Origin of the sequence: Limnothrix sp. FACHB-406 (genome assembly GCF_014698235.1) — a bacterium.
Lineage (GTDB): Bacteria > Cyanobacteriota > Cyanobacteriia > CACIAM-69d > CACIAM-69d > CACIAM-69d.
In genome coordinates, this window is sequence record NZ_JACJSP010000015.1 from 1 (window position 1) to 106083 (window position 106083).

The 106083-nt window shown below is 56.8% G+C and carries 85 protein-coding genes and 1 tRNA gene; 48 read left to right on the forward strand and 38 right to left on the reverse strand.

Going from position 1 to position 106083, the window contains the following annotated elements:
* Positions 1-110: 110 nt before the first annotated feature.
* A complete protein-coding gene (locus H6G53_RS13955) occupies positions 111-3611 on the forward strand; it encodes an ATP-binding protein (protein WP_190533915.1) in 3501 nt (1166 codons plus the stop codon).
* 104 nt (positions 3612-3715) lie between these two features.
* Positions 3716-4336, forward strand: coding sequence for an urease accessory protein UreG (ureG, locus tag H6G53_RS13960; RefSeq protein WP_190533918.1), 621 nt, complete (start codon positions 3716-3718; stop codon positions 4334-4336).
* 89 nt (positions 4337-4425) lie between these two features.
* Here ureG and H6G53_RS18770 read toward each other — a convergent pair whose 3' ends face one another.
* Both H6G53_RS18770 and H6G53_RS13970 read right to left on the reverse strand, forming a co-directional pair.
* Positions 4426-6420 carry an MASE1 domain-containing protein gene (locus tag H6G53_RS18770; protein WP_242037338.1) on the reverse strand — a complete coding sequence of 665 codons (1995 nt, stop codon included), beginning with the start codon at positions 6418-6420 and terminating at the stop codon, positions 4426-4428.
* A 670-nt stretch (positions 6421-7090) separates the two neighbouring features.
* A complete protein-coding gene (locus H6G53_RS13970; RefSeq protein ID WP_190533921.1) occupies positions 7091-7762 on the reverse strand; it encodes a Fe2+-dependent dioxygenase in 672 nt (223 codons plus the stop codon).
* A 310-nt stretch (positions 7763-8072) separates the two neighbouring features.
* Here H6G53_RS13970 and efeO point away from each other — a divergent pair, with 310 nt between their 5' ends.
* Positions 8073-9113 (forward strand): iron uptake system protein EfeO, encoded by a 1041-nt coding sequence (gene efeO / locus H6G53_RS13975; protein WP_190533924.1) that lies wholly within the window; start codon positions 8073-8075, stop codon positions 9111-9113.
* 78 nt (positions 9114-9191) lie between these two features.
* Positions 9192-10439 carry an iron uptake transporter deferrochelatase/peroxidase subunit gene (gene efeB, locus H6G53_RS13980; RefSeq protein WP_099532600.1) on the forward strand — a complete coding sequence of 416 codons (1248 nt, stop codon included), beginning with the start codon at positions 9192-9194 and terminating at the stop codon, positions 10437-10439.
* A gap of 117 nt (positions 10440-10556) precedes the next feature.
* Here the strand turns inward: efeB and H6G53_RS13985 are convergent, their stop codons facing one another.
* Both H6G53_RS13985 and H6G53_RS13990 read right to left on the reverse strand, forming a co-directional pair.
* Positions 10557-11573, reverse strand: a complete 1017-nt coding sequence (locus H6G53_RS13985; RefSeq protein WP_099532625.1) for a sulfate/molybdate ABC transporter ATP-binding protein — start codon at positions 11571-11573, stop codon at positions 10557-10559.
* A gap of 117 nt (positions 11574-11690) precedes the next feature.
* Complete coding sequence (locus tag H6G53_RS13990; protein WP_190533927.1) at positions 11691-12668, reverse strand: alpha/beta fold hydrolase; 978 nt, start codon at positions 12666-12668, stop codon at positions 11691-11693.
* A 468-nt stretch (positions 12669-13136) separates the two neighbouring features.
* Here H6G53_RS13990 and infC point away from each other — a divergent pair, with 468 nt between their 5' ends.
* The 3 genes from infC (at position 13137) to H6G53_RS14005 (ending at position 17580) form a co-directional block, all read left to right on the forward strand.
* Positions 13137-13679 (forward strand): translation initiation factor IF-3, encoded by a 543-nt coding sequence (infC, locus tag H6G53_RS13995; RefSeq protein WP_099532596.1) that lies wholly within the window; start codon positions 13137-13139, stop codon positions 13677-13679.
* 185 nt (positions 13680-13864) lie between these two features.
* Positions 13865-16882, forward strand: a complete 3018-nt coding sequence (locus H6G53_RS14000; protein WP_099532624.1) for an Npt1/Npt2 family nucleotide transporter — start codon at positions 13865-13867, stop codon at positions 16880-16882.
* Positions 16883-17091: 209 nt separating this feature from the next.
* On the forward strand, positions 17092-17580 hold the full coding sequence (locus tag H6G53_RS14005) for a Crp/Fnr family transcriptional regulator (protein WP_099532595.1): 489 nt from the start codon (positions 17092-17094) through the stop codon (positions 17578-17580).
* 48 nt (positions 17581-17628) lie between these two features.
* On the opposite strand, the gene H6G53_RS14010 is transcribed toward H6G53_RS14005, so the two are convergent.
* Positions 17629-20139: a DNA topoisomerase (ATP-hydrolyzing) subunit A gene (locus H6G53_RS14010; RefSeq protein WP_190533930.1), complete on the reverse strand. Its 2511-nt coding sequence runs from the start codon at positions 20137-20139 to the stop codon at positions 17629-17631.
* Between the two features lie 150 nt (positions 20140-20289).
* Here H6G53_RS14010 and H6G53_RS14015 point away from each other — a divergent pair, with 150 nt between their 5' ends.
* On the forward strand, positions 20290-20691 hold the full coding sequence (locus H6G53_RS14015) for a response regulator (protein ID WP_099532594.1): 402 nt from the start codon (positions 20290-20292) through the stop codon (positions 20689-20691).
* Positions 20692-20787: 96 nt separating this feature from the next.
* Here the strand turns inward: H6G53_RS14015 and H6G53_RS14020 are convergent, their stop codons facing one another.
* From H6G53_RS14020 to H6G53_RS14030, 3 genes are all read right to left on the reverse strand, one after another.
* Entirely contained in the window at positions 20788-23031 is a 2244-nt protein-coding gene (locus H6G53_RS14020; RefSeq protein ID WP_190355809.1) for an ABC transporter ATP-binding protein, read from the reverse strand.
* Between the two features lie 221 nt (positions 23032-23252).
* Positions 23253-24461 carry a glycosyltransferase family 4 protein gene (locus H6G53_RS14025; RefSeq protein WP_190533933.1) on the reverse strand — a complete coding sequence of 403 codons (1209 nt, stop codon included), beginning with the start codon at positions 24459-24461 and terminating at the stop codon, positions 23253-23255.
* A gap of 117 nt (positions 24462-24578) precedes the next feature.
* Complete coding sequence (locus H6G53_RS14030; protein WP_099532592.1) at positions 24579-24779, reverse strand: hypothetical protein; 201 nt, start codon at positions 24777-24779, stop codon at positions 24579-24581.
* Between the two features lie 106 nt (positions 24780-24885).
* On the opposite strand from H6G53_RS14030, the gene gloB reads away from it, so the two are divergent.
* Both gloB and H6G53_RS14040 read left to right on the forward strand, forming a co-directional pair.
* Positions 24886-25668 carry a hydroxyacylglutathione hydrolase gene (gene gloB, locus H6G53_RS14035; RefSeq protein WP_190533936.1) on the forward strand — a complete coding sequence of 261 codons (783 nt, stop codon included), beginning with the start codon at positions 24886-24888 and terminating at the stop codon, positions 25666-25668.
* 365 nt (positions 25669-26033) lie between these two features.
* Positions 26034-26837, forward strand: a complete 804-nt coding sequence (locus H6G53_RS14040) for a winged helix-turn-helix domain-containing protein (RefSeq protein ID WP_190533939.1) — start codon at positions 26034-26036, stop codon at positions 26835-26837.
* A gap of 55 nt (positions 26838-26892) precedes the next feature.
* On the opposite strand, the gene H6G53_RS14045 is transcribed toward H6G53_RS14040, so the two are convergent.
* The 3 genes from H6G53_RS14045 to H6G53_RS14055 form a co-directional block, all read right to left on the reverse strand.
* The gene (locus tag H6G53_RS14045) at positions 26893-27930 is read right to left on the reverse strand and encodes an ADP-ribosylglycohydrolase family protein (protein ID WP_190533942.1); all 1038 of its coding nucleotides are present in this window, start codon (positions 27928-27930) and stop codon (positions 26893-26895) included.
* A gap of 103 nt (positions 27931-28033) precedes the next feature.
* Positions 28034-30841, reverse strand: coding sequence for a bifunctional acetate--CoA ligase family protein/GNAT family N-acetyltransferase (locus tag H6G53_RS14050; RefSeq protein ID WP_190355813.1), 2808 nt, complete (start codon positions 30839-30841; stop codon positions 28034-28036).
* Between the two features lie 460 nt (positions 30842-31301).
* Positions 31302-32372, reverse strand: coding sequence for a glycosyltransferase (locus tag H6G53_RS14055; protein ID WP_190533945.1), 1071 nt, complete (start codon positions 32370-32372; stop codon positions 31302-31304).
* A 154-nt stretch (positions 32373-32526) separates the two neighbouring features.
* Between H6G53_RS14055 and H6G53_RS14060 the strand changes: the two genes are divergently transcribed.
* The gene (locus H6G53_RS14060; RefSeq protein WP_190533948.1) at positions 32527-33063 is read left to right on the forward strand and encodes a DUF4112 domain-containing protein; all 537 of its coding nucleotides are present in this window, start codon (positions 32527-32529) and stop codon (positions 33061-33063) included.
* Positions 33064-33087: 24 nt separating this feature from the next.
* Here H6G53_RS14060 and H6G53_RS14065 read toward each other — a convergent pair whose 3' ends face one another.
* Positions 33088-34470 (reverse strand): D-alanyl-D-alanine carboxypeptidase, encoded by a 1383-nt coding sequence (locus tag H6G53_RS14065; protein WP_190533951.1) that lies wholly within the window; start codon positions 34468-34470, stop codon positions 33088-33090.
* A 42-nt stretch (positions 34471-34512) separates the two neighbouring features.
* On the reverse strand, positions 34513-36210 hold the full coding sequence (gene murJ / locus H6G53_RS14070) for a murein biosynthesis integral membrane protein MurJ (protein WP_347343157.1): 1698 nt from the start codon (positions 36208-36210) through the stop codon (positions 34513-34515).
* Between the two features lie 197 nt (positions 36211-36407).
* Between murJ and H6G53_RS14075 the strand changes: the two genes are divergently transcribed.
* Positions 36408-38813 (forward strand): cation-translocating P-type ATPase, encoded by a 2406-nt coding sequence (locus H6G53_RS14075; protein ID WP_190533954.1) that lies wholly within the window; start codon positions 36408-36410, stop codon positions 38811-38813.
* A 71-nt stretch (positions 38814-38884) separates the two neighbouring features.
* Positions 38885-39319 carry an FHA domain-containing protein gene (locus H6G53_RS14080; protein ID WP_099533819.1) on the forward strand — a complete coding sequence of 145 codons (435 nt, stop codon included), beginning with the start codon at positions 38885-38887 and terminating at the stop codon, positions 39317-39319.
* A 437-nt stretch (positions 39320-39756) separates the two neighbouring features.
* Here the strand turns inward: H6G53_RS14080 and H6G53_RS14085 are convergent, their stop codons facing one another.
* From H6G53_RS14085 to H6G53_RS14095, 3 genes are all read right to left on the reverse strand, one after another.
* A complete protein-coding gene (locus H6G53_RS14085) occupies positions 39757-40806 on the reverse strand; it encodes a glucokinase (protein ID WP_190533957.1) in 1050 nt (349 codons plus the stop codon).
* A gap of 355 nt (positions 40807-41161) precedes the next feature.
* Entirely contained in the window at positions 41162-42238 is a 1077-nt protein-coding gene (gene bchI, locus H6G53_RS14090) for a magnesium chelatase ATPase subunit I (RefSeq protein WP_099533822.1), read from the reverse strand.
* A 46-nt stretch (positions 42239-42284) separates the two neighbouring features.
* Entirely contained in the window at positions 42285-42464 is a 180-nt protein-coding gene (locus H6G53_RS14095) for a hypothetical protein (RefSeq protein WP_190533960.1), read from the reverse strand.
* On the opposite strand from H6G53_RS14095, the gene H6G53_RS14100 reads away from it, so the two are divergent.
* The 4 genes from H6G53_RS14100 to H6G53_RS14115 all read left to right on the forward strand — a co-directional run bounded on the left by H6G53_RS14100 (position 42454) and on the right by H6G53_RS14115 (position 45730).
* The gene (locus tag H6G53_RS14100) at positions 42454-43491 is read left to right on the forward strand and encodes a hypothetical protein (RefSeq protein ID WP_190533963.1); all 1038 of its coding nucleotides are present in this window, start codon (positions 42454-42456) and stop codon (positions 43489-43491) included. The two genes, H6G53_RS14095 and H6G53_RS14100, sit on opposite strands and share 11 nt — an antisense overlap.
* 280 nt (positions 43492-43771) lie before the next feature.
* Positions 43772-44017, forward strand: a complete 246-nt coding sequence (locus H6G53_RS14105) for a DUF6761 family protein (RefSeq protein ID WP_099533826.1) — start codon at positions 43772-43774, stop codon at positions 44015-44017.
* A 635-nt stretch (positions 44018-44652) separates the two neighbouring features.
* Positions 44653-45126, forward strand: a complete 474-nt coding sequence (locus tag H6G53_RS14110; RefSeq protein WP_099533828.1) for an N-acetyltransferase — start codon at positions 44653-44655, stop codon at positions 45124-45126.
* Between the two features lie 91 nt (positions 45127-45217).
* On the forward strand, positions 45218-45730 hold the full coding sequence (locus H6G53_RS14115; protein ID WP_370567838.1) for an N-acetyltransferase family protein: 513 nt from the start codon (positions 45218-45220) through the stop codon (positions 45728-45730).
* A gap of 50 nt (positions 45731-45780) precedes the next feature.
* Here H6G53_RS14115 and H6G53_RS14120 read toward each other — a convergent pair whose 3' ends face one another.
* The 3 genes from H6G53_RS14120 to ebsA all read right to left on the reverse strand — a co-directional run bounded on the left by H6G53_RS14120 (position 45781) and on the right by ebsA (position 49028).
* Positions 45781-46521: a uracil-DNA glycosylase family protein gene (locus H6G53_RS14120; RefSeq protein WP_234406972.1), complete on the reverse strand. Its 741-nt coding sequence runs from the start codon at positions 46519-46521 to the stop codon at positions 45781-45783.
* An 85-nt stretch (positions 46522-46606) separates the two neighbouring features.
* Complete coding sequence (locus H6G53_RS14125) at positions 46607-47683, reverse strand: phosphotransacetylase family protein (protein ID WP_099533829.1); 1077 nt, start codon at positions 47681-47683, stop codon at positions 46607-46609.
* A 970-nt stretch (positions 47684-48653) separates the two neighbouring features.
* Entirely contained in the window at positions 48654-49028 is a 375-nt protein-coding gene (gene ebsA, locus H6G53_RS14130; RefSeq protein WP_099533831.1) for a type IV pilus biogenesis protein EbsA, read from the reverse strand.
* A gap of 334 nt (positions 49029-49362) precedes the next feature.
* Between ebsA and H6G53_RS14135 the strand changes: the two genes are divergently transcribed.
* The 3 genes from H6G53_RS14135 to modB are packed head-to-tail and all read left to right on the forward strand — an operon-like array spanning position 49363 to position 52436.
* Positions 49363-50859, forward strand: a complete 1497-nt coding sequence (locus H6G53_RS14135) for a glycosyltransferase family 2 protein (RefSeq protein ID WP_190533966.1) — start codon at positions 49363-49365, stop codon at positions 50857-50859.
* Between the two features lie 60 nt (positions 50860-50919).
* Complete coding sequence (gene modA / locus H6G53_RS14140) at positions 50920-51756, forward strand: molybdate ABC transporter substrate-binding protein (protein ID WP_190533969.1); 837 nt, start codon at positions 50920-50922, stop codon at positions 51754-51756.
* Complete coding sequence (gene modB, locus H6G53_RS14145; protein WP_190533972.1) at positions 51753-52436, forward strand: molybdate ABC transporter permease subunit; 684 nt, start codon at positions 51753-51755, stop codon at positions 52434-52436. The genes modA and modB overlap by 4 nt, the downstream gene beginning before the upstream one ends.
* On the opposite strand, the gene H6G53_RS14150 is transcribed toward modB, so the two are convergent.
* Positions 52408-53772 (reverse strand): MFS transporter, encoded by a 1365-nt coding sequence (locus tag H6G53_RS14150; RefSeq protein WP_190533975.1) that lies wholly within the window; start codon positions 53770-53772, stop codon positions 52408-52410. The genes modB and H6G53_RS14150 overlap by 29 nt on opposite strands.
* A gap of 3 nt (positions 53773-53775) precedes the next feature.
* Here H6G53_RS14150 and H6G53_RS14155 point away from each other — a divergent pair, with 3 nt between their 5' ends.
* Complete coding sequence (locus tag H6G53_RS14155) at positions 53776-53949, forward strand: hypothetical protein (RefSeq protein WP_190533978.1); 174 nt, start codon at positions 53776-53778, stop codon at positions 53947-53949.
* Between the two features lie 33 nt (positions 53950-53982).
* Here H6G53_RS14155 and H6G53_RS14160 read toward each other — a convergent pair whose 3' ends face one another.
* The 4 genes from H6G53_RS14160 to tmk all read right to left on the reverse strand — a co-directional run bounded on the left by H6G53_RS14160 (position 53983) and on the right by tmk (position 57254).
* On the reverse strand, positions 53983-54429 hold the full coding sequence (locus tag H6G53_RS14160) for a GFA family protein (RefSeq protein ID WP_099532875.1): 447 nt from the start codon (positions 54427-54429) through the stop codon (positions 53983-53985).
* Between the two features lie 57 nt (positions 54430-54486).
* Positions 54487-55173, reverse strand: coding sequence for a GerMN domain-containing protein (locus H6G53_RS14165; protein ID WP_190533981.1), 687 nt, complete (start codon positions 55171-55173; stop codon positions 54487-54489).
* A gap of 246 nt (positions 55174-55419) precedes the next feature.
* Positions 55420-56406, reverse strand: coding sequence for a DNA polymerase III subunit delta' (locus H6G53_RS14170; protein ID WP_190533983.1), 987 nt, complete (start codon positions 56404-56406; stop codon positions 55420-55422).
* 95 nt (positions 56407-56501) lie between these two features.
* Positions 56502-57254 carry a dTMP kinase gene (gene tmk, locus H6G53_RS14175; protein ID WP_242030967.1) on the reverse strand — a complete coding sequence of 251 codons (753 nt, stop codon included), beginning with the start codon at positions 57252-57254 and terminating at the stop codon, positions 56502-56504.
* Positions 57255-57406: 152 nt separating this feature from the next.
* Between tmk and H6G53_RS14180 the strand changes: the two genes are divergently transcribed.
* A complete protein-coding gene (locus H6G53_RS14180) occupies positions 57407-57754 on the forward strand; it encodes a hypothetical protein (RefSeq protein WP_190355827.1) in 348 nt (115 codons plus the stop codon).
* A 30-nt stretch (positions 57755-57784) separates the two neighbouring features.
* On the opposite strand, the gene H6G53_RS14185 is transcribed toward H6G53_RS14180, so the two are convergent.
* From H6G53_RS14185 to H6G53_RS14200, 4 genes are all read right to left on the reverse strand, one after another.
* Positions 57785-61060, reverse strand: a complete 3276-nt coding sequence (locus H6G53_RS14185) for an ATP-binding protein (RefSeq protein WP_190533986.1) — start codon at positions 61058-61060, stop codon at positions 57785-57787.
* Between the two features lie 142 nt (positions 61061-61202).
* Positions 61203-62216 carry a methionyl-tRNA formyltransferase gene (gene fmt / locus H6G53_RS14190; RefSeq protein WP_099535296.1) on the reverse strand — a complete coding sequence of 338 codons (1014 nt, stop codon included), beginning with the start codon at positions 62214-62216 and terminating at the stop codon, positions 61203-61205.
* Positions 62217-62310: 94 nt separating this feature from the next.
* Positions 62311-63273 carry an OmpA family protein gene (locus H6G53_RS14195; RefSeq protein ID WP_190533989.1) on the reverse strand — a complete coding sequence of 321 codons (963 nt, stop codon included), beginning with the start codon at positions 63271-63273 and terminating at the stop codon, positions 62311-62313.
* A gap of 91 nt (positions 63274-63364) precedes the next feature.
* On the reverse strand, positions 63365-64504 hold the full coding sequence (locus H6G53_RS14200) for a pentapeptide repeat-containing protein (protein ID WP_370567183.1): 1140 nt from the start codon (positions 64502-64504) through the stop codon (positions 63365-63367).
* Positions 64505-64632: 128 nt separating this feature from the next.
* On the opposite strand from H6G53_RS14200, the gene H6G53_RS14205 reads away from it, so the two are divergent.
* From H6G53_RS14205 to H6G53_RS14215, 3 genes are all read left to right on the forward strand, one after another.
* The gene (locus H6G53_RS14205) at positions 64633-64866 is read left to right on the forward strand and encodes a hypothetical protein (protein ID WP_190534075.1); all 234 of its coding nucleotides are present in this window, start codon (positions 64633-64635) and stop codon (positions 64864-64866) included.
* 96 nt (positions 64867-64962) lie between these two features.
* A complete protein-coding gene (locus H6G53_RS14210; protein WP_099535303.1) occupies positions 64963-66126 on the forward strand; it encodes a pyridoxal phosphate-dependent aminotransferase in 1164 nt (387 codons plus the stop codon).
* A gap of 208 nt (positions 66127-66334) precedes the next feature.
* Positions 66335-66604 carry a hypothetical protein gene (locus tag H6G53_RS14215; RefSeq protein WP_190533992.1) on the forward strand — a complete coding sequence of 90 codons (270 nt, stop codon included), beginning with the start codon at positions 66335-66337 and terminating at the stop codon, positions 66602-66604.
* Positions 66605-66663: 59 nt separating this feature from the next.
* On the opposite strand, the gene lptC is transcribed toward H6G53_RS14215, so the two are convergent.
* The 4 genes from lptC to H6G53_RS14235 form a co-directional block, all read right to left on the reverse strand.
* On the reverse strand, positions 66664-68379 hold the full coding sequence (lptC, locus tag H6G53_RS14220; protein ID WP_190533994.1) for an LPS export ABC transporter periplasmic protein LptC: 1716 nt from the start codon (positions 68377-68379) through the stop codon (positions 66664-66666).
* 279 nt (positions 68380-68658) lie between these two features.
* Positions 68659-69264, reverse strand: a complete 606-nt coding sequence (locus tag H6G53_RS14225; protein WP_190533997.1) for an NYN domain-containing protein — start codon at positions 69262-69264, stop codon at positions 68659-68661.
* A gap of 205 nt (positions 69265-69469) precedes the next feature.
* Positions 69470-71083, reverse strand: coding sequence for a methionine--tRNA ligase (metG, locus tag H6G53_RS14230; protein ID WP_099535311.1), 1614 nt, complete (start codon positions 71081-71083; stop codon positions 69470-69472).
* 303 nt (positions 71084-71386) lie between these two features.
* The gene (locus H6G53_RS14235) at positions 71387-71854 is read right to left on the reverse strand and encodes a hypothetical protein (protein WP_099535313.1); all 468 of its coding nucleotides are present in this window, start codon (positions 71852-71854) and stop codon (positions 71387-71389) included.
* A 121-nt stretch (positions 71855-71975) separates the two neighbouring features.
* Here H6G53_RS14235 and H6G53_RS14240 point away from each other — a divergent pair, with 121 nt between their 5' ends.
* Positions 71976-72155, forward strand: coding sequence for a hypothetical protein (locus H6G53_RS14240; protein ID WP_190355843.1), 180 nt, complete (start codon positions 71976-71978; stop codon positions 72153-72155).
* A 210-nt stretch (positions 72156-72365) separates the two neighbouring features.
* A complete protein-coding gene (locus H6G53_RS14245; protein ID WP_347343155.1) occupies positions 72366-74216 on the forward strand; it encodes a glycosyltransferase family 61 protein in 1851 nt (616 codons plus the stop codon).
* Between the two features lie 25 nt (positions 74217-74241).
* Here the strand turns inward: H6G53_RS14245 and H6G53_RS19005 are convergent, their stop codons facing one another.
* Positions 74242-74364 (reverse strand): hypothetical protein, encoded by a 123-nt coding sequence (locus tag H6G53_RS19005; protein WP_255512374.1) that lies wholly within the window; start codon positions 74362-74364, stop codon positions 74242-74244.
* Positions 74365-74453: 89 nt separating this feature from the next.
* Between H6G53_RS19005 and H6G53_RS14250 the strand changes: the two genes are divergently transcribed.
* From H6G53_RS14250 to H6G53_RS14300, 11 genes are all read left to right on the forward strand, one after another.
* Entirely contained in the window at positions 74454-75104 is a 651-nt protein-coding gene (locus H6G53_RS14250) for a helix-turn-helix transcriptional regulator (protein WP_190534003.1), read from the forward strand.
* 569 nt (positions 75105-75673) lie between these two features.
* A complete protein-coding gene (locus H6G53_RS14255; protein WP_190534005.1) occupies positions 75674-76348 on the forward strand; it encodes a MotA/TolQ/ExbB proton channel family protein in 675 nt (224 codons plus the stop codon).
* Positions 76329-76745, forward strand: coding sequence for a biopolymer transporter ExbD (locus H6G53_RS14260; protein ID WP_190534008.1), 417 nt, complete (start codon positions 76329-76331; stop codon positions 76743-76745). The genes H6G53_RS14255 and H6G53_RS14260 overlap by 20 nt, the downstream gene beginning before the upstream one ends.
* Positions 76746-76795: 50 nt before the next feature.
* Positions 76796-78196 (forward strand): energy transducer TonB, encoded by a 1401-nt coding sequence (locus H6G53_RS19095; protein WP_190534011.1) that lies wholly within the window; start codon positions 76796-76798, stop codon positions 78194-78196.
* A 153-nt stretch (positions 78197-78349) separates the two neighbouring features.
* The gene (locus H6G53_RS14270) at positions 78350-80872 is read left to right on the forward strand and encodes a TonB-dependent siderophore receptor (protein ID WP_190534014.1); all 2523 of its coding nucleotides are present in this window, start codon (positions 78350-78352) and stop codon (positions 80870-80872) included.
* A 114-nt stretch (positions 80873-80986) separates the two neighbouring features.
* Positions 80987-83512: a TonB-dependent siderophore receptor gene (locus H6G53_RS14275; RefSeq protein WP_190534018.1), complete on the forward strand. Its 2526-nt coding sequence runs from the start codon at positions 80987-80989 to the stop codon at positions 83510-83512.
* A gap of 121 nt (positions 83513-83633) precedes the next feature.
* A complete protein-coding gene (locus H6G53_RS14280) occupies positions 83634-84374 on the forward strand; it encodes a hypothetical protein (RefSeq protein WP_190534021.1) in 741 nt (246 codons plus the stop codon).
* Between the two features lie 45 nt (positions 84375-84419).
* Positions 84420-85550, forward strand: a complete 1131-nt coding sequence (locus tag H6G53_RS14285) for a PepSY domain-containing protein (protein ID WP_190534024.1) — start codon at positions 84420-84422, stop codon at positions 85548-85550.
* 122 nt (positions 85551-85672) lie between these two features.
* Positions 85673-86860, forward strand: coding sequence for an AI-2E family transporter (locus tag H6G53_RS14290; RefSeq protein ID WP_190534027.1), 1188 nt, complete (start codon positions 85673-85675; stop codon positions 86858-86860).
* Between the two features lie 179 nt (positions 86861-87039).
* Positions 87040-87642: a cysteine hydrolase family protein gene (locus H6G53_RS14295; protein WP_099534480.1), complete on the forward strand. Its 603-nt coding sequence runs from the start codon at positions 87040-87042 to the stop codon at positions 87640-87642.
* A gap of 133 nt (positions 87643-87775) precedes the next feature.
* Complete coding sequence (locus H6G53_RS14300; RefSeq protein WP_190534029.1) at positions 87776-89197, forward strand: ATP-binding protein; 1422 nt, start codon at positions 87776-87778, stop codon at positions 89195-89197.
* A gap of 10 nt (positions 89198-89207) precedes the next feature.
* On the opposite strand, the gene H6G53_RS14305 is transcribed toward H6G53_RS14300, so the two are convergent.
* Both H6G53_RS14305 and H6G53_RS14310 read right to left on the reverse strand, forming a co-directional pair.
* Positions 89208-90005, reverse strand: coding sequence for a carbonic anhydrase (locus H6G53_RS14305; protein WP_190534032.1), 798 nt, complete (start codon positions 90003-90005; stop codon positions 89208-89210).
* Between the two features lie 137 nt (positions 90006-90142).
* Entirely contained in the window at positions 90143-92554 is a 2412-nt protein-coding gene (locus H6G53_RS14310; protein WP_099531661.1) for a ribonuclease R family protein, read from the reverse strand.
* 491 nt (positions 92555-93045) lie between these two features.
* Here H6G53_RS14310 and H6G53_RS14315 point away from each other — a divergent pair, with 491 nt between their 5' ends.
* The 8 genes from H6G53_RS14315 (at position 93046) to H6G53_RS14350 (ending at position 102589) form a co-directional block, all read left to right on the forward strand.
* On the forward strand, positions 93046-93864 hold the full coding sequence (locus H6G53_RS14315; RefSeq protein WP_190534035.1) for a hypothetical protein: 819 nt from the start codon (positions 93046-93048) through the stop codon (positions 93862-93864).
* A 102-nt stretch (positions 93865-93966) separates the two neighbouring features.
* The gene (locus H6G53_RS14320; RefSeq protein WP_190534038.1) at positions 93967-95643 is read left to right on the forward strand and encodes a glycosyltransferase family 39 protein; all 1677 of its coding nucleotides are present in this window, start codon (positions 93967-93969) and stop codon (positions 95641-95643) included.
* Positions 95644-95975: 332 nt separating this feature from the next.
* On the forward strand, positions 95976-97481 hold the full coding sequence (locus tag H6G53_RS14325) for a glycosyltransferase family 39 protein (protein WP_190534041.1): 1506 nt from the start codon (positions 95976-95978) through the stop codon (positions 97479-97481).
* Positions 97482-97666: 185 nt separating this feature from the next.
* A complete protein-coding gene (locus H6G53_RS14330; RefSeq protein ID WP_190526871.1) occupies positions 97667-98131 on the forward strand; it encodes a cupin domain-containing protein in 465 nt (154 codons plus the stop codon).
* Between the two features lie 143 nt (positions 98132-98274).
* Positions 98275-99126 (forward strand): heme ABC exporter ATP-binding protein CcmA, encoded by an 852-nt coding sequence (gene ccmA, locus H6G53_RS14335; RefSeq protein WP_190534068.1) that lies wholly within the window; start codon positions 98275-98277, stop codon positions 99124-99126.
* Positions 99127-99142: 16 nt separating this feature from the next.
* On the forward strand, positions 99143-100006 hold the full coding sequence (locus H6G53_RS14340; protein WP_190534044.1) for a carbohydrate ABC transporter permease: 864 nt from the start codon (positions 99143-99145) through the stop codon (positions 100004-100006).
* Between the two features lie 223 nt (positions 100007-100229).
* Entirely contained in the window at positions 100230-101132 is a 903-nt protein-coding gene (locus tag H6G53_RS14345) for a Tab2/Atab2 family RNA-binding protein (protein WP_099531654.1), read from the forward strand.
* 686 nt (positions 101133-101818) lie between these two features.
* The gene (locus H6G53_RS14350) at positions 101819-102589 is read left to right on the forward strand and encodes a response regulator transcription factor (protein WP_242030969.1); all 771 of its coding nucleotides are present in this window, start codon (positions 101819-101821) and stop codon (positions 102587-102589) included.
* Between the two features lie 308 nt (positions 102590-102897).
* Here H6G53_RS14350 and H6G53_RS14355 read toward each other — a convergent pair whose 3' ends face one another.
* A complete protein-coding gene (locus H6G53_RS14355; RefSeq protein ID WP_099531653.1) occupies positions 102898-103350 on the reverse strand; it encodes a hypothetical protein in 453 nt (150 codons plus the stop codon).
* A 558-nt stretch (positions 103351-103908) separates the two neighbouring features.
* On the opposite strand from H6G53_RS14355, the gene cobS reads away from it, so the two are divergent.
* Positions 103909-104808: an adenosylcobinamide-GDP ribazoletransferase gene (cobS, locus tag H6G53_RS14360; RefSeq protein ID WP_190534047.1), complete on the forward strand. Its 900-nt coding sequence runs from the start codon at positions 103909-103911 to the stop codon at positions 104806-104808.
* Positions 104809-104899: 91 nt separating this feature from the next.
* Here cobS and H6G53_RS14365 read toward each other — a convergent pair whose 3' ends face one another.
* The gene (locus H6G53_RS14365; RefSeq protein WP_190534051.1) at positions 104900-105319 is read right to left on the reverse strand and encodes a DUF4359 domain-containing protein; all 420 of its coding nucleotides are present in this window, start codon (positions 105317-105319) and stop codon (positions 104900-104902) included.
* Positions 105320-105500: 181 nt separating this feature from the next.
* Here H6G53_RS14365 and H6G53_RS14370 point away from each other — a divergent pair.
* Positions 105501-105573 (forward strand) — tRNA-His (locus tag H6G53_RS14370).
* 129 nt (positions 105574-105702) lie between these two features.
* Here H6G53_RS14370 and H6G53_RS14375 read toward each other — a convergent pair.
* The coding region (locus tag H6G53_RS14375; RefSeq protein ID WP_190534053.1) for a zinc ribbon domain-containing protein at positions 105703-106083 on the reverse strand (381 nt) is incomplete at its 5' end.

The window sequence follows — 106083 nt, forward strand, 5'->3', positions numbered from 1 at the left end:
AATGAGCGTAACATTGGTGTACTACTTTTTGATTGTTTGGGGTAAGAATTACATCTTCTTACCCCTTTTTTATAACCTGAATCTGTCATTCAACACTTCTGAGTTTGGATATGTTGGCTATTGTTCATGAAAAATCTACAACGGAGACTTTCGCAGATTTGTGGCAAGCTCTTCAGGCAGAATTTGTTATTCCGCTGAATGCAGCTTATGAAATTCCGCAAGTGTTAGAAGATTGTAAAACAGTCACGATTACCTACAAATTTCTGCACGATCGTGTGCAGCAAGCGGCCTATTCTCTGATTCCTAATGAGGAAAAGCAACTCATCCATTTAACGGTGGGTCGCTTGTTGCTCAACAGTATTGAACCCGATCGGCTAGATGATTGTCTGTTTGATGTGGTGAATGCGATGAATGTGGGTTCTGCCCTCATTTCGGATCCCCAGGAACAGTTACTCTTGGCGCGGCTAAATGATCGAGCAGGTAGAAAGGCTAAGGCTGCGGCGGCCTACAGTTCGGCCCAAGAATACTTTGCAATGGGCCGTCGATTGCTGCCGGGAAATGCCTGGGAAATGGATTATGAATTAACATTTAACCTCTATACTACGAGTGTGGAAGTTGAATATTTATTGGCTCAATTTAAAGAGGCATATACTCTTTCAGAAATTGCCTTAGAGCGCTCATGCTCGCTGATTGACCGCGCAAAAATTTATGAGCTAAAAATTCAATTTCTGATCGCTGAAAACCAAATGCACAGTGCGATCGAAACAGCTTTGCCTGTTTTGGAACTACTGGGCTATCCCTTGGTGATTGATTCGCAACTGTTGCAACTAAATCAGCCGCTGCCGGAGTTGGATCAGTTGGCAAATTACCCAGAAATGAGCGATCGGGCTGCTTTGGCTGCCCTCGAAATTCTGATCATCATCACGGGCCCCTCTTACGAAGTGCGACCCGATTTATTGCCCTTCATCGTTTTTCTGATGGTGAATATGTGCCTAGAGCTGGGCCATTCAGCTCTCGCCGCCTACGCCTATGGCATGTATGGATTGTTGTTGTGTGGTCCCTTAAATCAAATTGAATTGGGCTATCGATCGGGACAAATTTCTTTGCAAATTTTGGAGCAATATCCCTCGGATGCTCTGAAATGCAAAATCCACATGCTTTTCAATTCCTTTGTGGTTCATTGGAAAGAACCCCATCAAAATACGATTCAATTCCTTGAGCGCACAGTGCAAATGGGAATGGAAACGGGTGATGTGGTTTATGCCACCTACTGCGCCATGTGGTCTTGTGGCTACATGATGTTGGTGGGAACGCCCTTGACAGAAGTGGCCCGAGAGCAACAACTGTATATCGAATTGCTCCAGAAAATTAAACAGGATCATGGCTTATATCCAGCCATGACTTGGCGACAACTCACGGAAGCCTTGGAGTCGCCAGAAACACCCACTTCTCAACTGGAAGGCCGCTATATTAATCGCCAATTGGTTTCAGAAATTCAAGCTTCTGAAAACCAAATGCTGCTCTTCTTTATCTATTTTGCAGAGACTATTCTGGCCTATGTCATGAATGACTGGGAAGCAGCAAAAACCAAGGCGAATTTGGCTGACCAGTACCAAGCAGCAGCCACCGCTTCGATGTTGTCTGGTGGCTTCACATTTTATGCCGCATTGGTTTATCTCAAAACCACTCAACCCAGTGACTTGGCCGCTCTAAATGAAGAAGAACCAGATCGGCCTTCCACCTTAGAACTTTTGACGGCAAAGTTGGAAAATTGGGCACATCACGCACCAGAAAACTATCAAAGTAAATATGAATTGGTGCTGGCAGAAACGGCCCGTTGGCAAGGGGAAATCCTGCGAGCCATGGACTATTACGATCGCGCCATCAACACAGCCCAAGCCCATAGTCGCTGGCCTGAAGTGGCGATCGCGGCCGAGCGTGCCGCTGAGCTATATCACGACTCTGGGCGCGACAAAATTGCTAAGCAATATTGGCTGGATGCGGCTCATGCTTACGATCGCTGGGGAGCCAAAGCCAAAGTTGCCGCGCTCCAGGCCAAGTCGCTGCCCTTACAAAATCTGTCGCCACGGCGGCCGCCCACCTTGCCGCCCACGGGCACTCAGCATTCCACCCATCCCCACACAACCGCCAGCACGGTGCTGGATATTAACACCGTGATTAAAGCGGCCCAAGCCCTTTCGGGGGAAATTGTCTTGTCGCAATTGTTAACCCAACTAACGCGACTAACCCTTGAAAATGCGGGGGCCCAAACGGGCTATTTGCTCCTTAAAGATCCCCAACAAAACAATCGGCTAACCGTGGTGGCTACCAGTCACGTGGAAGGGCAAACGGCCGTAGATGTTCCCCTAAACTGCCCCTTATCTCCAAGTTTATCTTTGCCGGTTTCCCTGATTCAATACGTGCAACGAACTCAAGAATCAGTGGTGTTGGGAAATGCTATGGCTGAAGGACTATTTACCAATGATCCTTACATTGCAAACCAGCAAATTCAATCGGTGATTTGTATGCCCATTACTCAACAAGGACAGTTAATGGGCGTTCTTTATTTGGAGAATAATTTGGCGATCGATGCATTCACACCCGATCGCCTGGAAGTGTTGCAAATTTTGATGGCGCAGGCGGCGATCTCCATTGAAAACGCGCGCCTCTACCGAAACTTGGAAGACTACAGCAACAATCTGGAAAAGAAAGTGGCCGCCCGCACTCAGGAGCTAACCGAAAGAAACCAGCAGTTGAAGATTACGCTCCAAGAACTGCAACAAACCCAAGCGCAACTAATTCAAGCGGAAAAAATGTCGAGCTTGGGGCAAATGGTGGCCGGTATTGCCCATGAGATTAATAATCCTATTAGTTTCATTATGGGTAATATTACTCATGCTCGGTCTTACTTTTTAGACCTCCTGGATTTGTTGACACTCCATGAGCAGCACTCCTCTGAAATTCATCCAATTGTTCAAGCAAGAATGCAAGAAATGGAGTTGGATTTCCTGAAAGAAGATCTGAATAATTTGTTTCACTCCATGCAAAATGGGGTCGATCGGGTGCGGCAAATTGTCCTAGGACTGCGAAATTTCTCGCGTTTGGATGAATCGGATCAAAAACAAGTAGACCTGCATGAAGGAATTGACAACACGCTGCTGATTTTGCAGCACCGATTACAGGTGCAAAGCCAACAGCCAGCAATCAGCGTGTTAAAAAACTATGGCGAAATTCCGTTGGTGAATTGCTACGCCAGTATGGTGAATCAGGTCTTTTTGAATATTTTGACCAACGCGATCGATGCCTTGCGATCGCCCGCCGGTTTTGCCTTGCAGCCCATGCCCGAAATTTCCATTGAAACTTGCAAAATTAGCGATCGAACTGTGCAAATTTCCATCACCGATAACGGCCCAGGCATGGAAGACAGTGTGCGCCAAAAAATCTTTGATCCCTTCTTCACCACAAAGCCAGTGGGCGAAGGCAAAGGATTGGGCCTATCGGTGAGCTACCAAATCATTACTCAACAACACCACGGACAACTATCTTGTCAGTCTGCCCCTCAACAGGGAGCAACATTAACGATTGAATTACCCATTGATGGCCCCGCTTAAGTGCTTGGAGATCTTGTCAAATCCAATGAGCCTTTGCCAAAATTTCTTCAATTGAATGAGTTGGCTATGCGTCCATCTCATGAGTTCATTGATTAACCATTACCATGACCAGTCAATTACGAATCGGGGTGGCCGGGCCAGTGGGTTCTGGAAAAACAGCCCTGGTGGATGCTTTGTGTAAAAAATTGCGCGATCAATATAGTCTGGCGGTGGTGACCAATGATATCTATACCCAGGAAGATGCTCAATTTTTAGTTCGGAGTGCTGCTCTTTCCCCCGATCGAATCGTGGGTGTGGAAACCGGCGGTTGCCCCCACACGGCCATCCGAGAAGATGCTTCCATCAACCTGGTGGCGATCGAGCAATTAGAGGCTAAATTTGCGCAGGGCGATCGCCCTATTCAAATCACCTTTGTTGAAAGTGGGGGAGATAACTTGGCCGCCACTTTCAGCCCGGAGTTAGTTGATTTAACGATTTACGTGATTGATGTGGCAGCCGGTGACAAAATTCCTCGCAAAGGGGGGCCAGGGATCACTAAATCTGATCTCTTGGTGATTAATAAAATCGATTTGGCTCCCCATGTGGGTGCTGATTTAGCGGTCATGGAACGGGATGCCCAGAAAATGCGAGGCGATCGCCCTTTTCTGTTCAGCAATCTAAAAACGGGCCATGGTTTGCCAGAGATTATTGGCTTTATTGAACAGCAATTGCCCCCAGTTTCCTAGGGAATGTTTGAACAACCAAAGCCCATCAAGAGCCTATCAATTGCCTGATTTTACTTCACGATGAATCAGCGGGTTAATCCGTGGGTTCCTTATGAATCAATGGGCAAACGAATCAAAAACTCAGTTCCCTGATTGAGTTGGGATTGCACATCGATCGACCCGCCATGTTTGGTCACCACAATTTCTTGGGCGATCGATAGGCCAATGCCCGTGCCTTGGTTCACTCCCTTGGTCGTAAAGAGGTGATCAAAAACCCGAGCGATCGTTGCCTCATCCATTCCCTTAGCATTGTCAACAATGCCAATCACAATCTGATTCGTTTCTAACTTTGTGGTTACGGTAATTTGATAGGAGCGGGCTGGTAAATTTTCAAGGCTCTGCTCCATGGCGAACTCGTCGATCGCATCAATGGCATTAGCCAAAATATTCATAAATACCTGATTTAGTTGCCCTGGAAAGCAGTAGATTTCAGGCAATTTCTCATAATTACGAATCACCCGGATTTCAGAGCGATGATTCGTAGCCTTCAGTCGATATTTTAAGATCAGAATCGTGCTGTCCAGATTCTCTGTCAGTTGGGCACTGACTTTTTGATCGGTGTCCGATCGCGTGAATGCTCGCAAACTTTTACTAATTCCAGTCACCCGATCGGTGGCATTGTGCATGGATTCAAACAATTTAGGAAAATCTTCCTCTAAAAACTCTAAATCAATATCCTCAGCATGTTCCACAATATCCCTTCTAGGTTCAGGATATTGCTTCTGGTAAAGCCGAATATGTTCCAACAAATAGTTGGCATATTCTTTCGCATTTTCAATGCTGCCATTTAAAAAGCTGATCGGGTTGTTAATTTCATGGGCAACCCCAGCAATTAAATTTCCCAACGCAGACATTTTTTCACTTTGAACCATTTGCGCCTGAGTGAACTTCAACTCCTCAAGAGTTCGCTCTAGGGTTCGATTTTGCTGAATTAACGTTCTGGCCTGATGCTCCAAAACATGATTGGCAACCTTTAAATCTGCGAATGCTCGATCTAGCTTCACCTTAGCAGTGTTTTGCTCAGCCAAAGTTGCCGTCAAAATTAATGATGTAAAAACCACCACCACGATAAACGACTGTAAACCCATCAACGACTGATTCAGGTGAGGGCTGGCAAAACTGCCCAACCCGCGCACTGTGCCCAAAATAGCCATCAAAGAAATCAAGAAAGCTGTGAAATTAGCCCCCAAATCTCCAAAACGGAAAACAGCCCAAATTAATAAGGGAATCAAAACATAGGCGATGGATTGTCCATTCCAAAAAGCAGAAAAACTGATCAAGAAAACACTTAAACATAAAAATAAGAATTCAATTTCTTTGCTTGGAATCACCTTGATTCCTAATCGTGATAAAACACCTTGAAAAGAATGTGGATTCACAATTTTGCGATTTAAGACATGAAAAATAAGCTGTGATAGGTTGCGACAACTCAGTTGATTCAGTTTTAGGTAGCGATATCCGCTCAAAATGAGTGGTGTCAAAATAAAAATACCGGCAACGTTAGAAATCCACCAGGTTAACCAAGTGCTAGGAGCATGTTCAAAAAAATCGATTTTCCCAGCAGCAGCTAACATGCCTACGCCCATTGTTGCGTTGACAACGGGGCCCAGCAATCCTGCGTAAACCAAAAATCGAATGGTGTCAGAAACTTGGCTAAATGGATATCGACTGCGGGTTGACTGTTTAAATAAATAGGTTCCTAATTGAGTGCCCGCAGTAGTTCCGGCGGCAATGCCCAGTACGGCTACGGTAGATAACAGCAGGGTGATCAGATTGCGATCGCCCCAAAAGGCTTGAATATTAGCCCCTAAGGATCCTAAAAAAACGCCGGGAAGCACGCCTCTGCCACAGAGCAGGACAATACCAACGGCAAATCCATCCGGTGGCCAAACTGGGGTGACTGAGTTTGGCGTGGAAGCGACGGCCCGGGACAGCTCTGCCAGGGCATCGTAAACCAAGGCGGTTGCCAAGATTGACCCGAAGTGAAACTTTTGCAGCCACGCTAGGGATTTGCGAGCTGTGATGACGTTGATGATCTGTTCCATAGATTTCCAGTGGACGATCGAGCTATTGAGTATTACGTCGATCAATGAAAAAGTCGTGAAAATATTCAGCAAATTTGTGGAAATCCAGACAAATTAGGGCTTGCTCCCATTAATTACCCTAAATACAAGCCTTTTGGTAGTCTAAACTTCAGACAAATCCCAATCAGTAAATTTTTAGAGGTGGTTGAATAATTGTTAGAGCTTTTAAAATATTTGTATGAGGTTCAAGTCTCTATTAATCAATTATCTTTTGTTGGTTAATAAGATTCTTGAATTTTAATTTCGCGTTGTTATTTATACAAATAAATCAATTTCAGCTCCTTTTGATTATTTTGGATTGTTGCTTCATGAATCCTTTGAATTGCAATTTGATGCTATGAAATAGATGGCAGGTGAGAAGAATTTGATCGATTTGGTGACTTAAATGGCATTCAACGAATAAGATATCGAGCGTGATTTTTTAAATTTAAAAAATTATTAATTGTACGATTCGTTTAAACTTCTACACAAAAATCAACGTAAACCTATGTGACCTCAACGGAATTTCAACATTTCAGCGCCCGATCGATCAAGTCAGCTTTTGGAATTGATCGAGCCAGTCCGCCCCCTGGGCGCGTTGCTCAGACTCCATTCACGGCGCTGGGTCTGGTTAGTGTTTGCCTCGCTGTGGCTAGAGTTCTCCCCATTTCCGAAGCAGGTTGGCATGGGTTTTGGCAATGAGGTCAAACTCGGGCGTTTTGCCGGTTTTGGCAAATAGCGATTGGCGGGCGGTGTCCAGGTCAAAGAGCAGCTCTCGCTCGGCGGGATCTTTAACAAGACTTTGGATCCAAGTGACGGCCACCAGTCGCACGCCTTGGGCGATCGCCTCCACGCGGTGCAGGGTGGAGGAGGGATAGAGCACCATGGCCCCGGCTGCGAGCTTGAAGGTTTCTTCGCCATTGGTGGTTTCAATCACCAATTCGCCACCGTCGTAGGTTTCGGGCGATCGCAAAAACAGGGTGAGAGACAAGTCCGATCGAATCTTGGGATCGCTGCCCATGAAAGCGTTGTCCACGTGGCTGCCGTAGGCCATGCCCGTTTCGTAGCGACTGAACAAAATCGGCCCGATCGCCTTGGGTAGCGCGGCCATTTGAAACAACGGATTGCGCCATAGGGCCTGTTGCACCAACGTTCGCAAGGGGCCAAAGGCGGGGTCTGTGCTGGCCAGTTGGGTGTTTTGCTTCACGAGCTTGGCGTGCCAGCCAGCGGTGGACTGGCCGTCAATAAATGTTGCGCCTGCCAGTTGCGCCTCAATGGTGGCCAGTTCCGCCGCGCTCAGCACATTAGCAATAGAAATAATCATTAGTCTTTTTAATTGCAGATCTTTTTCTTAGAAAAATTACTACAGTTTGGCAGTAAGCGGCTGAAGTCCCTGGAGCAGGGTGAACTCCAAAAATGCTCAGCTTCAAGAAATACAAGCATTTTCCCGATCGCGGCTGCTCTAGTCTGGTTCCAGAAAGCGGGACAAGCACCTGTTATACTCTTGCAAGTAATTCGCAATTTTTGATCTCCGCTCCAATTTCTGGAGGGGCCAATCGGCGCGCCCAAGCACCCTCTGCCCAGCAATCGTTGCCCCTGGCGATCGGATCTTTAGCCATCAGACTTCAGCAGCCATGAAAAATAAGACAAAACTTTGGGTTGGCATTGGTGCATATCTGTTAACGGCCCTGAGTCCCACGGGCTGTGCGGTTGCCCCTCAGCAAAATGCAGCGGTCTCAACCCAAGAAGCGGCCTCGCCTGGGGCTGAATCTCCCGTGGCTTCCGCAACGGCCTCGCCTGGGGCGGTGGCTTCGGAACTGGATCCCTGTCGGCGGGGCGCTGGCGGTGAAGGGGGCGAAGGCGGTGAAGGCGGTGAAGGTGGCGAAGGGGCCGAAGACAGCAGTGCTGCGGTCACACCGAACCCGGCCATTAAGCCAGAGGAACTTCAGAAAGCGGTGGCCGATTACAAGACCTATGTGGTGCAAGAGGTCGATCGCCTGGTGACCGATACAAAGGTGTTTACCGATCGGGTAATTGCCGGAGATGTGGCGGGGGCGAAAGCGGTGTATGGCTCATCGCGGTTGGGTTGGGAACGCATTGAGCCGATCGCCTCGTCCTTTGCGGCTCTAGATGGGGCGATCGATGCGCGGGTGGATGACTTTAAAGGGGAAGACGACCCGGCATTCACAGGTTTCCACCGCATTGAAATGGGGTTGTTTAAGTACAACACCACCAAAGGCTATGAACCCTTTGCCCGCAAGCTAATGACGGATCTTCAGGGGCTAAAAACCTGCGTGGCTTCCCTGGAAATTGAGCCGAGGGATATGGTTCGCGGGGCTTCGGAACTGATTGAAGAAGTCTCCCTGGGCAAAATTACCGGCGAGGAAGATCGCTACAGCCGTCTGGATTTTTGGTCATTCCGCGCCAACTTGGAAGGCTCCCAAAAGGTTGTGGATTTGGTGCGGCCCATGGTGCAGCGAATTCAGCCCACAGTGCTGCAACGGGTCGATCGGGATTTTGCGGCCGTGAATCAGGTTTTGGAGAAATATAAGCTGCCCAATGGCGACTTCATGACCTACGACAAGCTTTCGGCCGCCGACAAAAAGCGCTTACAGGCAGATTTGGCCAAGCTTGCGGAAAACATTTCCAAACTACGGGGCGTAATCGGTGTTTAGGGCTAAATAACCGTTATTTCTGCCTGCTATACCAACGGAGCAAACATCGTTTTTGAGGAAATTTCTGAGGGAAGATTCATGGTAAAACCACGCTTTTCCTGGAGTCGGCGGCAACTCCTGGGACGGGGATTGGCGATCGCCGTTGGTGCAGGCCTGGGCCTGTGGCAAGGTCAGCGTTGGTGGGGTGATCGCTCCGAAGCCGCTGCCCTGGCGGAGGCGATTCCCTTTTGGGGCCCTCACCAACCGGGCATCGCCACACCGGATGTGGCCGCTGCTTTGGTGGTGGCTTTGGACGTGACTGCACGCGATCGCCAGGAACTGACTCAACTGTTTCAAACCCTGACCGATCGCATTGCCTATTTGATGGCTGGTGGTGCCCTGAAGCCCTTGGATCAGCGCTATCCCCCCAGCGGCTCCGGTATTTTGGGCGACGAATTTCCCGCCGATCGGCTCACGGTCACCGTTTCCGTGGGGGCCTCTCTGTTTGACCAACGCTACGGCCTGGCCGCCGCCAAACCCCGTCATTTGACGGAAATGCCCAATTTCCCGAACGATCGCCTCGATCCCCAGCTTTGCCATGGCGACTTGCTCTTGCAGTTTTGCGCCAACCACGAAGAAACCAACATCCACGCCCTGCGCGACATCCTGAAGCAATTGTCGGGGTTGGTGGTTTTGCGTTGGCAAATGGCCGGTTTCCAACAGCCCGATCGCGACCCCCATCCCCGCCGCACCACCGTGCGCAACCTGTTGGGGTTCAAGGACGGCACGGTGAACCCGAACCCGAAAGACGAGAAGTTAATGAACCGATTGGTTTGGGTTTCTCGTAACAGCCCAGAACCGGCCTGGACGGTCGGCGGTTCCTATCACGTGGTGCGAATTATTCGGATGTTTGTGGAGTTTTGGGATCGAACTCCCTTGGATGAGCAAGAAGCGGTGATGGGGCGATCGCGCAGTAGCGGTGCGCCCTTGGGTTACCGCCACGAGGAAGAGATTCCAAACTATCAACGGGCTGGCAAAGCAATTCCCCTCGATTCCCATATTCGGTTGGCAAACCCGCGCAATCCCGGCATGGGAGAACATCAAATTTTGCGCAAAGGATTCCACTACTCCCGCGATATCGATCGCGCCGGTCAGTTGGACATGGGCTTGCTCTTTTTGGCCTTTCAACAGGATGTGAAAACTGGCTTTGAAGCCATTCAAAATCGGCTGAATGGTGAACCCTTGGAGGAATACATTAAGCCGATCGGGGGCGGCTATTTCTTTGCCCTGCCTGGCGTGCCCGATCGCGACAGCTACTTGGGTCAGTCTCTGTTGCAATCGGTGTAATGGCGATCGGTGTAATTTAGGCAGCGCAGCTTAAGGCGCATTGACCCAACCAATCGATCAAATCAATCGATCGAATGAATTAATTAAGCAGGGTGATTCAGGCCGAATTGGACAGAGTTAGATCGAATAATGCAGTGGAAACGCCTTTGCTCCCTTGGGTTTGACGTAAACCCGTTGCTGGGGCGAAAGATCTAATTCATCAAATCGTTCCCGTGTCAGATGGGCCGTCATCACCTGCCCATCATCCAACACCAATTCCGCCTGAATTTCCCAACCCAAATGCACCAGCCGACTAACGCGGGCCGGAGCCGTGGCCTTGTCCGGTGCTAGTTCAATCACCACATCATGGGGCCGCAGGAAAATTTCCGGCTCCGTGGAATCAATGCCGTGAGCCTGGAAGATTTGGGAATCGCTGGGCAGAATGTTCACCGGCCCAATGAACTTCATCACAAAAGGCGTGGCGGGGCGATCGTAAATTTCAGCGGGCGAGCCAATTTGTTCAATCCGCCCATGATTCACAATCACGATTTCATCGGCCACTTCCATCGCTTCCTCTTGGTCGTGGGTCACAAAAACCGTGGTCACATGCACTTCATCGTGCAAACGCCGCAACCAGGCCCGCAAATCCTTGCGCACCCTCGCATCCAATGCCCCAAAGGGTTCATCCAACAGCAACACCTTCGGTTCCACAGCCAACGCCCGCGCCAGGGCCACCCGCTGCCGTTGGCCGCCGGACAGTTGGGAGGGGTAGCGATCGCCCAACCCCGAAAGCTGCACCAACTCCAGTAGCTCATCGACGCGCTGGCGCACCTTGGCGCGATCGGTCTTTTGTAATTCCAACCCAAATCCAATGTTTTGGCGCACGTTCATGTGCTTAAACAGGGCGTAGTGCTGAAACACAAAGCCGATGTTGCGCTCTTGTACGGTTTGGTCGGTGGCATCTTTGCCGGTGAGCCAAATTCGCCCGCTGTCCGGCTTTTCGAGGCCGGCAATCAACCGCAACAGGGTTGATTTACCGGATCCCGACGCACCCAACAGGGCCACCAGCGAACCGGACTCTAAACTAAGGCTGACGTTATCGACGGCCAGGAAATCGCCAAAGCGTTTGGTGACGTTTTCTACGACGATGCCCACGATGCCGCTGCTCCCGATGCGAAAGGTTGACCCCATTATGCAATGGATAGGTCGCCGATCAATGCCCTAAACCCCGCTTTCTCGGTCGTGTTACCGGGGTTTTGTCCGGTTCGCAGCCTAGTTTTCTCCTGCCGCGTCGGCTGATCGCCCCAGTCGATCGAGCCATTGGCGCAAGAGGGCATTCACTCGATCGGGCGCTTCATCGTGGGGACAATGACCCGCTCCCTCGATCGGCACAAATTCCAAACGCGGTGAACAACCGACAAATTGTTGGGAGAGGGCGAAGGGAATGAGTCGATCGCGCGTGCCCCACAACAGGAGCACCGGAATTTGGATGTGGTTCAACACCCGCCGAATGGGGGGCGAAAACCGGCTGCTGGCCATGGCGCGGATAATTTGGGCAAAGGTGCGGGCCGCCCCCCGATCGCGGGCCGGCTCTGTCAAAATTTCCACCAACTCCGAATCGATCGCTCCGGGATCTCCCCAAGCCAAGCCAGCCCAGCGCCGCACCACGGCCGGCCGGCGCACCCCATAAAAAACAGCCTGCAACAGCCAGGGAGAAGCCACCAAAGCCTCCAGCCCCAGCACCAGCGGGCGCAGGGCCCTGGGAATAATTTCCTCGCGCATGGATGGATCGGGCAAGCTAATGGCCACAGCCCCACAAACCATTTCGGGGTAGCATTCCGCCACCGTGAGGGCAATGGCCGAGCCGATCGAGTTGCCCACCACCACCGCCGGAACCCCAATGAAGGTTTGCCAAAACTCCCGCACCTGCTCCGCCCAAAAGTAAGCATCGTAGGCCACCGATGGTTTGCAGGATGCGCCAAAGCCGACCAAATCAAGGGCATAAACCGGGTGGTGAGTGGCCAGGGCTTCCATGTTGGAGCGCCAATAGCCGATCGAGGCTCCAAACCCATGCAGCAACAAAATGGGCGGCCCGCCATTCACCGCCGGGCCGGGCAGGAAACTGTAGCGGGTTGACCAACCGCGCCAAACCCAATCACGCCGATCGCCCACGCGATCGACCCACGATCGCGCCGGGCGTTGAGGGACTGGGGGTTGCGGGTCGGTTGTGGCCAGTGGAGTTGCGTTCATGGGGTGCTGTGGCCGAATACTTTTGATCGAGCGGCCTTGATGGTCGAATGGCCTCGATCGAGGCACTGGATCACAAAGACCATCATGATTCAGTTGCCTGGATCAAATACTAAGAAATCTTGCGAGTTTATTGACATCCTTAGCTGCACCTTAGCCGATCAAACCCCCTATTTCCAAGGCGCGATCGCCCGAAAAGTCCCTCATCCCATCCACCCCTGGCACAGAGTAAAATAGGTGGCAGTCTCTGTTGTTTTGGGCCAAGTCTGTCCCGCAGCAGCTAGACGCTGAATGGTTCAATACCGTTCGACACCATTCAATTGATTGCTCGATCGTGCTAAGACGGAAGCAAATCGCCTCAATCGCCCCATGCGATCGGCTGTTTCCCGCCCTAGCAACGCTGGCCCAGCCTAAACAAACTTCAAAAGCTCCATTCACAGCGATCGCGCTACCCCAGAATCCATTTCACCAATGCCACCAGTCATCGACAAACGCAAACCCGCGAATCTTCCCCCCATCAACGAAAACATCCGCTTTCCCGAAGTGCGCCTGATTGATGCAGACGGCGCACAGGTTGGAATCATCCCCACCTACGACGCACGCCGCATGGCCGAGGAAAAGGAACTAGACCTCGTGCTGATTAGTGACAAGGCCGTGCCGCCCGTTTGCCGGATCATGGACTACGGCAAATATAAGTTTGAGCAAGAAAAGAAGGCGCGCGAGGCCAAGAAGAAGCAGCATACGGCTGACGTGAAAGAAGTCAAGATGCGCTACAAAATCGACCCGCACGATTACCAAGTGCGGATCCGCGCCGCTGAACGCTTCCTCAAGGCCGGCGATAAAGTGAAGGCTACGATCACCTTCCGGGGGCGGGAAATTCAGCACGCCCACCTGGCGGAAACCTTGCTCAATCAAATGATGCAGGATCTGCAAGAAGTGGCTGAGGTGCAGCAAGCGCCGAAGCGGGAAGGCCGCAATATGATGATGCTGCTGTCACCCAAGCGGGAAAAGTAACCTTCGGTAAGGATGGCCAGGGGTGAAAACTGGGTGATGGCACACGGGGGCCCCTGGGCCCAACCGTGATCATTAGATTGACGAGCCGTCCATGGTTTTGTCACCCTTGTGTGGTGGGGGGCGTGCGATCGCGCGCCCCTCTGCCCTTGCCCGTCCGCCCACTCCATTTGATTGACCGATCGCCCATGGATGCCAACTATCAGGGAACCCGAGGCGGCGCATGGCAACAGGTGCTGCGCTGGCTGAACCTTCGGCCCGAAGAAGGGGAACGCACTTGGTTGATGTTCGCCTTCTACACCACCACCACCGTGGGGTTGAGTTGGCTGGATAACAGCACGGCGGGTCTGTTTGTCGATCGCTACGGGGCCGTGGGCCTGCCGCTCATTTATTTGGGCAACGCGGCGATCGGGGCCTTGATGGGCTTTGCCTATTCCCTGATGCAGAAGGTCATTCCCCTGCGTCAGACGATCGTCTTGATTCCAATTTTGATTGCCCTGCCCCTGGTGGCCTTTCGGGCGGGACTGGGCATTGAGCACCTGGCGGCGATCACGGTTTTTGTGATGCGGCTGTGGCTGGATGTGACCTATGTGCTCAACGACATCAACACCTCCATCACCGCCAACCAGCTTTTTAACATTCGGGAAATTAAACGCACCTATCCCCTCATCAGCAGTGGTGTGCTGGTGGCGGATGTGATCAGCGGTTTTTCGCTGCCGGTGCTGTTGGATTGGGTGGGGCTGCCGAATGTGTTGCTGTTGGCGGCCGCCACGATCGCCTTTGGGGGCGGCATTTTGTTTTATCTGGGCCGGGCCTACAGTCAGGCCTTCCCCGATTCCCCCAGTCGCTACACCGAAGAGTCCCAGGCGGATTCCAATCGCCGGCTGCAGGGGCCCCTGCGCAGCTATGCGGGCTGGCTGGTGGCCTTTTTCATGCTGGCGCAGGTGTTGTTTCTGCTGGTGGAATTTCAGTTTTTTGATCGACTGGAGTTGCAGAGCAAAACGACGGCGGGCACGGGCACCGGGGGTGACGTGGCCAGCGAGATTGCCAGTTTTTTGGGCCTGTTTAACGGGGTGTTGGGGTTGGCGGAGTTGCTGACCCAATGGCTGGTGTCCAGTCGGGCGATCGAGCGGATTGGCCTGTTTCGATCGGCGGCCATTTTGCCCACGGCGGTGCTGATTTCCGGGGTTTTGGCCCTGTTGAGCATTCCGCTAGCGGCCCATGGATTTTCGGGCGCGTTCCTCGGGGCGATCGGCCTGAAGTTCATGGATGAGCTGCTGCGCTACACCCTCTTTGCCAGCACCAACCCAGTGCTGTTCCAGCCCATTCCCGACAGCGTGCGGGGCAGCATCCAAGCCCGGGTTCGCGGTGTGTTTGAGTCGCTCTCCACGGGGCTGGCGGGGCTGCTGATTTTGGGGACGGTGTTTGTTTGCAAGCACTTTTTACCACCGGACTACCTGGAAGCCCAAAGCTGGATTGTGCTGGGGGCGATCGTCATTTTGGCGGTGCTCTGGGTGGTGGCGGTGTTGGGGTTGCGATCGCGCTACATCAGCCTGTTGGTGATCAGCGCCGAGCGGGGCCGGCTGGGCACGATGGATGTGGACTCTTCCACCCTGCGCCAGGCGGTGATTGAGGCCCTGGTGCAACCAGGAACCACTCCCGAAGACAAGCGATCGTGCATCGAACTCCTGAGCCGCATTGACCCCGAGCGGGCCAGTGAAGTGCTGGCTCCCCTGCTGACCGGGTTTCCGCCCGTGCTGCAAAAGCAATGTTTGGAAGTGATGCTGGAGCGGCCCCAAACGGACTATCTCGCGCAAGTGCGGGCCCTGATTGTGCAGCAACCACCGCCGGAGGTGCTGGCGGCGGCCCTACGCTACGTCTGGATTACGGAATCCGATCAGGATGTGCGCCATTTGCAGCCCTACCTGCGGCCGGAGGTGGATCCCATGGTGCGGGGTACGGCGGCCTCGTTAATCATGCGCCGTGGATCTGCAAGCCAAAAGGCCGAAGCCACCAACAGTTTGCGCCGAATGCTCACCAGCGGCGATGTGCGAGAGCGGGTGATGGGTTGTCGGGCCTTGGGCGAGGCGGCCTATCTCCAGGCCCTGCGGTTGTATGTGCCGGATTTGCTTCAAGATTCATCGGTAGAGGTGCGTTGCGCCCTGCTGGAAGTGATTGCCTCGGCCCGGCTGGAAGACTATTACCCGGCCCTGTTGCGGGGGCTGAATTACAAGAGCACCCGGGAATCGGCCCTGCGCGGGTTGACCAAGCTGGAGCATGAGGTGCTGCCGATGCTGTTGGAAATGGCGGAGGACTGCCATAAGCCGGATCTGATGCGGATGCAGGCCTGGGGGGCGATCGGGCGCATTAGCACCTCAGAAGCCTTGGATATTTTGGTGTCGCGGTTGTTGGTGTCCTGGGGAGCCACCCGCCAAACGATTATGCGCACCCTGCTGAAGCTGCCCGATGACGCGGGGATTGAGGGCGTGTTGCGGCGGATTGGGCGAAGTGGGGTGGAAATGGCGATCGACCAGGAGTTGCGCTACGTGGGGCAACTGGCGGCGGCGCTGGTGGATTTGTCGGAAGCGTCCCTCACGGGGCGGGAGGCGGATCTGCTGCGCCAGTCCCTGCGCGATTCGATTCAGGATGCCCATGAACGGCTCTTTTCCCTGATGAAGTTCCTCTATCCGATCGGGTCGATTCAAGCGGCTTCCTTTAATTTGCGATCGGGGTCGCGGGAGTCCGTGGCTCGGGGCTTGGAGATTTTGGATAATACGCTGGATATTCCCAGTAAGCGGGCGGTGTTGGGAATTTTTGACTCCGCCAACGATCGCGATCGGCTGGCGGCGGTGAATGAGCTGATGCATTACCAACCCATGCCCCCGCGCGATCGGGTGCGGCGGCTTTTGGATTTGCGCTATTTCCTGTCCGATTGGCCCTTGGCCTGTTGCTTCCATGTGGCGCGGTCTTTGCGCTGGAGCTTGACGACGGATCAAACCCTGGCCTGTTTGCGTCACCCACGCGGCTTTGTGCGGGAAGCGGTGCTAGCCTATTTGGAGTTGGCTTCTCAGCGGATGTTGGCGGAAATTTTGCCCCGGATGGTGCATGATCCCGATCGCCTGGTTCTGGCCCAGGTGCAACATCTGGCCCAGGGGTTGGGCGTTGCCCTGCCCACCAAGTCCGCCGAGGCTTCGGGCCCTGCCTAGGGACTGGGGTGGCTCCGGGTTGATTGAACTCTGCCCGCGAAGAACCCCCAGCCCAGCACTCGCCACTCCCACAAAGCGGGATAAGATAGCGGGGTGTTGAGCCTTCATCATGTCGTTTCACCTCCAGCCTTGCCCTCGCGGTGCATCAACCAGCTTTGAGTCATTGACCGCCTGGGGCCTGCTGCTTGACCCACCGCGCCTAGCCGCTCATGCTCACTAGCGTCGATCGCCTGCTCTTTATCCGCGAAGTCCCGATTTTTAAAGAACTGCGCGACGAGTTCCTCGTGCGGTTGGCTTCCTGCATGGATGAGTTATCGTTTTCTGCCAAGCAAACGATCTTCACGCAGGGGCAAGAGGGGCGATCGCTCTACATTGTGGTGTCGGGACGGGTGCGGGTGCATCTGAACGATCGAGATTTGGCCCATCTAGGGAAAGGATCCTTTTTTGGGGAAATGTCGCTGTTTGATGCGGAACCCCGATCGGCCTCCGTCACGACGATCGAACCCTGCGAATGTTTGATGCTGACCCAACAGCAGCTCTACGACGCGATCGACGAAACTCCCGATATTGCGGTGAATGTGATTCGGCTGCTCTCTCGTCGGATTCGGGAGCTGAATCAAAAACTGAATGCCAGTCGCGAATTGGACGGCAAAGGATCCGGATCAACCCTCTTACCGTCCAATTCCCAAAACAGCTAGGGCTAACCGCGCCCGAGCCTAAACAAAGCGCCCAGTGAAGATCTTGAACTACAGGGCGATCGCCCCGCTAATGGCCTCAGTGCTGGCCAGTTTCACCAGCCGATCGCCCTGATCTTCGCGGCCCAGGACGGGGAAATCGGCCCAAGCTAAGCCGCCCGATCGACCCGTGTTGGTGCTGATCCACCACAGGCCGCGATCGGCCACCGGAGCCATGGCCGCCAGCCGATCGCCCCGGGCTAGGGTCAGGAAATTGCTGCCCGCTTCGCCCAATCCATTCAGACGCAGGCGATCCACCCGTAGTTGCTTACCATAGCCCCGCTCGGTGATCAGGGCCAGGGTTTGCCCCGGGCTTAAGGTGCAACAGCCCAACAACCGTTCCGATCGGCTCACCTTCGTGGCCAAGGCTCCTTGGGTGTTGCGGTTGCTGACCGGTAGGGTAACCGCGTCCAGGGGCACAATCATGCCTCGGCCCATGGAAGTGGCCACCACCAGCCGATCGCCCTCGGATCCCAAGGCGGCGGCCACCAACTGATCGCCCTCCTTCAGCTTCAGGGCCACCAGGCCCCGCCCGGTAATTCGCTCAAATTCCCCCAGGGCCAAGCGCTTCACCCGCCCTTGCTGAGTGAGCACAATCAAATCCTGGGGCGGATTGGGGCGATCGGCAAAGTCCAAGGACAACACGGCCACAATTTCCCGGGCCAGGGCCGCCACCGAATCATCCGCACTTTGCAGGGCGGTCGATCGGGCCGATTCCGGCAGGAGGGTGACCAGGGGCAATCCTCGGGGCGCTTTTTTGCTAATGGGGGGAATGTCGCCCACCCGCAGGCTATAGGCCTTGCCCGATCGGGTGAGCACTAACAATTCCCGATCGGTTTGCGTATTAAAGGTCTGTACGGCGGCCTCGTCCCGTTCCGTCAGCTCGCCCGGCGTGGATTCGCTGCGCCGTCGCTTGGGCGGAACCCGCCGCACATAACCCCGATCGCTCAGTTCCACGATCGCCGGTTCCGGAGCCGTGGGAGCCGCCACTGTTGGCGATTCCGTGGTCGCCTGCACCGTCGCTTCATCCAAAATTCGGGTGCGGCGCGGATCGGCAAATTTCTTTTTGAACGATCGCAGGTCTTTTTTCAGGAATTTCAGCCGTTCTTGTCGATCGTCCAACAAATTCGACAGCTCTGCTAGGCGCGATCGCAGGGTTTCCCGTTCCTCCAACAGCTTTTGGCGCTCCAGTCCCGTCAGTCGCCGCATGGGCATTCCCAACACCGCCTGGGCCTGGGAATCGCTCATGCCCAGCCGCACGGCCAACTGTGCCTGGGCGGTGGTTCCGTCCGGGGCAAACCGCAAAATCTCGATCGTTTCATCCAAATGATCCAGGGCCAGCACTAACCCTTCCACCAACTCCAATCGATCGGCCACCTGCTCGCGATCGGCCGTCAATTGCTTGGTCAGGGTTTCTTCCCGGAACGCCAAAAAGACTTGGAGGGCCTGCTTCAGGCTCAACTGCTGGGGCTGGCGATCGACAATGGCCAGCAGAATCATGCCAAAGGTGGACTGCAAATCCGTTTGGCGATAAAGCTGCTTCAAAACCGCCGCCGGTTCCGCCTCCCGCTTCAGTTCAATGACAACCCGAATTCCGTCGCGATCGCTCTCATCCCGCAAGTCGCTGATGCCCGTCAGCTTGCCCAGGTTCACCAACTCGGCCATTTTTTCTAGCCAACTGGCCTTGTTGGTTTGGTAGGGCAACTCCGTCACCACGATCGCCGTCCGTTTTTGGCGACCCCGCCCGCCGGGAATTTCCTCCACATGGGTCACCCCCCGCAGGACAATGCTGCCCTTGCCGGTGCGGTAGGCATCCTCAATGCCCTTGGTGCCGATAATTTCGCCCCCGGTGGGGAAGTCGGGGCCCGGAATCAGTTTCCACAGTTGCGCATCGGTTAAGTCTGGGCGATCGATCAGCGCCACCAACCCATCCACTAACTCGCCCAGGTGGTGCGGGGGAATATTGGTGGCCATGCCCACGGCAATGCCCGAACAGCCATTCAGCAACAGCAGGGGCAACTGCACCGGCAACACCACCGGTTCCTGTTGGGAACTGTCGAAATTGGGCGCAAAGTTAACGGTGGCCTCGCTCAGGTTTGCCAGGGCTGAAACCTGGGCAATTTCTGCCAATCGGGTTTCCGTATAGCGCATGGCGGCCGGTGGATCGTCGTCGATCGAGCCAAAATTGCCATGGCCCTGCAACAGGGGATAGCGCATGGAAAAGCTCTGCACCATCCGCACCAGCGCGTCATAAACCGCCTTGTCTCCGTGGGGGTGATATTTCCCCAGCACATCCCCCACCACCCGGGCACATTTGCGAAAGGGGCGATCGGGCGTTAACCCCAACTCATGCATCGCGTACAAAATCCGCCGATGCACCGGCTTGAGGCCATCCCGCGCATCCGGCAGGGCCCGGCCGACGATCGTACTCATGGCGTATTCCAAATACGATCGCTGCATTTCCCCATGCAGCGAAGTCGGAATGATTTGCCCAGAGCCAAGAAGGTTGAGTTGCGCGGTCATCAGGCGAGTCCAGTCCAAAAAACGGCCAAGGGGTGAGCGAAATTAAAAATCGCAAGAAAGACGAGGATTAATCAGCAGTCGCTTGCACGGAAAGAGCAATGAGGCATAGCATAACAACTAGACAGCCTCGCGTTTGGCGCAACTTGCTCGATGAAAACGGTTTTGATCGTTGAAGACGACCCAATTAATGCACGCGTCTTCTCCAAAATTTTGACCAAGCGGGGCGGCCTGGCCGTGCAGCACACAGAAGATGTGGAAGAGGTCGTGAAGATTGCCCGGGCGGGTGAAGCGGACATCATCTTGATGGACGTTTCCTTGGCCCACAGCACCTATGAGGGCAAATCGGTTGATGGCATTAAAATCACCCAAATGTTGAAGGGGGATCCGGCCACGGCCAAGCTGCCCATCATTTTGGTGACGGCCCACGCCATGGAAGGCGATCGGGAAAATTTCCTGTCCGAAAGTGGCGCGGATGACTACATCTCTAAGCCCGTGGTCGATCACCAAGCCTTTGTGGACAAAATCGTCAGCCTGCTGCCCACGGACGCTTAGGGCGGGCGATCGACGGCTGGAGAGATCGTTCACGGGTCGCCAATTGCTGTTTGGGCCATCTTCCGTTGGGAGGGTGGCCCATTGCCCGATCGGCCCCTAGGCTTGATTGCCCGTGGCTTCTAGGGATTCGAGGATGTTCAAAATTTCCAGAGCGGCAGCGTAGGTATCGTTCAAAATCCGTTCGTCCTCTTCGGGATCATCGGTCAAGTCATCCAAAATGAGCCGCAGGGCCCCAATAATTTCGCTGAGGCGCGATCGCACCTGATAGGAAATTTGGGCAAAGGTTTCATAGCGATCCATGCCCCCACCTCCCGAGTCGCTGTAGAACGATCGCTGAACTTGCAGCGCGTCTTCAAACAACTCCATGGTGCTCAACATCCGAATGGCCGATCGATAGGATTCGCGCAGGAGTTCTTGGCGTTCCTCGTTGCTGTCCACCAGGTCATCCACCAGCAATTGCAGGGAGCCGACGGTGATGTTGAGCCGGGTGCGAATTTCGTAGGAGGTGCGGTTGAAGGTTTCGCTGGCGGTGGCCATCGGTTGCTGCACCCGGGCATTGCCAAACTGCATGGTGTAGAGCTTGGCGTAGGCTCCGCCCTTGGCCAGCAGTTCCGCATGGTTACCCACTTCCACCACGCGCCCCTTGTCCAGGACAGCGATTTGGTGGGCCCGCTGCACGGTTGAGAGGCGGTGGGCAATGGCGATCACGGTGCGATCGCGGCTGAGGGTTTCGATCGCCTCCTGCACCAACCGCTCAGACACCGTATCCAAGGCGCTGGTGGCCTCATCCAAAATCAGAACTGGGGGATTTTGCAGCAAGGCCCGGGCGATCGCCAGCCGCTGCCGTTGCCCCCCCGACAACATCACACCCCGATCACCAATGGTGGTTTCCAGGCCGCGCGGCATTCGCTCAATAAATTCCATAGCGTTGGCCAATTTGGCGGCGGCAATCACCTCCTCATCGGTGGCCGTGGGCATGGGGTAGGCGATGTTATTGCGGATGGTGTCGTTAAACAGAAAGGTTTCCTGGCTGACAATGCCCAAGGATCGCCGGAGCGATCGCACGTCAAAGCTGCGTAAGTCTTGACCATCGATGAGGATCCGCCCCGCCGTGGGATCGGCAAACCGAGGCACTAGCTCCACGAGGGTTGATTTCCCGGCTCCGGAGCTGCCCACCAGGGCCAAGGTTGTGCCCCGGGGCAAGGTGAGGGTGATGTCTTGGAGTGTCAGCTCGCTGCTGCCTTCGTAGGCAAAGCTGAGATTTTCAAACCGAATATCCTGGTGCAGTCCCGTGAAGGGGGTGGAACCATTGGCCAAAAAGGTCTTGTTGCTCGATCGCAAAAAGTCTTCCACCACATCCACACTGGCGGCCGTGTTGGCCAACTGGCCCCGCAACCGGTTGAGCTGGGCCACCAGGGGCAGCAGCCGAAACAGCAGCGTCAGATAGGTTAGCAGCACCGTGGACAGGGCACTGAGCTGATCCGCAAACAACCAGCGACTGATGCCCACGATCGCCATTAGCATCACCACGCTCACCACTTCCGTGACTGGGGCGATCGCGATCGAGTTGGCCTGGGATTTAAACTCCGCGGCCTCCCGGGCCTTGGTTAGCCGCAGCATTCGATCGAACTCCCGCGCCTCCATGGCAGCCGATCGCACCAACCGCATCCCGCCCAAAATCTCCAGCAGGGCCACGGAATAGTCCTTGGAGGTTTGGGACACATCCTTCCCCAGTTGGCGGGACTGGTTGACATAAAGCTGATTAATCCACACCACCCCCGCAAACAACACCGTGGCCACCACCGTCAGTTGCCAAGACAGCAGCAACAACAGCCCCACCATCACCAGGATCGAGACCACGGTGGCCACCAATTGCAGCAAATTGGCCACCGTGGCCGAAACCCGCCCAATTTCATTCCCCAGGCGGTTGTTGATGTCGCCCACACGGGTGCGAGCAAAGTAGCTGAGATTCACATCCAGCAGCAACTGAATGGCGTTCATTCGCAGGTCAGCCGCCAGCGATCGCTGCAAAATTCCGACGGCCAAGGCGCTGAGGTAGGTGGCCAGGTTTTTGAGGGCGATCGTGCCCACCACCGCCACGGCCATGGCGATCGGTTGGTAGGCCGCGGGCAGTCCCTCAAAGGGCGAAAAAAGTTTGCGCAAAATGGGCGGCCCGCCGGACAGCACCATTTCCTGGCCCAAAAAGCGCAGCACCACTGGCACAATCAGCGCCGTGCTTACCCCGTTGAACAGGGCCCCCGAGAAGCCCATGATCATCGTCCAAGCGGCTTGTCGGGGATAGCGCCGAATCAGTTGCCAAAGGAATTTGCGTCGGGCCATTGGATCACAAGAAAAAAGGAACGGGGTCTACCCAAAACAGGCAGCGGTGGCCAAAAACCAGCCAAGAACCCATCAGGCAAAACCTGATGCAACATCCTGATGCGATCGCCCCGGGGATCTGGAGAAATGCGCATCTGAATTTTAGGCCGGGCATTGGCCCGATGGGGGGCGACCGCCACCGCTTCTTGGCCACCGGCCCGCAGCAGCCCCCCCTCGCCGCCCTAGCATCGATCGAGAATTTGGTGCAGACCCGTGGCCATCGCTTCCAGGCTGTAGTGTTCAATGCAGCGCTGTCGGGCCCGCCGCCCGATCGCCCCCGATTGTTCCGGATCATCCAACACCTGGCGAATGGCTTGGGCCAGTTGGGGAGGCTGGCTGGGTTCCACCAGCAGCCCCGTATCTCCCAGCAATTGCGGAATATCACCCACGCGGGTGGCAATGACCGGCTTGCCCATGGCCATGCCATCCGTCAGCTTCAGGGGAAATTGGGCGCGGGTTTCCGGGGTGTCCCGCTGGGGAACCACCACCGCATGGGCCGCCGCCACCACCCCTGGCATTTCCGAGGCGGGTTGTTTGGGTAAATAGATCAGCCATCGGCCCCAGCGGGCCTGTAGTTGCTGGTCATAGTCATCGTAGGGACTGCCCCCCACGATCACCAGCCGAATTTGTGGATCGTTGAGCTGATCTAAGGCCTCCAGCAAGTCTTCAACGCCCTTGTAGGGGCGGGTGGCTCCTGGAAACATCAAAATTTTGTAGTCTTGCCAGCCTTGGCGCGATCGAGCGGCGACGGGATCGAATCGATCGGGATCAAACAGGGCCGTGTCCTTGCCACTGGGAATCAAAACCCCACCAAACCGTTGCTGCAACGCCAAGGTATTCACCGTAATTGCCGTGGCGTGGCTGGCCCAAGACTCGATCGCCTGGAGATAGAGGGGATGATCGGGCCGGCGCAGTTCCCCATCTTTGCCCAACAAGTCGCGCAGAAATTTGCGCGGCCGCAGCCGATAGCGATAGTGATCGCCCCCGTGCCAGCTCAATTCCCAATCATCAATATCCACAATCACCGGCCGCCGATGGGCGATCGCCTTCAGCAGCCCTAAGCCGTAGCTGCTGGGTTTCAGCTTTTGGGCATAGATAATGTCGCCGGTAATTTGGGGCCAAAGCCGGGCGATCGAGCGAAAGTAGCCGGGATAGGGGCAACCCGGCACGGTCACCACCTGCCAGTGGGGCGGAGCGGGCAACGTTCCCAACTCCCCAAACACCGACCCCACGATCTGGATTCGATAACCCAGGCGATCGAGCGCTTGGGCCAACAAAAACGTGCGCACCGCACCGCCCCAACGGCCGACCCCCTTGGTGGACAGATCGCTCACCAGAATGGTGACTTGGCGCGGTTGGGCCGAGGGTTGAGACTTGGAAAAAACAGACATCGGCGGCACAGCAGCAAAAGGGCGAGGAACCACCGCAGATCAGCCAACTTGCCAATCTGCTCAAGGGTTCTGACGGTCTAGATCGCTCGGCCAGGCCAAACTTATGGCCAGACCAGCCTATGGATGCACAATTCGCACCCGCCCCAACTTCACCAGGTCAAAGAGCCTGGACACTTGCCGCCGCTGATCGTCAGTCATCTTAAAATCACTGAGAAGGCAGTTGGCCAGGCTCAGGTAATCTTGCCGGGGAATCGCCTCGACTCCATCTAAGCGATCGAGAATTGGCTGAAGGTCGAATTCTGTCGCTTTCGTCGCCATTGACGCTGATGTCGAAGAGGTCGCAAGGCCGATCCGCCGCGATTTTCGCCGCTTGCGCGCTCTTCGCGCGGTGGGGGGTCTGTTGTTAATTCTATTTCGCACCCCAATGTACGTCGAACGCATTCCGGCTCTGTTGGACAACTATATCTTTTTGTTAGTCGATCGCGCTCGTCAAGAGGCCGCCGTGGTGGATCCGGCGGAAGCACAACCGGTGCTCGATCGGCTGGCAGCCCTCAATTGCCGCCTCACCACAATTTTTAACACCCATCACCACCGTGATCATGTGGGTGGCACACCGGCCCTCTTGCAGGCCTTTCCCGAGCTGGTGGTCTATGGGGGCGCGCGCGATCGGGGGCGAATTCCCGCGCAACAGGTGTTTTTGGAAGGGGGCGAAACAATTCCCTTTGCCGATCGCACTGCTCAAGTGTTCTTTGTGCCCGGCCACACCCGCGCCCATGTGGCCTATTACTTCGCTCCCGCCAACGGCCCCGACAGCGATGGTTGGGGCGATTTATTTTCCGGGGATGTGATTTTTGGGGCCGGCTGCGGTCGCCTTTCTGAGGGCACACCGGCCGAAATGCTCCAGTCGATCGATCAACTGCGCCAACTGCCAGACAGCACCCGGATTTGGTGTGCCCATGAATACACCCTGGGCAACCTGGAATTTGCCCAAACCATCGAACCCCAAAACCATACGCTGCAACAACGCCTCCAGGAAACTCGCCTCGCGCGATCGCGCCAGCAACCCACCGTTCCCCTCAGCCTGGGCCAAGAAAAACAAACCAACCCTTTTCTGCGTTGGGATAGTCCTGCCGTCCAAGCGGCCATGGCCACAGATGATCCCGTTCGTACCTTTACCCGTCTGCGGGGCAAAAAAGATCTTTGGTAGCGAGATCAAGATGTCGGCAAGAGGTCGCCTCCTAAGGCCTTCTCCATCGAAAACCCAGTCCGCTCCTTTGATCATCCAAGGGGCATGAAAATTGGTAACCCCTGAGTCAATTTGACCTAGGCATCAACCCAAACGATCATTGCTATCAATGGCGAAAGTGGTTTGGGGATGGGCAATTGAGCCATCATTTCGATCACTAAGGGGGCTGAACGATTTCCTAACAACGCTCCTGGAAAAGGCAGATTGACGATGAAGTTTAAATCTGCGTAGTTTCGGCTACAAATAGTCCAAAAAATCCTTGCTAGGCTACAGGGTAATTCTCGAATCTGCTGCCGCATTGGGCAACAACGAGTTGAATCAAGCCTGTGGCTCCTATTAGCATTCAGATTATTGAGACGAATCCACACCTACGCTCGTTGTTGGGGTGGCACTTACAACAACTGGGCTACGTGGTTTGTCCGTCAGCAACGCTTCAGCAAGCACGGGACGTGGCCCAGGCCCAACGGCCAATGTTGGTTGTGCTGGATCCCGATTTGCCCGATGGGGATGGTTTGGAATTCTGTGCCTGGTTGCAACGGGTTCAGCAGCCGATGGTGCTGATGATTTCGGCGCGATCGGGCGAGGCGGATGCGGTGGCGGCCCTGCGGGCAGGGGCCGATGATTATCTGCGCAAGCCTTTTGGGATGCAGGAGTTTTTGGCGCGGGTGCAGGCGTTGGTGCGTCGGGGTCGATCTCGATCGGCTCCGGCCCTGCTGGACTGTGGCGTGTTGCGGATTGATCTAATTCAGCGGCGGGTTTGGCTGTTTGAACGGGCGATCGAGCTGACTCCCCAGGAATTTAGCCTGCTCTATGCCCTGGCCCAGGCGGGCGGCGTGCCCCTCAGTCGGGCGGAAATTTTGCAGCGGGCTTGGCCTGAGTCGATCGACAATCCACGCACGGTCGATACCCATGTGCTGTCCCTGCGCAAAAAGCTGGAGGCCGATCCCCGCCAACCCAGCACCATCCAAACAGTCCGCAATGTGGGCTATCGCCTCAATTTGGAGCGCTTGGAATTGCACCGGGAACCCACCAGTGGCCACGGCCCGCCGCCAAATCCGGTGGGGGGTGGGCCGGCTGGCTCCGGTGGCGGGGCCTTGTCCCGATCGATGTTGTCCGTGTCTTCGGGCTAGGGGTTCTCCTGCCGGATGGATGCAAGGTTTGCTGATGCCAACTTGGCTCTTAACCTCAAAGTTCCTTGGATGACCGATCCGTTGGTGGGTTCTTGCCAAACCGTTGCTGATGGCATTGGTGAGCGAGGTTTACCAAGTCCTGATAGCCCCAACTCCCTCGATCGTTGACCTGTGCCGCAAGGGCTTGGGGCAGTGCCATTAATCCCAAATAAGCTCCACTAATCGCCCCGGCCATGGCGGCGGTGGTGTCCACATCTCCGCCCACGGTGATGCTGGTGCAAACAGTTTCCCAATAATCTGCGGGCGATCGCAAGAAGGCGTAGAGGCTCCACAAAACACTGGGAATAACAAAGGGAGAAATGCCCGGCCAACTGCGCTCCTGATCGGGAGATCGGCCGGCGTTGGCGATCAAGACGGCGGCTTCGGTGGGGCTAAGCAAGACCCAATCGGTCAGCATTTGCACCCATTCACCAAAGGGGCGATCGACCTGAGCCACCCAAGTACTGAGCTGACCCAGAAAATCGGGAGGATTGATCGCCCCACCGCGCAGGGCCAAAGCCACCGCGCCAGCAATGGCAACGGCTCCCGCAGAGCAACGCGGATCTTGGTGCGTAATGTACCCTTGGTCGCAGGCGGCGGCAATCAGTTTGTCGGGATCATGGCTAAAGAACCACCCGATCGGGGCCGCTCGCATGGCGCTGCCGTTGCCAGCGGAAGGGGCTGGAACCCCCGCCTCATGCCAGGGAACCCCTTGAATTAACCGCTCGGCGGCCGATTCGGTGGCTAGTCCCCGGCCCACAATTCGCTCTTCCGCGAAGATGGCGGCAATTCTGGCCGCATAATCTGCGGGATCAAACCCTCCTTGGGCCACGTAGCTTTGTGCCAACTCGCGAGCCAGTTGGGAATCGTCCGTATATTGACCAAAAGGGAAGGGAAATCGATCCCGATCGCCAATTTGCTGAAGCCGGACTTCTTGGGCCACAAAGTTGGCACAAACTTCCGGTGGGTAGCCCTCCACCCGACAACCCACCGCATCAGCCAAACATTGCCCCACCAAACTGCCGGCAAACTGATCAGGACTGGGAATCAACATCAAGAGAGAACCTCAAGACGTAGAATTTGTCCTCAACATACCCAAGGCTGAGCCAGTTTTTGCCGATGGTTCAGGTTCCCCGTGCCTGCCAGCGTGGGCCCCTTCAAAGTTCCAGCACGGCCAAGGTGATATCGGCGGCCCGTTGGATTTGGAAACCCAGTTTTTCGCACAGATGACGCATAGGGGCGTTGTTGGGCAAAATTTCGCCCCGCAGTCGATCGATCTTTTCGTCGCGGGCAATGGCAACCAACCGCTGCAAAAGTTCCGTGCCTAGCCCTTGATTTTGGTAGCGATCGCGAATGAGCATCGCAAACTCCGCTTCATTGGAGCCATGCAGCTTGCTAATGCGGCTGACTCCCAAAATTTCCCGTTCTTCACTGGGATCGCGCCCCTCCGCCACCAGGGCCATTTCCCGATCGTAGTCAATGAAGCAAATCCGCGACAGACGCTCGTGGCTAATCCGCTGGCTCAGTTTCAGGGCGTGGAAATAGCGCAGATAAACCGTTTGTTCCGACAAACTCTCGTGGAAACGCACCAAAGGCGGTTCATCCTCCGGGCGAATGGGGCGAATATTGACCGTTGTGCCGTCGCGCAGGGTCCAGGGGGTCGCGTATTGAATGGGATAAGGGCGGATGGCCGGCCGGGGCAACGTTGCCGGATCCATGGGCGGGTGCAACACCACCCTCGCATCCAGGGCAATCAGCGAACTGGTGGTTCCGGTGGCCACGGCCTGGCCAGCCTCGCGGGCGAGGAGGGGATTGATGTCAATTTCCTTAATCCAGGGCTGTTCCACCACCAGTTGGCTGAAACGCACCAGGAGTTGCTCCAGGGCGGCCAAGTCCACGGGGGCCCGACCGCGTACCCCTTGCAGGGCTTTGTAAATCCGGGTTTGTTCCATCATCCGCCGGGCCAGGGTGGTGTTGAGCGGGGGCAGGCCCAGGGCGCGATCGCGGAACACCTCCACCAACTGACCGCCCAACCCAAACAGCAACACGGGGCCAAATTGTGGATCCACACTACTGCCCAGAATTAGCTCATAGCCATCTAACTTGAGCATGGGTTGCACGGTGACCCCCAAAAAGTCCGCTGTGAGGACGCGCCGTTGGGGATCTGCATCCCCTTCTTCGGTGTAGCTGCTGGTTTGTGGGGACTTGTGACGGTTGGCGATCGCCACGCCGGCCACGATCGCCAGGTAAGCCCAGCGCACCTCATTAGCATTTTGCAAATTCAGCCGCACACCACCCACATCGCTCTTGTGGGTGATGGTTTCGGAATAGAGCTTGAGGGCCACGGGATAGCCAATGTCGTTGGCAATTTCCACGGCCTCTTCGAGCTTGGTGGCGATGCGGGTTTCCACCACGGGAATTCCATAGGCGGCCAGGATTTGCTTGGCTTCAAATTCCGTGAGTAGATTGCGGCCCACCGCTTGGGCTTGCTGAATGATCCGAGTGACGGCGGCTCGATCGGGTTCGGCGGCAAAACTACCCGCGACCGCATTGGGGGTTTCATACAGTCCCCGCAGGTTGTAGCTGTAGCGCCACATGTAGTTGAACACCCGGGTGGCCGCGTCGGGGTAGGGGAGGGTGAAGATGCCCGCTTGGTTCAAAATGGCCTCGCCAGCGGCCACGGCCGAGCCGCCCATCCAACTGGCCAAGATCGGCTTCCCGCAATGGGCATAGGGCCGCAGCCGCTCAGCAATTTGGGTGGGATCGGTCATGGCCTGGGGGGTGAGGATGGTCAGCAGCCCGTCTCCGTTGGGATCGGCGGCGGCGATTTCCAAGGCCTGGGAATAGCGATCGGGGTCGGCATCTCCCAAAATGTCGATCGGGTTGCGGCGGCTCCAACTGGGCGGCAACACTTGATCTAACCGCTCGATCGTCTCCGGTGACAGCTCGGCCAAGTCGCCCCCGCCGGAAACCACCTCATCGGCCGCCAACACCCCAGGGCCGCCCGCATTGGTCAGCACAATCAACTTGCGCCCCCGGGGGCGAGGTTGCTTGGCCAGCACTTCGGTCATGTCGAACAGGTCTTCGATCGTCTCGACGCGCAACACCCCCGATCGCCGGAAGGCCGCATCCAACACCGCGTCACTACCCGACAGCGATCCCGTGTGGGAGGCGGCCGCCTGGGCTGCCGCTTCCGTGCGTCCCACCTTGATCACCATGATCGGTTTTTGCAGCGCCACTTCTCGCGCTGCCGACAGGAAGGCCCGCGCATCCCCCACCGATTCCATGTAAATAGCGATCGTGTGGGTGCGGGGATCATCGCCCAGGTATTCAATCAGGTCGCCCCAGCCCACATCCAGCATTGACCCGATCGACACAAAGGAACTGAAGCCCACCTGTTCCCGGAAGCTCCAATCCAAAATCGCCGTACACATGGCCCCGCTTTGGCTCAGGAATGCCACATTTCCCGGCCGGGCCATGGCGCTGGCAAAGGTGGCGTTCAAACCGGAAATCGGATTCATTACCCCCAAGCAGTTGGGGCCCACCACCCGCATGTTGTAGCGGCGGGCTTCGGTCAGGAGTCGTTTTTCTAGTTCAATGCCAGCGGGGCCAATTTCCTTGAAGCCCGCAGACAGGACGATCGCCCCGCGTACCCCTGCCTGGCCACAATCGCGAATCAAGTCCGGAACGGTGGCCGCTGGGGTGGCAATCACCGCCAAATCCACGGTTTCGGGCACTTCCGCGATCGAGGGATAGGCCCTGACTCCCAACACGTTCGATCGCTTGGGATTAATGGGAAACACCGTGCCCCCAAAGGGGTTTTGCAACAAATTGGTCAAAAGCGTGCGCCCCACACTCCCTTCACGATCGGTTGCGCCAATCAGCGCCACACTCCGAGGCACAAAAATTGCATCCAAAGGATGGCGATCGGGAGAGACTTCAAGGGCGATGGAAGCAACTGTCATAGCCAGCGACCTACGTGAATGCAATAGGTAAAGAAGACAAAGGGGCAATGCCGGGCCCATGGCCCAATTGTTCAGATCAACGCAACACCGCTCAGGCAGCCCCAAGGTCGCAATTCATCCCGGCCCTAGCGTTCGTTTGGGGTTGACACCATCGCCGCAATCTCAATTGACGGCATTTGCGGGGATGCAGGCCATGGGGCTGGCTGCCGCTCGGAGGTTAGGGAATCTGTCGATCGTGAAGTCTTGATCCGATCTTGACCCGACTTGATGGGGAATTCCCTAAATCGCATACAGTTTTTTCGATTCAGCGTTTTCAATTCCGCGTTATTGATGCAGCGCCCTGATATTGCCTCCTCAATAACATTGGGAACATCAGGAAAGGGGAATTCCAAGAAATCTGAACGAACTTTGAAAAATCTGACAAGTTTGGTGTCACTCAAGATGCCTACCAAGATGCCCATCAATTGGACCCCGAAGGACGGCGGATATAGCCCAGTAGGGATTGGGGATTCACCCAGCGGGCGCGGGATCCTAGCCGATCGAGCAGGTTAGCCCGCAGCCTTGGGGAACATAAACCAATCAACAGTAATCCCAACAAAGCTTTCACTGCTCCGGGCGATCGCCCAAAGGCCGGGTCATGGCCCAAGAGATGCCAACCCAATTGCCAACCGAGCAGCCCTTGGCGATCGGGTGGGTTCAGTCGCAGGGTCACGGCATCCAGGCGCGGGGCCAGATATTTATAGAGCAAATATTTATAGAAATTGCCAAAGGCGATCGGCCCATGAATGGCCAGGTGGGGATGCTGGGCGATGGCTTGCCGCAAACAGGCCAACCCCGATCGCGCAATGCGGGCCACATTCGCCGACTGGGATCCCGCTGCCATCCGATAGAGCACCTGCACCCGGGGCACGCAAACCAGGGGAAACCGGGCCGCCAACCGCAACCACAAATCCCAATCCTCTGAGGGAACCAGGGTGGGATCAAAGGGGGCAATCGGGCGGGGATCGGCGGGATTCGGCCAGCCCACGGCCGCCAGGGCGGATCGGCGGATCAGCGGGTTAGAGCCATTTTCTAAAAAATTGAGCTGTAACAAAGCGGGCAGCACGGCCCCTTCCAGGCTGACATAGCTGCCTCGGTGGGAAAACGCTGCCCGATCGTCCACGTAGTCCGTCCAGCTATAGGCCAAGGCGGCCTGGGGATTGGCGGCCAAGGCCGCCTTCTGGGCCGCCAATTTGTCCGGAGTCCACCAATCATCCGCATCGAGAAAGGCAATCCATTGGCCCCGTGCTTGGGCTAAGCCTCGGTTTCGGGCGATCGCCTGGCCGCCGTTGGCAAACCGGAATGGCCGCACCCGAGCATCCCGCGCGGCCCAAGCCTGCAAGCAATCCCAGGTCTGGTCGATCGACCCGTCATCCACCACCACAATTTCAAAATCTGGGTCGGTTTGGGCCAACACAGAGGCGATCGTCTGGGAAAGGGTCGCCGCTGCGTTGTAGGCCGGAATGATCACTGAGATCGCTGGGTTGGGCATTGCTGAATCCGATCTTGTGGCGTTGGGCATTGCTGCTTCGGACATTGGGTTATAACGACAGGCCGCCTCAAAAACAGCAATCGAAAACGGAACTTTCGCGATCGCCGCCTACAATTTTGGCAATGCTGCAAGGGGCCCCACTGCCCTGCCACCCATGAACCGCCGATCGTCCGCCGCTTCCACCCCGATCGCCACCTCCGGGGTCACACCGCAGTTTTCTAGCCAAGATTGGCAACGCTTGAAACGGGTTCGGGCGATCGCCACCCTGATGGACAACGCGATCGAACTGCCGATTGTGCGCTACCGGGTGGGCCTCGATCCCGTGATTGGCCTGCTCCCGATCGGGGGAGACCTGGTGAGTTTTTTGCTGTCGGTTTATCTGGTTTGGGAGTCGGCCCGCCTGGGCACACCGCCCGCCCTGCTCACCCGCATGACTGTGAATATTGCCTTGGAAACCCTGGCCGGCGCGGTTCCGGCCCTCGGGGATTTGGTGGATGTGGCCTGGAAGGCCAATGCCCAAAATTTGCAGTTGCTGGAAGCCCATTTGCACGCACCTGATCGGGGGCCGGGGCGCGTGTCCAAACGGTTTGTGTTGCTGTTGATTGGGGGCCTGCTGCTGCTGACGATCGCCACGGCCAGCCTCAGCCTGTGGTTGCTGCAACTGGCTTGGCAGACTCTCGTTGGTGCATAGGTTTCGGGAATTGGAGCATCGGCCCTAGGTCTGGATGGGTTCGTTGCGGCTAGGGTCGCCCAAAAACGGCTCGATCGGGGGCGGTATTACTACCGGTTGCGGTGGGCCACCCCATTGGGTTTGTAAGTCCGTGAGGAGTTTGTCTTGCTCCGCCCGCAGGCTGTTGACTTTGGTGCTGCGGTTTTGGATTGAAAACCAAACCAAGCCCCGATCGCGCGTGGGCAAAAACCCAGACAGGGCACTGACATTAAACAAACTGCCGGTTTTGACAGCGGAACCGGCGGGCATTTTGCGCCGGGCAATGGTTCCCCGATCGCGCCCGGCCATGGGCAACAGGGCCGCAACGCCCTCCGGAATGCCCAGCACTTGCAAGCGCCGTTCCAAAGCAATCCCGATCGCGGTGATCGCCCTGGGAGAAAAAGCATTGCCCTGGCCCAAACCGGAGCCATTGAGCGATCGCAATTCCGTTTCTGAGAGACCCGTGAGCGATCGCAACTGTTGCGCCACCTTCACGCCGCCGCCCATCTGGCGGGCCAGGGTTTCGGCCATGAAGTTATTGCTGTAGAGGTTCATTTGCTTCAGCAAACTCAGCAACGGCAGCGATCGATGGCGAATCAACAAGCGCCGGCCCGCTACGGGCGTGGTCGTGCCCGGTGTGGTGGTGGCGTTGGGCAGTTGGTTGGGCGAAGCCGAGGGCAGGGCATCCAACGCCGGCCGCACCGTTCCCGCAATCACCACCTGGGGCTTGGCTGTGCCGGGGGGCATGGCTCCATGGACACGGGTGAGCAAGGGCGACCAAGCCGCTTCATTGATCCCTTGGCGCAGTAAGGTTCCGCCCAGGGCTGGCCCCGGTGGGTTAGGGTCTTCTGGATCGGGCAAAAAGTTCATCTCAAAGCGCCCTTCAATCACCAGATCGCCGGTTACCCGGTTGATGCCCAATTGCTGGAGCGCATTCCCAAGGGCGATCGCCTCTTCCCAAACAAACATCGGATCGCCACCGCCGCGCACAATTAAGTTGCCCTGGAGGGTTCCTTGGGCGATCGGCCCGTCGGCCCAAATTTCCGTGATGAATTGATGGTTCGGATCCCAGGTTTCCAAAGCCGCCAAGGAAGTGGCCACCTTGGTCAAGGATGCGGCGGAGAGGGGGCGATCGCCCTGATGTTGGGCCAAAACGCGCCAGTTGGCTTGGAACCAAAGGCCCTGTTCAGCGGGGTCAATGCCGGCCGCCTTCAGGCGATCGAGATATTGCTGCACCGTTGCCTGTGCTTGGGGTTCTGCCTGGTTTGGCCCCCAAAACCAACTGCTGCCAACGCGATTCAGATAAGTCACGGCTCCCTGGTGGAGCAAGTCAACCCCGGGTGAGAGGGTGAGCAGCGTTGCGAGTCCCGTACCGATGAATCCTTGCACTGTTCTGAATGCCCTGATGAGTTCTCTGATTTGCTGCGTTGCCTATTCGCTGCGTCGCCACCGTCGCAGCAGGATCTGCAATTCCGGCAGGCGCAACTGCCAAGCCACGGCCCCAAAAACCCCTAAGCCCGCTGAACCCGCCAACACCAACAACAGCAATTGCTCAAGCAGCGAGGATCCCAAGGATCCCGCCAGCCCCCAGCGCACCCCCCAGGCCACGCCCCCAGCCAGGAAGCTTCCCAACAGCACACCGCCAAAGGGCTTGGCCCAATCGCCCCAGGGCAAGCCGCCAATGCGTCGATCGAGCAACCAGAGCAACGCCGCCATGGCCAGGGCATTCACCCCCACCGTGGCCAACACAATGCCGGCCGCGCCAAACCGAGGCACGAGCCACCAGTCCAGCAGCGCATTAAACCCGATATTGACCAAACTGATCCGAAAGGGCGCATTGGCATCACCCAGGGCATAGAAGGCTCGCACCATCACATCCCGCCCAAGATAAACAAACATGCCAATCCCGGCGGCCATCAAAACGCTGGCCACCAGTTGGGAATCGTTGCTGTTGAAGGCTCCCCGCTCGTAGATTACTTGAACGATCGGGTCAGCCAGGGCGATCGTCAGGCCGCTGAGGGGCAACATGGCAATCGCGGAAACCAACAATCCTTGCCGAAGCCGATCAATAAATACGGGGCGATCGTCCGCTGACCGGGCCAACACCGGCAACAGGGGCACAAGCACCACGTTGGAAACCAGGCCCAAGGGGGTTTGGATCAGCAAGTTGGCGTAGTTGAGGGCCGCCGCCGCCTGGGGCACAAAGGAGGCAAAAAATAAATCCGTGTAGAGATTAATCTGCAACATGCCGGAGGAGAGGGCCGCGGGCCCCATCACGCCCAGCACCGCTTGCACGCCCGGATGGCGCAGCGACCAGCGCAGTCGAAACCGTCCCATGCCCGCTTTGATTTGGGCGGGCAGTTGGACTAACCATTGCAAGAGGGCCCCGGCCGTGGTGCTGGCAGCCAACAGCACCCCACCCAGCGCCAGGGTTTCAGGGCCAGAGCCGCCCTGTTGCCAAGCGAACCAGCCGATCGCCCCGATGGTGACAATGCTGGACAGAACGGGACTGATCGAGGGCAGCCAATACAGATCGGCGGCGTTCAGCGTGCCGAAGCCAATCCCGATCGCCCCGGCCAAGAAGGCGATCGGGGCCATTACCTGTAATTGCAACACCGCCAGCTCACGGGTTTGGACGGCGGCGGCGGTGTTGTGGACGCTCAAGCCGGGAGCCAACAGCCCGATCGCCGGTTCCGCAAACACCACCAGGGCCGCACTCACCAGCAGCAAGGCCCCACAAACCACCGTGGTGACCGTTTCCACAATCACTGCCGCCTCCGATCGATCGCGCTTGGCCAACACACTGACCATGGCGCTGTGGAAGGGGCCATTGATGCCGCCCAACAGAATCAACAAAAAGCCCGGCAGCACATAGGCATAGGCGAAGGCATCCACCACGGGCCCGGCTCCAAAGGCCGCTGCGATCACCTGTTGGCGCACCAGGCCCGCCACCTTGCTCAGGAGGGTGGCCCCGGCCACGATGCTGGCAATGGACAGGATCGATCGCCCGGTCTGGGTTGGTTCCGGGGCCGCCGGGGGCGGGGGTTCAGGGTCGAGATTGGCGGCCGGCTCGGCGGGCGAGGGGGGCGGCAATTCGGAAGCGGAGGAAGGAGGCGGAGAGTCGGTCACGGTCGAGGGGCGATCGAGAACCCGATCGAAAAAGGCTGGTTTGCAGCATACCCGAGCCGGGGAGCGATCGACCTTTTCGCCAAACCGCTATAGTCGATCTGCGTCGATTGGCTTCCCCGATCGCCGTCAGCCAACTTTCAGATTTCGATTCCAGATTCCAACGTTTTCCCTGATCGCCGCGATCGCCCGTGAATCCTATGACCCTGACCAGCCCTTCCCCATCCCCCAAACCCACGGCCGTGCTCACGGTTTCGGGCATGAAATGTGGGGGCTGTGTGGCGGCTGTGGAAAATCGCCTGAAACGCCAACCCACGGTGGCCGATGCCAATGTGAACTTGGCGACGGGCTTGGCGGTGGTGGATTTGCTGCCGGGAACCGATGTGCAGGCCACCGTGCCCGCCCTGGCGGCGGCCTTGACGGGGGCAGGGTTTCCCAGCGAAGTGCAAACTTCGGCAGATTTGACCCCGATCGCCCCGGAAACCCCGGCCACGGCGGGCGATTGGTGGCGGCCCCTGGTGATTGCCGGGGTGCTGTTGCTGATTTCCACTTTGGGCCACCTCGATCGGCTGGGGGGCCCGCCCATCCCATTGATCAGTCGGGTGGAATTTCACTTTGCGGTGGCCACCTTGGCCCTGCTGTTTCCGGGGCGAGAAATTTTGCTAGAAGGGTTTCGCTCGCTGCTGCGCGGCATTCCCACCATGAACTCCCTGATTGGCTTGGGAACCGGTGCGGCCTATCTGGCCAGTGTGGTGGCCTTGGTTCACCCCAGTTGGGATTGGGCTTGTTTTTTTGATGAACCGGCCATGCTGTTGGGGTTTGTGCTGTTGGGCCGCACGATCGAGGCCCGGGTGCGGGTGCGATCTCGGGAATCCTTCACGGCCCTGCTGGCCCTGAAGCCAGCCCTGGCGCGTCGGTTGACCCAGGAACCCACGGAATTGGGAGAAGCGCTGCCAACGGAATCGATTCCCGTGGGAACGGTGCAGGTGGGCCAAGCCCTGTTGGTGTTGCCGGGCGATCGGTTGCCGGTGGATGGGGTGGTGGTGTTGGGTAAAACCACGGTGGATGAGGCGATGTTGACGGGGGAATCGCAGCCGGTGATCAAGCAGCCGGGCGATCGCCTGTTGGCGGGAACCCTCAACCAATCGGGGGCGATCGTGATTCGGGCCCAGCGGGTTGGCCGCGACACGGAATTGGCCCGCATTGTGCAATTGGTGGCCGAAGCCCAGGGGCGCAAGGCTCCGATCCAGCGCTTGGCCGATCGCGTGGCGGGCTATTTTTGCTGGGGGGTGATGGCGATCGCCGGGTTCACCTTTGGCTTTTGGGCCCTCTGGGGCGATCGATTCCCCGCTGTGTTGCAAGCGGCCGCCCAAACCGCCGACCACGCCAACCACACCGCCCACCTGGCCATGGCCGGGATGGCCCCCATGGTGTCGGAGCCGGTGACCCCTGGGCAACTGGCCCTGAAGCTCGCCATTTCCGTGCTGGTGGTGGCCTGTCCCTGTGCCTTGGGCTTGGCCACGCCGACGGCCATTTTGGTTGGCTCCAGTTGGGGCGCAGAACAGGGGATTTTGATCCGGGGTGGTGATGTGCTGGAACGGCTCCAGCAGGTGGCCACGGTGGTCTTTGACAAAACGGGAACCCTCACCACGGGGCGACCGGTGTTGGTCGATCGCCAACCCCTGGTGGCTGACATGACGGGCGATCGCCTGGTGCAGTTGGCGGCGGCCGTGGAGCGGGGCACTCGCCACCCCCTGGCCCAAGCGATCGCCCAAGCGGCCGCTGCGCTACCCGCCCTCCCGGCCCAAGACTTCGTGACGGAACCGGGCCTGGGAGCCAAGGCCCAAGTGGCCGATCGCCCCGTTTGGGTTGGCAATTGGGCCTGGCTGGCTCAAGGGGGAATTCCCTTGCCGGAGTCGGTGGAGCTGGCCTTGCAGCAGATGGCCCAGGCGGGGAAAACGCCAATTTTGGTGGCGGAGGGCGATCGACTGGTGGGGCTGTTGTCGGCCGCCGACGAGTTGCGACCCGATGCGATCGCCACCGTGCAGCGGCTCCAGCAACTGGGGTTGGATATTCGGGTGTTGACGGGCGATCGGGCTGAGGTGGCCAACGCCCTAGCCGATCGGGTTGGCTTGTCCCGATCGGCCGTGGTTGCCGAGTTGCGACCCGACCAAAAAGCCCAAATCATCAGCCAATTGCCCCATCCGGCCATGGTGGGTGACGGCATCAACGACGCACCCGCCTTGGCCACTGCTCCCGTTGGCATTGCCCTGGGATCGGCCACCGATGCTGCCCTCGAAACTGCCGGTGTCATTTTGACGCGCGATCGACTGCTCGACCTGCCGAGCGCGATCATGCTCGGCCGCGCAACGTTCCGTAAAATTCGCCAAAACCTGTTATGGGCCATCGCGTACAATGCGATTGGCATTCCCCTCGCGGCGGGCCTTTGGTTACCCTCCGTTGGATTGGGGCTTAGTCCTGCCACTGCTGCCGCTCTGATGGCTTTCAGTTCTGTCAGTGTGGTGAGTAATTCCCTGCTCTTGCGTGTCAGCGCCCGATCGGCAGTTAGTGCGCTGCCTGAACAAAACCAGACATGTCAGAATTAGCCGTAACCGAGCTACGTCAAGAGTCTCCACACTTCGTGGAGCACAGTTAATCCAGTCCGCATAATCAGCCCATGCCCGCAGAACCCAGGCAAAATCACCTCTTAATCGTTGAAGACGACAAGGGGAGACGGGAAGTCATTCTCGAAAATCCCGTCTACTCCATTGGACGCGATCCCAAGTGCGATGTCATCCTTGTTTCTCAATTTGTGTCGCGTCGGCACGCCACCCTCGTTCGTCTGTCCTATGACGACGGTACAGCCTATTACCGAATTGTCGATGGCAACCTCAAGGGCAAACCCAGTGCCAATGGGCTGCTAATTAACGGTCGTAAGCTGCAAGTCCACGATTTACAAAACGAGGACGAAATTGTCTTTGGGCCCCAGGTTCGGGCCATTTACTACACCCTCAAGCAAGATACGCTCTCGATCGGGCCGCCGGACGAGTTTGATATCACCTTGATTAGCCCCAACATGGTGGGTGACCCGGAAGACACGGATGATGATTAACCCTTGTGTTAATCAGAACCCATAGGAGACTCCAGAATCTGAGCGTTTGAAGATGTTGTTGTTTAATCAATCATCCCCCAAGGCTTCTGGAGTCATGTTTAAGCATTATCCTATGCGCTTTCCTATCGTTTTCGGCATTGATTGACTCGGCACTGATTGATTCAGCACTGATTAGTTCAGCACTGATTGATTCAGCATTTACAAAGCATCTACGAAGCATCTACTGAAAAAGTTTCTGAAAAGCCAAAACCGAGCCTGAGCCAGCCGCTGTCACTGACCAAGTTCATTGAGAATCTTAGGAAAGTTGCAGGTCTTGGCCCCGTTTCGGTTTTGGCTTTTCTTCGTTTTGGGCTTTTTAAGCTCTGGGTTCATGAATGAGCGGACAATGTGCGGGTGAATTGCCCTGTGAATGAATCGATGAATGAGTCGATCGCACCCTAGCCCAATTGAGCCGCACACACCGCTGCCCCCAGCAGGCCCACTTGAGGATTCAAGACCACCGAAACGGGCACATTCTCTAACAGCTCGCTCACCCGGCCCTTGCTGCCAAAGTGAAATAGAAACTGTCCCCGATCGAGCAAGGGCAAAATCTTGGCGGCAATGCCTCCGGCCACATATAGCCCGCCGTAGGGCAAGAGCTTCAGGGCCAAGTTGCCCGCCTCGGCTCCATAGGCCGCCACAAACAAGTTCATGGCCTGTTCGCAGAGTGCATCGGACTCTTCCAAGGCAGCACGGGCAATGATTGCACCGGGATCGATGCTCTTTTCGCTGCGGCCCATTTCCTGTTCCCAGGTGCGGATGGCTTGGGCGACGGTGCTGTTTTCGTGGCCCGTTTGTCGATCGCGCAGAAATTGATAGATGCCGACAATCCCTTGACCGGAAACAATCCGCTCCACGGAGACCCGATCGATCTGATATCGCTCCTGCAAATAGTTGTGTAGCTCCCATTCCAGGGCTGATCGGGGTGCAAAGTCTGTGTGACCGCCCTCGGTGCTGAATGCTCGGTAGCGGCCCGGCTCGCCCGTTGGAATCAAAAATCCTTCGCCCAAGCCAGTGCCCGCCCCCAAGATCCCGATCGGGGCCAGGGGATCAACCTTGGCCGGCTGCAACACTTTCAAATCCACTGCTTCCAGCACCGGGATGCCATAGCCGACGGCGGCAAAGTCGTTGATCAGTTCCACATGGGGAATCTCGAGGGCTTGGATTAGGCGATCGACCTCCAGGAACCAGCCCAGGTTGGTGAGTCGTGATGTGCCGTGGGCCACGGGCCCCGCAATCCCAAAACAGGCGCGATCGGGTCGGCGATTTAGCCCGGAAGCCCCCAAAAAGGTTTCTACCATTGGCACCAGGTCGGTGAAGTCCCGGCTGGCGTATTGGGCTTCATACAGGGGTTGCAATTCCACCGCCTGGGGGGTGCGGCTGTCGGTTTCCACCAACCGCAGAATCGTTTTGGTTCCGCCCACATCACCGGCCAACAGCAGCGCCACGGTTTCGCCTCCCGTTCTCAGATTGCTAGAGCTTCAGCAGGCCAAGGAACTCTGGCCCGCCCACAAGTCAATGATCTCAACGATCTCAACCCAATCACACCCTCATCCGTCCGACCGGGACACAGCACCCCATTCCGTAGGGGCGCAACGCTTGCCATGTGCTTCAACTTAACGGTTAGCTTGTTCAAAATCATCCCAATCAGGGTCGATTGAAACCCGTCAACCCTGTAGGGGCGTACGGCTGTACGCCCCTACCCGGATTTTCTCGGTCTTAAGTTGAAGCCAATGAACGCTTGCGCCCCCCGATGCTCATGCTTGCGATCTCGATCGCTTGCACCCCGACCGATCAAGTTGACTAATTTTGCTCGAAGGGTAAGCCAAAGACCGAGCAGAACGTTTTCTCAACCTTATAGCCCGAGTCGATCGTCTCCAGCGGATCCTTCCGCAGCCGGTGACGCAAGCAGAGCACAATTACCCGGCGGATGTCATCGACGGTTACTTGGGTGCGACCTTCGAGGGCGGCGATCGCCTTGGCGGCCCGGTTGGTCACGATGTCGCCCCGTAACCCGTCCACATCCAGCTCAGAACAAACCTGGGAAATTTGCACCCGCAAATCGTAGTCCAGCTCCACCGAGGGCAGCAGGTTCCGGGCGTTCACCAGCTTGGCTTGCAGGGCTTGCTGTTCCGTTTGGCAACGATCGAGGTAGCTTTGGGGGCTGCTGTCAAAGGCCGATCGCTCTTCCACAATTTGCACCCGCAGGTTCGGCTCCTTCACGGTGCGAATTTCCGCGTGCATCCCGAACCGATCGAGCAGTTGGGGCCGCAGTTCCCCTTCTTCCGGGTTGCCGGAACCCACCAACACAAACCGTGCTGGGTGGCGAATCGAAATCCCTTCGCGTTCCACCGTGTTCCAGCCCGAGGCCGCCGAATCCAGCAGCACATCAACCAAGTGGTCATCGAGCAGGTTCACTTCATCCACGTAAAGGATGCCGCGATTGGCCTTGGCCAACAGGCCCGGTTCAAAGGCTTTCACCCCTTCGGCCAGGGCTTTTTCAATGTCGATCGTGCCGCAAACGCGGTCTTCGGTGGCTCCCAAGGGCAGGTCAACCATTTGCACCTTGCGCTGCACCACGGGCAAGGACTGACCCGCCAACGCCCGATCGCGCACCTCGTCGCTCATCAATTCCGGGTCGCGGGGGTCGCTGTTGAAGGGGTCGCCGTCCACCACATCGATTTCTGGGAGCAAGTCGGCCAGGGCGCGAATCGTGGTGGATTTGCCCGTGCCCCGATCGCCAACGATCAACACACCCCCAATCTTGGGGTCAATGACGTTGAGCATCAACGCCAACTTCATTTCTTCTTGACCGACGATCGCCGTGAAGGGAAACACGGGCCGGCGGCGGGTTTCGGAACTGACAACGGTTGCGGTCACGGGCGTTTCAGGTAAGGTCGATTTTGAAGGGTTGGATCTTATGGGATCAAACTTGGGCGGGCCCTTGCGGCCGGCCGTCTTTCATTTTGCCATAGGGGTTGCGCTCCCAACGGGCGATCGGCCCGTTGGGGGAGGCTGATACCATGGACTGGTAACTTTTCAAAAATTTCGGCAAGGGCTGGGCTGTGGCTGCAACTTCATCTCCTTGGGTCTCGGTGGCACGCATGGTGGAAGAGCTGCTCTACTCAACTCGCCACCGGGCCACCCTGGGCCCGGCGGCACGGGGCCCAGCGGCCCGACGGGGGCGATCATCGCGCCCGGCCGGCTCGCCGCTGAATTCTCAACCCAGTCGCCCCCAGCCGGCTCGGCGCGATTCGCTGGATGATCCTTGGGCCGATGACCCCGATCGCTACGTGGATGAATATGCGAATCGATATGTTGATCGTGTCGATGATCATGTCGATCGCCCCGTAGACCAGTTGGGCGATCGATCCCTCAATCGCCGGCCACGCCCCAGCCACCATCCCCGTAAAACACGCCTCCGCCATCGCTACGCGGCCCGATCGATCATTACCCGGCGTTGGTTGCCTTGGGTTGCCGGTGGTAGCCTGCTCCTGCTGTCGGATTGGCAGCTAGGATCCGCCGCTGCGGCCGGTGGGGCCGTGGTTTGGCTGGTCTACCGTACCGAGCCGCGCCATTGGCAAGCCCTCGATCGACAGATTCAAGGTTGGTTGCGAGAACTGAACCGGGGCGAAAACGGCAAGCTGACCCTGGCCCTGGTGGGCGGTGGTGCAGCCATGCTGAGTACCTATGTGGCCGCGGCCGTCTTGGGAGAATCGACCGGCTGGTTGGGGGCGGCTACGGTGCTTCAAGGGTTTGGAACCCTGGGCGCATTGGCCCTGCTGGTGCGCCACTGGTTCGGCCAACCCACGATCGAGCATGATCGCCTCTTCCATCGGGCGATCGAGCGATTGAGCGATCGCGATCCCCTTTCCCAACTGGCCGCCGCCCGCCAACTGGGCCATCTGGCCGATCGGGGGCACTTGGATGCCACCCAAACCCGCACCGCCGCCGACTGTGTGCGGTTGCTGTTGCAACAGGGGTGCGATCGCCCCGTCCATGAAGCCGCTTGGGATACCTTGGCGGTGCTCGAACCGGTGGGCGCAGAACCCGGAACCGCCCGATCGGGACGATCAACCCAACCCGTTTTGGTGCGCTTGCCTCGGGTCACGGTTCGATCGCGCCAACCCTAATTCCCAGCGACCAAGCTGATGGGATCGGGGTGGAAGTTTCCCGGGTGTAACAGCGAATTCTTGAGAAAACTAGAAAATTTGAGAAAATTGCACCTGGTTCGTGTTTAAGGTTTCATGGGCTACCGTTTCCTGAAGATCGCGGCCAGCCCACATTGGCAGTCGATCGCAACCAGTTAAGATAGAAATACCAACTTCCATCGGGGTCACCTTCAATCGCGTTGCCAGGGTGCAACAAGCGCACGCGATTCCCGAGTTCTAAGCCTTGCACCAAAGGAGGCCTATGCTTCAAGACCCTAGAGCCGTCCGCCACTTTCAAAAAATCGCCGATACGATCGCTGAACTGTGGAATCGGGGCTACCGCTTTGACGATATGCGGATGTACCTTGACGGTTACTTGGCAGCCCTGCGTTATACCGAGTCCTTGGAAGCGTTTTCGATTAATCGTCTCGAAGAGGAAGCCACGCGCTATCTCTACGACCCATCCAACTACGATATGGTGCAACCTCAGCCGGATTTGGTTGAATAGCGCCGCTGACCGCGCTCCAATGTCACGATCCAATGTATTTGATGATTTGATGGGTGATTTGATCAGTGATTGGATTGTTGCAGTCACGTTCTCAGGAGATTGTTCCTAATCACGTTACTGGCATCATATTCCCCTCAAATCTTTTGCAACTTCCCTTTTGCAACTTCTCTCAATCGATTGTCAGTCAAATTAGGTGTTCAAATTCAGTTTTTCATCTCTTGTTGACTCGAGAACTCGATAACCCAAGTCATTGGGTTCATAGAAATAAGCGTGCTGCTTTCGTAGTCAAGTGATGTTTCAGCCCATGGGACTGAAATCAGGTTGGCTCAAGAATCTGGAGTAACAAGTTTCTCCTTGTCCTTGCTCTAGCATGGTGTTTTTAAAAATTGGTAGACTGATTGGGGCATCCTATGCAAAATGGGGATCCTGGTCAGTTTTTTTGTGGGCTGAATGAAAATTTGGTGAGTCCAGCTAGCTGCTTGTTTATGAAGTGGCTAACCGTTGGATTTTGATGACTTGACTTTGATGGCTTGATTTTGATGGCTTGATTGGGGTGGCTTGATTTTGATTGCTAAATTTTGATGGCTTGATCGGGGTGGTTTGATTTGGGTGGCTTAAGCAGGAAGACAAAGCGCATGGATGTGGTGACCTTAAAACCAGCCCGATCGCCCGATCGGGATTTGGTGCTGCCCTTAATTAGTCAGCTTTATGAGCATGAGTCCATTGAATTTGCGCTCGATCGGGTGGGGCCCGCGCTCGATCGGCTCCTGGCCCAACCGGATTGGGGCACGGTGCTTTTGATTCAGCCGGAAAGTGATCCCCAGCCCGATCGCCCCTCCATTGCCGGTTATGCCTTGTTGGCCTACCTTTACAGCCTCGAATTTGGCGGGATGGTGGCGCTGCTCGATGAGTTGTGGATTAGCGAAGCCTGGCGCGGCCAAGGGCTAGGGCGCAAAACCATGACGGCGATCGAGCAGTTCTGTGGCGATCGCGGGCTGGTGGCCCTGCGGTTGGAAGTGGGCAAAACGAACACAGTTGCCCGATCGCTCTATCAATCCTTGGGGTTCCAGGATCTCGATCGCGACTTTTGGACCAAGCGCCTCGGCTGAGGGCCGGGCTGAAGCGGTCTGTTTTCGGACTGCCGCACCATCCCTAGCTACTGTTGATTCGCCCTGTTGATTCGCCCTGTGATGTAGCCCTGTGATTTCCATCGACAATCCCCAACCGGCCACCGTCCAGATCCGATCGGCCCAGCCTGCGGATGTGGCGGCCCTCTTTCACCTGATTGAAGCCCTGGCCGCCTACGAAAAACTCAGCCACCAGGTCACCGGTTCCCCGGAAGCCCTGCGATCGCACCTGTTTGGCGATCGACCCTTTGCCGAATCCCTGGTGGCCGAAGCCCAGCCCACAGCGGGCGGCGCGGCCAGCATCGTCGGAATGGCGCTGTTTTTCTATAACTATTCAACTTTTCTGACCCGGCCGGGCTTGTATCTCGAAGATCTGTTTGTGTTGCCGGCCTATCGGGGCCAGGGTTTGGGGAAAGGACTCTTGCAGGCGGTGATCGATCGGGCCAAATCGCAACAGTGCGGGCGGGTGGAGTGGAGCGTGCTGGACTGGAATGCTCCGGCGATCGCGTTTTATGAGCACATGGGCGCAACGGTTTTGCCCGACTGGCGAATTTGTCGGGTGCTGTTGCCTGAAGCGATCGCCTGACAATCTGCTCACCAGCTTGCCCCGGCAAATTGTCTCGAGCGATCGGCCAATTAGTCCTGAATCTCAATGGGCGATCGACCCAAAAATTCATCCAGCTTGGCCCGCACCACCTGAATGTCTTGCCACATCAGCCATTTGGGGCTGCCCTTCTCTCTCGACTGATTTCGCAACAGGTAAGCGGGATGGAAAATGGGCATACAAAGCCGCCCTTCCCATTCCAGCCACTGGCCCCGAATTTTGGTGATCCCATCCTTGCGACCGGTCACGCCGCGCACCGCCGTGGCTCCGGTCAGCAAGATAATTTTCGGATCCACTAACCGAATCTGCTCCATCAGGTAGGGCCGGCAGGCCGCCGCTTCCTCGGGGGTGGGGGTGCGGTTGCCGGGCGGCCGACAGCGCACCACGTTGCAGATATAGACTTCCGTGGCCAGGTCAATGCGCACGGATTCCAGGATTTTTTCGAGCAACTGTCCCGATCGCCCCACAAAGGGCAACCCGGTTTCGTCCTCCGTTTGGCCCGGCCCTTCGCCAATGATCATGATCGGGGCCGTGGGCAATCCGCGACCGACCACCACATTGGTGCGACCGCCGGCCAGTTCGCAACGCTGGCATTGGCGGCAATGGGCAAACAGCGCTTCAAGGCTGTTGTAGGTTCCCGGTGGAATGGGTTGCCGACCGTCTAGGGGAATCCGTTCGAGGTCGATCGCGGGCGGAGGTGGGGGGGCCGGCGGTGCAATGCCCCCAAAATCGAACAGACTAATTTGCTCGCTCACGGGATCAGTGGCGGACACGATCAAACAACTTCCTTTTTCTTCCGGTGGCTAGAGTCCGGTGGCTAGAGTCCGGTGGCAACCCGTTTTTGTTGGTCGGGCTGACCTAGACGGCAGCGGGTTCCATTCCCAGGCGGGCCAGCAGTCGATCGAGATCGAAATGCTCACCCATCAAGTGGCGGATGCATTGAATTTTAATCGGTTCCTGCAAACGCACTTGCCCAAAGGCCCGATCGACAATTTCCACCGTGGTCAACGTGTCCAGATCCACCGTCAGCACCGGAACTTCCAACTCTTCGGCGCGGGCGATGATTGTCGGATCCGGCGGCACTTGCCCCGTCAGAATCAAGCAATGGGTTGAGGTTTCCAGGGCTGCGAATTGAATATCTGCCCGATCGCCCCCGGTCACCACGGCCATGTTGTTGCCCTTGCGGAAATACTTGAGGGCCGAATTCACGTTCATGGCCCCGATCTTCAGGTCTTCCACCATCAGTTCCAGGCGATCGCGGCAACAGAGCACTTCCGCATCCAGTTGGCGCACCAGTTCACCCACGCTGACACTCCGCAGCAGGGAGTTGCGCGGCAGCAGCCCCAAAACGGGAATGCCTTGGGACTCTAAAAATGGCCGCGCCACACCGTTCACCGCGTCCAGTTCCTTGGCAGGCAAACGGTTCAGCACCACGCCCGCCAGCCGATCGCCCAGCAGCTCCCGAGCGGCCATCAGCCGATCGACCGTCAGGGTGGGTTCATAGGAACAAACCAGCAACACAGACGCATCCAGCGTTCGCGCCGCTTGGGCCATGGATAGTTCAAACAAACTGCCCTCTTGCAAGGAGGCGGGCCCCTCCATCAGCACCAACTCAGCGCTGGTGTTGCCATAATCCTCCAGCAAGGCGCTGTAGTTGGTGGGGTCTTCCCCTTGCAACCGCTTGAGCACCGCATCGGAGGTTAGTTGTACCAGCGTCGGCAGCAGTCGATCGCTCGGGAGGTTCAATGTCTCGCGGATCAGCCGCACATCCGCATCTTCGCCATCCGTGGCCGTCATCAGGCCACCGAGCGGCTTCCCGTAACCGATCTTGATGTCCTTGGTGGCCAACAGATGAGCCAGCCCTAGCAATACCGCTGATTTGCCGCTGTACTCTTCCGTAGAACCGACGATCAAATGCCTGGGACGAAACGGCACGCTAAAACTCCTGTGTTGTGCAACAAACTGGGGCGAAATGAACCGTCTGCGGTTGGGGGAAATCGGTTGAAATCGGGGAACCGTAGCTCGATCGAAGGGCGATCGAAAAGGTTAGCGATCGTTGGCAGAACCGGCGGGGGTCTCTCGCTGCGTCACAGACCCGTTCAACAGATCCATCGGCCTTTGCGAGGGGGAAACTCCGCAACCCAGAACCGTGGGCGGTCTTCAGTATTCAGAACGTGATTCAGAACGTGAATTGACTTTCAGATGTCGTCAGATTTGAGGGGCGATTTTCAGGTGCGATCGACCCATCAAATCTGGAGGGATACCAGACATAGCAATCCTGTTAATGCAATTAAATCATTAATGTGTATTGCAGCGATTGCAACTGTCCATTACACCTGGTATGGAAGAGTAACGATTGTAACAAGTTGTTAGGGATTGTTTCCGCAGTTTTGCGCCCTGAGTCCCGGTGGGCTGAGGTGTTTGGGGATCGCTCTGCCGGGTCTGAGAATGGGTTTGGAAACCGACGGCCGGCCGCCGATGTGACCTGATCGCCCCTCTAGGGTTAATCATTCCCAAAATTTCCCGCCCATGGGCAGCTTCGAAGCAACCCAATTCAGGGTTTCCCGAACGATTTGGCGGACGATGGGGCTAAAGGGGGCATTATGCGATCGTTTCCTAACATTACCAAAAAAATAATGCCTGATTTAATGCCTGATTTCGGTTGAATGCCGAACTTACTGTTGAGCCTGATGCGGGATTTGGTTCTGGAATTTGGTTCTGGGATTTGATTTCGGTCTGATTTTGATTTGGCCAAAGCCTGATCGGGTTTCGCTGGTCAGAGGCTGAAGAGTGGATCTAACCAGCGATCGCCCCAATCTAAGGGCTAATTCAAGGCCCGATCTAGGGGCCAGACCGAAGGGCCCAGCAAGGGCCGATCGGGAGGAATATTTTAGCTCGCTTGATCCTATTCCAAATGGCTCAGAAGCTTGCGATAAAAGGCCTTTGAAAAATCCGTCACCCGCGTTTTTTTATAGTCAATTAACACATCAATTAGAAAGCTAATAAATTCAAAATTAGCCATGGACACTTCGTAGCTTAATTCTGCATTGCCATCAAACTGAATTCGACAGCGGGTTAGGTCGGCCGGCAGGGTGGAAACACGCCAGGTGGCCACAAAGGGAATATCGTCACCGCCTTCAATGCGACGTTTACCTTCGATCGATCCCTTTTGGTATAGCCCGATCGCAAAGGGCAACACGTTGCGTTTTGCGCCCTGATAGTAGGGCAGATAAACGCCAACGGCTCCCTTAGCAGCCGGTTCTAGTTTGTCCAACGACATGTGGCGTGGCCTCCTGTGGCCCGTGAGAGGATGACGAGACGATGGGGGGTGGTGACAGTATTGGGGCGATCGCGCCGTGGCCGTCAACCATCGGCAATTGCCGTATTTGCCATTATTGCCAAGCCAGACCCCTTCAACAAGGGGCGTTGGGGTCTCAAGAACTCCTCAAAAACTCCTCAAGAATGTCGTAAGAATACCGTTGATTCACCGGGCCCAAACTGCACCAATTGGTAGGATGGATCGCTTGCGTGATTTGGCCGCAAGCGGTCTAATGCTAGGGAAGATTGCCGTTGATTAACCCCAACTCATTACTTGCACCATCTTCCTGAATCATATGACGGAACCACTTCTTGACCGGGATGCTCTCGATCGAACCACGGCGGAATCGGGCGACCAGTGGGATTGGAGCGGTGGCCTCGAAGGGCGGCGGCGCAAGGCGGCCACCGCTCTCTTCGCCCTCTGGTCCACGGTGGTGATGTTGCACTATGCGGCTTGGGGGCCGGCCTTTGTGTGGGTGGTGACGGTGTTGGCGGGGGCCTATGTGCTGCGGGTGATGGCGGCTCCTCAGGCGGCGGTGACCGCGCGATCGACCGACCAACGCGCGGCGATCGCCCCAGATCTTTCCCGATCGCCGGTTGCTTGGGCGGCGGATGCTTGGCCTTCGGTGGCGGTGTTGGTGTCAGCCAAGGATGAGGAAGCGGTGATTGGGGCGCTGGTGAAACGCCTCTGCGCGATCGACTATCCAGCCGATCGCTACGAAGTTTGGATTATTGACGACGGCAGCAGCGATCGCACGCCCCAGGTGTTGCAACAACTGCAAACGGTTTATCCGCAATTGCGCGTTTTGCGGCGGCCGCCGGGGGCCGGGGGCGGCAAGTCCGGCGCGTTGAATGCGGCTGTGGCCCAGGCTCGGGGCGAAATTCTGGTGGTGTTTGACGCGGATGCTCAAATGCAGCCGGATCTATTGCGGCAGGTGGTTCCAGTTTTTGCCCGATCGAGCGTTGGCGCGGTGCAGTTGCGCAAGGCGATTGTGCAAGCGGAAGCCCTTGATGTTCATCCCGATCGCGACAACTTTTGGATTCGAGGTCAGCAGGCAGAAATGGCCCTCGACAGCCACCTCCAAGGACAACGGGCCCGCTTGGGTGGCGTGGGTGAGCTGCGGGGCAATGGTGAATTTATTCGGCGTGCTGCCCTCGAACAATGCGGCGGATTCAACGAAGCCACCATTACCGACGACTTGGATTTGGCCGTGCGGCTGCACCTGAACGGTTGGGATATTGAATGCTTAATGTTCCCGGCGGTTTTGGAAGAGGGTGTGACCCGCCTCAAGGCCCTGTGGCATCAGCGGAACCGCTGGGCCGAAGGGGGCTACCAACGCTATCTCGACTATTGGCGGGCGATCGCCGGGAATCGCGGTGGAGCTGCCAAAACCTTGGATTTAGCCGTGTTTTTGCTATTCCAATACCTCGTTCCCCAAATGATTGTGGCTGACTGGGTTGTGGCCGGCATTCGGGGCGATGGACCCGTGCTGACTCCGCTGGCTACGGCGGGGCTGTTGCTCTCGGCCTTGGGGATGGTTTTGGGGTTGCGATTGGTGGCGGCGGGCACCGAATCTCCCACCCATTGGGGCGATCGCCTGGTCAGTTGGTTGCGCACCCTCAGCAAAACCGCCTTGGGTTTGGTGTATATGCTGCACTGGTTCCCCGTCATTGCCAGCATGGGTTTGCGGATTGCGGTGCGGCCCAAGCAGTTGAAATGGGTGAAAACGGCCCACGCCGGTTCCGGGGAACTGGCGATCGAGCTAGATGATCTCGACTCCGACCATTCCTAGGCAGCGCACTAAGGGCGCACTTAAAGAGGGCATATGCTGGCAAATTGGCGCTTTTGGGTCATGGGTCTGATCGTGGGAATGGTGGCGGGATGTCGTGTGGACTGGAACGGCCCCAATGGCCAAGCAAAACCCCAACAAACCCTGACCGTTTCTGCGGCCGCCAGCTTGCAACCCGCCCTCACCACCCTGCAAGCGGAATATCGCCTGGTGGAACCCACGGTGCAGTTAAGCCTCAATTTCGGTTCTTCCGGTGCGCTCAAGCAGCAAATTTTGCAAGGGGCCCCCGTGGATCTGTTCATTTCAGCCGATGCCAAAACCATGGCGGAGTTGGCGGGGGCGGGCCTGGTGGATCCGGCAACCCAACGAGATCTGCTCTCCAATGAGTTGGTCTTGGTGGCCCGGCCCGGGGTTCCCCTGCGCAAGTGGCAAGATGTGGCTGGGCCGGAGGTGAAATTTTTGGCGATCGGGGATCCGGAACGAGTGCCAGTCGGTCGCTATGCCCGCGCCACGTTGGTGTCTTTGGATCTTTGGAGAGCCGTGCAACCGAAGTTGGTTTTGGGCCAGGATGCCAGACAGGTGTTGACAGCGGTGGTGACCGGCAATGCGGATGCGGGGGTGGTATATGCCTCCGATGTGCGTCGATCGACTGAACCGCCACTGGGTTTGGTGTTGGTGGGAGATGCGCCGCCGGGATCCCATCCGCCCATCACTTACCCGATCGCGGTGATGGCCAAAACGCGCCAACCGGCCGCCGCTCGCCAATTTGCTGACTGGTTGGGGAAACCCACCGCCCGATCGATCTTTGTCCGCTATGGGTTTGTGCCCCTGAGCTTGGGGAGTTCCTTACCCTTGCCGCGTCCGGTGGCTGCCCCTGAGCGATCGCCCGCCCACTCATGACCAGCCCCGCCAGTTGGGTGACCCAGTGGGATTGGTCGCCTTGGAGTTTGTCCGTGGGGGCGGCCCTGTGGGCCACGGGGTTGGCCGTGAGCTTGGGCTTGCTGATTGCCTGGGCGATGCTGTCCTGTCGGGAACCCTGGCGCAGTGCGATCGATACGGTGTTAGTGTTGCCGCTGGTGTTGCCGCCAACGGTGGTGGGGTTTGGGCTGTTGGTGTTGTTGGGTCGCCAGGGGCCGATCGGGTTGGCTTTGGAATCGATCGGGGTGTCGGTGGTGTTTTCGCCCCTGGGCACGGTGGTGGCGGCCACGGTGGTGGCCTTTCCCTTGGCCTATCGCACCTTGCTTTCCACCTTTGAGCAATTGGATCCTGACCTGTTGCGGGCGGCCCGCACCTTGGGCCTGAATGGTTGGCAAATTTTTTGGCGGGTGCGGTTGCCCCTGGCGCGATCGGGCTTGGTGGCGGCGGCCTTGCTCACCTTCGCGCGATCGCTCGGAGAATTTGGGGCCACGGTGATGTTGGCGGGCAACATTCCCGGTCGCACCCAAACAATTCCCAGTGCCATTTTTGCCGCCGTGGAAGCGGGTGACTGGCCCCGGGCCCAACTGTGGGTGTGGTTATCGATCGCGATGGCCCTGCTGGCAATTGTGGGGCTTAATCAAGCGGCCCGTCGCCCTTGGTAGGGGGATTGTTGGGTTCTGAGTTCGTTACAGAATTCGTTACAGAATGGGTTGCAGAATTCGGTGATTTGATCGGTTCGATGAACTCGATCGGCTCGATCGGCCCCGTCGCTGCGGGTGACCAGATTAACCAACCCGCCGCCACCGCAAAGGAACCCGCCGCCTGACCAGGATGCAGCGGCAACCCCGTAGCACTCAGCAGGGCATTGACAGCCGCAAAACCACCAAAAAAGCACCCAATTCCCAATCCCACGCGATCGGGCATCAGGTCGATCGCCAGCGGAATGCCCCCATTGAATAGCCCCGCCCAGGCCACCATCATCACCAACGCCAGCGGCCAAGTGATGATTCCCAATTGCGGCAGCGTCAGCATTGGCAGCCCCATGCCCAAGGCGATCGCCCCCGCCAACATCACCGATCGATTGCCCCACCGGCCCGCCAACAGCCCCATCACTAACGCCCCGATCGCCACCGTCAGACCCACCCCCAACCCAATCACACTGCCGGGCCATTGGGGCAACTGGCTTTGCAAAGCAGCGGGCACAATCCCAAAAAACAGCCGCAGCCCCCAACCCACGGCTGCCCCCAAACCCAACAGCCGCACCACTTCTCCCCACCGAATTGGCCCAGGGGAATTTTGGGCAACGGCGCTGGCTCCCAAGACCCGATCGGGCCCCGCCAATTGCAAGACTCCCGCCGCCGCCACCAGGGCCAACGATCCCAACCCAAAGGCATAGGCCGGGCCCAACTGCAAAACGCGATCGCGAGCCAAGGGAGCCACCGCCCCCACCAAGCCCGCCGACAAAACCAACAAGCTGTTGGCCTGGGGCAGTTGACTGCTCAAGGCGTATTGACCAATGAGGGCGATCGCGGGCGATCGAAACACCGCCATGGCCACCGCCCACAGCACCACCGTCACCATCAACAGGCCTTGAACGATTGCCCCGCGCCCCAACGCTGCCGCCACCATGGCCCCAAACATCAACACCGTTAGCCCCACCCCCGCCACCACCAGGGGATAGCGGCTGCCCACGCGCAACCGCGCCCGATCGCTCAAGCCTCCAATCACCGGCTCCAACACTGCGGCCAGGCCATCTTCCAAAATCAACACCGCCCGATCGACCCCCGGCAACCCCACGGCCGCCAACAACTGGGGTAAATAGAACCGATACAGTACCCAAGCCAGGGAAATGGCTCCTTGCAATCCCGCCAATCCCAACACGGGCCGCCACAGGAGGTTGCGTTCCGGTTGATGTGATTCAGGCTGATTGGATTCTAGTTGAGCGAACCCAGGCTCTTTTGGCTCGGGATTCGGGACAGGCTCGGGTGATTGGGTCATGGGATGGGGCCAGGGCAAAGACCGATCGCCTCGGGGGGCGATCGCGCGGATAGTTCCGGTCTAACCGATCGATTCGGCTCCTGGCGAACCTTTCCGGGCGATCGTCCACATCAGCCCCATATCAGCCCCACAGCAACAAAAATCCTGAATCAATGGATCCTGGATCAATGGACTTAACTGATTCCTCAACGTCGGGGCTGAATTCTGACGCTAATTCGCCGTGGCCGCTCTCAAAGTGTCAATATTGGCTTCCCAATTGCGCCCATCAAAGGGTTCAATCAACACCTGCGACGGATCGGCCAAATCAACTCCATCCAGGCAGCGGGCATTCACGCTATAGCCATCCGGGTGCGATCGGGGCACATAAAATGACTTGATGCCACAGGTGCGACAAAACAAATGCTTGGCCGTGCCCGTGTTGAAGGTGTAGGTGGTTAATGCCGTTTCGCCCTGCAACAGTTGAAAGCGCGATCGGGGAACGAGTAAATGCAAAAATCCCGTTTTGTCGCAAATGGAGCAATTGCAAGACTGCACCTGCAAGGGCGATGGCCCCTGCACCTGAAAGCGCACCGCTCCGCAATGGCAACCGCCCTCATAGGTGACGGCAGAGTCACGGTTGGATTCAGTCTCCGCTGTGGGGTTGGGTTCTTGGGTCATGGCGAATGGTCGATCGAGAAGAAACGGATTGCTAGGGGTTGAATTAGGGCTTGGAGTCTAGGGCTTGAATTGTCGATCGAACGTGGACCGGTCGATCGGTTGCGGCACTTCCAAACCCTCGCCTCCCAACACCGTCAAAGGTTGACCTTCCACCAAAATCCAAACCTTCGCAGCGGGATTCAAGGTGCTGGCCGTGTAAACAATTTGCCCTAACCGTCCCATCATCGATGCACTGCCGCCGCCGCTGGTGAATTCCGACGACAGGTTCACCCGCACCCCTTCCGGCGCAATCATCACGTCCAGCAGCTTGGTGTTGATGGGAATGGCGCTGCTTAAGTTGTTGTCGGTGGGTTGCCCGGCCAAAACTTGCTCGATCGCCCCGCGCAGCACCTCATCTGGCTCACTGCTGGCCACGGTTTTGGCCGGTTGACCCGCCATCGCAAAATGGGTTCCCGTGTCCTTCAGCCAATAGACCTGGGACTGTTCAGCGATCGGGGCGGTGGCCACAGGGGCAGGAGTTGCCTTTGGTGATTGGGGCACGGCGCTGGGGGGCGGCGTGGGGGCAACGCTGGCCGCCACCGAAGGGCTGGGGCTGGGGATGGTTGTTGCGGCGGAAGGGCTGGGGGTTGGGGCCGGGGCCATGGAAGCGTTCCACCAGGCAACGCCGGCCCCCACCGCCACGGCCGTTGAACCAACGGCGGCCACAAGACTGATGGGTAGATTGCGACGGGGACGATCGGACATGGTGACAAAACCTCCTGAGGCGGTGCAAACGCAAGGCCCATAGCCAGCCTGGAACCGCACTGGAAACCGTTAGCGCAATGGCTCTTGAATTCTTGTTCTGGGTGGGGGGATGGAAACCCGGATCATTCGATGGTGGTGATTTGGGGGCGACTTGGGGGTCGGCAATCGGGTTCAGCAGTGGGCGATCGGGCTGTTACGGCCATTCTAGGCCGCTCCTCAAAAGTCGGCGTGAATACTCCCCTGAAATTAGGCTCCTTGGGCCAGTTCCATCAGGGCCACTTCCCAGGCCAAGCGAGGTTGCACATAGCCCATCAGTTGCTTGCGGAGGGCTTCCAAACGGCGCAGGGTTCGATCGCGCTGGGGCCAAGGCCGATCGCCCTGTTGCCACCAGGTTTGTTGCAAATAGTTCACGAGCCACAGTTGCTGTTCTAGGTCGATCGCCTTATCAAGCTGCCGGGCCAAATCCAGGGCGGCAAAGGCGGACTGGGGCGGTTGGCGCAGGGCCATGAGCAAGTCCTGCGGCAGGGTTTGCAACCGTTGCCAATGGGCGATCGCCTGGCCGGGACAGCCCTGGGCCAAGGCCAACACTTCGGGAGTGTTGCGCAAGTCGCCATGGCCCGCCCGATCGAGCACTTGGAGCAACTCCGAGGGAGGCAACCGGCGAAAGGAAACCCGCGCGCAACGGGAAACCAAGGTGGGCAAAATCGCCTCGGGGCCAGGAGCCAACAGAATGATGGTGGCGCGGCCCGGTTCTTCGAGGGTTTTTAAAAGGGCATTGGCGGCCCCTTCGGCCATGGTTTGCGCCGCTTCAATCACCACAAACGATCGGGGTGCTTCCATGGGTGGCCGGCCGAGGCTGGTGGCCAATTGGCGAATTTGTTCTAGGCGAACTTGGGGCGGTGTTTTCTTTTCCAAACCGCTGGCTTGGGCTTGGCTGATGGAAATCAGTTGTCCCCGATCGAGGTAGGTTGGCTCCAGCCAAATCAGGTCGGGGTGCATTCGCTCGCGTACCCGTCGTCCCAAACTGGCGGCCAATTCCGGGCGATCGGGCGGACAAAGAATCCATTGGCCAAAGCATTCTGCCGCCAGCTTGCGCCCCACCCCATCGGGCCCGGCAAACAGATAGGCCGGCGCAATTCGATCGCGGGCGATCGCCATCGTCAAAAAATCAATGACCGAATCTTGGCCCACCAGGGGCCCAAACCCAGCCCGAATCGTCGCTGGCTCCAGCATCTAACCGGCCTCCATCCCCATGGCCCCTTGTTCCCGTCCTGTGATCTCGGCCGCAATGACCTGCATGAACAACCTGCATTCCCCTGGCTGTTCGATTAGAACGCGGGCTGCACTGGAACCGGCCACCAACGGGCCAAGCGTTTGGTCAACACCGCTTGGGTTTGGGCAAAGGTGGCGGCCAGGTCTCCATCGGCCACGATTCGCACCACTCGATCGGGATCCTGAGCAGCCAAGGCTGCAAACCCCGATCGCACCCGTTCATGGAAATCGATCGCACTGCGTTCTAGGCGATCGGCCGGGCCCCGCCGCGCCGCCCGCCGCGCCAAGCAACAGTCGATCGAGGCATCGAACCACAGGGTTAAGTCACTGGCTAAGCCCGCCGTGGCAATTCGATTCAGGGTTTCAATCAGGATTAAATCCTGCTGGCGGCCAAAGCCTTGATAGGCCACGGTGGAATCCACAAATCGATCGCTCACCACCAACGCCCCGGCGGCCAAGGCCGGTTGCAGCACCTGCGCCACATGCTGGGCCCGATCGGCCGCGTAAAGTAACAGCTCTGTGCGATCGGCTACCTCCCAATCGCCCGACAGGAGCAAGTGGCGAATTTGTTGACCCAAGGCCGTGCCTCCCGGCTCCCGCGTCACCACCAAGGGGCGATCGCCCAGAATGCCGCTGGCCTTGAGCCAATCCACCGCCTGCTCCAGTTGGGTGGTTTTGCCTGCGCCGTCAATTCCTTCAAAGGTGACCAACCGGCCCGGATTTGTCGGAACTGTCGGTGATAAATCCAGTGGTGACAGACCCGATCGCGGCATGGTGTCCAATCCCATAACAACTGTTTCCGTCCCCATCGCCAGCTTCCCTAAGCAAAACCCTTGGGATCTGGTTCTGTTTTGCTAACGATCCCTTGGTTCCGGGCCCCAAGTCCACAGTCGAGAGCAAAAGCGCTTGGGTATTATAGGGTTGGACGCGGTTCTACGCAGTTTCACGCAATCGAATCTTCATGGCTCGTTATACCTGTCTATTTTCCTTCTCACAGCCGTCAGATCAACTGCTTGGCCAGCTTGAACCCTCGCTGACCGATTGCGGTCTCAACGTCGTCCACAAAACCGTTGATTATCTCCTTGCGCGTGAACGACCGGGCAAAGTGTCCTATTACCGTTTGGTGACGGTGGAATTGGTGATCGATCGCGCCGATGAAGTTCGCAATCGCACTCGCTTAAACCTGATTGTCAAGAATGAAGAGCTGGCCCTTCAGCAAAATAATCATTGTCGGCAAATGTCCGAGCAAATTGGCCAAACCTTACAGGACAGCGGTTTGCTGGAACTGCTGAGTAGTGTCACGGGCTAGGCAATCTAGGCAATCCGGGCGATCGCGCCGTTAAGGAGCGAAGGTTGGCGGTTGCGCCAAATCGGCAATTTGTTCTAATTGGAAATTTTCTAGCAAGTCCTCGATCGCCTGGCAGAGGTCGTGATAGTCGGGCGGTAACTCCGTGAGCAGCGTGCGCACCTGATCTTCATCGGCGCTGCGGGCGGCTAAGTCCAACGCCAAGCGCCACTCGATCGGCAGTTCCGCAAACCGATCGCGCAGGTTCAGGCTGGGTTGGCCATCGGGCACTGAATGCGGAGCCACGGGCACGGCGATCGGGCAGATGGGGCCCTGGGGAGCCAGCAGGCCGCGAATCAGATCCAACAGCAGAGGACAGAGCGGGGGCGAATTGGGCAGCAAGGTGCAGTCCAGCTCTTGCAAACAATGGTGATCTTGGGGACTGGGGGCAATGGCCACAATCGCACAGGGACGATGCACCAGGTTCTTGCGCTCGATCGCCCGGATGCGGCGAACCGTGGCCAGCCCTTCCCCGTCCGGTAGCCGCAGATCCACCCACAGCAGTCGCGGTTGCCAGGAAGTCCATTGGCGCAAGGCATCCCACCCGTGATGAACACATTGGCTTTCCAAACCCACCTGCTTCAGATAGTTCACATAGGCCTGGCCCCGATCGCGCAGGGGATCCACAATTAACAAGCGCCCAATCCAGGGTTCGGGCGGCGCGGACTCCAGCAGGGCCAGGGGTTTACGAACCGGTGGCTCCGGATGCGCCAACAGGCCATCCAGGCGGGGCAAGGGCACTTGCAGCCGAAAAATGGTCAGGATGCCCGGACGACTTTCCGCCACCAAAGAACCGCCCATCAGCAGGGCCAGCCGCTGCCCGATCGCCAAGCCCAATCCCGTGCCTTGGCGCAGGCGACGGCCGGCCCTGGCCTGCACAAAGGGTTCAAAGATGTCAGGCATTTCTTCGGGGTGAATGCCTTCTCCGGTGTTGCTAATTTCAAAAACAAGCAGGTCACCTTCGCCTAAATCAACGGAGAGAGTGACTTGACCGGGCATCCCAACGAATTTGAAGGCGTTATCGAGCAAGTTGGTTAAAATTTGCCGCAACCGCCGGCCATCACCTTTCACCCAATGGGGAATCGTGCCCGCCACGACCATTTGGAAATGGAGACGGGCACTGCGCGATCGCATCTCAAAAATTTCATGCAAGTCGTTTAGCAGGGCCAACAGGTCAAAATCGATCGGCTCCAGTTCCAGATGATCCGTTTCCACACGGGCGATCGAGAGCAAATCATCAATCAGTTGCAGCAGGTAGGATCCATTGCGGGCGATCGCGTCCAGATGTTCCAGAGCCGGATCCATGGGGGCGGAAATCAGACCCAAAACGCGCGATCGCAACAGTTGCCCAAATCCCAAGATGGCGTGGAGCGGCGTGCGCAACTCATGGGTCACATTGGCCAAAAAGACCGTCTTGGCCCGGTTGGCCTGTTCCGCCGCATCCCGGGCCGCCGCCAAGTGGTGATTCGCCACCGCCAAGGCCGCCGTCCGCTCCGAAACCTGTCGTTCCAGGTTTTGGTTGTAGCTCACCAACAATTCCTCAGTCACCTTGCGATCGGTGATGTCCTGTAACACCACGATCGCCCCGGTCACGGCCTGCTCACTGTCAAATAGCGGCACGGCCAACACCTCCAAGGGCAGGCGGCGGCCGTGGGTTTGCTGCACATCCAGCCGCGTGGGTGCAACGGTTTTTCCCTCCAGGGCCAGGATTCCCGGTAACTGTTGTATGGGAAACGGGGCCTCACTACCGGCCAAGAACAGACGGTGATGCAAGGTTTCGCAGGTGCGCCCCAACGGTTGCAGCCCGATCGGCAGTTGCAAGAGGCCCCCCGCCACGGAATTAACGTACTGCAAGGAACCGTCTTGGCTCAAAACCAACACCCCCATCGGCAGCGACTCTAGCACTTGGGTTAAGTGACTTTTGCTGTCTTGGAGGGCGCTGAAGGACAAACGCAGGGTGGCCGACATGGCGTTGAAGGTTTGGGCCAAGGCATCAAACTCTTGCACCCCCGTGTTGCTGTCTACGGGTTGAAACTGGATGCGGGCAGCGGCGCGGGTGGCTTGGTTCAGTTGCTCCAGGGGGCGCAAAACCTGCTGTACCGTCCACCACCCAATTCCCATGGCCAACAGCAGCGCCGTGCCGGCCAACAGCAACATAATTTCGGCGGTTTCTTGCACATCGCTCAGAAAGGCCGATTCGGGAACCAACACCGCAATCCACCAATCGGGGGTCGTGGGGTGGTTGCAGCGCTTGAGGTGCAGTAGGTAGCGCTTGCCGTGAAATTGATAGAGCTGGCTGGAGCGATCGGGCAGATAGCGAAATCCTCCGAACCGATCGAGCAGGTAGTAGCCCGCGCTTTGGATGGCGCGATCGGGGAAGCTTTGCAAGGACAAGGGGTGCAGTTGGTTCAGTTCGCCCCGCTGTTCCACCCGATAGGGCAACTGATCGCTGGAGGTGGCTACCACCGTCCCCTCATCGGTGAACACAAAAACCTGGCCCTGAGGCGGTAGGGGAATCGATCGCAGCAATTGCCCCACGGCCATCAGGTTCAAGTTGGCGCTAAACACCCCCAACAACCGGCCGGAGCGATCGTCATACAGCGGCCAGGCATAGTGCATCACCCAATCGGCGCTCCATTGCCAGTTGCGGTTTTGCTGGCGCTGATCCAAGCTGCTCCAGGTGGGCTGGCCAACCCCCACCGCCGCATTAAACCAAGCCTGGGATTGGGGTTCGCTGGTCCAATAGAGCCGAGGGCGACCGGCTGGATGTCCCCGATCGCTCACGGACCATTGCCAGACACTTTGGTTATGGCTTTGGCCGTTGGCAAAGCGCCGCCACCCCCCTAACCGTGACACCCCGCGCAAATTCCCCTGGGGGTCGCTATAAACCAACTGGCCCAAGTCGGGAAACTCCCGCAACCGTCGCCAGAGGTATTGTTCGATCGCCCGCCAATCCTCTTGGGGCCATTGCCCCGTCAGAAAATCATTGGTTTGCAGTTGGGCAACGGTGTTGTAGGTACGAAAAAGGTTGGTGAGCTGTAAATGGGCCTGCTGGCTGCTCATTTGCAGCAGTTGCTTGGTGTTTTCGGTGGCAACGGTGCGATTGCTGCGGAGGGCTAAGTAGGCGATCGCCCCCACCACCAGCACCAATTGGATCACGAATGGCACAATGATCAGCCACCGCAGGGAGACCGCCCAACCGCCGCCCGCCGAAGGAGCGGTGGCCTGCGATCGAACCTGGGATGGCGACTCGGGGGCAGTTGGTCTCAATCGTGCTCTCCTCTAAGGCCGAGGCGCAAGCAAGGGGGTAATCAGCATTTGAGGCCGAGGCCACCTTGGGTAAGGTCAACTTGGGTAAGTCCAAATTGGGGCCGAAATTGCAGCCAAGGCGATTGATCGATCGCACCCAAACTCAAGCATCGGGGCCTAAACATTCGCCGGGTTGCAGGTGCAGGCCGTTGGCAAAGTCCCAGCCAGCTTGCGGCCGTTTGCCCGCAGGCACCAATTGGCGCAACAGCAAGTAATCTTGCCCAGTGCGCACCACGGGCCCCCATCCCTTGAGAATGCCAACGATCGTTCCGGGTGGCCCCGCGATCGCCTGCCACTGGGCCTGTAAATTCTCCCATTGGGCGGCGAGGGAACCAAAACTCTCGGGTAATTGAGACCAAAATGCTGCACCCAAAGGGGCCGTTTCCAATAGCTTCAGGCCGTTGCCGCGCAACTGGCTGTGGCCGTTGGGGATCATGGCCCGCACTTGGTTATGGATGGCCAAAGCCGAGTGCGACCAGTCGATCGCCCATTCCTCTTTTTTGATTGGTGGGGCGTGGGTGGCTCCGGCCGGTTGGGCTTGAGGTTGCAGCGACCCATCGGCCAAACCGTGCAGGGTGGGGGGCAACAGATCCGCCGCGATCGCTGCCAACCGTTCCGCCAAGCTTTGGGCGTTGTCGAGGAGGTCGATCGGGGTGTCGCCCCGCAGCAACATCGGGCCCGTGTCCATCCCTTCATCCATCAGCATGGTGACAATGCCCGTGAGGCGATCGCCCGCTTGCAAGCACCGCTGAATCGGGGCCGCGCCGCGATAGGCCGGCAGGATGGAGCCATGGCCATTGATGCAACCCAACCGGGGCATGGCCAACATTTCCGCCGACAGCAGTTGTCCATAGGCCACCACCACAAAGGCATCGGCTTGGGTGGCACGCAGGCGATCGAGGGTTTCGGGATCTTTTTTGACCCGATCGGGCTGCCAAACCGGGATGCCCGCCGCCAGGGCCAGTTGCTTCACCGGGGAAGGAATCAGGTCGCTGCCCCGTCCCCGCCGTCGATCGGGTTGGGTCACCACGGCCAAGACTTCAAAATCTGGCTCATTGATCAGGCGCTGCAAACTGGGAACCGCAAAGGTGGGAGTACCGAAAAAGACAAGCCGCATGGTGATAGGAAAAACAAAACGGTCGGAGGAGCGATCGATCCTGAACCCAACGCAAGCCAAACACCGTGACCAGCGGGCTGATCGGGGGTGTCGATCAGGGGTTCATCAACGGTTCAATCACAATTTCAATTCGTCGATTGCGTTGCTGGCTGGCGGGATCCGGGTCAGGCGTGAGGGGCCGGCTGGCCCCGAAGCCGGCCGTAACCCAACGGTAGGGGCCCGTGAGCCGATCGGCCAGGTATTGACCCACGGCCTTGGCCCGGCGCAGGGTTAATTCTCGGTTGGCCACCGGATCCCCGATCGCGTCGCTGTGGCCGGCAATGCGCACGGTTGCGCCTGGGTAGTTTTGCAAGTCGGCGGCAATGGTATCCAGAATGGCTCCGGCTGCCGGTTGCAGGTTGCTGTGATTGTCCTGAAACAACAAATCCGTCGGGAGAGCGATGGTGAGGCGGCCGGCGGTTTGGGTGGGGGTGGTTTGGGTCGGGACGCTCTGGGTAGGAGATGACGGGCTGCGGGGATTGGCTCCCGTGCTGTTCAGGGCTTGGGCGATCGCCTGCACCCGTTGCTCGATCGGCCCCGTGGGATTGCGATTGCCCAACTCCCCTTCAATGGCCGTGGCTTCCCCAATCAGGGCGTTCAGATCCGCTTCGAGGGCTTGCAGTTGGGTTTGCAGGGCCTTGCGTCGATCGGGGCTGAGGGGGGCAGTTGGAACCGGCGATGCACTCAGGGTTGGGCTGGGGCTGGGAATGGGGACTGTGGGTAAGGTGAGCGGGCCGGGCGATCGGGGCCAACGGGTTAACCATTGATCCAACTGGCGCAGGGCCAATTCCAACGGTGGGGTGCTGGTGATCGTTCCCGGAACCCAGCGAGCGGCAGCTACCCCGCCCAAAACCCCTGCAATCCCCAGTCCCAACAGCAGGGCCAGCCGCAACAGGGCGACAAGCCAACCCCAAGGGCCCGGCCGGCGCGATCGAGCCGGAGGACGACCGGGCCGGCGCGATCGGTTCCGATTGGGTTGGGGATCTGGGGTGGGCGGTAGTTCAAACGGCGATTGCAAAACTCAAAACGTCCTATGGCTTGACCTTGAGGTTGACCGGGAGATGGACCAGACGGGACTGTTTCCATTCTAGGCTGGTTCTTTGCTGGGCCTAGCGCCCGAGCTTGTTTTCAATCCCTTCGCAGCCGCCGGGAATTGTGCCGCGTGTGCGTTCCCCGCCCCACATGCAGCAATAGACCCGATCGGCCTCGGAAAGATCAACCACGCCGCTCAAGTCGGCATTTTCAATCACGGCTCCGGTGCCTTCGCCGGTTTGGTAGTTGGCTTCGTCGTCCTCGCGCGATCGGGGCGTGGTGGTTTCCAAGTTGCCATAAAACAGCCTGACTCCCTTCAAGTCGGCTCCCCGCAAATTGGCCTCAAATAGAATAGTGCGGCTGAGGTTGGCCCGGGTTAAGTTGCAACCGCTGAGGTCGGCTCGCACCAGGTTCGTTTCCCCCAGGTCAACCCACCGTAGATCCGTGCCCTGAAGGTCGGCCCCCGCCAACATCACGCCCAGGTCAATGACCCGCACGCCCCGGGCCCGATCTTCTTCATAGCCGCCGGAACCGTCCAAGATGGGCCGACCCAGCAGGCGATCGCGCTTGAGGGGCGTAACCAGCTTGGCTTGGGACAAAAAGCGCACAATTTTGGCCTTGCCCTCCGCATCCACACTGCCCAGGATGGCGGCGGTGCGGCCTTCCGCGATCGCCCGTTCTTGGGGCCAATCTTCCAAAAAACCCTGCTCATCCAAGGCCAAGTCGGATACGCCTTGGAAATAGGCATCGATGGTTTGCTGTTGGGTAATCCGGTTTTGCTGAATGGTTAAATCCCGCGAGAGCACGTATTGTTGCCAGGCCACATAGACCGCCAACACGGCGATCGCAATTTGGCCCAAGGCTCCCAGGGCTTCACTGATGGCTCCCACCGCATCCCAATTGATGCTGAGGCGGGTTCCCTGTTCCCCTTGCGATCGCTCCGTGCCCCACAACAGCAGCAACCCAAAGACCCCAATGATCGACCCCAAGGCCCCCGCGATCGGCACGCGCCAGGAGACGGGGATCAATTGAGTCCAGAGCTGGCTGCGAAACGGCGTGAGCAACCACAGACCCGTGCCCAAGGCTCCCAAGCCACCCATTAACCCCAGCCAGAGATTGCCGGAAATTAGCCCCATGGCTAACAGGGCGATCGTGGTGGGAACAACCACCGTGGTCAGGGTGCGGGATAGGGGTGAGGCAATGCGATCGACCAGCATCGATCGACCACCCGGCCCGATTCCCCCCTCCGATTTTTCAACAGATAAGCTCATGCCACGGCTCCTTGCTCGACATCCTACGCTATATCGATATATCGATTGAAATGTAAGGATTGAAATGTAAGGTCATGGCTGAAAAGCCTGAAAAGGCTGATCGGTATTGTTTCTACCCAACGCCTGAGCAAGAGTTACGGACGCAAGCTTGGGACGAGCGACAAGAGCGCATGGAATACGCTCAAACATTTTCCATGTTGGCTGAACTCTGCAATTTCCAAAATGCCAAGGGCCAATCATGGCCCCAAAACTTCTTTAAAACGGTAGCAATTGATTTTGACGCAGGCTACAGTTCCCTGAGAGACTAGACCATTAACGCCAGCCACGAGCTTGTAGCGCTGCCGACCGGCAACCTTGGCAACGCCTGATCTGGCAGTCATCCCTAATGTGAACTTCCGAGAAACATGAAACTAGCGGCGCGGGTCGGACAAGTCACCCCCTCCATCACGCTCGCCATCACTGCCAAGGCGAAGGCCATGAAGGCGAGCGGCCTGGATGTCTGTAGCTTCAGCGCCGGGGAGCCAGACTTCCCCACTCCGGCCCATGTGGTGGCGGCAGCCCAAAAGGCTTTGGATGAAGGCAAAACTCGCTATGGCCCGGCGGCTGGGGAACCGGCCCTGCGCCAGGCGATCGCCCAGAAGCTGAACCGTGATAACCGATTGCCCTATGAACCGGAGCAGGTGATTGTCACCAACGGGGGCAAACATGCCCTCTACGGTTTGATGATGGCGATGATTGAGGCGGGCGATGAGGTGATTATTCCCGCGCCCTACTGGCTCAGCTATCCGGAGATGGTGGTGCTGGCGGGGGGCAAGCCGGTGATTGTGCCCACCACCGAGGAGACGGGCTACAAGATTACGCCGGAACAGTTGCGATCGGTGATTACGCCGCGCACCAAGCTGCTGGTGATGAATTCGCCATCAAACCCCACGGGCAAGGTTTACAGCCCCGACGAAATTCGGGCGATCGCCCAGGTGGTGATTGAAGCGGACATTGCGGTGGTGTCCGATGAAATTTACGAAAAAATTCTCTACGACGGGGCCGAGCACCTGAGCATTGCGGCCGTGGAGGGCATGTTCGATCGCACCCTGGTTTGCAACGGGTTCGCCAAGGCCTATTCCATGACCGGCTGGCGGGTGGGCTACCTGGCGGGGCCCCATGCCCTCATTAATGCCGTGGCCACCATTCAGGGCCATGCCACTTCCAATGTTTGTACCTTCGCCCAGTTTGGGGCAGTGGCGGCCCTGGAAGAGTCCCAAGACTGTGTGGCGGAAATGTTGGCGGCCTTCACGAAACGGCGATCGGTGATGTTGGAACGGATTCGGGCCTTGCCGGGGATCACCTGCTCAGAGCCGGAAGGTGCGTTTTATCTGTTCCCAAATATTGCGCAGTTGGGCCTCGGGTCGATCGAGTTTTGCCAGCGCCTCCTGGAGGAGTTCCAAGTGGCCACGATTCCCGGCTTGCCCTTTGGGTCAGATGCCAACTTCCGCCTGTCCTATGCCACGGATCTGGATACGATTTTGCGGGGCATGGATCGACTGGATAAGTTTGTGGCTTCTTTGCAGTAGGCGGCCATCAGCGTTCAATCAGGGCGCTGAATCCTCGGTCGTGGCTTGATTGGGGGATTCAGCGCCAGGGTGAATCAACGGCTGAGTGTCTGGCTGTCTGGGCTGCTGGATGTTTGACGGTTGCTTGAGATGGGTTGATCGCGTGATTCACCGTTTCAGGATTAATCAACAGTTCAGTTTCCGAACACCATTCAGTTTCCGAACAGCTATGAACCGCACCACCAATCCTTTGCAAATTTGGCAGTTGGCGACCCCTAAAGACCGGCGGGAGTTTGCTATCGGACTGCTGCTGGCCCTATCGATGGGGATGGGTGTTGAGTTGAGTTCTCAGAACTTCTATATCGGTTTATTTGCCGGTTTCGTGATGTTGAGCTTGGCGCAACAGCAGTTGACGACGACGGTGCTGTTGCGGGAGCTGGGTAGGTTGCGGGAGCTGGTGGATCGATCGGGCGATCGGGCTGAGGATGGGCCCGCCTGAGATTTTGTAGATCCTGAACGGGCGATCGAACCCAGGATCGTGGATTCTGCGGATCGATCCTAAGGGCCAAACAGGTTCGAGAATGGATCTTCAAAAATGCCGGTTTCTGTCCCCAACAGGGCCGGCGGAATAGGCGGCAAGGTGCTGGGGATGGGGGGCGGGCCCACGGGCGTGGCAGCGGGCCCCGGCGCGGGCGCACCAACGACGGGACTGGGCGCGGGTGCAGGGGAAGCGGCGGCCTGGAGATTTTCCGGGAAGAAGGTCGATCGGGCGCGGCTGTTGCCCCCGGATTGCAGGAAGATTGCGCCGTCTTTCATGGAACCCACGCCATAGTTACCCCGGGAAATGAGGAAGGGGTTGGCCTGTTGATAAAACACATTGCCAAAGGCTTGGAGCTGCTGATCGCGCATGGACCAAATCAGCCGATCGCTGCTGAGGTTGGCGCTGCGGAGGCGGGACACACCGCGCACATTGCCCAACATTTCGGCATTTTGGTTTTTGAGATCCATGAATCCCCGATCGGCGTTTAACACCACCTGCTGTTGTCGTTCGTAGACCGTCACGGGGCGATCGGCCGTCAGGGACTGGGCTTGGAATTGCCAAATCAGGGAATCGCTGGCCACGTCTACCCCAGGATTGCCGGTGCTGACTTGGGCTTGGTTACGCAAAAAGGCAACGCGATCCTTCAAGCTCACATCTACCAAGTTGCCCACGGCCCGATCGGAAATGACACAGCGACCGCCCGCACAGTTAAACCGCTCGATGATGGTGCGGGTGTCGCTGCTGACCAGTTGCGGTTTCTGTTGCCACACCACCCGCTGGGATTGCACCCGCACGGCGGGATCCTGGCGCACCCCCACCACGTTGCCGATCGCCTGGGCCACTTGGTCTTTCATTTGCCAAATGATTCGATCGGCCCGCAGTTGCATCGGCGGGTTTTGGCCGGTGGCAACGGCCTTGCCCTCTGCCTGGGCCACTTGGTCTTTCATTTGCCACAACACCCGATCGGCCGTCAGCCGGTTGGCTCCCTTGTTCTGGACGGCGACCACATTCCCGATCGCCTCGCTGACTTGTTTTTTGCGTTGCCAAACCAGTCGATCGGTCGTCAGCTTCATCTCGGGCTTGCTGCCGGTGGCCACCACCTTCCCGATCGCCTGTAGCTCATCGGCCTTCATTTGCCAAATCAGCCGATCGCTGTCCAACTTCATCTGGCGATCTTTGGAGACCAGCTTCACCGCCTGCGCCATCTCCACCCGGCGATCGCGACTAAACGCCACCGCCTCCTGGGATTGGATCTTGGCTTGGGGATGATTCAGCGTTACTCCGCCCTTCATTTGCAGTTGGAACTTCGCGGGTTCCCAAGTGGCAGAACCGCCTTGGAATTCCATCTTTTCCCGCAAATCCTTGGCGCGCAAGTTGCCGGAAACCTTCAAAACTTGCCCGTTTTGTTCCACTTCCCCCTGTTTGGCCGTGATCTCATAGACCACCTTGCCATCCTGGAACAGCTTACCCTTCACGTCTGACAATTTGGCCAGCTTGCGATCGCGAGAATAGCGTGCCTGGTTGGCCCGCACTTCCCACAACACCTGCCCCTGCTTGTCCGCTCGGTTCAGGGTCAAGTTATCAAACACCAAGTCTCCTTGGAAATCCTCTGCGGCCTTCGTGTCGGCGGCAATTCGTTCCTCCCCTCGGTTGCGATTGCCACAGGCCGTGCTCAGGCCGGCAATCAGTGCAAGGGCGACCAGTCCCCGAATAGCGCGAGTTGGAAAGCTCATAGGTGCAGCAGCGGTTGATCCTGAGTCTGATCTTGGGTTGGCCCCTAGGTTGGATTCTGGGTTGGATCCGGCTGAATTCGTTGGGGTTGAATTCGGCTCGATCGTGGCCGAGGGGGCTAACCCATGGGCGATCGCTGGGGATCGAAAAACCGCGATCGTCAACCGCAATTCTAAAGGCGAACGGGCAGGGACGGGATTGCCAAGGTCAGTTTCTTGCGGGGCTGGGCCCCAGCGGGCTGCCATGCGTATCGCAACTGAGGGTTGCAATGGGGCGCAAGCTTAGCTCTCTCTCTCTAAACGCTCTTCATCCGCATGGGGTAAGGGATGGTAGGTGTAGCCTTGGCGGGGGCTTTTTTTGATGTCGTCCTTGATGGCATCCAAATCAATATAGCGATCGGCCACGTTGATTAAATTGTCGCTGGTCATCGATCGCAAGCTGACCACTTCCACCCGGGCCCCGCGATAGCTAACCGCATCCACCGCATAGGCTAAATCCCCATCGCCACTGACCAAAATGGCCGTGTCATAGGAACCCACCAGCGCCATCATGTCCACGGCGATTTCCACATCGAGGTTGGCCTTTTTGGATCCATCGGGGAGTTGCACCAAGTCCTTGGCCACCACTCGATAACCATTGCGCCGCATCCACAACAAAAAGCCCTGTTGCTTTTCATTGGTGCGATCGACCCCGGTGTAAAAGAACGATCGCAACAGCCGCGATCCGGCAGTCAGGCGGCAAAGCAGTTTGGTGTAGTCGATTTCAATGCCCAATTGCAGCGCCGCATAGAACAAATTCGAGCCATCAATAAAGATGGCCACCCGCCCTCGATTTTCCAGAACTTGCTCTGGCGTAAAGATCGGATCTCGCTCCATGTTGCTATTCATGATTGTTATGCCTCGTCGTTTAAAGAAGGAGATGGAACCCGCTCGATCGCCAGCCCATCGAAAAAGGTTTCAAAGGTTCTTAAAGAGCAAAAAGAAAGAAAAAGATCATCAAAAGCTCGGGACTTTTCAGGAGAGTTCTAGCAACTCCCTTCACGATAACCCGATCGCTCCGGTGGTCAATTCCAGTGCAATCGGTGCTCGCAAGTTACTGCGGCATTTCCAGCTTTTGGAACACGGGTTGCGGTTCCGCCAGCCCTTGCCCTGTCGGTAGGCCACCCCAATGGCCATGCCCCCCCAATTGCTCCCGCAGGGACGGATCCGCATCCACGCGATCGAAATCCACCGCAAACCCCAATTGGCCATAAATCCGGCTGCTCAGTTGAGGCACGATCGGGGACAGCCAATAGGCCGCCAACCGCACCGACTCCAACACCGCATACAGGATTGCTTCCACAGCCGCCCGATCGCCCTGTTTGAACTTGGTCCAGGGAGCCTGCTCGTCTAAGTACTTGTTGCCCGTTTGAGCCAACATCAGCACCGACTGACAGGCCTCGTGCAGCGCCATGGCCCGGTAGGCCCGCCCCGCGCGATCGCCCAACGTCGTGCCCAATTGGCGCAACGGATCCGTTTCCGCCACCGTCACCGACGGCACCCGACCCTCGCAATACTTGTGGGCCATCTTGAGGGTTCGGTTCAGCAAATTTCCCAAATCATTCGCCAAGTCCGCATTCACGATATTAATAAACCGCGTTTCATTGAAGTCCCCATCGCGGCCAAACTCAATTTCCTTGAGGAAGTAGTAACGAACCGCATCGCTACCATAACGATCGATCAACGCCACCGGATCGATCGTATTCCCCAGCGTTTTGCCCATCTTTTGGCCATCTTTCGTTAAGAAGCCATGACCAAACAACCGTTGGGGAATCGGTAACCCAGCCGACATTAACATTGCTGGCCAATAAATGGCATGAAACCTCAGGATATCCTTACCAATCACGTGGGTACTGATTGGCCACCAATGCCTCAGGGCATTCTCCAGCGTCGGGGCTTCACCGGGTTCTAACAATGCCGTCACGTAGCCCAACAGCGCATCAAACCAGACATAAAGCGTGTGCTTGGGATCATTGGGCAGCGCGAATCCCCAGTCAATATTGACCCGTGAAATGGAGAAATCTTGCAGCCCCCGTTCCACAAATGCCAACACCTCATTGCGGCGACTTTCCGGTTGAATAAACTCCGGATGGTCTCCATAAAATTGCTGCAGCGCTGTCTGATATTTGGAGAGCCGGAAAAAATAATTTTCCTCATCGCGCCACTCAGCCTGCTTGTTGGGATGCACCAGGCAATGATGATCCTCCGTTAGCTCCCGCTCTTCCTTAAACTCTTCGCAGGAAACGCAGTACCACCCCTGTTGCTTTCCAGAATAAATGTCCCCCGCAGCCCAAACGCGCTCAAAAAATTCCACCACAATGGCGCGATGCCGCTCGTCCGTTGTCCGAATGAAGCGATCGTAACGGATATTCAGCTTTTGCCAGAGATCGGCGAAACCCTGGACAATTTCATCACAGTGTTCCTGAGGGTTTTTGTTGCGTTCCTGGGCTGTCCGCTCGATTTTTTGGCCATGCTCATCAGTGCCGGTAATCATTAGCACCGGGTGCCCCTGTAACCGATAAAAACGGCCCACCGCATCCACCGCCATCGTGGTGTAGGCACTACCGATGTGGGGTAATGCGTTGACGTAATAGAGGGGGGTTGTGATCGTGAAGGGGGACGGTTGCGGGGGCGGCGGGGAACTGGTCAAATCTTCGGTGACAACCATGGATCGGCAGACGAGATTAGGGGGATTTGTTAAGCGGAAAAACTGAGTATTTTTTCACAGCTTCTTAGAATACGGCCGAACCGAGCTTGCCGTCTATGGAGTACGGGGTGGGAGTCTGGGAGGATTGCAGGAATTTGGGATCCAATTTTGGGCTTCAAGTTAACCAAACCGGGGGACTGGGGCCAGTTTTACCCTAGGCGATGAGGGGGAAAAGCGGAGAGAACGATCGGGGTTTCCATAGATTTGTGCAGATTTGCGCGGAAGATGCCCCAAAAATGCCCCAGAGATGCCCTAAAAATGCACTCACTCTGCCGTTAACCGGTAGGGGCTGCGCATCCCGGGTTTGAAGGTTCCAACCCAAACCTCGTAGGTGCCAGCCGGCCACTGGGGGGCGGTCACTTGGGCGGAAGCCGTGCCCACGGTGTCATCGCCACACAGGAGCAGCCCATTGGGGCCGCGCACGGCCAAGGTGGTGTCGTCTTGGCCGCTGTTGACGCTGAGGGTCAAGTTGGCGATCGGGGTTTGCAGGGTCAGGCGGTGATTGGGACTCAGGGAGCTGAAGCCAAGGCAATCGTGGCCCGCCTGGTCGGTCGATCGCCCCAGAACAGTGGAGGGCAAGTCATGGGAGCCGATCGCCGTGCCGGTGAGGGAACCTTTGGGGTTGCCGTTGGAAAGGGTCAAGTCCCCATCAATGGAAGTCTGGGCGATCGCGCGGGTGGCCCAGCAGCTCACCATGGCACAACCTAAGGTCAAAATCAGGGCAGGTTTCACGGTTCAAGGTCTCCAATCGCAAGCTGAATGGGTACTATTCAACCTATTCTCAGCGGTGCGACCTTGGCCCGCCGTTTCGACCTATTTTTGATCCGACTGTGGCAGTTCCACGGAGACAAAGATGCCGTTAATTTTGGGGGCGATCGGGGCGGTGGCCCTGCTGTTGTTTTTGGACTGGACTGTGGTGGGGGCTTTTGTGGCCGTTGTGCGCGGCTGGGTGGGTTGGGTGCTGCCGTTGCCCGGTTGGTTGGCGGCCGTTGGGGGATTGGCTTTTTTGGTTTGGTGTCTGAGCGAGGATTAGTGTTGAAGATTGGGTGTTGAGAATTGGGTGCTCAAGATTGGGCGCTCAAGATTTAGATGCTTTGAACACTGCAAAATTCTCACGGGGTTCGATCGCGGCGACGACCGCCGTGTTTTTCCTGCATAGTTTTTCCTGCATAATCTTGTAGCCAATAGACTTATAGCCAATAGATAAGCCCAAGCCGGTTTCCTGACTTACGCCTTGGATGATGTGTCCATCTCCTCGGTCTTGAAGCGGAAATATGCGCTGAAGCAACCCGTTAGGAATGCCCAAGGCATGAGTCGGCCCTGGGGCATGGTTTGGGTGAACGGGCATCCCCCACAGCCGATCGTGCGATCGAGGGTTTTGATTTTGAGCTTGTCGCCTTCCCAACTCCTAGTTTCCTGGTCTTCGGCTGACCTTGACCCGCAGCCAGCGGCCCTGGCCAGGGTGGCTGAGTTGCGATCGACCCTGCGCCAGCAACCGATCGGGCCAGAAGCAGCGGTGTGTTATGGCCAACTGGGAGCCGCACTGGCAATGTTGGGGCGACGAGTGCCGGCCCTGTGGGCGTTTTTGCATCAGGCCCTCTGTGCCGGTTGGGAAGACGCGGACTTGGCCTACCAGGAATATCACCTGCTGCCAACCTGCGCGATCGAGCAGCAAGCCCACGCCCATCACCAACTGGCCCTGTGGCTGCGCGATCAGGACTGTTGGCTGGGGGCCCGCCTGGCCTTGGAGGAGGCGATCGCCCTTGATCACAACTCCCTGACGGCTTGGACGGCCCTGGGCGATTGGTGGCGAGACTGTCCCGACCCAGCCTTGGAACCGGAGCGGGTCGATCGGGCCCTGGCCGCCTATCTTCAGGCCTTGTATCGCAATCCCACCTACCGCCGACCCTACGATCACCTGTTTCGGTTGCTCCAGCGGGCTGGCCGCTTCGAGGATGCCCTGTCCTGTGGGCGCAAGTGGGTTCCGCGCTCCCTGGTGCTGGCCGATCGCCAGCAAGTGCCCCAGGAATTGCCCGCCGCCACCTTGGACTATTGCCCGATCGACCCGGCCGATCGGGTGCAGCTCAGGGCTTCCCGATCGCCCCTCGGAGAGCCGCCCCATCCCGACCTTTGCGCCACTGAATACGAAGTTGATCCCACCTTTGTGGTCACCCTGCCCCAGGGCCGAGCCTGGACGGATCATTACACCAGCGCCATTTTTACCGAAACGGGCGCATTGGTTCAGGAACTCTCCCTCGGGAGCGTGGAGTTGGTGGCCCTGTCGGAGCAATTGCCGCCGCCGCGCCGGGTGGCGGGAACCGTGGCCCTGTTGTCGGTAGCGGGGGGGTCAATGTTTTGTCACTGGTTGCTGAATCTCCTGTCGCGGTTGCGGCTGCTGGCCGATGCGGGCTGGACGTTGGATCAGTTGGACTATGTGGCGGTGAATGAACAGGAATATCGCTACCAAACGGAAACCCTGGAACTGTTGGGCATTCCGCCCCAAAAGCTGATTATTAGCAATCCAGACGATCGCCATATTGTGGCCGATCGGTTGGTGGTGCCTTCTCGGGTCGATCGGGCCACGCCTTGGATTTGCGACACCCTGCGGCAACTGTTTTTGCGACCCGCCATTATCCAGTCCATGGCCCCGCACGATCGGCTCTACATCAGTCGTGATTGGGCCAAATATCGCCGTGTCGTGGACGATCGCCAACTCAGTGATTGGTTGGTGCGTCAGCATGGATTCAAAATCGTGCTGCTGGAAAGTCTGTCCTTTGCCCAACAGGTTTCCCTTTTGGCCCAAGCCAAGGTGGTGATTGCGCCCCACGGAGCTGGCCTCACCAATCTGGTTTTTTGCCAACCGGGCACGATCGTCCTGGAACTGTTTTCACCGCGCTATGTGCCCAGCTACTTTTGGGAAATTGCCGACCTGATTGGCCTAGCGCACTATCACCTGGTGGGTGAACCCCTAGATCACTATCCCGATCCGGAGGCGATTTTGAACTATCGCTTCTCGGATCCCGGGGCTGATGGGATTTGGATTCCGTTCGATCGCTTCCAAACGGCCGTCAACTACCTGTTGACCGAGGGTTAACCCAGAGCGCCAATCCAGCGCCAACCTAGAACTGCTCGATCGCCCCAATTTCCCGCCGTTCTGCCGCCTTTCCCATCCTTCCTCCGCAAGCCTGCCCCCCTCGATCGGGTGCATCCGGTTGTTGACTGCGATACTTTTTGAAAGTCATTTGCATTTAAAATAAATGCCAACTTTTGAAACTGCTAGCAATTCCTAATAATTCCATTCCTAAATTTCACCAAAAATCACTTATCTAATATGGCTCCTGGCATCTCTGACGATGACTGGCGGGACTTGTGGCAAGCCAGCCGCCAGATGGCCCACCCCTTCAATTCCCAAGATTCCCCCGATTTCCAAGATTCCCCCGATTTCCAAGATTCTCCCGATTCCACCGATCCATTGACCCTAATCACGCCTGCGATGCAAGTGGTGCTGCAACAGATGCTCCATTGCCCCCACCACGGCGCGATGAGGCAGATGTATTTGGAAAGTAAGTTCGTGGAACTGTTGACCCTGTGGTTAGCTCAAGCGGAAGACCAAGGGGGAGCCGATCGACCCATCGCCGATCACTCGCTGCCCCTGAAGGGATCTGACCTCGATCGGATTTACCAAGCGCGGGATATTTTGCTGCAACGGTTCCAGACTCCCCCGTCCTTGACGGATTTGGCGCGACAGGTGGGGCTAAATGACTGCACCCTGAAGCGGCAGTTTAAGCAGGTGTTTGGCAAAACCGTCTTTGGCTATTTACACGATTACCGCATGGAGCAAGCCCGCCGTTGGTTGCTCGATCGCCAGTGGTCTGTGACGGAAGTGGCCCGGCGAGTGGGCTACACCAACCTTTGCGCTTTCAGTACGGCATTTCGCAAAAAATTTGGCCTCAGTCCCCGATCGTTCCAGCGACAAGGCTGAAACTGATGGCCGGTCGAGGGTCAAGGGGCGATCAAGGGACTGCCGCGCGATCGCCCCTTGACCCCAATTTCACTAAAAATTCCGTTTCGCCAAAGAAAAATTCCGTTTCAGCAAACTTTTGTTCCCCATTTTCGGGAAATGACACCGTAAGATCATCTCGCTCATTAATTGAAAGTAGTTCTCAACTGAGAGGTTCGGCGGTGGCGCTCCACCGTCACGCTGGCTGGCGCGAGGGAATTGGCGCGGCTCGTGGACTGAAATTTGATGACTGGCAAACCCATGACCAAGGGCGCTTGAACAGTAGAAACGTCAGCTCAGAATAAAAAACGTCTGAAACATCAAGCTTGATCCATTTGCCTCCAGCCGCCGTAACCAACAAGAACCAGTAAAAAACTTGAACCCTTTGTTTTCATTGCTGTTTCGGTTTTACAAGCATCTCAGAATAAATTTTTGAAAAATCTCCTTGAAAATCAAAAATGAACCATTCATTGATGAGCATTAAGTGAGCATTTATTGGCATTTTTTGCAAAATTTGCAAGCAATTCGTTAATCAGGTGGGTGAAGGAACGATGCAAAAATTGGGTGAAATTTTGGTGGCGGCGGGAGCAGTTGCGGTTCCCCTCACATTGTTTTCAGTGTTGGCGATCGCTCTAATCATTGAGCGTGTGGTGTTTTGGTTTCGGGTGAATCGTCGGCAAACCAAAGTGATTCGGGAAGTGCTGGATCTCTATGAATTTGATCCACTGTTGGCTGTGGAAAAACTCAAGCGAAATCTGGATTTACCCCTGGGGCGCATTTTCCTGGCGGCGGCTTCCTTGGATGAGGCTGAACCCGATGAAATTGCCCTAGCGATCGATGGGGCAACCCAAGCAGAAATTCCGGTTTTAAAGCGCTTTAACAACATTTTTGACACGATCATTACCCTGTCGCCGTTGTTGGGATTGTTGGGGACAGTGTTGGGGCTAATTCAATCCTTCAGTTCTCTGAATTTGGGTGATGTGGGCGGTGCAAAAACCACCGCAGTCACCTCGGGAATTAGCGAAGCCTTGGTTTCTACGGCGTTTGGTTTGGTGGTGGCGTTGTTCACGCTGTTTTTTGCCAATACGTTCCGAAGCTTTTATCTGCGGCAAATTGCCCTAATTCAGGAATATTCAGCGGAACTGGAATTGCGGCATCGGCGCTATTTGAAAAAAATGCAAGCCAAACAAACAGGAGGAGCAACCTATGCGCAGGCGAACCATTGATGAACCAGATTTGCCGCCTCGGATTGAAATTGTGCCGATGATCGATGTGATCTTCGCAATTTTGACCTTTTTCATTATGTCTACGCTCTTTTTGGGGCGGTTTGAAGGGTTGGCGGTGAATTTGCCGAAAGCCCAATCAGCCAAGCCCCAAAAGGTGATTCGAGCCACGGTGACCCTCGATCCGCAGGGCGGTTTATTTCTGAACAAAACCCCCGTGACGATCGAGTCTTTAAGCGCAGCCATTCGAGGACTTCAACAGTCAGGACAGGATTTAACAATCGTCCTGAATGCGGATGGTTCTGTGACGCACGATCGGGTGGTGGCGGTGATGGATCGGGTGCGCCAAGTGGAGGGAGCCAAACTGGCGATCGCTACCCAAAAACCCACCCAGCCCTAAGGAATTGCTCACCTGTTTTTGCCCGATAGCTTGATGGTTTAAATCCGCCTATGGACAGCTCGCAACTGATTGGTCAGCAGCGCCAAAAGGAATCTCGGTGGCTGAAACGGTTTCTGTTTGGCAGCGTTTGCGGGTCGATCGCCCTGCATGGGTTGGCCTGGGGGTGGCAAGTCCGCAACTGGTGGAGCGATCGCCCGGCGACCACCGACAGCGAAATGGAAGTGACCATTTCCAACGTCACGCCCGATCGCCCGCCGGAACCCCTGGCCACGCCTCCTTCGACCGACCCCGTAACCAATCCACAGCGCGATCGGGTTCCGCTGGCTCCTCAGAGTCAGGCTCCCTTGAAAGCGGGCGAAGATGCGCCCACCCGCAACCCCAATCCCACGGGCGATCGTGACCCGATCGCCCCCGGCACCAGTCCCACGGGAGACGCGCCGGCCATGGCCACGGGCACCGGCCCGCTTAGCGATCCCAACGGTACAGGGAACGGGTTTGGCAACGCCAGCCAAGCCACCGGATTCACCTCGGGCGCACCGGACGGCGATCCCGAGGGCACGGGGTCGAGCGATGGGGAACCGGCTGGCACGCTGGAGGGGCCGCCCGTGACCAGCCCGCCGCCGAGTCCGCCGCCCGCCCCCGCGCGATCGCCCGGCCAGCCCCAATGCGTGAGTTGTCCCCTGCCGCGCTATCGGGGTACGGAAGCCAGTCCCCGCGTGGATTTGCGGATTCGGCCCGATGGCAGCGTGGAGGTGCGGTTGCGCCAATCCAGCGGCAACCCGGCGGTCGATCGCGAAACCCTAGAAGCGATGCGCCAATGGCGTTTTGACCCGCAAACCGTGCCGGAAGGAGGCCTGCGCCGCCCCATGCGCGTCACCTACGAGGAGGAGGGATCGCGGTTCCAGCGGGCTAACGAGGCCCGTCGTCGCGAGGAGTCCGAACGTCGCCAGGTCGCGGAACAGGAGGAACGGCAACGGGCCGCCGATCGCCCCACGGAACAGCCCGCACCGACGGCCGATCGCCCCATGGAGCGACCCACCGAACGAGCCCCAGAGCGCACGGCGGAACAACCGGCCAGTCCTGCCCCCGCGGCCACCACCCCGGCCGCCGCGCCCGCCGCCCCGGCTCCTGTCGATCGGGAACCGCGCCCCAATCGCTCCACTGCGCCCAGCAACACCAGCGATCCGAGTCCCAGCCGGCCGGCAGCTCCGGAACCGGCCCGCCCCGCAGTGGTGGCCCCCGCCCCTGCCCGATCGCCCGTGGCCCCAGCGGAACCACCGGCCCGCAGTCCCGCCGCCGAGGCCCCGGCCGCGCCGGCCCGCCGCAGTCCGCGCCCGACCCGATCGCCTCGGCCCCGGCGATCGCCCCCGCCCGTCCAGGCGGCCCCCGCCCCAGCGCCCGTGGCCCCCAGCGCTCCGGAACCCGCCCCCGCCAGCAGTCCCGCCGACTAGCGCGATCGAACACCACTGATGCCCTATCCCGGATCCACCGTTGCTGCGGTGTGATTCCCGATCGTGCTGGGCAGAATTCGGGTGCGATTGCTCTGGCTCAAGGGTTTGCCCGTTTTGAATTTGCTGTTTTGAGCTTGTTTTTAGGAAACTCCCATGAACCCTGCATCTCCCCTCTCCCTGTCGGTTTTGTTGGTAGCGATCGGGGCGCTGGCTGCTCCCGCTGGGGCTGAGTCAGTACCACCGGAGCCGCTCAATCAATTCCGCAGCAACGCCCCCGCCACTTCGGTGGAGTCCTGGCTGGCCCAAGCCGATCGCCCGGCCACCGTCACCCGTGTGGTGGTCACGCCCCTGGCTGATGAGCTGGAAATTGCCCTGGAAACCCCAGCCGGTCAGTCCTTGCTGATTGATGCCAACCAATTTCGGGCCGAGGGCAACCAACTGATCGCCGAGATCAGCAACGCCAGCTTGGTGCTCCCGGAGGGCGAGGAGTTTAACCAAGCCGATCCCACCGCTGAAGTGGCTGCGGTGCGGGTTTGGCAGATTGCGCCCGATCGCATCCAAGTGGTGGTGACGGGTCGCAACGGTTTGCCCACCCAGGACGTGACCTTGGCCACGGGTGACTTGGCTTACAGCCTGAACGTGGATGCCAATGCGCCCGAAGAAGAATTGGTGGTGACGGGGCAGCGATCGCCCAGTTACCGAGTTCCCAACGCCTCCAGCGCCACCGGTACAGACACCCCGATTCTGGAAACGCCTTTCTCGGTGCAGGTAATTCCCCAAGCCGTCCTCCGCGATCAGCAGGTGATCAATATTGAAGACGCGCTGAACAACGTGAGTGGCGTGGCTTTTGCCGGCAGTAATGGCAGCCGGGAAGCTAGTTTCAGCATTCGCGGATTCGGCAATCAGTTTTCCACTGGGGCCCCGTTGTTGCGAGATGGATATCGCATTTATGGGGGCTTTCAAGCGATTCCGGAAGTGGCCAACCTTGAACAAATTGAAGTGTTGAAGGGGCCGTCTTCGATTCTTTATGGACAAATTGAACCGGGCGGCATCATTAACCTGGTTTCCAAGCAACCGCTTGATCAACCTTTTTATGAAGCAGAATTCCAGGCTGGCAGCGATGCTTTAGTGCGCCCCCGCATTGATTTCAGCGGCCCCTTAACCAGTGATGGCAGTCTGCGCTATCGACTGAATGCTCTCTATCAGCATCAATCGCCTTTTCGGGACTTTGATACGGATATCAACCGCTTTGCGATCGCGCCGGTTTTAGCTTGGCGAATCAGCGATCAGACTGACTTATCTTTCAATCTGGAATATATCCACCAAAAGGGGCCGGCAGACTTTGGCATTAGCCGCTTTGGGGATGGTGTTGCTCCCGTTTCTCGGGAATCTGTGATCAATAATCCCGATGATTCAATTACCACTGAATACTTGAATACCGGGTATCAATTTGAGCACCGCTTTAGTGACAATTGGAAAATTCGCAATGGTTTCCGCTACATCAACTACACCTATGACTACAGTGTTATCGCCTTGCCGATCATCGTGAATGATGCGGAGATCACTCGCTTTTATGCTGATCAAGATGGGGATGACCGCTCCTATACCGCGCAAACTAGTGTCATTGGAAACTTCAAGACTGGTTCCCTAGAACACCAAGCAACAATCGGTCTCGATCTCAACTACAGCGAGTTCGCGATCGAGACTTTGTTTGATACGGCTAATCCGAGCACGATCAACATTTTCAATCCGGAATATGAGCAAGTGCCCAAGCCCGATCGCTCGGATTTGCCGCCCTTTCAAGATGATGTCACAACCACCACTCGCCTAGGAATTTACCTGCAAGATCAGATCAAGCTAACCGATAACTTGATGATTATTGCCGGGTTGCGCTACGACACGATCGATAGCAAAACCGATCAAAAATTGACCGATGAAAGCAGCAGTTTTAACGCGGATGCTTGGACACCACGCCTTGGAATTTTATATCAGCCCATTCCCGAATTAGCCCTCTTTGCTAGCTATTCCCAATCCTTTCGTCCCACGACGGCCACCAGTTCCAGTGGTGCAATTTTGCCCCCGGAAGAGGGCGAAGGATTTGAAGTAGGTGTGAAGGCCGAATTGTTCGATCGTCGCCTGCTTGCTACCCTCACTTACTTCGACATTGCCAAGCAAAATGTTGCGGTTTCAGATCCCGAAAATCCCCTTTTTTCTGTTGCTTCCGGTGAACAACGTAACCGAGGAATTGAGCTGGATCTGATTGGGGAACCATTACCCGGTTGGAAAATTTTGGGTTCCTATGCCTACATCGATGGCGAAGTTACTGAAGATACCGATGAGTCCTTAATTGGTAATCGACCGGCTGGGCTGGCAAAACACAAAGCTACTCTTTGGACAAGCTATGAAATTCAGTCCGGTTCTTTCAAAGGATTGGGATTCGGAGTGGGGTTTGAATATGCGAGCGATCGCTATGGAAACTTAGCCAATGACTATCGATTGGGTGACTATCTGATTGGCAATGCAGCGATTTTCTATCAGAGAGATAACTATCGATTTGCTTTGAATTTCCGCAACTTCACTGATGAAAACTACATCAAAGGAGCCACGGGAAATGAAGGCGGTATTGAAGTGGGTTCACCCTTCACAGTCACAGGATCAGCTTCAATTCGGTTCTAAATTTCGTAGGAAATGATTCCAATCATTGTGTTGATATCATCTCCGATTTTAATCAGTTCAATGTCCGAGCAATTTTTCCCGATTACAACTTAAAGTTCCTTAGAACATCACCCCATGAACGCTGCATCTCCTCTATCTTTGTCTGTTTTGTTGGTGGCGATCGGGGCGCTGGCTGCTCCCGCTGGGGCTGAGTCAGTGCCGCTGGAGCCGCTCGATCGATTCCGCAGCAACGCTCCCGCCACTTCGGTGGAATCCTGGCTGGCCCAAGCCGATCGCCCGGCCACCGTCACCCGTGTGGTGGTCACGCCCCTGCCCGATGAGCTGGAAATTGCCCTGGAAACCCCAGCCGGTCAGTCCTTGTTGATTGATGCGAACCAGTTCCGGGCCGAGGGCAACCAACTGATCGCCGAGATCAGCAACGCCAGCTTGGCGCTACCGGAGGGAGCGGAGTTCACCCGCACCGACCCCACCGCTGAAGTGGCCTCGGTGCGGGTTTGGCAGATTGCGCCCGATCGAATCCAAGTGGTGGTGACGGGTCGTAATGGTTTGCCCACCCAGGATGTGACCTTGGCTACGGGTGATTTGGCCTACAGCCTGAACGTGGATGCCAACGCACCCGAAGAAGAATTGGTGGTGACGGGGCAGCGATCGCCCAGCTACCGAGTTCCCAATGCCTCCAGCGCCACCGGCACAGACACCCCGATTTTGGAAACGCCTTTCTCAGTGCAGGTGATTCCCCAAGCCGTCCTGCGCGATCAGCAGGTGATCAGCATTGAAGACGCGCTCACCAATGTCAGTGGCGTGTCCTATGCCGGGAGCAACAGCGGTCGGGAAGCGACGGTGAGCATTCGCGGATTTGGTAACCAATATCCCGCCACCGTATCGGTTTTGCGCGACGGCTATCGGCTTTATGGTTCTTTTCAAGCCATTCCGGAAGTTGCCAACCTGGAACAAATCGAAGTGTTGAAGGGGCCCGCTTCGATTTTGTATGGGCAAATTGAACCGGGCGGCATTATCAACCTGGTTTCTAAGCAACCCCTGGCAGAACCCTTTTATGAGGTTGAATTGCAAGGTGGCAGCAATGAGTTAGTGCGTCCCCGAATTGATTTTGGTGGCCCTCTAACGGCAGATGGCAGCTTGCGCTATCGACTGAATAGCGTTTATCAGCATCAAGCGCCTTTCCGCGACTTTGAAACTGACACCAATCGCTTTTCGATCGCGCCTGCTCTGGCTTGGAAAATTAGTGACCAAACAGACTTATCGCTCAACCTAGAATACATTCACCAAAAAGGGCCGTCTGACTTTGGACTGAGCCGATTTGAAGATGGGGTTGCCCCAGTTGATCGCAAGTTGATTATTACGGATCCTGAGGACTCCATTACAACCGACTATTTCAGCACCGGTTATCAATTCGAGCATCGCTTTAGCGATAACTGGAAAATTCGCAACGGCTTCCGCTACATCAGCTATGACTATGACTACAGTGTGGTGGCGCTGCCGCTGACGGCCAACGGCCCTCGGGTCACTCGTTTCTATGCTGATCAAGATGGTGAGGATAAATCCTACACCTTGCAAACCAGTCTTGTGGGCAATTTCAAAACAGGATCGATCGCACACCAAGCCACCATTGGTCTTGATCTGAATCGTAGCGAATCACGAATTGCAACGGTTTTTGATCGCTCAAAACCGTCAATCATCAACATTTTTGACCGCGATTATGATGCGGTGGTTCGTCCCGATCGCTCCTCATTGCCACCGTTTAATGATGACCTGACCACGGCCAATCGTCTCGGATTTTATCTTCAAGACCAGATTAACCTCACCGAAAATCTGATCGTGGTGGCTGGTCTGCGCTATGACACGATCGGCATTGAAACAGAAGATCAACTAGGTCGCCGAGAGGGCAACAATACCGAACTCAACTCTTGGACACCTCGCCTCGGAATTCTGTATCGCCCCATTCCCGAACTATCACTATTTGCCAACTATTCGCAATCATTTCGCCCCACAACTTCGACCGGTGCGGATGGTTCAATCTTGAAGCCTGAAGAAGGTGAAGGATTTGAAGTGGGCGTGAAGACTGAATTGTTCGATCGCCGCCTCCTGGCTACCCTCACCTACTTCGACATCACCAAGCAAAATGTGCCGGTAACTGATCCTGATAATCTCCTCTTTTCGGTTTCTTCAGGAGAGCAACGCAATCGCGGCCTTGAATTTGACTTGATTGGTGAACTATTGCCCGGCTGGAAGATTTTGGGATCCTACGCCTATATCGACAGCGAAGTTACTGAAGATACGAATGAGTCTCTGATTGGCAATCGACTGTACGGCATTCCTGAGCACAAAGCCACCCTTTGGACAACCTATGAAATTCAGTCTGGTTCTCTCAAAGGATTGGGCTTTGGGGTGGGTTTTGAATATGCGAGCGATCGCTACGGCAACCTCGCCAACGACTACAAAATCGGGGACTACTTCATCGGGAATGCTGCCATTTTCTATCAACGAGATAACTACCGTTTTGCCTTGAACTTCCGAAATTTCACCGATGAAACCTACATCAAATCCACAGTAGGAAGCAACACTGGTCTAGAAGTGGGCACACCTTTCACAGTTACTGGATCGGCTTCCATCCGGTTCTAGTTTTGGGTCTCAACTTTGGGGTTGATTGCCATTGTGCAATCTCCCCTTGTTCTGTCCCAACCCATGCTTGAACCCACAGTTCAACCACAACGCAAACCATTCTTTAACCCCAACCAGGATCATGCATAAAACCTACGCGATCGCCCTGCTGAGTCTGAGTTTGATCACCGCTTGCCAATCGGGATCAACCAACCAATCCACGGCCAGCAATAACGCACCAGCAACCACCCCCAGCAGCCCGATCGCCCCGGCTGATCCGAGTGTCAAGCATTTTGATGAAGCCCTTTATGCTTTGGCCTATCCCGAAGTCAACGAACAAGTAAAGGCTGGGAAATTTGCTTCTCCACTCGCTCATTATCAAGCGGTCGGCCAGTCTGGGAAAGATGCCAACGGCGAGGCGATCGCGGGCTTTTTTATGGGCACAGGCGGCAACGACACCATTTCCGGATTTGGCCATCACCCTCATATCTCGGGCGTGGCATTCGAGATTGTGGCTGACAAGGGCGGTGAGTTGCCGATTCGCCCCAAAACCTTGGGTCAAGGGGAGGTCGATCGCCTGGTGGGTCAACCTGGCTCCGAGGATGAATTTATTGTGGGTAGTTTGATCACCCCGGCTAATCCCAAGTCTGCGCCTTTTTATGTGGGTAAGGGTGATGCCGACTATGCCCAAATTGATAATTTCAAACCCGGCGAGGACACAATTTTGCTTGCAGGCAAACCGGAAGATTACAGCCTAAAACCTCAGGATAAAACCCTGCGCATTTCAACTAAAAGTGGCGATTTGGTGGCGATCGTGCAAGGGGTCGATCGCCTCACGGTGGGCGATGTCGTGGCCGATTACGGCATTTTCATCCTCAAGTAGATTTTCAAAATTGGTTTTTCAACTGGGTTGGAATCCGAGAGGACTATGCAAGCTCGCCAGATTCGATCGATCCTGTTTCCGCTGCATCGCTACTTGGGCTTAGTTGTTGGGTTGATTCTGATCGTTGTGGGGGTGACGGGGAGCCTGTTGGTGTTTTCCCATGAGTTGCAAGATCGGCTGATTGTTGAAAAATTCGGCGCGATCGCCCCCCAATCAACCCTCGTCAGCATTGACCAAGTGTCCAACGCTGCCCAAGCCTTTGCCCAACAGTTACCGGGCTCCAGCATTAATGGCATTTTGTTTCCCCAACATCCCGGTCAACCTTACCAAGTTCGTCTCTGGCAAGGTGATCAACTGATCCAGCTTTTTATCCATCCTCATAGCGGAAAGGTGCTAGGAACCCTCTCAGCGCAAGATAGCTGGATGAACTGGATTTTGCGACTGCATTATCAGTTGTTGTCCGGCACAACGGGGCTGATTATTGTTGGTATTTCAGGGTTTTTCATGACCATTTTGGGGATTACTGGCATTGCACTTTGGCCCGGTTGGCGACGGTTGGCAGCGGGTTTCAAAATTAAGTGGGATGCGCACCCGAAGCGACTGAATTTTGATCTTCACAAGGTTGTGGGTATCATTGCTGCTGTTTTTTTAGTGCTGACCGGATTCACGGGGTTTTGTTGGAATTTCTATGCCCAATCAACGGCGGTGATCAAAGCGATTACCTTCACCCCTGCGGAGCCGGTTTGGCAGTCCAAGGTGTTGCCCAATCAAAAATCCTTGCCTTTGTCGGAACTGTTGGCACGATCGAACCAAGCATTACCCGGAGCTGCCACAACGTTTATCGCACTGCCCAGAACACCGGATGGGGTGGTGCGGATTGGCAAGCGCCAAACCCACGAACCCAGTTCCTACGGCCAGAGCAATGTGATTCTGGATGCCTACAGCGGTCAGGTGCTGCGGGTGAATGACAGTCGGCAGGCGGCCTTGGGCGATCGCATCTTGAACAGCTTCGGGCCGCTGCACTTTGGTACGTTTGGCGGTTTGTGGACGCGCTGGCTCTATGTGCTGGTGGGCCTGTCCCCGATCGCCCTGTTTTGGACGGGCGTGAAGATGTGGCAACATCGCAAGCGATCGCCCGCTATGGCAATCCTCCCAAGCGATCGCCCTAGCCCTTGACCCCCATCCATCACCCCGATCGCCCCCTTTGCAAAAGTTTTGTCCTAGAGAAGGGTTGCTTCCCGCCCAAGTTGGCGATAATGGGAAAACCATTGCTAACTCAGCGCAGGAGCCGCGCCCGCATGAGCAACACTGAGCCACTTCCCGCAAGCAAGCTGGTTCAATGGTGGGAATCGCTCTCGCCGCTATCACGGTTTCTATTCTTTGCCCTGGCTGCTCCCCTGACCGTGCTCAATGCCTGGGCCTTGGCCACGATTTTTGGCTACTTCCAATCATTGCTGGGGGTGTTGTTGGTCACGGCTTTGCTGGCCTTTTTGCTGAACTATCCCGTCAACTGGCTCGCGGCCAAAGGGGTGAAGCGAGGGCTGGCCGCCGTAGTGGTGTTTTTGGTGGCCCTGTCGATCGTCGTTGGTGTGGGCGTGACCCTGGTTCCGCTGGTGGTGGCCCAGGCGCAACAATTGGTGGCGCGGCTGCCGGAATGGATTGACTCGGGCCAGCGCCAACTCATGATGCTGAATGAGCGAGCCGACTTGTTTGGTTTGCCCATCAGCTTAGATGGGGTGATTTCCCAGCTCAACGATCGCCTCAAAACCGAACTCCAAAGCATTGCCGGCCGCACCCTCAACTTGGCCCTGAATGTCACGGTGGTGACGGTGGTTCGGTTGTTGGATGTGGTGTTAACCATCGTCCTCACCTTCTATTTGCTGCAACACAGCGAAGAAATTTGGGAGAGCTTGATTGCTTGGCTACCCGATCGGGTTCAGCAGCCCTTTTCCCGCACCCTGCGATCGAGCTTCCAAAACTACTTCATTGGGCAAATCCTCACGGCCACCTGCTTGGGCCTGGGGCTAACCACCATGTTTGTGTTGCTCAAAATTCCCTTTGGCCTGCTCTTTGGCCTAACCATCGGGTTGATGGCCCTGGTTCCCTTTGGCGGTTCCGTGGGCATTGGCACGGTCATCTCCCTGATTGCCCTCCAAGATATTGGCCTGGCCCTGCAAGCCTTGGCCGCAGCCCTGATTGTGCAGCAAGTGGTGGAAAACCTGGTGGCTCCTCGGGTGTTGGGCAGTGTGACGGGCCTGAACCCCTTTTGGGTGTTTGTGGCCATCCTAACAGGCGTGCGTGTGGGCGGCCTGTTGGGCGTGGTGGTGGCCGTGCCCATGGCTGTGTTGCTCAAGGAAGCCTTGGCGAATTTGCGGGCCCAAGATCCCACCCCCGGGGCTGTGAAATCTCTGCCTGAAGTGGAACCGGAATCCCCATCTGTAGGTATTGCGGCGGCGGCTCCTTCCCCGGTTACGGAATGCGATTGATGCTTTTGATGAATTCATCATTTCTCATATCAAAAACATCAATTTCAGTTGCTTTTAAATCAATGATTTTGAGTGCCATTCAATGGCATCGATCGTGAAGAAGTCGGGTAGGCTAATTTGCTTGCCCTCTCAAGATTGAGATCGTAAAACTGAACAGAAGACCAATAGCCAAGCTTGTTATGTCCTGTTCAGTTGCCCTGATCTTGATTGGGTTCCAAAACGACTATTTTGCTGCTGATGGGATCCTGCGGTCTGTGATTGACCAGGCTGTTCCAGTCGATCGCATCCTGGACAGTACGGTGCAAGTGGTGCGCGGGGCGATCGCCCATGGGGTTCCCACCATTGCAACCCCCATTTTTTTCACCCCCACCTATGAGGAATTGCTGGATCCCGTTGGTATCCTTAAAACCGTCCGCGACGTGGGAGCCTTCCAAGCAGGGCAAAAAGGTGCGGAAATGGTTGAGGCCCTCCTGCCCTTTCACGATCAAATTTGGGTTGTGCCCGGAAAGCGGGGTTTAAATGCCTTCACGGGAACCTCGTTGGATGAGCTGCTCCAAAAACATCAAATCACCCATATTGTGCTGGCCGGTGCGGTCACTTCCGTTTGCATTGACTCCACCGGTCGGGCTGCCCACGAAAAGGGCTATCGCGTGTCAGTTTTGGCCGATTGCACCTGTGCCAGAACCCAGTTTGAGCAGGAATTTTACTTAGAAAATGTGTTTCCCCTTTATGCCAATGTAATTTCCGCTGAGTCTTTTCTTGAGTCTTTGGCGGATGTCTGAAAAGTGTTTTGAGATACCGAGCTAGGGGCTAGCAGTTGGCAAAGGAGCTTGCGCATTCTGTGTTTGCCGATGGCTGGAGCTTGCAGAGTATCCATTTGGGCTTTTCAGACATCCTCTTAGGTAAAACAGGATAATGACTGATTTTAGTAAAAGTGATGAGCTAAACACCCAAATTCAATACCGACTCATTGAAAGACTCGCGGAATCAGAGCGCCGCTATCGAACCCTAGTGGAAAACCTGAGTGAAATTGTTTTTAAGGTTGATCATTTGGGTCAAATTACCTTTTTAAATCCAGCTTGGACGAAGATTCTCGGCTTTCCGATTGATTTGTGCTTAGGCAAATCCCTGGCCCAGTTTATGGATGAAACTGAGCAAGCGGGCTGGCAAACGATGATGGCTAACTTAGATCATTGCGCCACTTTGCGACAGGAGCTTCACTTTCGAGATCATACTCAGAAGACAGTTTGGTTAGAAATTACGATTCAGCCCCGTGGCGCTGATGGTGAATTTTCAGGATCTTTAACGGACGTGACCGATCGCCACCAGGCTGAGCAATTGCTGCAACGGATGAATACGGAACTCGAAAAACGGGTTGCCCAACGAACGCAAGCTCTGAATGCAGCTAATCAAAAGTTACAAGCCACGATCGAGCGGCTTCAGCAAACCCAATGCGATCTGGTGCAGTCTGAAAAAATGTCGGGTTTGGTGCAGCTTGTGGCTGGGGTTGCCCATGAAATTAATAATCCCGTGAACTTTATCCATGGAAATTTGGAATATTTAGAAGAATATTTGCAAACGCTGATTCAATCTTTGGAGTTTCATCAGGCCCAGGACTTGAAAACGGCTGCGGTAATTCCATCACTCACCGAAACCATTGATTTAGAATTTTTGAAAGAGGACTCTCAAAAAATCATCAATTCGATGCGAACGGGGACTCATCGCATTCGGCAAATTGTTTTAGATTTACGGAATTTCTCGCGAATTGATGAATCTGAGCTAAAAACCATCAGTGTACATGAAGATATTGATGGAATTCTCAAAATCTTAAATTACCAACTAAAAGCCAAGCTGCAATCAATTTCCATTTCCAAAAATTATGGTCAATTGCCTTTAATTGAATGTTATCCTCGATATCTAAATCAAGCGTTAATGAGTATTTTGGAAAATGCGATCGATGCGATCGGGGAAGCTGTTAAAAAAGCAGACTCGAAAATTATTATGCCCAGCAGTTCCACCTATTTTGGGACAATTGAAATTAGTACCTTTGTTCTGGATAGCCAATGGATTGCGATTGAAATTGCTGATAATGGAATCGGAATTCCGCTACTGATTCAGGGCAAAATTTTCAATCCTTTCTTTACAACTAAGGATGTAGGTAAAGGAACTGGAATGGGACTGGCCATTAGCTATCAAATCATTACGGAAAAACATCGAGGGAAACTCAGTTTCCGATCTCAATACGGCCAGGGCACAACTTTCACGATCCAAATTCCAATTCAGCAAATCAATTTGGCTGATTCACCCGCGCAGGAGTCGGCGAATTCCCAACGCTAGAACGTTCGGCCTAGGCTTTGGGGGTGGCAAGCTGGGCCTGGAGGGGGCGGGCGTTGGTTCCTAATCGGGTTTGCAACTCGGTGAGCAGGGCGGGGGCGATCGCCTGGGGTTCTGGAAACAGCAACCAAGTCACCCCTTCGGAACAGGGGGGCGTGGTGAGGGAGCCTTGGTAGTGGTAGAGCGATCGGGGGATGGGGGGCAACAGGTCGGCGGGGTTCCCTTGCCAAGCGCGATCGAGGCTGCTTCCAAGGGCGATCGGCGCGCGGGCTAATAAGTCTTGCAACAGTTGGGGAGCGGCTCGATCGAGCTGGGAAGCGGCGGTCTGGGTTGGCGCGGCCGTTAACCAAAGGCCCAACACCAATAGGGATCCGGCCCGATCGCGGTGGACAAAATGCACTTCTGCGGGAAAGGTGCGGCCGGCGCGGTGATGCTCGCTGGGGTGGTGAAAGTGGAATTGCAAGAGGTCATGGGGTCGATCGCCCAGATGCAAGGTGCAAGTGCCGGGCGGGCAGTCCACAAAGATCGATCGCCCCGTGTTGCGAGCCGTCAGGGGTACGGATTGGTAATCTAGCCGCAAATCCACGGGCCCAAGCTGTTTCTGGGCAGCCAGATCGATCGGGGATTGGCGCTGACCGAGGCCACAGGCCGCAAAGGCAGGATCCAGCTCGCTCCAGTGGTTGGGGCCGGTGGGGCCGTCATAGCTCCAACGGGTGGCGGCCCGAGCGGGGCGATCGCCAAATCCAGCCCAACCCCCAAGGGCCCCGCCCAGCGCGAGGGATCCTTGCCACAACCACTGACGACGTTTCATGGCTTGCTCTTGACTTCTGAATGGCCCGATTTCTAGTTCCCGATTCCCAATGTTCAGGAACCAACGTTCAGGAACCAGTTCCCAAGCAAAAGGAGCGATCACCAGGGCGATCGCTCCTTCTAGGATAGGCAGCGGATCTAGTCGTCGTCGAACTCGTCGAGGGGCGCTTCCAAATCGTCCGGCTCGCGGAGATCCACAAGATCCGACTCTTCCGGCTCCTCAGCCCCGTAGCCAAAGGTCAGATCCGAATCATCGGCTTCGTCCTCATCGTCCACCAGCGCATCAAAGTTGGACTCGGCCCCGCCACTGACGGCCACCAAGTCAATCTGTTGGCGGTAGTAGTCCACGCCGCGCACTTCCACTTCCACACGGCCCCCGAGGGCGTATTGGCGGCGGCTCTTGCGACCGATCAACATTTGCTGGCGCGATCGATACTCGTACCAGTCGTCCTTCAGGGAGGACACATGCACCAGCCCTTCAATGCCCAAGGCCTCTAGCTCCACAAAGAAGCCGTAGGACTGCACGCCCACGATCGGGCCGCTGAAGGTTTCGCCAATTCGGGCCCGCATGGCGGCGGTTTTGCGGAGGCCGTGGCTGTCGGCGGCGGCTTCTTGGATCAATCGTTCCCGATCGCTCAGCAGCCAGGCCGCGCTGGTGATCGAGGCTTCCAACTCCTGTTGATCTTCCGTGGGCAACAGGTTCCAGCCGATCGCCCCATGGCAAGAACTGTGGTGCAAATTCACGCCTTCTTTGCTGCGGGCCGTGCGTCGATCGCGCCCCTTGGCAAAGAGGGTGTTCAAGCTCCGTTGCACCAACAGGTCTCCGTAATGGCGGGTGGGCGCATTGAGGGTGGTGTAAACCGGCAGGGCCAAACCAAAGTGGGAGCGGGGTTCGTGGCTGTAGGCGGCTGGCTTCAGGGCTTCCACCAACAGACGATTCAGGATTTTGCGGGTGTCGCCGTCGGTGGCCTGTTGCAGCCACTGTTGCACATCGCGGGGGGTCACCTGATCCGGCTGCTCCAGGGTCAACTCCAAGCCCAGGTTGCCGGCCAACCGCAGGGTTTCCTGCACATCCCCGGGACTGGGGGCCGCTTGCACTCGGTAGAGCGTGGGCACTTGCAGGGCTTGCAGATGGCTGGCCACCACGGCATTGGCGGCGATCGTCACTTCCGCTAACAGGACGCGGGCTGTGGGAGCAATCCCGATCGGGGCGATCGGCGCACCGGGCACATCCTCGCGATCAAACGAGGTCAGCCCTCGGTAACCGCTCAGATCAAACCCGCCTCGGCTGAGCCGCTGTCCCCGCAGGGCCGCCGCCAGGGTTTTCAGTTGGGTCAACAAATCCCCGATCGCGGGGGCTTGGGGCAACTCCGGATCCGCCTGGTTGCCGTCCAAGAACGCATCGAGCTGGGCTTCCGTCAGGGTGGCATCGGCCCGCACCACGCTGGGATGAATTTCAAACTCCAGTAATTCACCCTGATCATTAAAGGTCAGCAGCACGGAAGTGGCCAGGCGATCGCACCCTAGACCCAAGGAACCATGGCGTGCGTAAAGATCCGCCGGGAACAGCGGCAACCATTGGGCCCCTAAGTCGGCCGCCACACCCCGCCGCCGGGCTTCGCGATCGAGCGGTGAATCCGGTTCCACATAGTGAGCCACATCGGGCACATGCAGCCCCAACCGCATATGGCCCGCCGGGTTGGTTTCCAAGGTAATGGCCCGATCGATCACCGGGGGCAGCTCTCCGGCCGTGGCGGTCACCGTTGCCACCGTCAGCAGCGATCGCAAATCCAACCGTCCTTGAATGGCACTCGCCTTCAAGCTATCCGCCGGAGCCGGTAACGCCGCCGCCGCCGCCAAAACCTCCTCCGGGAAGCTTTCATGTAGCCCATACTTACAGACCACAATGTCAGCCGGAGCCGCCGCGTCCGCATCGGCTCCCAACACCTTGATCACGCGGCCCAAGGGCGGCAACTGCCCGATCGGGTAACGGACAATTTCCACGCTCACCAGGTAGTTGACGATCGCGTCCAAGTCCACCCCGCTGGTGTCCAGTTCCACCCGGAACAGCAATCGATCGTCCAAAGGAGCTGCCCGAAAAATCCCGTCCTCGCCCTTTTCCACCCGGGCCAACAGGGACGAATTGGCCCGATCGAGCACCAGCTCCACATGGCCCTCGGGACTGCGCCGCCGACTGCGACCGCCGCCCTCTTTGATCACCTTCACCAACACCCGATCGCCATTCCAGGCATGATTCAGGTGACATTCCCGCACATAGACATCTTCCGCGTCGTCGTCATCCTGAATGGCAAAGCAAAACCCCTTACTGGAGCAACGCAGCTTGGCCTCAAACATGCCCTCCTGTTCCAACCGGCGATAGCGACCGCGCTCCTTATTCAAAATCCCCAACTTTTCCAGTGCGTCCAGGGCAATCTGAAGCTGGCGATTGCCGCGTCCTTCGCGAGTGCCCAACTTTTGTTCAAGAACCTTTGGCGTGAGCGACTTTTCTGAGGTAAAGCTCGCGAGTAGGGAAGCGATCGAAAATTCCATGAAGCGCGTCAACCTCCGGGCACAGAGAATGGGATGGGGCGAATGAGGCGCGAGCGACAGCCATCACAGTGCTGCGAACAGCATTGTTGAATGCCATGAACATTAACCGTACTGACGACGATCCCTATGCCTCTGGAGCGTTGCTGGTCGGGGCCCGTCGCATCGATCGGGCGGGAAATCCACAAGCGTCACTCGAGCTAGGGCCGGAAGGGTTCCGCATTGGGTGCTGCAAGATCTTGAACCGGCAAGATCGAAGTTGCAGCGTTGTGGCATTGGGAGGGGGTGGTCGATGGGAACCCTCGTCCAAAGACACTCCAAACACCAAATCAATGCAGGAACACACTGGAGGGAGCGGCTGCGCTCGGGCCCATCTACGCTAGAGCGTGGCGTGCACCTTGTCAATCATTGACACGCGGGTTACCCTAGCCGCACGATCGCCGCCATCCCCCCGTTTGCTCAGCCCGCCCACCTAACCGAGATCGGTTTGTGCCATGTTTGCCGAATTCCGTGCCCGTTATCCTAACGGCAGCCTCACATCCGAAATCATTGAAGTGAATCAGGGAAAGTTTATTGTGCGGGCGGCCGTCACCCTGGAAGGCACGGTGTTGGCCACGGGGTTTGGCGCTTCGGAGCAACTGGAGGAAGCCGAAGATCGGGCCCGGTTGCGGGCCTTGGAAGCGGTGGGTTTGTTTTTGGAACCGGCCGATCGGGGGCAGGCCCAACTGATCAGCAGCACCCCCACTTATCAGCTTCCGGCCGCCTTGTCGGTGGTGACCCCGATTGCAGCCCCCATCTCGACCCCGATTCCGGCTCCCCTGGCCGCGCCGATGGTTGATGTGGTTAGTGACCGATTTGATGATCGATCGCCCGATCGATTTGACGGTCGATCGGGCATGGATCCAGCCCTGGATCCAACCCTGGAATCCACATCGCCCGGCTATGAGGATCTCTACGAGGTTGAGCATGGGGCGAGCGACCCCTTGCCCACCATGGAACCAGAATGGCCCCCAGAGCCGGAACCAGAGCCGGCCCCGGCTCCTGCCCCCAAGCGATCGCGCCGTGCCGCCAGCCCGCCTGCGCCCACCCCTATCCCTGTGCCCACGCCGGCCCCTGCGCCCGCACCCACGGACTTATCCGACGCGATCGCCCAAACAGACGTGTTGATGAAGCGTTTGGGCTGGAACAAGCAACAGGGCGTGGAATATTTACAAATGGCCTTTGGTAAGCGCACCCGGGCCCAACTGACTGATCGGGAACTGTTGCAGTTCTTGCAGCACCTGCAAACCCTAGCCGATGACCCGGACTTTTAGGGCCCGACTGGCAAGGCTTGGGGCCCAAAGGCCATGAGCTATAACCAGGAAACTGGCGAGACATCGACAACGCCACGACCCAGAAACCACGACCCAGAAACCATGACCGATCGAGCAATGCGAGCACCACGTTGGTTGGTTTGGGGATCGATTGGGCTAATCACCATTGGCTGCCTGCTGCGATTTTCCGGTTTAGGCCAGTTCCTGCCTTGGTATGACGAACTGGCGACATTGCAGCACATCGCCGTCCAATCGGAATTGGATCTCACCCAACTGTGGCAGGGGCGCGAACAGGTTTTGGCCGATCTATGGCACAGCCTATCGACAAAACCCCAAAAGACCACCTGGGATATGGTCACATCCCTCGCCACCCATGATGCCCATCACCCGCCCCTGTATTACCTGTTTGTGCGCGTCTGGGCCGACTGGTTTGGCAACACGATCGTCAGCCTCCGCACCGCCACGGCGATCATGGGGGTGATCCTGCTGGCCAGTGTTTTTTGGCTCCTGCGGCAACTGAGTCAGCGTCCCAGCCTGCCTTGGGTGGGCACGGCGTTGGTTGCCCTGTCTCCCTTGCAAATTCTCTATGCCCAGGAGGCGAGGGAATATGTGATCTGGCTGATTTTTTTTGTGCTGTCCAGCGGATTTTTAGCCCGATCGCTGCGTCATTCCACCTGGCCCCACTGGTTGCTGTATGGAATTACCCTCACCCTGAATTGGTATAGCCATTTGCTGGGGGGGTTTGTGCTGCTGGGCCATGGCCTTTGGGTTGGGGTTTGGCTGTGGCGATCAGGCGATCGGAACTGGCGACGGGCAATCCCTTGGGCGATCGCCGCCGTTGGAACCCTGCTGGCCATTTCCCCTTGGATTTGGGTGCTCTATCGAGTCCAAACCCAATCAGCCGCCTCCCTGGCCTGGCTCAGTCAGGCGGGGCCCCCAGGAATTCACCGTTGGGCAGCCCTGCGGGCCTTTGCCGCCACCCTGTGGGATAACCAACCGAATCTTTGGGCTTCCTTCCCAACGGCGACCGATGTTCCCTGCCTGCTGGTGACCCTGTGGATGATTGTGGCCTTGGTGGGATGTTGGCGATCGGGAGAACCCTTGCTCAAGGGGTTTGTTCTCAGTGCAGTGGCCCCGTTCCTCTTGCTGGTCTGGCTGCCTGCGATTGTGATGGATCGAACGATGGCTTCCATCATTCGCTACCAGTTCCCCTTGCTTTTGGGAATGCAAGTGGTGTTGGCCAACTGGATTGTCACGACCTGCGAGCAAATTACCCCGAAGCCTGTCCAAGAATGGCCCCAGCCCCTATCGTTCTATTTATTCCGCTGGCGCTGGATGCCCCACTGTTTTGCGGCGCTGTTGGCGATTTTGTTGCTGGTTGCTAACCTGAACGCCGCCAGAGCACGCTCCTGGCAATTGTCCTGGTGGAGCAAGGGGGGAACCGTTTCTGTCGAAATTGCCAAAGCCCTGAAAGAAATTGATCGCCCCCTGTTGGTGATGACCGATATCCCTGGGTATTCCCTTTCTGCTTTGGCCTTGAGCCACGCCAGCGATCGCCTGAAATCTCGCGGTGTTACTGTTTGGCTGGCTCCCAGTTTCCAAGGCTTGAACTGGCCCGATCGCCCCAACACCTTTTTGTTTAGTCCATCCCCTGATCTCCGCCAGGCGATCGAGCAGCGGGGTCAGCGGTTGATTCCCTTCGGAACTAGTTGGTGGAATTTGTGGCGATTGCAATCCGCCCCGCCCGATCGCCCCGCGCCCGATCGCCCCTCAACTTAGCCACTAGCCACCGCTGATCGCTTTTCTAGAGCGAACAACGCATATTTCTTGTGTAGATCTTTCGCACTGAACTGATACGAATTGGTTCCATGCGTCATGGGCTATAACCAGAAAAATGGCGAAAAATTGACAAAAACATGGCTGATCCAAACGCACGAGCACCACGTTGGCTAGTTTGGGGGTCGATCGGACTAATCACCATTGGTTGCTTGCTGCGATTTTCTCATCTAGGACAGTTCCTCCCTTGGTACGACGAATTTTCGACCCTGCGGCATATTGCGAACCAGACGGATCCTGAACTCCTTCAACAATGGGGAGGTCGCGAGCAGGTCATGGCCGATCTCTGGCGCAGTCTTGCTGCAAAACCAGGCAAAACGGCTTGGGATACGGTTCAGTCTTTGGCTGCTGCCAATGCCCATCACCCACCCCTCTATTACCTGCTAGCCCGAGGTTGGGCCCACTGGTTTGGGAACAACATTGTCAGCCTCCGCACGGTGACGGCTCTGATGGGAGTTGCGTTGTTGCCCAGTGTGTTTTGGTTCTTACGCCAATTGAGCGATCGCCCCAGTTTGCCTTGGATTGGTACGGTGTTGGTGGCCCTGTCACCGCTACAAATTCTCTATGCCCAAGAGGCGCGAGAATATGCCATTTGGCTGGTTTTTGTGGTGCTTTCCAGTGGGTTTTTAGCCCGATCGCTGCGAAATTCTGCGCAAAAGTCTGCACAAAAGTCCACTGGAGTTCACTGGTTGCTGTATGGCATCACCCTCACCCTCAATTGGTACAGCCACTTGCTTGGGGGGTTGGTGTTGCTGGGCCATGGCCTTTGGGTTGGGGTTTGGTGGTGGCGATCGGGCGATCGGCATTGGCGACGGGTTATCCCTTGGGCGATCGCGGCGGGTGGAACCCTTTTGGTCATGTCCCCTTGGCTATGGACACTGTTTCAAGTGCGAGAAGGGGCTGTGATATCTCTGGACTGGTTGAATCAGACCTACCAACCCGGGATGCAGCGTTGGTCTGCCATGCGTGTGTTTGCGGCCACCCTGTGGGATAACCAGCCGAATATTTGGATCCCAGTTTCCAGGGTTGTGGATTCAATTCGACTAGGGGTCTTGGTGTTGTCTGTGGGGGCGCTGGTGCATTGTGGGCGATCGAGCGAACCAATGGTGAAGCGATTTGTCTTTAGCACCATTGCCCCGTTTTTCCTGTTGCTTTGGTTGCCAGCCATCGTGATGGATCGCGCCATGGCCACCATCATTCGCTATCAATTGCCGCTGATCATTGGTGTGCAAGTGGCCTTAGCCGATTGGATTACCACGCTTTGCGATCGGATTCCCCCCAAGCCTGATCAGGCATTGCCCCAACCTCTGTGGTTCTATCTCCGCCGTTGGCGTTGGATGCCTCAACTTGTTGCGAGTAGCTTGGCGATTTTGTTGGTCGTGGCTAACTTGAACGCGGCAAAAGCCCGCTCCTGGCAATTATCCTGGTGGAACAAGGGTGGGCCGGGTTGGGTGGAAGTTGCCAAGGCCTTGAAAGAGGTCGATCGCCCGTTAATCGTGATGACAGCGGTTCCTGGCTATTCTTCCTCGGCCCTGTCTTTGAGTTATGCCAGCGATCGCCTGAAGGCTCGTAACATCACCTTTTGGTTAGCTCCCAGCATTCAAAACTTGAACTGGCCCGATCGCCCCAATACCTTTGTGCTCGTTCCCGGCAAGAAACTGCCCAAAGCGATCGAGCAGCGGGGTCAGCGGTTGGTTCCCTTTGGGGCCAGTTGGTGGAATCTGTGGCGTTTGGAATCCTCCACCCCCGATCGCCCCGCGCCCGATCGTCCCTCAACTTAGCCACTAGCCACTGTCGATCGCGCTGAATTTTCTGGACTGGTCTCGCTCAATCTGTTCAAATTCAACCCGTTCAAATTCAACCCGCTCAAACTCAACCCGTTCAAACCGGCCGAGCCGGCTTCGGAACCATGGATCAATCAGGGATGCCCGTTACTGCCTCGATCGAGTCGTCACCATCGGCCCCTATGCCCGATCAACGCGATTCGGTGGCTCAGCCCACTCAACCGAAACCGGTCGATCAAGCCATTGACGGTGAAATTGTGACCGTTCGCCCCGACGCGGAAACCCTCACGCGCCAGCGATTGCCCTACTTTGTGGGCATTTCAGAAGCCACCGCAGGATCCCGAGGCATTTCCCTGAACCTGGTGATTATTCCGCCCGGGGGGGCAGCCGAACCCCACTTCCATCGGGACTATGAAACAGCGATTTATCTGCTCCAAGGACGGGTTGAAACGCGCTATGGCAAAGGGCTGAAACAATCGATCATCCACGAGGCGGGCGACTTTATTTTCATTCCCGCTGGCGTTCCCCACCAGCCCCACAACCTCAGCACCAGCGAACCGGCCCAGGCGTTGGTGGCCCGCAATGACCCCAACGAACAGGAAAACGTGGTGCTCTATGACCCGGCGGCGGATCAGGATACGGATTAATGGGCGTTAGTTGGCGCGTTAATTGGCGTTAATGGGAGCCGCCGCCTGTGGAATTCGGAAACCGTTGTTTAACCCAAACAGGTACAGTAGAAGCCAGTGTTACAAAGCTGTTACAGGCTGGGCAATTCACAGGCAAGAAAACAATGGGCGCGGCGGTTTCCCTGCAAAACGTACAAAAAATCTATGGCGATCGCCCCGTGGTGAACGATCTCAGCTTTGAGATTCAAGCGGGAGAAATGTTTGGGCTGCTGGGCCCCAACGGCGCGGGCAAGTCCACCACCATTCGGATGATCACCACCCTCACTCGCCCCACCGCTGGACAAATTCAGGTGGCTGGGTTTGATGTGGCTCGCCAAATGCAGCAGGTGCGGCAACAAATTGGCGTGGTGTTGCAACAAACCAGCGTGGATGGCGATTTAACCGTTTGGGAAAATTTGGAATTCCACGGCCGGCTGCACCACATTCCCACCAAAGAGCGCCAAGGGCGGATCGATCGCTGGTTGGACTATGTGGAACTGGGCGATCGCCGCGATAGTCTCGTGAAAACCCTGTCGGGCGGGATGAAGCGTCGGTTGCAAATTGCCCGCGCCCTGTTGCATGAGCCGGAAATTTTATTTTTGGATGAGCCAACGGTGGGGTTGGATCCGCAAACGCGCCGCCGCCTGTGGGAAATTATTCGCGACCTCAATCGCGGTGGCATGACGATGCTGCTGACGACGCACTACATGGACGAAGTGGAGTATCTGTGCGATCGCATCGGCATCATGGACGCGGGCCAACTGATTGAGCTGGGAACGCTGCAAGATTTGCGCACCAAACATGGGGAAGGATTGGTCATGAAACAAACGGCCGATCGCTGGGATTACAAATTCTTCCCCACCCTTTTGGAAGCGAATCAATATCTAGATTCCCAGGCAGTGAAAACCGGGTTGATGGTGCGTCCATCGAACCTAGAGGATATCTTTGTGGAGCTGACAGGCCGCCAACTGGATTAACTGGGGGCAACCGCGCATGGACATTGATCAAACCACTCACCAGACTTTCGGTTCCCAAGCATCGCTCTGGAAAACCCTGGCTCAATATGTGCTTTTGGGGGCGATCGCCCTGGTGATGTTGTTGCCCTTGCTCTGGCTGATGGGCACATCTTTGAAGTCGCCCACGGAAGATATTTTTTCCTTTCCGCCTCGGCTGATTCCCGCCGCGCCGACCTTGGAAAATTTTGTCAAAGCCTGGACGAGCGCCCCCTTTGCGCAATATTTGCTCAACAGCACCCTGGTGGCGGGGTTAACCGTGGCGTTGAATTTATTGATCTGTTCCTTGGCGGCCTATCCTTTGGCGCGGTTGTCGTTTAAGGGACGGGAATGGATTTTTAGCGCGATCGTGGCCACCATTGCCATTCCCTTCCAAATTGTGATGATTCCGCTCTATATTTTGGCGGTGAATTTAGGGCTACGAAATAGTTTTATTGGCTTAATTTTCCCGGCGATCGCCTCGGCCTTTGGCATTTTTTTGATGCGCCAGGCCTTCAGGGGCGTGCCGAAGGACTTGGAAGAAGCGGCCCGAATTGATGGCTGTTCTGAGTTGGGAATTTGGTGGCATGTGATGTTGCCATCGGTGCGGCCGGCGCTGATTACCCTGGCAATTTTTGTGTTTATTGGGGCTTGGAGCGATTTTCTCTGGCCGCTGCTGATTTTGGATGACCCGAATTACTACACATTGCCGCTGGGGGTGGCGCGGTTGTCGGGTACGTTTTCCCTAGATTGGCGCTTGATTGCGGCGGGTTCGGTCATTTCGATCGCCCCAATTTTGGCTTTCTTTTTGGTGATGCAAAACTACATTGTGCCCAGCGAAACGGGCAGTGGCGTGAAGGGTTAGTCAACGGTGAGGGCTGTTGTCTTGGGTTCAGCCCATGCCGCAAGGGATGATTTCACCGGTTTTTGAGCGATCGCCCGTTTCAACGGAACGGTACAGTTGAGACGGTTTGGAATTTTAGTGTCCTGGGGTTTGGCATGGGGCCGATCGCTCGATCGCCCAGCTTCTGCCCGGGTCGCTGCCCAACCGCAAGCCTCAACTTAGCCGTCCGGCAAATTTTTTAGCAATGGCCGTTATCTGGGAACTGGATTTTTACTCGCGTCCGATTTTAGATGCAGACCAAAAAAAGGTTTGGGAAATCTTGATTTGTGAGAGTCCCACTGACTCGCGGGCCGATTGGCAATCCCTGTTTCGCTACAGCAAATATTGCTCCAACAGCGAGGTCAATTCCGTGACCCTGATGCAGGCGATCGAAGAGGCGATCGTCAAGGCAGGCCAGGCCCCCAGCCGGATTCGTTTTTTCCGGCAGGCCATGAAGAACATGATCGTCAAAGCCTGCCAGGATGCGGAGTTGCCCTGCGCCCTCAGCCACCGCACCCACGCCATCAAGGATTGGATTGCCGATCGGCTCGAAACGGTCTATCCCCAAGAACCGGGCTACCAAGCCACTGCCCAAACGGCAGGCGTGTTCATGCCGCCACCGGCCGCCCAGCCCTTGCCCGATGCGCTGTTGGGGCAAAAGTGGGCCTTTGTTTCCCTGGAAGCGTCGGCCTTTGGCGAGCTGCATGAATGGGCGATCGACTTTGGCGAGGCGTTTCCCTTGTCCATGGTCAACCTAGCGCCCGATACGCCAATTCCCGGGTTGCTGATTTTTTCGCCTCGGGCCATGGCCATCTCCGCTTGGATGTCGGGTTTGGAAATGGGTTTTGTGCGGATTGAACAACAGGTGAAGCCTTCCAGCCTGTCGAGCGATCGGGAGGAATTTCCCGATCGGGTGATTTTGGAAACCGGCATTGGTGATGCTTGGGTGCTCTCGACCTTGCCCAATGCGGCCCAAAAAGCCGAGGGACAAACCTTTGAAGCCCAAAAGCAAGGGGCCCAAGGAGTGCATTTTCTGGCGGTGCAAACGAATCCCGATGAGGAGCGCTTTGCGGGCTTTTGGCTCATGCGCGATCGCCGCGACAGCTAAACCCCAAACGCTAAACCTCAAACGCTAAACCCCAAGCGCTAAACCCCAAGCGCTCAACTTCAAACTAAATCTCAAGCTCAACCTCAACAGCGCAAGAATCCAAGGCAACTGGGAATCCGCCCAGCGCGATCGCCCTGCAGCCCTCCATCAAAACACGCTCAAAAAAACACGCTCAAACCCCCCAAAAACTATCCGCTCCTACCCGAAACAACGGATAGGAGCGGTCTAGCGGGTTATCAACTTGAAACTCAACTGCCGGGTATTGCGAAAGCTTTAACCGCCCCGTCGAGTGACGTGACCCTTTTTGAAGAGGGAGGGCTTACCTAGGCAACCAGCCCGGTACACAGCCAGTATCCTCCAACTTGAAAACCCTGAGACATACTACTGCTACTACCCATGGGCATCACCTCCTGCTTTATTCAAAGGGCCTCAATCACCTTGAGCCAACTGCTAAAACTTGGACATTGCCCGAAGGCTGAATGCCCGCTGTTTCGCGTTAAATGGCGGACTAGGCCTGATTGCCATTCAAGCTAGCACGTTTTTCAGGAAGGCAGCAACCTGGCAGAGCCGATTAACCTAGCAAGCGTTGGCCACTGGCCTTCTTCAGGCAGTGATTTTCAACTGGCAAGTATTAATCGAGCATTAACTGGCAAGTATCAACTGGCAAGCATTAACTGGCAACAACCATGGAACGCATCACCCCCATGCCCCCAACCAGCGATCCGAAGGCGGAAATTGCCACAATTTTGCTGGTGGACGATGAGCAAGCGTTGGCCGATCCGCTCAGTCGGCTTTTGACCCGCGAGGGCTACAGCGTTGATGTGGCCAGTGATGGGCAAGCGGGCTATCAACTGGCCAGCCAAAACACCTACGATTTGCTGATTTTGGATTGGATGTTGCCAGAAATCAGCGGGGTGGAAATTTGCCAACGCCTGCGCCAAATGGGTCAGGGTGTGCCGGTGTTGTTTTTGACGGCGAAGGACACGATCGACGATCGGGTGGCGGGGTTGGATGCCGGAGCCGATGACTACCTGGTGAAACCCTTTGAGTTGCGGGAGTTGCTGGCGCGGGTGCGGGCCCTGTTGCGACGGCCCCGCAGCACCCCGGACGAGGCCCCAGAAACCCCACCGGGAACCGATCGCCCCGGCCGATTGCAGTGGCAGGATCTCGGCCTCGATTGCGATAACCAGTTGGCCTATCGGGGCGATCGGCTCATTGAACTCTCTGACAAGGAAACCTGTCTATTGGAATACCTGATGCGCCATCCGGGGCAAGTGCTGACCCATGACCAGATCTATGGCCATTTGTGGCCCACGGGCGATCGCCCCAGCAGCAATGCCCTGGCGGCCCAAATTCGCCTGCTGCGACGCAAGATCGAAGCCGTGGGCGAACCCCCAGTGATTCACAGTGTCTATGGCAAGGGCTATCGATTCGGCCTCACGACCGGCGACCCCTAAAACCCAACCAGCCCATTTTGCGGCCAGCTCGTTACCAGTCCATTTTGTGGGCAAGCTACCAAGCCCGGGACAAAAGCCCCCCTCGTCCCGGGGATTGGTGCTCTGATTCAACAATTGAGCGGCTCAACTCGGAGACGTTGGTCGTGAAGCGATTGACGCTCCGAGGCCATGGCTCGCACACTAACTCAATCGGTCAGTGGGTTGGAGGCTCATCGATTATGAAGACATGATGAAGACGTAGTTCGAAAAAAATCGACAATCGGTGCAAAAGCGTTTACTGAAAGGCTGATCTTCTTGATGGATCAACCTTACAGATAAAAACGCTCTTCATCGTCATCAACCGCTTCAAAGTTTCGCAGCAAGACTCGATCGAAGACAGCATCAAGGGCCGCATCGTCAAAGTCCGTTGATCGCTGCTCTTGCAACGGATTCGATAGAGGATAGAGCTGTAGTTGTCTACGGTCTTGAACTAAATAGAAATAGGGTTCCAAATCCGTTGTTTGGCCAATTTCTAAATAGTCAAAGCTACAAACATTCAGGTAGAGCGTTCGGTTCGCAACCAACGTTGCCTGATGCTCATCGGCAAAGACATCAAGGACGAGACCTTCTCCGGTGCTCGTGGTTGTGCCGTCCTGGATATGCGTGTAGCGCACCCGATTCAGCCCAGCGAGCAGTTTTTGCATATCCTGCTTGTTGGCAATGATGCCACGATCGACAATGCAGGGAGCCGGTAATTGCGTTGTAGATGGACGTTTGTTCATGACAACCCAAGCTGAGGCGCACGCCTAAAGATATCTTGCTCGATCTTATCGGAAGGTCTTCACTTGTGCGCTGAGAAAATTACTGAAGTTGTTGGCTTGAGATTAACTCAGATCGAGAGCGATCGCCAACTGGCAAAAAATCAGGATGATTGAACCGATCGATGGGCCGATCTCAGCATTGCTCTCCCGCGAGAAGCAGCAGCAAAATTGATGCCCAAGAATGATGCCCCCCCAAAGAAATATGTGACCCGCACTGATCGAAAGCCCATCGAAAGCGATTGGAACCGATCGAACCCAATCTCAAACCAAATCGGAATGATGATTCATCCATTTCGATAGTTTCAATCAAAATGGAACCGTAGTTCTACGGAGAGAGAAAGGGGCAAAAACACTCAGTAATTTCCAGGGTAACAACTACCAACGGGCCCTTACCACTTACCGAGCGCGTAACCTGATGGACGAACCGGGGAAATGGCCCACTCCCCAGCCTGACTGTCGATGGCTCAAAGCTGGCTCCCAGAGCCGCAGCGGAGTTGAAATGAATGGAGATTGCTCCCTATGACGGAACCCCGACGATCGGCTAAATCGGCAGCTAATTCTTCGTCTAACCCTGCGCCTAACCCTGTGCCCAAGTCTTCTTCTAAGCCATCACCGCCCCGATCGCCCCGTGACCCCTGGTGGCAGCCCTGGCGATCGGCCGGTTTGCACCTGCTGGCGGGGTTGGCGTTTTATACGGTGTTGCCTGTTCCTTGGCAAGGATCCTTGGACTTTCGGGGCATTGCTCGCCTTGCGCCGTTGATCGGGGCGTTTTTGGGTCTGTTGGTGGGGTTGGGAGATGGTGTGTTGGGCTGGGTTGGAGTACCAATTCTGACGCGCAGTGCGATCGCGGTGTTGGGTTGGCTGGCTTTGACGGGAGGGTTGCACCTCGATGGGGCGATCGACACGGCCGATGGGCTGGCGGTGCAAGATCCCCAACGCCGTTTAACCGTGATGGCCGACAGCACCACCGGAGCCTTTGGGGCCATGGCTGCGGCCGCAATTCTGTTGTTAAAAACGGTGGCCCTGGCGGATTTGGCGCAGGCCCGCTGGCTGGTGATTGCGGCGGTGGCGGCCTGGGCCCGCTGGGGGCAGGTGGTGGCTATTTTGTCTTATCCCTACCTACGACCCAGGGGGAAGGGGCGAATGCACAAGGATGCGATTCGATCGCCCTGGAATTTGTTGCCTGGTTGGGTGCTGGCCCTCAGCTTCAGTGCGCTGTATGGGGTGTTGTTTCCGGGCAGTTGGTTGCCAGCGGTGGGGCTGGCCTTGGGAGGCGGGGCGATCGCCCTGCTGACGGGTGCTTGGTTTAACCGGCAATTGGGCGGCCAAACGGGCGACACCTACGGGGCGATCGTGGAATGGACTGAAGCGCTGCTGCTGTGTTTGATGGCCACACTGCAACAGCCCCCCAATGGTTGATACCCAATGGGTGATAGATATCCAGCGACTGATGCCCAATGGCTAATGGTTCAAAGGTTCAATGGGTTCAAAGTTTGAATGATCGATGCGATCAAGGTTTGCGGGTTTCGGTGCGATAGGGCAAAATGCGCGTCCCGATCGCCAAGCTTTCAGCCTCGTAGCTGGGGAGCTTGTCGCCAAAGGGAGCAGGAACTAACTCCTGAAGGCTCAGCTCGGTGCGGTACAGACTGAAGAGCCAAAAATTCTGGCGATCGGTGTTTTGCAAAACCACCTGGCGAATGGCGGGCCGCAGTTGGCCCACGGTTCCCTGGCAAGCCACCTGCAAAAAGCCGGGAGCGTCCTGGCAAGTGCTCTCCTGTACCTCTCGACTGATGTAGTCCGCAGCAAAATCCGCATAGCGATCGGGGTTGGGATTGGTGACGGCCAGACCCGCCCCGATCGCCACAATCACACCGCTAACCACCACAATCGCTTTCACATCCGCCACCTTGAAGAACAATTCGACGGCCACCGATCTTGAATTCCGCTTTTGAATTCGATCCGTCAATCTGGATGATCTTGGCCCTTGGCTTCCATCCTATCGAGCGGCCGTTGTCGGTGCGATCGCCCCCGCCAAAATCAGGCTCCCAAGAAATTTGTCTATAGCGGGTATGCTTTTCAGCGCAAAGTTGTTATAATGACCCACTACAGTGGCGAGCGTAGCCAAGGGGTTAAGGCAGCGGATTGTGGTTCCGCCATTCGTGGGTTCAAGTCCCATCGTTCGCCCTCTTCAAAACTCAATATCCAATGTCCCAAACTCTCAAATTCCCGGAAAGCCGGATCCTGAGAGTCTGGAGGCATTGAAAACAAAGGGGTACATTCCATTTGGTACCGATACTTTTTTGCTAACGGATGCTAACAAATACATAAGTTGAGATGGTCTCTCAACCAAGGCGTATCAACCAATGCCCGCAGGAAAATCCCACGAGCACCATTTAGATCCCGATTCATTGATCGCCCATCAACCTTCGACTTGATGACCCGAGAGCCGCCAATCTTCACGATTTCACCTGTCCACGAAACAGTTTTAGATGTGTAGGCTTCGTTAATGTTGGTCAAAGCAATTTTGCCCAACTCCCAAGCTTTCCACTCTAGATGTTTCTTGAACTGGTAATGCGATAGGGTCAACATCTGTCGCACGGTTTTCGACTTGATCTTGCGACGTGATTTGCTCACCATTTGAGAGGATTCAAAGCTGGGCAACAAAATCACATCAAAGTTTTCAGTCAGGAACCG

Coding starts and splice junctions, on each gene's coding strand:
- H6G53_RS13955 (WP_190533915.1), top strand. CDS start 111: ATGTTGGCTATTGTTCATGAAAAATCTACAACGGAGACTTTCGCAGAT.
- ureG (WP_190533918.1), top strand. CDS start 3,716: ATGACCAGTCAATTACGAATCGGGGTGGCCGGGCCAGTGGGTTCTGGA.
- H6G53_RS18770 (WP_242037338.1), bottom strand. CDS start 6,420: ATGGAACAGATCATCAACGTCATCACAGCTCGCAAATCCCTAGCGTGG.
- H6G53_RS13970 (WP_190533921.1), bottom strand. CDS start 7,762: ATGATTATTTCTATTGCTAATGTGCTGAGCGCGGCGGAACTGGCCACC.
- efeO (WP_190533924.1), top strand. CDS start 8,073: ATGAAAAATAAGACAAAACTTTGGGTTGGCATTGGTGCATATCTGTTA.
- efeB (WP_099532600.1), top strand. CDS start 9,192: ATGGTAAAACCACGCTTTTCCTGGAGTCGGCGGCAACTCCTGGGACGG.
- H6G53_RS13990 (WP_190533927.1), bottom strand. CDS start 12,668: ATGAACGCAACTCCACTGGCCACAACCGACCCGCAACCCCCAGTCCCT.
- infC (WP_099532596.1), top strand. CDS start 13,137: ATGCCACCAGTCATCGACAAACGCAAACCCGCGAATCTTCCCCCCATC.
- H6G53_RS14000 (WP_099532624.1), top strand. CDS start 13,865: ATGGATGCCAACTATCAGGGAACCCGAGGCGGCGCATGGCAACAGGTG.
- H6G53_RS14005 (WP_099532595.1), top strand. CDS start 17,092: ATGCTCACTAGCGTCGATCGCCTGCTCTTTATCCGCGAAGTCCCGATT.
- H6G53_RS14010 (WP_190533930.1), bottom strand. CDS start 20,139: ATGACCGCGCAACTCAACCTTCTTGGCTCTGGGCAAATCATTCCGACT.
- H6G53_RS14015 (WP_099532594.1), top strand. CDS start 20,290: ATGAAAACGGTTTTGATCGTTGAAGACGACCCAATTAATGCACGCGTC.
- H6G53_RS14020 (WP_190355809.1), bottom strand. CDS start 23,031: ATGGCCCGACGCAAATTCCTTTGGCAACTGATTCGGCGCTATCCCCGA.
- H6G53_RS14025 (WP_190533933.1), bottom strand. CDS start 24,461: ATGTCTGTTTTTTCCAAGTCTCAACCCTCGGCCCAACCGCGCCAAGTC.
- H6G53_RS14030 (WP_099532592.1), bottom strand. CDS start 24,779: ATGGCGACGAAAGCGACAGAATTCGACCTTCAGCCAATTCTCGATCGC.
- gloB (WP_190533936.1), top strand. CDS start 24,886: ATGTACGTCGAACGCATTCCGGCTCTGTTGGACAACTATATCTTTTTG.
- H6G53_RS14045 (WP_190533942.1), bottom strand. CDS start 27,930: ATGTTGATTCCCAGTCCTGATCAGTTTGCCGGCAGTTTGGTGGGGCAA.
- H6G53_RS14050 (WP_190355813.1), bottom strand. CDS start 30,841: ATGACAGTTGCTTCCATCGCCCTTGAAGTCTCTCCCGATCGCCATCCT.
- H6G53_RS14055 (WP_190533945.1), bottom strand. CDS start 32,372: ATGCCCAACCCAGCGATCTCAGTGATCATTCCGGCCTACAACGCAGCG.
- H6G53_RS14060 (WP_190533948.1), top strand. CDS start 32,527: ATGAACCGCCGATCGTCCGCCGCTTCCACCCCGATCGCCACCTCCGGG.
- H6G53_RS14075 (WP_190533954.1), top strand. CDS start 36,408: ATGACCCTGACCAGCCCTTCCCCATCCCCCAAACCCACGGCCGTGCTC.
- H6G53_RS14080 (WP_099533819.1), top strand. CDS start 38,885: ATGCCCGCAGAACCCAGGCAAAATCACCTCTTAATCGTTGAAGACGAC.
- H6G53_RS14095 (WP_190533960.1), bottom strand. CDS start 42,464: ATGCGTGCCACCGAGACCCAAGGAGATGAAGTTGCAGCCACAGCCCAG.
- H6G53_RS14105 (WP_099533826.1), top strand. CDS start 43,772: ATGCTTCAAGACCCTAGAGCCGTCCGCCACTTTCAAAAAATCGCCGAT.
- H6G53_RS14110 (WP_099533828.1), top strand. CDS start 44,653: ATGGATGTGGTGACCTTAAAACCAGCCCGATCGCCCGATCGGGATTTG.
- ebsA (WP_099533831.1), bottom strand. CDS start 49,028: ATGTCGTTGGACAAACTAGAACCGGCTGCTAAGGGAGCCGTTGGCGTT.
- H6G53_RS14135 (WP_190533966.1), top strand. CDS start 49,363: ATGACGGAACCACTTCTTGACCGGGATGCTCTCGATCGAACCACGGCG.
- modA (WP_190533969.1), top strand. CDS start 50,920: ATGGGTCTGATCGTGGGAATGGTGGCGGGATGTCGTGTGGACTGGAAC.
- modB (WP_190533972.1), top strand. CDS start 51,753: ATGACCAGCCCCGCCAGTTGGGTGACCCAGTGGGATTGGTCGCCTTGG.
- H6G53_RS14150 (WP_190533975.1), bottom strand. CDS start 53,772: ATGACCCAATCACCCGAGCCTGTCCCGAATCCCGAGCCAAAAGAGCCT.
- H6G53_RS14155 (WP_190533978.1), top strand. CDS start 53,776: ATGGGGCCAGGGCAAAGACCGATCGCCTCGGGGGGCGATCGCGCGGAT.
- H6G53_RS14160 (WP_099532875.1), bottom strand. CDS start 54,429: ATGACCCAAGAACCCAACCCCACAGCGGAGACTGAATCCAACCGTGAC.
- H6G53_RS14165 (WP_190533981.1), bottom strand. CDS start 55,173: ATGTCCGATCGTCCCCGTCGCAATCTACCCATCAGTCTTGTGGCCGCC.
- H6G53_RS14170 (WP_190533983.1), bottom strand. CDS start 56,406: ATGCTGGAGCCAGCGACGATTCGGGCTGGGTTTGGGCCCCTGGTGGGC.
- tmk (WP_242030967.1), bottom strand. CDS start 57,254: ATGGGGACGGAAACAGTTGTTATGGGATTGGACACCATGCCGCGATCG.
- H6G53_RS14180 (WP_190355827.1), top strand. CDS start 57,407: ATGGCTCGTTATACCTGTCTATTTTCCTTCTCACAGCCGTCAGATCAA.
- fmt (WP_099535296.1), bottom strand. CDS start 62,216: ATGCGGCTTGTCTTTTTCGGTACTCCCACCTTTGCGGTTCCCAGTTTG.
- H6G53_RS14200 (WP_370567183.1), bottom strand. CDS start 64,504: ATGCTGGTCGATCGCATTGCCTCACCCCTATCCCGCACCCTGACCACG.
- H6G53_RS14205 (WP_190534075.1), top strand. CDS start 64,633: ATGGCTGAAAAGCCTGAAAAGGCTGATCGGTATTGTTTCTACCCAACG.
- H6G53_RS14210 (WP_099535303.1), top strand. CDS start 64,963: ATGAAACTAGCGGCGCGGGTCGGACAAGTCACCCCCTCCATCACGCTC.
- H6G53_RS14215 (WP_190533992.1), top strand. CDS start 66,335: ATGAACCGCACCACCAATCCTTTGCAAATTTGGCAGTTGGCGACCCCT.
- lptC (WP_190533994.1), bottom strand. CDS start 68,379: ATGAGCTTTCCAACTCGCGCTATTCGGGGACTGGTCGCCCTTGCACTG.
- H6G53_RS14225 (WP_190533997.1), bottom strand. CDS start 69,264: ATGAATAGCAACATGGAGCGAGATCCGATCTTTACGCCAGAGCAAGTT.
- metG (WP_099535311.1), bottom strand. CDS start 71,083: ATGGTTGTCACCGAAGATTTGACCAGTTCCCCGCCGCCCCCGCAACCG.
- H6G53_RS14240 (WP_190355843.1), top strand. CDS start 71,976: ATGCCGTTAATTTTGGGGGCGATCGGGGCGGTGGCCCTGCTGTTGTTT.
- H6G53_RS19005 (WP_255512374.1), bottom strand. CDS start 74,364: ATGACTTTCAAAAAGTATCGCAGTCAACAACCGGATGCACCCGATCGA.
- H6G53_RS14250 (WP_190534003.1), top strand. CDS start 74,454: ATGGCTCCTGGCATCTCTGACGATGACTGGCGGGACTTGTGGCAAGCC.
- H6G53_RS14255 (WP_190534005.1), top strand. CDS start 75,674: ATGCAAAAATTGGGTGAAATTTTGGTGGCGGCGGGAGCAGTTGCGGTT.
- H6G53_RS14260 (WP_190534008.1), top strand. CDS start 76,329: ATGCGCAGGCGAACCATTGATGAACCAGATTTGCCGCCTCGGATTGAA.
- H6G53_RS19095 (WP_190534011.1), top strand. CDS start 76,796: ATGGACAGCTCGCAACTGATTGGTCAGCAGCGCCAAAAGGAATCTCGG.
- H6G53_RS14270 (WP_190534014.1), top strand. CDS start 78,350: ATGAACCCTGCATCTCCCCTCTCCCTGTCGGTTTTGTTGGTAGCGATC.
- H6G53_RS14275 (WP_190534018.1), top strand. CDS start 80,987: ATGAACGCTGCATCTCCTCTATCTTTGTCTGTTTTGTTGGTGGCGATC.
- H6G53_RS14280 (WP_190534021.1), top strand. CDS start 83,634: ATGCATAAAACCTACGCGATCGCCCTGCTGAGTCTGAGTTTGATCACC.
- H6G53_RS14285 (WP_190534024.1), top strand. CDS start 84,420: ATGCAAGCTCGCCAGATTCGATCGATCCTGTTTCCGCTGCATCGCTAC.
- H6G53_RS14290 (WP_190534027.1), top strand. CDS start 85,673: ATGAGCAACACTGAGCCACTTCCCGCAAGCAAGCTGGTTCAATGGTGG.
- H6G53_RS14295 (WP_099534480.1), top strand. CDS start 87,040: ATGTCCTGTTCAGTTGCCCTGATCTTGATTGGGTTCCAAAACGACTAT.
- H6G53_RS14300 (WP_190534029.1), top strand. CDS start 87,776: ATGACTGATTTTAGTAAAAGTGATGAGCTAAACACCCAAATTCAATAC.
- H6G53_RS14305 (WP_190534032.1), bottom strand. CDS start 90,005: ATGAAACGTCGTCAGTGGTTGTGGCAAGGATCCCTCGCGCTGGGCGGG.
- H6G53_RS14310 (WP_099531661.1), bottom strand. CDS start 92,554: ATGGAATTTTCGATCGCTTCCCTACTCGCGAGCTTTACCTCAGAAAAG.
- H6G53_RS14315 (WP_190534035.1), top strand. CDS start 93,046: ATGTTTGCCGAATTCCGTGCCCGTTATCCTAACGGCAGCCTCACATCC.
- H6G53_RS14320 (WP_190534038.1), top strand. CDS start 93,967: ATGACCGATCGAGCAATGCGAGCACCACGTTGGTTGGTTTGGGGATCG.
- H6G53_RS14325 (WP_190534041.1), top strand. CDS start 95,976: ATGGCCGATCTCTGGCGCAGTCTTGCTGCAAAACCAGGCAAAACGGCT.
- H6G53_RS14330 (WP_190526871.1), top strand. CDS start 97,667: ATGCCCGATCAACGCGATTCGGTGGCTCAGCCCACTCAACCGAAACCG.
- ccmA (WP_190534068.1), top strand. CDS start 98,275: ATGGGCGCGGCGGTTTCCCTGCAAAACGTACAAAAAATCTATGGCGAT.
- H6G53_RS14340 (WP_190534044.1), top strand. CDS start 99,143: ATGGACATTGATCAAACCACTCACCAGACTTTCGGTTCCCAAGCATCG.
- H6G53_RS14345 (WP_099531654.1), top strand. CDS start 100,230: ATGGCCGTTATCTGGGAACTGGATTTTTACTCGCGTCCGATTTTAGAT.
- H6G53_RS14350 (WP_242030969.1), top strand. CDS start 101,819: ATGGAACGCATCACCCCCATGCCCCCAACCAGCGATCCGAAGGCGGAA.
- H6G53_RS14355 (WP_099531653.1), bottom strand. CDS start 103,350: ATGAACAAACGTCCATCTACAACGCAATTACCGGCTCCCTGCATTGTC.
- cobS (WP_190534047.1), top strand. CDS start 103,909: ATGACGGAACCCCGACGATCGGCTAAATCGGCAGCTAATTCTTCGTCT.